Source organism: Brevundimonas sp. ZS04 (genome assembly GCF_001956865.1).
Classification (GTDB): Bacteria; Pseudomonadota; Alphaproteobacteria; order Caulobacterales; family Caulobacteraceae; genus Brevundimonas; species Brevundimonas diminuta.
Genome location: NZ_MTHE01000009.1, coordinates 56,563 through 151,084, shown reverse-complemented (window position 1 = coordinate 151,084; position 94,522 = coordinate 56,563). Strand labels below are relative to the sequence as shown.

Below are 94,522 nucleotides of genomic sequence, written 5' to 3'. Positions count from 1 at the left end.
GGCTCGGGACGCGGGGGGCGCAGCTCCAGGCCGAAGCGGTGGCCTTGAGTGTAGAGCAGGTGGGCCGCCGTCGCGCCTGTCGCCAGTCCGCCCGCCGCTGCGGCCAGATAGCGCAGCAGCCCGCCGGCCGCGCCGGGCGCGCGACGCGCCGGACGACGCTTCCGGGCGCGCGACGCGCGATGATTCGACTGTGGTTTCATCCCCATTCGCCCTTCAACGGCCACGCTAGCCGGCCGTTCCGTCTTGAAATCATCCGTCGCAGACCCCAATCACCCGGAATGTCCGATCAGAACACCCAACCGACCCTGCTGACCGCCTGGAAAGGCGCCCAGGCGCGCCTGAAGGCCGCCGGCATCGACAGCCCCTCCATCGACGCCCGCCTGATGCTCGAGGCGGCGACGGGCGCAGGCCGCGTCGACATCCTGAACGACCCCTACCGTGCGCTCTCGCCTGAGCAAACCCTGGCGCTGGACGCCATGGTGGATCGTCGCCTGCGCCGTGAGCCGGTGTCGCGCATTCTGGGCCGCAAAGGCTTCTGGAAGATCATGCTGAACGTCACTCCTGACGTCCTCAGCCCGCGCCCGGACACCGAGACGGTGGTGGATGTCATCGTGCGCGCCTTCCCGCCCAACACCGCCTTCGACATGGCCGACCTGGGCACGGGCTCGGGCGCCATCCTGCTGGCCGCCCTGGCCGAGCGGCGCGGCGCGCGCGGCGTCGGCACCGACATCTCGACCGAGGCCATCGCCGTGGCGCGCGAGAACGCGGCCAATCTGGACCTGAACCACCGCTGCACCTTCATGCGCACCGACTGGGCGGCGGGCTTCGCCGACGACAGCTTCGACCTGGTGGTGTCCAATCCGCCCTATATCCCGACCGCGGACATCGCCGGTCTGGACCCCGAGGTGCGCGAGCACGATCCGCATCTGGCGCTGGACGGCGGCCCTGACGGACTGCAGCCCTATCGCGACCTGGCGCCCGAGATCGCCCGCATCCTGCGCCCGCAAGGCGTCTTCGCCGTCGAGATCGGCTGGGACCAGGGCCAGGCGGTCAAGGCCCTGTTCGAAGCGGCGGGCTTCACCGACGTCAAGGTCGTGAAGGATCTGTCGGATCGCGACCGCGTCGTCACCAACGGCCCGGACCCGCGCGTGGGCCCGATCCCCGAAGCCGAAGCGCCGTTGCAATAAAAACCCTTGGAAAGCGTCTCGGCGCGCGCTAAGTCCGTGGTGTTCCCCACTCAGACGCACCCTTTTCGAGCCGGTTCGCTCGATTAAGCGTGTCGGAGTTCAGTGACGGCCGCGCCCCTCAGACGGACGTGGCGGACCACGGGGGACGCACGGTTTTCCGAACAGCTCGCACCGGGGATCGGCCCCGAACGAACGGAACGACGAACAGGGTCTCGCCCGTCTTCTGCGACGGCGGCCCGCACCAACACGGTAAGCTCCGATGAGAGATTTCAAGGGCATGAAGCGTCAACGCGGACGCAACCGTAAGCCCGGCGGCGGCAATAACGCCAACGCGACCAATCCGAACCGTTCGTGGGACTCGCAAGGCCCCGAGAACATCAAGGTCCGGGGCAACGCCCAGACCGTCTACGAACGCTATATGCAGCTGGCCCGCGACGCCGCGGCCGCCGGCGACCGCGTTCTGGCCGAAAACTACACCCAGCACGCCGAACACTATTTCCGCGTCCTGCGCGCGCTCCAGCCGCAGCGCTCGGTCAGCGAGATCGCCCAGCGCGAACAGGCGGGCCAGGGCTTCGACATCGACTTCGAGGACGAGTCGGGCGCCCAGGCGGCGGCCATCATCGCCGCCCAGCAGGCCGAGGAGCGCCGCGTCGAGGAAGAGGCTCGCCGTCAGGCTGAACGCGCCGAGCGCGAGGCCAACCGCGACCGCGAGCCCCGTGAGCCGCGTGAGCCCCGCGAACCGCGTGAAAACGGCGACGGCGACAACCGCGAAGGCGGCCGCCGCGAATCCCGCCGCGAGCGTTGGGAGCGCCGCCGCGAGGAGCGCAACCGTCGTTTCGAGAACGGCGAATCCGAGATCGCCGACGCCGATGAGTCCGGTCAGGACGGCGGCCCGGCCTCCGAGGTTCCGACCGAAGAGCGTGCGCATGAGGCGCCCGCCGTCGAGGCCGGGGCGGACGCCGACGCGCCGGTCGCCAAGGCGCCGCGCGCCCCGCGCCGTCCTCGCGCCGCTGCGGCCAAGGATGAGGCGGCCGGCGACGACGCCGCGGCTCTGCCGGGCTTCCTGACCCGCCCCGCGGCGATCGAGGAAGCGGCCCAGGACGACGAGACGCCCGCCCCGCGCACCCGCCGTCCGCGCCGCAAGGCTGAGACGGTCGCCGACGACGAATAGGGCGAGCAAACAACCCTTGCGGGTGTGTTCACTCTAATACAACCATTTGCACGTCACTCTCGATCTATCGGGAGGACGTGTGATGGAATTCGTTCTACTGGCGATCGCCCTCGGACTGGCGACGGGCGTCGCGGGCGTCAGGCTGTCGATCGGCGCCCACGGGCGCATTCGCGCGGTGCAACGGCTGCATGACCGCCAGCTCGCCGCCGCCCGACGACGCATCGCTGATCTGGAAGGCGCCGCCTGCGACGTCGAGGCGCGCCTGTTTCGCGCCCAGGCGGTCGAGGCGGCCGGACGCCGCACCCATACGGCCCTGCTCGCCGCCTTCAGCCGTGAGATGCGCGGGCCGCTCGACGCCATATTGGGCTTCGCCGACCTGCTGCGGATCAATGCGGTCAATGAGCCGCTCAGCCGTCGTCAGAGTCAGGCCGTCGAGCAGATTCACGATGGCGCGGCTCGCCTGCGGACTCTGGTCGAGGGGCTGACCGCCTTTGCGGACGCCTCGGGCGTCGCGGCCGCGCGCGAACGTCTGGACCCTTTGCTGATCGCCCGGCGCATCTGCCAGTCCCTGGCCGGTCAGGCCGAGGCGGCGGGGGTCGATCTGCGTCCGCCTCCGTTTCAGGCCGGGCTGACGGTCCAGGCCGAGCCTCGCGCCCTGGATCAGGTGTTGACCAGTCTGATCCGCAACGCCGTGCAGCATAATCGTCGCGGCGGGACGGTGGTGATCGAAGGCCGCCGCCTCGCCCAGGAGGTCTGGATCACCGTACGCGACACCGGGCCGGGCCTGTCGCCGCGCCGGATCGAAACCCTGTTCGACCCTTTCGCCCGGCGCGGCCGCGCCGCCTCCTCGGCTGACGGCGCGGGCGTCGGCCTGGCCGCCGCCCGCCGTCTGGCGGCCGCCATGGACGGCGATCTGACGGTCGAGAGCCGGGAAGGCGAGGGCGCGGCCTTCATACTGCGCCTGCCGGCTTCACCTCGGCGTCACGTAGAACTTCGGGCCGAACAGCGGGCTGAGCTTCAGGCCGAGTTCCGAGCCGCCTCGCCCTTGCCGCGTCTGCCGGACGCGGTCCTGCTCTATATCGCCGAGGACGCGGCTGCGGTCGCCCTGATGCGCCATCTGCTGCACGGGGCGGGTCAGATCCAGCTCCACGTCGCAGCGACCGCGCAGGAGGGGGCGGACCTGGCGCGCGACCTTCAGCCCGACGCCGTCATCCTGGATCTTGATCTGCACGGGGGGCAGGGCCTGGCGGTCAAGGCCGCCCTGGCGCAGCAGCCGCTGACCCGCGACCTGCCCGTCATGGCGCTGTCGGCGGCGATCGCCCCGGACGAGGTGCGACGCGCGCAGGCGGCGGGCTTCGCCGAATACCTGATCAAACCGATCGGACTCGCCGATCTGACCGCAGGACTGTCGCGTCTTCTGGCGCCGTCTGACGCCTCTTCGCGGACCATGCCCAAGGCGGCGCAGGCCTGACGACTTCACGCGGTCGCGACGACGGGCGGGGTTGACGCCGCGCCTCATGGCGGCTTCCTAAAGAGAAACGGGGCTTTCGATCCCCGTCGCTTGAGAAGACCGATATGCCGCGTACGCCGACCCGACCTTTCCGGCTCGCTTTCCAGCCCCTGTTCAAGACCCTGATCGGCCCGGCTCTGGGCTCGGCGGCCCTGGCCGCCTGCGCCACGACGCCCCCGCCGCCTCCGCCGCCGCCGCTCCCGCCGGTTCCGGCCGCGCCCGAAGCGCCCGTCGGCGCCGTGCTGGACGACTGGCGCGGCGTCATCACCCCGGCGGACCGCGACCGCTATCAGCGCCGCGCCGCCGCCTGGAGTCTGGCGCTGGAACAGGCTCGCCGCCAGCCCGGTTCGGGCGACCTGTCGGCCTTGGGCGAACTGATCGATCCCGACGCCGCCCGTCCCAGTGTCGCCCCGCCGCCCGGCGCCTATCGCTGCCGCACCGTCAAACTGGGCTCTCAGGGGGATGAAGGCGGGCTCGGCTATGTGGTCTACGGCTGGTTCGCCTGCCGCATCGAACAGACCCCCGGCGGACTGAAGCTGATCAAGCGCACCGGCTCGCAACGCCCCGCAGGTCTGCTCTTCCCCGAGAACGACCGTGAAATGGTCTTCCTCGGCTCCATGGCCCTGGCGTCCGAGCCGACGGCCCGCAGCTACGGCCAGCGGCCCGAACGCGACCTGGTCGGCGTGCTGGAGCGGATCGGCGAGCGGCGCTGGCGCCTGGTCACGCCCTGGCCGGCGGCGGAATCCAACCTCGATCTGCTGGAATTGGTCCCGGCGCCGCCGTCGCGCTGAACCGTCGCCGTTCCTGTCCGTTAGGACTGGATGACAGTAGAGAGCCCGATGCGCTTCAGCCCCGTCGCCGCCGCCCTGTTCGCGAGCGTCCTCGCCCTGGCCGGCTGCGACCGCGACGCCGCGCCGACCCCGTCGCCCCCTTCTTCTCCGGATGCGCCTGTCGCGGCGCCGTCTGAAGCCGTATCGCCTCCGCCGGGGACCGCGGCGCCGTCCCCGTCTCCCGGCGAGCAGGGCGGCGGCGACGATTGGCGTGCGGTCGCCGCGCCCGCCGACGCCAGCCTGCTGGGCCGCCTCGACCAGGCCTGGAGCCTGGCCCGCGCCGAGGCCGAGGCGCGCGGCTTCGCCGACGAGGTCGAATCTCTCGGCGTCCTGGTCGATCCCAACGCCGGGCAGGCCGGTCGTCTTCAACCGCCGCCGGGCGACTACCGCTGCCGCACCGTCAAACTGGGCGCGCGCGAGGCGCAGGGCCTGGCCTACGTCGCCTATCCGGCCTTCCGTTGCCGCGTCGAACTGACGCCCGGCGGCGACCTGATCCTGGCGAAGACCACGGGCAGCCAGCGCACGCGCGGCCTGCTCTATCCCGACACTGATCGACGCCTGGTCTATGTCGGCGCCCAGGCCTGGGGCGACGAGACCGGCTTCCCCGCCTACGGCGCCCAGGCCGAGCGCGACCAGCTGGGCGTGTTCGAGCGCATCGGCCCGCAACGCTGGCGCCTGGTCATTCCCTTTCCCAAGCAGGAATCCAAGCTCGACATTCTGGAGCTGACGCGCTGATCGCAGCTTGACCGTTCAGGGGCGCGCCCTTCACCCTGAGCGCCTCATCGCCTTTACCTTCGGAGCACCCTCATGCGCGGCGTCGGCCTCACGCTCGGATCCATCATCGCCATCGCCGTCGTCCTGGCGGTCGTGCTGATCGGCTTCCCCACCTACAACGTCTATTCCAAGCAGATGGCGGGCAAGGCGGCCTATGAAGAGGCCGTGCAGAACCGCCGCATCCGCGTGCTGGAGGCCCAGGCCGCCCTGGACTCGGCCAAGCTGACCGCCGCGGCCGAGATCGAGCGCGCCAAGGGCGCCAACGAGGCCAACCGCATCATGGCCGAGGCCCTGGGCGGCCCCGAGGCCTATCTGCGCTGGTCCTACATCAACATGCTGCAGGAGACGGCCGGCAAGGAAGGCCGCCAGACCATCTACATCCCCACCGAGGCGGGGATGCCGATCCTGGAAGCGGGCCAACGTCCGGCGCGCTGACCTGAGCCCTTCTCCCACAAGGGGAGAAGGGTTAGGGCGTTCAGACCCGCGTCAGCCGCAGATCCTGATAGTCGTAGCTGAAGTCGATGTCCGGCGAGACGCCCTTGACCGTGGCGGTGGCGGGCTTGGCCGTGGCGATGCTGAAGGTGATGAAGGCGTCCTCTTCGCGCTTGTCGGGGAAGCGGGTGCGGAAGGTCTCGCCGTCATAGGGCTCCAGCCAGCCTTGCAGCGCCGGGGTGTGGGTGAAGCGCAGCCACAGGCCGGACTTGCGGTTGCGGCCGCGCCCTTCCGTCTTCGGCTCGATGACGATGTCGCCGTACCAGGGATCGCGCCAGGTTCCGGCGTAGGCCTCCAGCGGCAGGGAGGGGGCCGCGCCCGCCGCCTGTTTGGCGTCGATCTCGACGGCGGCCTTCAGCGACTTCTCGGTCCCTTCGGCCTCAATCCGCTTGGAATCGGCGATCCAGTCGACGTCGACCTTGTTCATGGCGATGTCCGACAGGCCCGAGCGCAGGGCGCGCAGCAGGAAGCTCTCTTCGGCGTTGGTGAAGACCGAGAAGCCGATCTTGCGGCCGGGGATCAGCACCGTGGCCGAGATGCCGCCGGGCGAGCCGCCGCCGTGGGTCGCCAGTCGCTCGCCGCGATAATCCTGCACCTGCAAGCCCATGGCGTAGGTCGAGGCTACGGCCCGGTTCGGCAGGGCCGCCGTCGGCCCGTTGGACGAGGAGACGACGATGTTGGGCTTGTACATTTCCTTCGCGGCGGCTTCGGAGAACAGGCGCGAGCCGTCGGCCAGCTTGCCGTCGTTCAGGCGCACGGCGATCCACTTGGCCCAGTCGTGGGCGCTGGCGCAGATGCCGCCCGCCGCCGCCGCCGAATCCCAGTTCCACACCTCGACGATCGACTCGGCGATCTGGGTCATCGCCCCCTGATAGCGCAGGGGCGGGCCGACGCGGCCGTGAGGCAGGGCGCTCTTCTTCGGGTCGGCCAGACGCGCCAGGGGCACGCTCTCGCTCATGCCCACGCGGTCGAAGATGCGGGTCTGGACGAAGACCTCCCACGACAGGCCCGAGACCTTCTCGATCACCGCGCCCGCCACCACGAACATCAGGTTGCAGTAGTGGTAATCCTCGCGGAAGCCGTCCTCGATGGGCACGAAGGCGGCCTGCGCCAGAACCTCGGCCCGCGTCCGGTCGCTGTTGGGCCAGAACAGCAGATCGCCCGCGCCCAGGCCGAAACCGGCGCGGTGGCTCAGCGTGTCGCGCACCGTGATGCGCTCGCCCACCATCGGGTCCGACAGGGTGAAGCCGGGCAGATAGGTGCGGATCGGCTCGTCCCACTTCACCTTGCCTTCATCGACCAGGATGGCCAGGCAGGCGGCGGTGACGTTCTTGGAGTTCGACGCGATGGCGAACAGGGTATGTTCGTCGGCGGGTTCATTTTTGCCCTGACGGCGCACGCCATAACCCTTGGCCAGCACCGTCTTGCCGTCGCGGACCAGGGCCAGCGACACGGCGGGCTGGTCCGGCCAGGCGGCCATGCAACGCCGCACCCAGGCGTCGGCGGCGGCGGCGATCTCGTCGTCGGAACGCGTATCGGCGCTGGTCTGGGCCCAGCCGGTCGCGGGCAGGGCCGCGCCGGCGGCGCCGACGGCGGAAGAGATCAGCGCGGCGCGGCGCGACAGGCGGATGGACATCAAGGACGCTCCCGAAGACTGAACGGCGACGCTAACGCCGCCCGTCCGCCGGGCCAAGGGGCGTAAAGCGTCCTACGCCGCCAGCCGCCACCTTTGCAGATGCTCCAGCACGTCCGCCACGATCTGGGCGCGGGTGAAGCCGGTCACGTCGCGCGGGCGCGTGCCGTCGCCGGTCACGGCGCTCAGCCGCCATTCCAGGGCGCGGCGGCTTTCGGGCGCCTCCAGCGCGGTCAGGGCGGGCAGGGGCCGCGAGCGCGCGCCCAGCCGATACAGGAAGTCCCGTCCGTTGGCGTGCTCGACTCTCAGCCAGACGCCGTTGTCGTCGCTCTGGACCTCGCTGTTCTCCAGCCCTTCGGCGGCGACGGCGGCGCGCACCTCTTCCAGCGCCGGGAAGCCGTGGCGCGCGATCTGGCGGTCGATGTCGCGACGGCTGGCCGGGGCCAGGATGCGCTTGAGCTGTTCGCGCAGGGGCGGCGCCTCGGTCTCGACGGCCTCGCCCTTCAGGTCGGCGTTCATCTGCCGCGCCAGGCCGAAACAGGCCAGGATCATGATGACCGCGAAGGGCAGGGCCGCCACCAGGGTCGCCGCCTGCAGGGCGCCGAGGCCCCCGGCCAACAACAGCAGGGCCGCCGTCAGCCCCTCCATTCCGCACCAGTAGACCCTTTGCCAGCGCGGCGTCTCCTCGGCCCCGCCCGAGGCCAGGGTGTCGATCACCAGCGAGCCTGAGTCCGCCGAGGTGACGAAGAAGACCGCCACCAGGGCGATGGCCAGGACCGAGGTGATCGCCGTGCCCGGCAGGAACTCGAAGAAACGGAACAGGGCCGTCGACAGGTCCGTCTGCACCGCGTCCGAGATCGCCCCCGCCGCCACGCCCAGGTCCAGGCTCATGGCGGTGTTGCCGAAGACCGTCATCCACAGGAAGGTGAAGCCCGACGGCACCAGCAGCACGCCGATGAGGAACTCCCGCACCGTCCGTCCGCGTGAGATGCGGGCGATGAACATGCCCACGAACGGCGACCAGGAGATCCACCAGGCCCAGTAGAGCAGGGTCCAGTCCGCCATCCAGGCGCGCGGCTCATAGGCGTAGAGGGTGAAGGTGCGCTCGAAGAAGTGGTCCAGATAGAGGCCGAAATTCTGCACATAGGCCCGCAGCAGGAAGAGCGTCGGCCCCACGATCAACACGAACAGCATCAGGCAGACGGCGATGAACAGGTTCAGCTCGGACAGCCGCCGCACGCCCTTGTCCACGCCGGTCAGCACCGAGATCGTCGCCGCGCCCATCACCACGACGATCAGTCCCACCTGCATGATCACGTCGTTGGGCAGGCCGAAGACGTAGTTCAGGCCCGAGGTCATCTGCGCCACGCCGTAGCCCAGGGAGGTGGCGATGCCGAACAGGGTGCCGCAGATGGCGAAGATGTCGACCAGGTCGCCCAGCCAGCCGTTCACCCGCTTGCCCAGCAGGGGATAGAGGCTGGACCGCATGGTCAGGGGCAGTCCCTTCCTGTGCGCGAAATAGGCCAGGCTCAGACCCACCACGGCGTAGATGGCCCAGGCGTGGACGCCCCAGTGGGTATAGGTGATGACCATGGCCTCGCGGGCGGCTTCCAGCGTGCCGGGCTGCGCCTCGGGCGGGGCGATGTAGTGCTGGACCGGCTCGGCGACGGCGAAATACATCAGGCCGATGCCCATGCCCGCGGCGAACAGCATGGCCAGCCAGGAGACATAGGGGAAGTCCGGCTCGGCGTCGTCCGGCCCCAGCTTCAGCCGCCCTGTCGGTCCCAGGGCCAACGCTGCGACGAACAGCATGAAGCCCGCGACCGAAGCGACGTAGAACCAGCCGAACGTCTCCACCACCCAGGCCTGGGCGCGTCCGAACAACAGGTCGGACGTCGCGGGCGCCATGAGGGCGAGCAGCAGCAGCCCGCCTGCGATGGCGCTGGCCCCCCAGAAGACCCGAGGGTTCATTTTTGAGCTCAGCATGGGCTCCAAGCGCACGGCAACGCTTAAGGTTCCATCAGGGTCACAGACCCGCCTTCGGAATGAAAAAGATGTAACTCGGTTATGCGTCGTGGCGCTGGTATCGGCGGTCTGGAGGACGTTGAGGGACGTCCGTGCGAGGACGCCCAGATATGAAGAAATACAAGTTCGCGCCCTTGTTGGGCGCCGTTCTGGCCTTGCCTGCGGCAGGCTCGCTCGCTCAGACGGCGCAACCCGCGTCGCCGTCAGCCGCCCGCGCACAGCAGGTCCAGAGTCCGCCTCAAAAGGCTGACAAGGATGACCAGCCTGCGGCCGTGGGCGATGTCGTCGTCAGCGCCCGCTCCAATGATGTCCGCACGTCGATCGACTCGATCAGCTACAGCCTGGCCGACGATCTTCAAGCGGCGACCGGCACCCTGGCCGAGGCCTTGCGCAACGTGCCCTCGGTCGATGTCGATCCTCAGGGCAACGTCTCCCTGCGCGGCGACGGCAATGTCACCATCCTGGTCGACGGCCGTCCCTCCGCCATTCTGTCGGGCCCGAACCGCGCCGACGCGGTGCTGCAGCTGCCGACCGATCGCTACGCCCGCATCGAGGTGATGACCAATCCGTCCGCCGCCTACAGTCCCGAGGGCTCCGGCGGGGTCATCAACCTGATCACCAAGCCGGTTCCGGCGGCGGTGGCCGCCGCGGCGGCTGCGGGGGCGTCGGGCGCGACAGTCACGACCGGCTCGTTGCGCGCCAATGTCGGCGACAATGGGCGATGGAACGTCGGCGCCAGCGGTTCGCGGCAGCGCGGCAAGCTGACCCTGACAGGCGATCTCAGCTATCGCCATGATGATCAGGGTCTGGCCTTCAACCGTCTGCGCGAACAGCTCAACGCCTCCGGCGCGACCGTCGGCACGACGACGACGGCTCAAAACATCGACTCGACCCAGAGTGGTTTCTTCGGTCGGGTGGCGGCCGAATACCGGTTGACCGACAAGACCATGCTGACCGGCGAGGTGCGCGCTAACCGTTTCGAGGTCGACAGCGACGTTCGCGGCTTGTTCGAAACCCGCGACGGCTCCGGGGCCCTGACCCTCGCCTACGCCCGCAACGGTTCGGGCGGCTTCGCAATGGACGGTTGGGGCGTCACCGGCCGGGTGCTGCACCAGTTCGACGCCTCGGGGCATGAATGGTCGAATGAGTTGCGCTACGATCGCAACGACCATGAAAATGACTCGCTAGCCGCCAATATCTTCAGCCTCCCGACAGAGCCGGCCTTTTATGAGGCTCAGCGGGGTTTGAACGCTCAGCAGACAATCGGTTTCACCAGCGCCTACACCCGGCCGATGGGCGAGGGCGCCAAGCTGCGCGCAGGATATGAGCTGAACCTGACCCGGCCGGATCAGGAGAATGAGGTGCGGCGCGGGCCGTCCGAGAACGCTCTGGTCCTCGTGCCGTCGCAAAGCAATCGGTTCGAGGCGGAGCAGATCGTCCACGCCCTATACGCCACCTATGAACGGCCGTTCGGCGAGAAGCTGTCCGGCCAGTTCGGACTGCGCCTGGAGCAGGCGGACATCGAGGTCGAGGACGTCACCAACGCCGTGCGCGCGTCCCAGGACTATTTCCGCGCCTATCCGACCTTCCACCTGCAGTATCAGCTGACCGAGACCCAGACGCTGCGCGGCAGCTATTCGCGGCGAATCCAGCGGCCTCAGCCGTCGCAGTTGAATCCTTTCGTCGTCTATGGCGATCCGTTGAACCTGCGTTCAGGCAATCCGGACCTGGAGCCGCAGGAGACCGACAGCTTTGAGGCCATGTGGCAGATGCGGCGCGGTCAGAGCTTCTATCAGGCCACAGCCTACTTCCGCGACACGACCAAGGCCTTCACCGACGTGGCGGCCGATGTGGGCGGCGGCGTCCTGCTGACGCGACCCGAGAACCTGGGCGCTCGACGCGACTTGGGGATCGAACTGACCGCCAGCGGCCGCTTGCACCCGACCCTGCGCTACAACGCCAGCATCAACGCTTTCCGTCAGGAGATCGACGCTGCGGGCATCGTGGGCGGTCGCGACCGTGAGGGCGAGATGCTGACAGGGCGTCTCAGCTTGAACTGGCAGGCCACGCCTAAGGATTTCGTGCAGTTGATGGGCTTCTGGCAGGGCGATCAACTTCTGGCCCAGGGCACGCGCGAGAGCGGCGGCATGCTGAACTTCGGCTATCGCCGCAAGCTGAACGACACCCTGTCCCTGCAGTTCACCGCGCGCGACATCCTGAACTCGTTCGGCGGCGCCACCACCTATGACACGCCTCAGTTCCGCGAGCGTTTCGACCAGGATCTGAATTTGCGCGCCTTCTATCTGGGCCTGACCTGGTCCTTCGGCGGAGGACCGCGGCGCCAGCCCGAGCAGTTCGACTTCTCGACCGGCCCGACGGGCGGCTGACGCGGATATGACCCGCTCAGGCTCGCGTCTCCCAGGCGGTCCAGGCGGCGATGGCGACCAGGCCCAGGGCCATGGCGGCGCGCAGCATCGGACCCTGGGCGCGGGTCAGCAGGGCGCCGCCCGCGCGCGCCGCCGTCAGCACGATGGTCGTATGGACGACGACGCTGACCAGAACGTGCAGCGCGCCTAGCGTCAGGGCCTGCGCCAGAGTCGAGCCGTGGTCGGGGCGCATGAAGCCGGGCAGCAGCACCACATAGAGCAAGGCGGCCTTGGGGTTCAGCAGATTGCCGATCAGGCCGCGTCGGAACAGGGCGCGTCGCCGCATCGCGACCGGGGCGACGCCCGCGCCGTCGCCCGCACTGCGCCAGGCGTCCCAGGCCAGCCACAGCAGGAAGCCTACGCCCGCCCAGCGGATGGCCTGATACAAGGCGGGCCAGCGCAGCACCACTTCCGTCAGCCCGAAGGCGGCGGCGACCATCCACAGCGTCAGGCCCAGGGTGATGCCGACCACGGCGGCCAGCCCGGCCGCGCGCCCCTGCGACAGGGACACCAGCGCCAGCCATCCCATGTTCGGGCCGGGGGTCAGCTCCATCAGCGCGACCGCGACCAGGAAGGGCGCGACCACGGTGGGATCGATGGGCGGCTGCATCGGCGATTTCCATCCTTTTCCTGCGGCCACGCTAGGCCGGGACGGGCGGCGTCATCAATCGCGGGTCGGCCCTCTTGCGTGTCCCATAGGCCACACCCACCTCCTTTGCGACAGCTCAAGGCGTCGCTTTCGATAAGGGCGCATTGAGTCGAAATCCGCCTCCCGAGGGGAAACCGAACGACATGAATCTCGACCTCTATTCCGACCGCGCCAAACAGGCCGTCCAGTCCGCCCAGTCGCTGGCCCTGGCCCGCCGCCACCAGCAGTTCGCGCCCGAGCATCTGCTCAAGGTGCTGCTCGAGGAGCGCGACGGCCTGGCCCGCAAGCTGATCGATCAGGCGGGCGGCGACCCGTCCGCCGTCGAACTCGTCACCGAGGGGTTGCTGAAGAAGCGGCCCCAGGTTTCGGGCGGCTCGGGCCAGATCTATCTGGACGGCGACACCGCCCGCGTCTTCAACGCCGCCGAAGAGGCCGCGAAAAAGGCGGGGGACGCCTTCGTCACCACCGAACGCCTGCTGGCCGCCATCGCCAAGGAGGGCGGCGCCGCCGCCGAGGCGCTGAAGTCCGCCGGGGTCACGGCCAAGAAGCTGGACGACGCCGTCGCCGAAATCCGCAAGGGCAAGACCGCCGACAGCGCCGGCGCCGAGGACAGCTTCGACGCCCTGAAACGCTACGCCCGCGACCTGACCGAGGCCGCCCGCGACGGCAAGGTCGACCCCGTCATCGGCCGCGATGAGGAGATCCGCCGCACCATTCAGGTGCTGGCCCGCCGCACCAAGAACAACCCCGTCCTGATCGGCGAGCCGGGCGTCGGCAAGACCGCCATCGTCGAGGGCCTGGCCCTGCGCATCGTCAACGGCGACGTGCCGGAAAGCCTGAAGGACAAGAAGGTTCTGTCGCTGGACATGGGCGCCCTGATCGCGGGCGCCAAATACCGCGGCGAGTTCGAGGAGCGCCTCAAGGCCGTGCTGAACGAGGTCGCCGCCGCCGAGGGGCAGATCGTCCTCTTCATCGACGAGATGCACACCCTGGTCGGCGCGGGCAAGGGCGACGGGGCGATGGACGCCTCCAACCTGCTGAAGCCTGCTCTGGCGCGCGGCGAACTGCACTGCGTCGGCGCCACCACGCTGGATGAATACCGCAAGCACGTCGAGAAGGACGCGGCCCTGGCCCGTCGCTTCCAGCCGGTCTTCGTCTCCGAACCCACCGTCGAGGACACGGTGTCGATCCTGCGCGGCCTGAAGGAAAAATACGAAGTCCACCACGGGGTGCGCATCAGCGACAGCGCCATCGTCGCCGCCGCCACCCTGTCGAACCGCTACATCACCGACCGCTTCCTGCCGGACAAGGCCATCGACCTGATCGACGAGGCCGCCTCGCGCGTCCGCATGGCCGTGGATTCCAAGCCTGAGGCGCTGGACGAGATCGACCGCCGTCTGGTCCAGCTCAAGATCGAGCGCGAGGCCCTGAAGAAGGAGAGCGACAGCGCCTCGCAGCAACGTCTCGAAAAGCTGGAGGACGAGATCGCCGACCTCGAAGACCAGTCGGACGACATGACCGCCCGCTGGAAGTCGGAAAAGGACAAGGTGGGGCAGGGCGCGCAACTGCGTGAGACCCTGGACCGCCTGCGCGCCGAACTGGCCGCCGCCCAGCGCGCCGGCGACCTCGGCCGCGCCTCAGAGATCGCCTATGGCCAGATCCCGCAGTTGGAGAAGCAACTAGCCGACTCCGAATCCCCGGCGGCGGTCGCCGCTCCCCTGACGCCCGAGGTCGTCGACGCCGAACAGATCGCCGCGGTCGTCAGCCGCTGGACCGGCGTCCCCGTCGACAAGATGCTGGAGGGCGAGCGCGAGAAGCTGCTCAAGATGGAGGACGAACTGGGCCGCCGCGTGGTCGGTCAGGACGAGGCCCTGGCCGCCGTCTCCGACGCCGTGCGCCGCGCCCGCGCCGGCCTGAACGACCCCAACAAGCCGCTGGGCAGCTTCCTCTTTCTCGGCCCCACGGGCGTCGGCAAGACCGAGCTGACCAAGGCGCTGGCGGGCTATCTGTTCGATGACGACAACGCCATCACCCGCATCGACATGTCCGAATACATGGAGAAGCACTCGGTCAGCCGCCTGATCGGCGCCCCTCCGGGCTATGTCGGCTATGACGAGGGCGGGGCCCTGACCGAGGCCGTGCGTCGCCGCCCCTATCAGGTCGTCCTGTTCGACGAGGTCGAGAAGGCTCACCCCGACGTCTTCAACGTGCTGCTTCAGGTGCTGGACGACGGCCGCCTGACCGACGGTCAGGGCCGCACCATCGACTTCAAAAACACCCTGATCATCATGACCTCCAACCTGGGCAGCCAGTTTCTGGCCGACCAGCCGGAAGGCGAAGACGTCGAGGCCGTGCGCCCGCTGGTCATGGAGCAGGTCCGCGCCCACTTCCGGCCTGAGTTCCTGAACCGCATCGACGAGATCATCCTGTTCCACCGCCTCGGCCGCGAACAGATGGGCGGCATCGTCCGCATCCAGCTGGCGCGTCTGGAGAAGCTGATGGCCGACCGCCGCCTGACGCTCGCTTTGGACGACAGCGCCCTGACCTGGCTCGCCGACAAGGGCTACGACCCGGTGTACGGCGCACGACCGCTGAAACGCGTCATCCAGAAGGAGCTGGTCGACCCGATGGCCAAGAAGCTGCTGGCCGGCGAGATCGAGGACGGCAGCGTGGTGGCGGTTTCAGCGGGCGCCGACGGGCTGGAGATCGGGAAGGCGCGGGTGCATTAGGCGCCGAAGCGCTAACGTTTGAAAAGTGGGATGAATCATGCGTCGATTGCCGTATGGCGATCTATGCTCCTCAACCTGCGATAACACGCCTCGAAAGCGATCTTTTGATCCTGTTGGCTAAGATTGTTCTCGACGAGAATAGCGTATCGTACGACGGGAACGTCGGTTCAGATCGCTTGGTTCTGAGCGACGAAAGGGCACGGGAACTTTGCGACCTGCTAACTGAATATATAGGTAGCCGCGCGTTCGTTCGGGGAACGACATTTGTAGAAATGATGTTCGATGGACGCTTAGATCATGATCATGATGCTCGAGAGATCTATCTCTCTTCTAGAAAGGATATGGGGCGAACGCGGGTTCTTGCGTCTCGACAATGGGCGGATTTTAAGGCTCGGATAGGTTTGGAAGCCTCTCCATATGAAGCCCGTGTCAGGCCTATGGATTCATCTCAGTTCATCGAGATGGAAAAAAGACTTCTAAGGAAGCTGGCTGTTCATCCTGCGCTTGAAAAGCTTATTGAAAGTCTCGTAATCGACCGCATCGAAATTTTCGATAAGATTGAAAAGCGAGAGAAAATATTTGTTCCGGGCCAAATCCGGGGTGCCGCGGTAAAATTTGTTAGTCAGTTGCAGGGCGCTTGCGGTGGGGTCGATATTTCGAAGACGCAGGTTGTTGGAATAGCGACCGTCGTTTCAGATGCGACCGTCATGTTCTCGACGCGGGATTGGGGGGTGGCCGGTACGCTATCCACCATCGCGGGTGGTCTTGCCATGAGCGCGCCCCAACCAAAGGCATAGTTGCTGCGCCATCACCGAAGTTGCTGGAAGCCAACCTCTTCCGTCATCCTCCGGCAAGCCGCGTCAGCGGCGCAGACCGGGGGACCCAGCGGCGCGCGGGAGCGCGAAAGATCCACGCTCGACGGCCGCCCTAAGATCGCCTTCGGCGCCGCTGGGTCCCCCGGTTCCGCGCTGCGCGCGGCCCGGAGGATGACGAAAGAGGGGGAGCGGCATAGGCTGTGTGCATGGCGACCCATCGCACCTTCATCGCGACCTACATCATGGCGAGCGGGCGCAACGGGACGCTCTACGCCGGCTCGACCTCCAATCTGGAAAGCCGCGTGTGGAAGCACAGGACGCGCGCCTTTCCTGGCTTCACCGACGCCTATGACTGCACCCGTCTGGTCTGGTTCGAACAGCACGCCCTGATGCTTGATGCGATCCGGCGCGAGCGGCGCATCAAGAAATGGCTGCGCGACTGGAAACTGGCCCTGATCGAGAAGGCCAACCCGGACTGGCGCGATCTCGCGGCCGACTGGTTCCCCGATCCGACCTGGGCCCCGCCGCCGGGCGCTGACTGAGCCTCACCCCAGCACCGGCATCACCTCCACCCCGTCGCAGGGGAAGGGGTTCATGTGCGGGTGGTTCTCGAACAGGCGGGCGGCGGCCTCGTGGCTGTCGGCGCGCACGACCATGAAGACGGTCAGCAGGTTGACCACGTCGGTCACGGCGCCGTCGTCGTCGATGCGTTTGGTCGGGCCCAGCGGGCCGCCCTGAAAGACGATGGAGTCGCGGTGCGCCTCCTCCCAGGCGGCGACGGCGGCGACGCCGAGGCGGGCCGCCTCGGCCTGCGCGGCCTCGCTCATGGCGCGCCAGGCCCGCCATTTGGGGCCGGTCTTGTCGCTGGTGAAGACGGCCAGGTAATGGGTCTGCGCGCTCATCGAAGCCTCCCGTTTGCGCAAAGGGTCGGTCTTTCGTCGGCCGCGGGCAAGCGGGCCTGTCTATTCCTTCTCCCCTTGTGGGAGAAGGTGGGCCCGAAGGGCTCGGATGAGGGGTCTCTCCGAAATGTGATGGCGGGGCTATGGGGTTCACGTCCCGCAACCCCTCATCCGTCAGGCTCCGCCTGCCACCTTCTCCCACAAGGGGAGAAGGATAAGGCGCGCGCCTTCATATCAAGGCTTCGCAGCGCCTGATATTTCCCGCCTCCGCGCCCCGCTCGTCCTCATCTCCCCGCCCCACCTCCCGCCTCCCGCATCCTGGCCCTCGTCCCGTCGCAGGGGAGGGCTCGCTCGGCCGGCGAACCGAAGCGGCGGCGGGAGCGGAGAGAACGGGGTCCGTGTCGGATCGCCGGCCTCCCATCGCGCGCGCCGGGCAAGGGGAACCCCAGCGGAAGGCGGCGACGGTTCGGGCGGGCGGTTCAGGATGTCCTGCGGGCGGCGGAACGAGGCGAACGCCTCCAACGCCGTTCCGCGGCCTCAAGCCGTGCGCAAGCGCGACCGGCCGCAGACATCAGGACGCGGAGCCGACGGGGCCTAGCGACGGGGCGTTCGACCCGTCCGCCAGAGAGGCTCCGGCCAGGGTCGAGGGGGTTACTCGGACCGTTCCAGGACCGCGTCGTCGCGCGGCCTGCCCGTCATGGGCGCCGGGGGTAGCCGCGAACAACGGCGCCTGCCCCGAGCTCATGTCCGACTCTTCGCGCGGGGCGTCGGCCTTCGTCGAAACGGTAAATCACATCTTCTCCGGGCGAAGCCCCGGCGCCCCGCCCAGCCCTTCCGCCGCCCGGTCACGCCGAGGCGGACAGACGCGTTCCTTCTCCCCTTGCGGGAGAAGGGGGCCCGTCAGGGCCGGATGAGGGGTCTCTCCGAGGTCGGATGAAGGGCACGCTTAGACCGCCGCGCGACCCCTCATCCGTCAGCCTTCGGCTGCCACCTTCTCCCGCAGGGGGAGAAGGAAGACGCGCTCAAGTCGCGAGGGTCCGCGACCCGAGCATAGCGCGCTTAAATATGAATGGCGTGGCCCAGCGCCCGCAGGGACGCTTCGTGGAAGGCTTCGCCCAGCGTCGGGTGGACGTGGATGGTCCCGGCCACGTCCTCCAGCACCGCGCCCATCTCCAGCATCTGGGCGAAGCTGTTGGACAGCTCCGACACGTGCTGGCCGACGGCCTGAACGCCCAGCAGGCGGTGATCCGACTTCGAGGCGATGACGCGGACGAAGCCGCCGTCCTCGCCCGCCTCGATGGCCAGGGCGCGGCCGATGGCGGCGAAGGGGAAGACGGCCTGGATCACGTCGTCGCGGCCCTTGACGTCGTCGGGGCCGAGGCCCGCCGAGACGATCTCCGGCTCGGTGAAGCAGACGGCGGCGATCGCAGTCGGGTCGAAGACGCGATCATGTCCGGCGATGATTTCGGCCACGACCTCGCCCTGGGCAGAGCCCTTGTGCGCCAGCATGGGCTCGCCGGTCAGGTCGCCGATGGCCCAGACGTTCTTCATGCTGGTGGCGCAGCGATTGTCGATCTTCACGAACGGGCCGTTCATGGCCACGCCCATGTTCTCCAGGCCCCAGCCCTTCGTCCGCGCGCGGCGACCGACGGTGACCAGCACCTTGTCGGCGTCCAGCTGCATCGGATTGCCGTCCCTGTCGGTGACGTTCAGCTTGCCGTCCCCGAAACCGCCCGCGCGGGCGCCGAGCAGCAGCTGGACCCCGTGCTTCTCCAGCCATTTGGCGACCGGGTCGGTCAGGGCCTTGTCGTAGAGCGGCAGGATGCGCTCGGCCATCTCGACGATGGCCACCTCGGCGCCCAGCTTGCGGAAGGCGATGCCCAGCTCCAGGCCGATGTAGCCGCCGCCGACGACGACGAGCTTCTTGGGCACTTCCGGCAGGCTCAGGGCCTCGGTGGACGAGATCACGTCGCCGCCGAAGGGCAGGAAGGGCAGCTCGACCGGCTCCGACCCCGTGGCGAGGATGACGTGTTCGGCGGTGATGCGGATGTCGCCGTCATCGGTTTTGACGGTGCAGGTCTTGGCGTCCGAGAAGTCGGCCCAGCCCTTGATGACCTTGACCTTGGCCTTCTTCAACAGGGCGGCGACGCCGGCGTTCAGCTTCCTGACCACGCCGTCCTTCCACTCGACCGTCTTGGACAGGTCGATGGCCGGGGTCGAGGCGGTGATGCCCAGCGTGCCGTCGCCGGCGGCCTTGGCCACCGTCTCGAACTTGCCCGCAGCGTGGATGATGGCCTTGGACGGGATGCAGCCGACGTTCAGGCAGGTGCCGCCGAGACCGGGGGACGCATCCACCAGCACGGTCTCCAGCCCCAGCTGGCCGCAACGGATCCCCGCCACATAGCCGCCGGTCCCGGCGCCGATGATCAGGACTTTGGTTTTCAGGGTCTGGGTCACCTGTTCAGGCTCCTTAGTCGATCAGCTGCTACCCGAAGAGCTTCGGCGATACGCGGATCGTAGATGAAACGAGGTCCATCACTGTCGATGATTGACCAGCCAGAGTTCGGAAGAAGACGTGTCGGCAAGCCGTTGCGTCTCAGATAGAGCACCACGACCGTGCCGCGCTCGGGAGGAAAGAAGCCGCATTCCCTGTCTACGCCGTTGATATGCCGCATACGGTGGATCTTCTCGGGGCCGACAGTCCCTTTGATGATCGCCACGGTGCGCCAGGTTAGCCGTGCATGGTCGCGCGTGAGCCAAGCACGTCCATCGAGCCGAGCCAAAACGACACTGTCGGCTTGATCCCAATGCAAGCGCTGCCTTGCAAGATCTGCAGAAGGGTCAGCATCGAACATCACCGTGCAGGCGATGGTGGCGCTCGGTCCCAAGAGGCACAGTGTGAATGCGCCAAAGGCTGCTGCGAGCGACGTTCGCATCCCGCTCTACATCCACAATGTCGCCGGGTTCTCCAGCAGGTTTTTGATCTTCTGCACGAAGACCGCCGCGTCATGGCCGTCGACGATGCGGTGATCGAAGCTGGAGGACAGGTTCATCATCTTGCGCACGACCATCTGGCCGCCTCGCACGACGACGCGCTCCTCGATCTTGTTCGGACCGACGATGGCGACTTCGGGGTGGTTGATGATGGGCGTGTGCACCACGCCGCCGAGCGTGCCCAGCGAGGTGATGGTGATGGTCGAGCCGCTGAGCTCCTCGCGCTTGGCGCTGCCGTCCTTGGCGGCGCTTGAGACGCGGGCGATCTCCTCGGCTGTATCGTAGGCGTCGCGCGCCTCGGCGTGGCGGACGACCGGGACCATCAGGCCGTTCGGCGTCTGGGCGGCGATGCCCAGATGGACGGCGTTGTGCTGGGTCAGCACGCCCGCCTCGTCGTCGTAGGTGGCGTTGATGTTCGGCTGGTCCTTCAGGGCCACGACAATGGCGCGGGCGATGAAGGGCAGGACGTTCAGCTTGGCCTTACCCGTGCCCTTGTTCTGGGCGTTCAGGTGGGCGCGCAGCTCTTCCACCGCCGTCATGTCGATGTCCTCGACATAGGTGATGTGCGGGATGCGACGGACGCTCTCGGCCATCTTCTCCGCGATCTTGCGGCGCAGGCCGATGATGCGGACTTCGTTGGCACCCTCGGCTTTGGCGTAGAGCGAACCGCCCGAGGCCGTGGCCGGGGCGAACGTGCCGCCGCGTGCGACGAAGGCGTCCAGATCGGCGTGCTCGATGCGGCCCGCGGGGCCGCTGCCCGGCACGAAGACCAGATCGATCCCCAGATCACGCGCGCGGTTGCGTACGGCGGGGGAAGCCAGCGGGCGCTCGCCCGGTTGACGGCCGGTCAGGGCCGGAACGGGCTTGGCGTCGGCCTTGGGCGCAGCCGCAGGCTTGGCGGCCGGCGCGGCGACAGGCGCCGGCGCAGCCTTCTCGGCCTTGGCGGCGGGCGCCGGAGCGGCGGCGGGGGCTTCGGCGACATTGCCCTTGCCTTCGACCTTGAAGCTGACCAGCGGGCCGCCGACGGCGATCTGCTGACCGGCTTCGCCGTGCAGGGCGACGACGACGCCGGAGACCGGGCTGGTCAGTTCGACCGTCGCCTTGTCGGTCATGACCTCGGCCAGGATCTGGTCTTCCTCGACCGCATCGCCGACCTTGACGTGCCAGCCGACCAGTTCGGCCTCGGCCGTGCCTTCGCCCACGTCGGGCAGTTTGAAGACGTGGTTCGCGCCGGCGGCGACGACGGGCGCCGCAGCGGCTTCAGCCTTGGGCGCTTCGACGGCGACCGGAGCGGGCTCAGGGGCAGCGGCGACGGGCGCGGCGGCGGGTTCCTCGGCGGCGGCGTTGCCTTCGCCCTCGACCTCGAACTCGGCCAGCGGGCCGCGCACGGCCATCATCTGGCCGGGCTCGCCGTGCAGGGCGGTGACGACGCCCGCGACCGGGCTGGTCAGTTCAACCGTGGCCTTGTCGGTCATGACGTCGGCGACGATCTGATCCTCGGCGACCGTATCGCCGACCTTGACGTGCCAGCCGACGAGCTCGGCTTCGGCGGTGCCTTCGCCCACGTCGGGCAGCTTGAATACGTAACGACCCATCTTAGCGACCTCCCGTCATGACGGCTTTCAGCGCGTCGGCGACCCGCTGCGGTCCGGGGAAATATTCCCATTCAAAGGCGTGCGGATAGGGCGTGTCCCAGCCGGTCACGCGCGCCACCGGCGCCTCCAGGTGATAGAAGCAGCGCTCCTGAACCAGGGCGCTTAGTTCGCCGCCGAAGCCCGATGTTTTCGGCGCCTCGTGCACGATGACGCAGCGGCCGGTCTTCTTGACCGAGGCCTCGATGGCCTCGATGTCCAGCGGGACCAGGGTGCGCAGGTCGATGACCTCCGCGTCCACGCCCGCATGTTCGGCGCCCGCCAGCGCCACCCAGACCATGGTGCCGTAGGCCAGGATGGTGACGTCGGCGCCTTCCTTCATCACCCGGGCCTTGCCGATCGGCTCGACGTATTTGCCGGTCGGGACCTGGGCAAGTTCCTGCGCCTTCCACGGGCTGACCGGCTTTTCGTGCCAGCCGTCGAAGGGGCCGTTGTAGAGGCGCTTGGGCTCGAAGAAGATGACCGGATCGTCGTCCTCGATCGCCGCCAGCAACAGGCCCTTGGCGTCATAGGGGTTGGACGGGATCACCACCTTCAGACCGGCGATGTGGGTGAACAGGCTTTCGGGCGACTGGCTGTGCGTCTGGCCCCCGAAGATGCCGCCGCCGTAGGGGCTGCGCACCACCATCGGCGTGGTGAACTGGCCGCCCGAGCGATAGCGCATCTTGGCCGCTTCGGAGACGATCTGGTCGTAGGCCGGATAGATGTAGTCGGCGAACTGGATCTCGACGACCGGGCGCAGGCCATAGGCGGCCATGCCGATGGCCGTGCCGACGATGCCGGATTCCGAGATCGGGGCGTCGAAGCTGCGGTTCAGGCCGTGCTTCTTCTGCAGGTGGTCGGTGACGCGGAAGACGCCGCCGAAATAGCCCGCGTCCTCGCCGTAGGAGACGACGGTGGGGTCTTCGGCCATCTTGACGTCCAGGGCCGAGTTCAGGGCCTGGATCATGTTCATCGCGGCGATAGCGGGCGCGTCCGGGGCGACCGACGCCGGGGCGTCCTTCTGGTCGACCATGTCGGCTTCAATCTTGTCGTTGATCTCGGCCATCACTCAGACTCCTACTTCGCGGCGCTGTTCGACCAGACGCCAGTCCTCGGTCGCATAGACCTCCTCGAACATGGTCTTCACGCTGGGGCGCGATTGGCCCAGGGTGCCGATGGCCTCGGATTCCTTGGCGGCGGCGCGGACTTTCTCGACCGCTTCCTTCTCGGCTTCTTCCTGCTGTTCGTCCGACCATTCGCCCAGACCGATCAGGTGCTGCTTCAGGCGGGCGATCGGATCGCCCAGCGGCCACTTCTCGTGTTCGTCGCCGGGGCGATAGCGGCTGGGGTCGTCCGAGGTCGAGTGCGGGGCGCCGCGATAGGTGAACAGCTCGATGATCGTCGCGCCTTGGTTGGTGCGGGCGCGTTCCTCGGCCCACTGGGTCGCGGCCCAGACGGCCAGGAAGTCATTGCCGTCGACGCGCAGGGCGGGCAGGCCGTAGCCGATGCCTTTGGACGCGAAGGTGGTCTCAAGCCCGCCGGCGATGCCCTGGAAGGACGAGATGGCCCACTGGTTGTTGACGATGTTCAGGATGACCGGCGCGCGATAGACGGCGGCGAAGGTCAGGGCCGAGTGGAAGTCGCTTTCGGCCGTCGAGCCGTCGCCGATCCAGGTGATGGCGATCTTGTCGTCGCCGCGGATGGCCGAGGCCATGCCCCAGCCCACGGCCTGAACATACTGCGTGCCCAGATTGCCCGAGATGGTGAAGAAGCCGTAGTCCTTGGCCGAATACATGATCGGCAGCTGGCGGCCCTTGATGGGGTCTTCGGCGTTCGAATAAATCTGGTTCATCATGGTCGCGAGCGGATAGTCGCGCGCGATCAACAGGCCCTGCTGGCGATAGGTGGGGAAGCCCATGTCCTCGCGGCTCAGGATCATGCCCTGGGCGACCGCGATGGCCTCTTCGCCGGTGCACTTCATATAGAAGCTGGTCTTGCCTTGGCGGTGGGCGCGGTGCATTCGGTCGTCGAAGGCGCGCGTCAGGATCATGGCCTTCAGGCCGCGACGCATCGTCTCAGGGTCCAGCTTGGGATCCCACGGGCCCACGGCCTTGCCTTCATCGTCCAGCACGCGGATCAGGCGGAAGGCGAGATCGCGCATCTCGGCGGGCGCCGTGCTGACCTCCGGGCGGTCGACGGCGCCCGGCGCATCGAGCTTCAGGTGGCTGAAATCAGGCGTGTCGCCCGGCCGACCCGAAGGCTCCGGCACGCGCAGCGACAGCGTCGGGGTGTTCTTCATCAATGCCTCCCGTCCGGTTGAACCGGCCGCGTTTCCTTATGGATGAGGGCATAGCATGGCGTATGATTGTTGGCTCTCCTAAAAATACCCTTGCCAAATGGCGTTTTGGGGTATTTTATTGCGCAGAAAGCTAATTCGGAGAAAGCCTTTGGCCGACGACCTCGACCCTATCGACGCGCGCATCCTCGACATCCTTCAACAGGACGCAGGCCTGTCTGTCGCCGAGGTCGCCGATCGCGTCGGCCTGTCAGCCTCGCCGTGCTGGCGCCGGATCAAGAGACTGGAGGACTCTGGCCTGATACGCAAGCGTGTCACGCTATTGGACGCCGGTCTTCTGGGCCTGGACTTCGAGGTCTACGCCATCGTCAAGCTGAGCCTGCCGACCCGCGACAACCTGCAGATCTTCGAACAGGCCGTCGAAAGCTGGCCCGAAGTGGTGCAGTGCGCCACCATCACGGGGCGCGAGGATTACGTCCTGCGCATCATCACCACCGACATGCACGCCTTCGACCAGTTCCTGCGCGACAAGCTGCTGACGCTGGGCATCGTCTCCAACTGCGAGAGCCATATCGTCACGCGCGGGGTGAAGAACGTCACCACCCTGCCGCTGGGCATCATCACGCCGCATGTCGGCTGAGGTTGATTGCGCCGTCGCCTTTGGTCAGCTCAGGCGGTCGAAGGCGACGGCGTGAACCTTGTCCCGTCCCAGCAGGGCGGTCAGCGGCGGGACGGGAAACAGGCCTGCGATCGCTGGATCGCGCACGTCCAGCCCGCCGGTGAAGGCGCCGAAGGCGGGCAGGATCAGCCGCCGCCCGTCGGTGACGAAGCAGGGCCGGCGCACGCCCCGGCCATAGGCGGCGACGCGGGCTGCGGGATGCAGGTGGCCCGCGACCTCGCCCGGCGTAGGCTCGGCCTGCGGCTCATGGATCAGGAACAGGCCGCCCAGCGCCAGGGTCTCGACCACCCGACCGGGCAGGCGCTTGAAGGGATTGGCCAGCGCGCCGGCCAGGGCGTCCAGGTCGTGATTGCCCTCCAGCCAGATCCAGTCGCGCCCGGCGGCCAGGGTTTCCAGCCGCGTCAGCTGGGCGCCGTCCATACGCGACACCGCCTTTGAATCGTGGAAGCTGTCGCCCAGCAGGACGACCGTGCGCGGATCCAGCGCCTCGATCTCGGCCTCGAGCCTGGCCAGGGTCGCGGGGCTGTCATAGGGCGGCAGCATCTGCCCGCGCGCCGCGAAGGCCGAGCCCTTCTCCAGGTGCAGGTCCGAGGCGATCAGGGTCTGATGCGTCGGCAGCCACAGGGCGCCGGAGCAGCGCAGCACGCAAGGCTCGCCGTTGACCATCAGCTTGAGCCCGCCACACGGATGGCGGAACGGGGACAGGGCCGCGCGCAAGGCTGCGTTCATCGCCCTTCTCCCCTCGGGGGAGAAGGTGGGCGGCGGAGCCGCTCGGATGAGGGGGCTGTATCCGCAGGCAAAGCGCTAAACGACGAACACGCGGCTGGCGTCCCCCTCATCCGTCTTGCTCCGCAAGCCACCTTCTCCCCCAAGGGGAGAAGGACGCAGGATGTCATCACGCGGCCCCCTTTAGCGCCTCGGGCGCGTCTTCCATGACCTCGGCGATCAGGGCCTCGGCGCTTTCGTCCAGGATCATCTCGGCGGCGTCGCCTCCGACGCGCTCGCGCCCGATCTGCACCAGCACCGGCACGCTGAAGGGCGAGGGCCGGTCCAGCCTCTTGTGCACGATGCGGCCGTGAATGCGGCTCAGAAGCTGGCCCAGCCGCGCCACGTCCAACAGACCTGTCGCCGCATCCGCCCGCGCTGTCCTTAGCAACAGATGGTCCGGCTGATGCCGCCGCAGCACGTCGTAGATCAGGTCGGTCGAGAACGTCACCTGCCGCCCGGTCTTTTCCGCCCCCGGCTGGCGCTGCTCGATCAGGCCGGAGATCAGGGCGCAGTTGCGGAAGGACCGCTTCATCATGAAGCTCTCCTCCAGCCAGGCCTCCAGATCGTCGCCCAGCATGTCCGGCTCGAACAGGGCGTCCAGATCGAGGCCGTCCATCGGCCGGATCGACCAGATGGCCAGGGAATAGTCCGTCACCACAAAGCCCAGCGGCCCCACGCCCATCCGGTCCAGCCGCCGGGTCAGCAGCATGGCCAGGGTCGTATGCGCCAGCCGCCCCTCGAACGGATAGGCGACCAGGAAATGCCGCGTCCCGCGCGGAAAGGTCTCGACCAGCAGGGTCTCGGCTTCCGGGATGGCGCTGCGCAACGCTTGCAGTTCCAGCCACTCCTGCACGTCGGGCGGCAGGACGCGCCAGTGATCGCGGTCCTGCACCATGCGCCGCACCCGCTCGGCCAGCGACGTGCCCAGCGGGAATTTGGAGCCGCCGTAGGAGGGGATCTTCGGGTCTTTATCGACGGCGGGCGAGACCAGGGCGTCCGTCTTCACGATGCCCTGAAAGGCCCAGACCTGACCGCCGAAGACGAAGGTGTCGCCGGGCGTCATCTGCTCGAAATACCATTCCTCGGCCTCGCCGATCTTGCGCCCCGCGACCAGATGCTTGCCGCCTGCGCGCCGCCCGGCGACGCGCACGTTCAGATTGGCGGCCGAGACGATGGCGCCGACGTTCATCCGGTGCCGCTGGGCCATCTGGGCGTTGCGGACCGTCCATTTGCCGTCGCGGGTCCGCACGATGCGGGCGAAACGGTCGTAGGTTCGCAGCGCATAGCCGCCAGTGGCGACCAGATCGACCACCTCCTCGAACGCTTCATAGGTCAGGCCGCGATAGGGCCCCGCCGTCGTCACCTCGTCGAACAGATCGCTCAGGTCGAACGGCTCCGAACAGGCGCAGCCCATCACGTGCTGGGCCAGCGTATCCAGCGTGCCGGTATGCTCCGGCTCCCAGTCGAAGGCGTTTTCGGCCACGGCCTCGCGCGCCGCCTGGCACTCCAGCATTTCGAAACGGCTGGCGGGGACCATCAGGGCGCGCGAGGGCTCGTCCAGCCGGTGATTGGCGCGGCCGATGCGCTGGACCAGACGGCTGGCCCCCTTGGGCGCGGCCAGTTGGATGACCAGATCGACATCGCCCCAGTCGATGCCGAGGTCCAGCGTCGAGGTGCAGACCACGGCCTTCAGGTCGCCGCGCGCCATGGCCGCCTCGACCTTGCGCCTCTGCTCGGCGGCCAGGGAGCCGTGGTGCAGGGCGATCGGCAGGTCGTCCTCATTGATCGCCCACAGCGACTGGAAGACGAACTCGGCCTGCCAGCGGGTGTTGACGAAGATCAGGCTCAGCCCTGCGCGGCGGATGGCGTCATAGACTTCCGGGATGGCGTGGACGCCGGTGTGGCCCGCCCACGGCACGCGGCCTTCTGTGACCAGCACATCCACCACCGGCGGCGCGCCCGGATCGCCCAGCACAATGCGAACTCCTTCTCCCCTTGTGGGAGAAGGTGGGCCCGAAGGGCTCGGATGAGGGGTGTCTCCGGGGCGGGATGAAGAGGGTTCGGAAATGTCGCGAGACCCCTCATCCGTCAGGCTCCGCCTGCCACCTTCTCCCACAAGGGGAGAAGGCGAGAGCCACGCGGCGATCTTGCCCGGATCGTCCACCGTGGCGCTCAACGCCACCCGCCGCATCCCCGGCGCGAACGTCTGCAACCGCGCTAGCCCCAGCGCCAGCAGGTCGCCGCGCTTGCCGCTCCAGATGGCGTGGACCTCGTCCAGCACCACGCACTTCAGGTCGGCGAAATAGTCCCTCGCCCCTTCCCAGGCGCAGAACAGGGCCAGCTGCTCCGGCGTGGTCAGCAGGATGTCGGGCGGGAAGTCGCGCTGGCGCTGCTTCTTGGACTGTTTGGTATCGCCGGTGCGGCTCTCGACGTGGATGTTCAGCCCGATCTCGCGGATCGGCGTCATCAGGTTGCGCTCGACGTCGGTGGTCAAGGCCTTCAGCGGCGACAGATAGAGGGTGTGGACGCCCGACCCTGGTCCGGTCTGCGACCTCGGCCCCCGTTCGGCCAGATCGATCAGGCTGGGCAGGAAGCCCGCCAGCGTCTTGCCGCCGCCCGTCGGCGCCACCAGCAGGGCGTGCTGCCCGGTCTGCGCCGCCGCGACCATGTCGAGCTGATGCCGACGCGGCGACCAGCCCCGACCGGCGAACCAGTCGGCGAACAGGGGCGGAAGCGTTGCAGTGATCGGCGGCGTCACGACAGGCCTATAGCATGTTCCCGTTCCGTTTCGTCACCTCTGGCGCTATCTAGCGAGGGTGACTGTCGAATCCGCCGAGATCAGCACCGCGTCGTCGCTGACGTTCGACCTGCCGCCCGCGTTGGCTACGCCGCCGGGGGCCGGCGCCGTGTGCGACGATCAGGGCGCGCGAAAGATCGGGCGCGGCGCCGCCGAGGGCCTGTTCACGGGCGGAGCCGTCATCGTCGCCCACGCCGGACTGACTGCGCGGCGTCTGGGTCTGGCGCCGCCGCCGCGCTCGGTCGAGATGCTGGATGCGCTGGAGCTGTTCGCCTTCGTGCGTCCCGCCCGGTTCTGCGCGCCGTCGGCCACGGGCCTGGCGCTGGCGCTCGGGCGCGAGGAGCCGAGGGGGGCCGAGGCGCAGGCCGCCGCCCTGAGGGCCGCCGCCGCCGACCTGCTGGCCGAGCTGGCCGCGCCCGCCTATCCGGGGCGGGAGGAGGCCTACACGCTGGCCCTGACGCTGGAGCGGGCGGGCTGGGGCTGGGCGTCGCGGGTGCTTCAGGCCCTGCGCGCCGGGCCGTTGCGGAGCCGCCAGCAGCGCGGCTCGGGTCTCGACGTCTGGGCGCGTTTGCAGGAGTGGGAGGACGAGGCCCCGCGCGGCGAGGCCGGGTCGTCCCCCGTCGATTCCGAGAGCGCCCGCATCCGCCTGGACAAGCTGCTTCAGGCCTCGGGACTGGACGAGACGCGGCCCGCCCAGTCCGACTATGCGGCCGAGGCCGCCTACGCCTTTTCCCCCCGCAATGAGGAGGGCCGCCCGCGCGTCCTGCTGGCCGAGGCGGGGACCGGGACCGGCAAGACCCTGGGCTATCTGGCGCCCGCCAGCCTGTGGGCCGAGCGTAACGCAGGCGCAGCGTGGATCTCGACCTACACCCGCGCCCTGCAACGCCAGATCGACCGCGAAAGCCGCGCCCTGTGGCCCGATGAGGCCGAACGTCGCCGCAAGACGGTGGTCCGCAAGGGGCGCGAAAACTACCTGTGCCTGCTGAATCTTCAGGACATGGTGCAGGCGGCGCAGCTGGGGAACGGCGACCTGATCGGCATGGCCCTGGCCGCGCGCTGGGCCGCCCATACCCGCGACGGCGACATGACCGGGGGCGACTATCCCGGCTGGCTGTCCGGCCTCTATGCGACCGCGCCCATGCATCAGGCGGGCCCGGCCAATCTGGTCGACCGGCGCGGCGAGTGCGTCCACGCCGCCTGTCCCCACTATCGCCTGTGCTTCGTCGAAAAGACCATTCGCGCCAGCCGTCGAGCCGATCTGGTGGTGGCCAATCATGCGCTGGTGATGACGCAAGCCGCCTTCGACGGCGCCCGCACGGCGCGCGGACTCAAGCAGGACGGCGAGACGGCGGCGCTGAAGCGCATCGTCTTTGACGAGGGCCACCACCTGTTCGACGCCGCCGACAGCGCTTTCTCAGCGTGTCTGTCGGGGCAGGAGGCGGCCGAGCTGCGCCGCTGGATCCGCGGGCCGGAAGGGCGCGGCCGTCGCGGGCGGGGGCTTGAACAGCGGCTGGGCGACCTGACCGCCGACAATGAAGCCGCCGCTAAGGCTCTGAAGGACGCGCTGCAGGCCGCCGCCCAACTGCCCGGCGAAGGGGTGTCGGGCCGTATCGCCCCGGCGTCGGGCGAAGTGAACCCCATCGGGCCGATCGAGCGGTTTCTGGTCGCGGCGCTGGAGCAGCTGCGCGCCCGCGCGGCCGAGACCGGCGCCGCCGAGTTCGGCCTCGAATGCGCCCTGCGTCCCGTCGCCGAGCCGGTGCTTGAGGCCGCGCGCGAGGCCGCCCGCGCCATCGCCGCCGTCGAGGCGCCGCTGCTCGCCCTGTCGCGCCATCTGGAAGACATCCTCGACGAGGAGGCGGCCGAGCTGGACGGCGCCGCCCGCGCCCGCATCGAGGGCTCGCTGCGCGGGCTGGACCGGCGCGCGCGCATGACCCTGCCCGGCTGGTGTTCCATGCTGGCGGCGCTGGAGGAAGGGGGCGACGAACCCGATCCTGACTTCGTCGACTGGCTAAGCGCAGAAGCGGCTTTCGGCCGTATCCACGACGTGGCCCTGCGTCGCCACTGGATCGATCCGACCGTACCGCTGGAGGCGGCGGTGGTCATGCCGTCGCACGGGGTGCTGGTGACATCGGCCACCCTGACCGATCCGGCGGCGGAAGACCCCTTCGACCTCGCCCGGCTGCGGACCGGGGCCGCGCGCCTGATCGAACCGGCGCGCACGCTGAAGGTCGACAGCCCCTTCGATTATGCGACCAACAGCCGGGTCATCGTCGTCAATGACCTGGTCAAGGACGACCCGCGCCAGATCGCGGCGGCCATGCGCGAACTGTTCCTGGCGGCGGGCGGCGGAGGACTGGGTCTGTTCACCGCCATCCGGCGGCTGAAGGCGGTCTATGAGCGGCTGGGGCCCGAACTGGCGCGGGCGGGCCTGCCGCTCTACGCCCAGCACGTCGATCCGCTGGAGGTCGGAGCGCTGGTCGACGTCTTCAGGGCCGAGCGGGACAGCTGTCTGCTGGGCACCGACGCCGTGCGCGACGGGGTGGACGTGCCGGGCCGGTCCTTGCGCGTTCTGGCCTTCGACCGCGTGCCGTGGCCGCGCCCGGACCTGCTGCACAAGGCGCGGCGCGAGCGGTTCGGCACAGGCTCGGGGGGACGTTCGTGGGACGACGCCCTGGCGCGCGGGCGGATCGCTCAGGCGTTCGGCCGTCTGATCCGCCGGGCAGACGACCGGGGCGTCTTCGTCATGCTGGACGCCGCCTGCCCGACGCGCCTGTTCGCCGCCCTGCCGCCGGGGACGGAGGTCCTGCGCCTGGGCCTGGCCGAGACGGTGGAGTTGACCAAGGGCTTCCTGGCGGAGCAGACCGACTGACCATGTCGCGCACCACCCCCGCCACCGTCGCCCTGAGCAAGGCCGGCGTCGCCTTCGAACTGCACCCTTACGACTACGATCCCGATGCGCCGCGCGTGGGGTTGCAGGCGGCCGAGGCCCTCGGCTGGGCGCCCGAGCAGGTGTTCAAGACGCTGATGACCCTGGTGGACGCCAAGCCCGTCTGCGTCGTCGTGCCGTCCGACTGCGAGGTCAGCATGAAGAAGCTGGCCGCCGCCGCCGGGGGCAAGTCGGCGCAGATGATGAAGCCCGCCGACGCCGAGCGTCTGACCGGCTTCAAGGTCGGCGGCGTCAGTCCCTTCGGCCAGCGCAAGGCCGTCCCGACCTTCATCGACGAGACGGCGATCCTGTTCGACCGGGTGCTGATCAACGGCGGCCAGCGCGGCCTGCTGCTGGAGCTGGCGCCCGACGAGGCCGCGCGGGCCAGCGCGGCGACCTGGGCGGACCTGACCGCCTGATCGGCCTAGCTCTCGAACGTCACGACCACGCTGGCGGCGGAACGCTCGGCCTCGCCGTGAAACACCGCCTCGATGTTGTTGCCGTCCGGGTCCAGCAGGAAGGCGGCGTAGTAGCCGGGGTGATAGGGCCGCTCGCCCGGCGCGCCGTTGTCGGTTCCGCCCGCCGCCAGGCCCGCCTTGTGGAAGGCCTCGACCATGGCGCGATCCCTGGCCTGGAAGGCCAGGTGGCAACGGCCGGTCGGCCGACCCTGCGCCGCGATGCTGTCCACCGCCGAGACGAACAGCTCGTCGGCCCAGAAGAAGCGTTCGGCTTCGCCGGCGATCGGCACGCCAAGGGCCTCCAGCACCGCGCCGTAGAAGCGACGACTGGCCTCAAGGTCCGGCGTCACCAGTTGCAGATGATCGATCAGCCGACCGCGATGAAGCTGCTGCGTCTCCATGGTCTTCGTCTCCTGTCAGATTGCGATTCGAACGGACGGCAACCTGGCCTGTTCCTGCTGACAGGACGTGTCAGCAGCCTCGCGTCCTGCTAAAGCGCGCACATGACCGACACGAGCGCCGCCGCCCCGCATCACAGCCGCAAGGGGCTGATCATCCCCTTCGTCATCGTCGCCGTGGGCTTGGTCCTGTGGACCGGCTGGTGGTTCTTCCTGACCCAGCAGATCGAGCGCCGCATGGAGGCCAAGATCGCCGGGCTGAAGGAGAGCGGCTGGACCATCGAGCACGCCGGAATCGCCACCACCGGCTGGCCCATGCACGCGCGGGTGACGATCAAGCACCTGGACGTCGTCGCTCCGTCCGGCCATGCGATCGCGGCGCCCGAGATGATCGCCCAGGCCAACGCCTACAACCCCACGCGCTGGGTGCTGGCGGCGCCGAACGGCCTGACCGTCACGCGCGGCGAAAAGGGCAAGACCGCCATCCGCGCCGAGGGCATCCGCATGAGCGTGCACGGCCTGACCCAGCGGTGGCCCAATGTGGCTCTGGAGCTGGAGAAGCCGGTCTTCACCGCCCTGCCGGACGCCGAGCCCTTCCCGCTGAAGCAGGCGCGTCTGGTGCAGTTCTACATGCGGCCGCATCTGGTCGGCTCGGACACGCCGACCGATGACGTGGACGTGCTGTTCCGTCTGGTCGACGGCGAAGGGCGCGCGAACGGACCCATTGAAGGCTTCACCCAGTCGGGGATGCTGAACGCCCAGATCGAGGCGGTGATCGAAAAGGCCTCGGCCCTGCGCAAGGGGGCGGACGCCAAGGGGCTGCTGACCGCCTGGACGGCGGCGGGCGGACGCTTCATCGACGTGAAGGGCCAGCTTCAGGCGGGCGAGAGCAAGGCCTTCGTCTCCAGCGACGCCCTGTCGGCGGACGCCAAGGGGCGGCTGGAGGGTCAGGTCTTCGTGCGCGCCGAGAAGCCGCTGGCGGCCATCGTCGGCCTGGCGGGTGCCCAGCAGGGCGGTTCGTTGGACCGCGCGGCCGCCGCCAAGGCCGCCGCTGCCACACCTCAAGGCGGGACCGGCGACGACGGCCAGGGCGTGGAGCTGGCCATCCTGTTCCGCGGCGGCCGCACCTATCTGGGGCCGTTCGCCCTGGCGCCTGCGCCGCAGCTGTTCTGATGCTGACGGAGCCGCCCGCCGACGAAGCGCGCCTGTCGCTGGAGCGGGCCGTGGCTGAGGCCGTCCGCGCCCGGCTGGCGGCGGGGCCGCGCGGCTCGGTCGACGGCGACGCCATCGCCCTGCGCGCCGTTCTGCAAGGTGCGAGCCTGGCGGAAAAGGCGGCGGTGCGCGCCGTGCTGGGACGACTGGAAGCGGCGGACGGGCGGCCCTTGATCGCCTGCGGAGCGCTGTCGTCGGTGCTGGCGGCCGATCGCTGGGGGCTGGCGGCGCGGCCGATGGCCGAGGCGGACCAGGCCCTGATCGCCGTGCGCGACGGCGCGGCGCAGAAGATGCGCGCCCTGATCGATCTGTCGGCGCGGCCGTGGTGGGGGCGGCTGCTGGCCCTGCCCATGCTGAAGGTCATCGCGGCCCTGCCGGATGACGCGGCCGGGACGCCGCGCGCCCTGCTGGTCGGGACCGAGGCGCCGGGACCGACGGGCGACGACCGCACCTTCTGGGTCACGGACAGCGGCTGGCCGGATGCGCGTATCGTCGAGGCCCTGGGCCAGGCCGGTCTGGCGGCCGAATTTCTGTCGGGCGGAGGCGGGTTGAAGCTGTTCGTCCTGACGGGCTATGTGCAGGCGGAAGACGTCAGGCTGGACGGCGCGCCCGGCGGCCTGACCGGCGTCATCGGCGCCGCTCCCGTCTTCTGACAAATTGCGATCGGCAGGGGATGACGCGCGCATGACTGAAGCGAACCAGGCGCCGTCCGACGGCGCGCCTCAACCCAAGCGTGGCGTGCTGGACATCGCCCCCTATGTCGGCGGCAAGAGCGCCATCGCCGGGGTGGCCAAGCCGATCAAGTTGTCCTCCAACGAGAACGCTCTGGGCGCAGGCGAAAAGGCGCGCGAGGCCTTCGCCGCCGCCGTGTCCTCGATCCACCTCTATCCCGACGGCCGGGCCGACCGTCTGCGCGCGGCCGTGGCCGAGGCGCATGGGCTGGAGCCGGAACGACTGATTTTCGGCAACGGCTCGGACGAGGTCTTCGCCCTGCTGAACCAGACCTATCTGGAAGCCGGGGACAACATCGTTACCAGCCAGTACGCCTTCGTCGCCTATCAGATTTCAGCCCGCGCCTGTCAGGCCGAGGTCAGACTGGCGGCCGAACCGGATTTCCGTGCCGACGTCGACGCCATGCTGGCCCTGGTCGATGAGCGGACCAAGCTGGTCTATCTGTCCAACCCCGCCAATCCGACCGGCAGTTACGCCACGGGCGAGGAGATCCGCCGCCTGCACGCGGGCCTGCCCGCCCACGTCATCCTGGTGGTCGACGAAGCCTACGCCGAGTTCGTCACCGAACCGGACTGGGAGAGCGCCTTCGACCTGGCGCGCACGGCGTCCAACGTCGTCGTCACCCGCACCTTCTCCAAGCTGCACGGCCTGGGCGGCCTGCGAGTCGGCTTCGGCTATGCGCCGCTGGCGGTCGAGCAGGCCATCGACCGCATCCGCCTGCCGTTCAACGTCTCCGTGCCGGGGATCGAGGCGGCCATCGCCGCCCTGGGCGACGAGGCGCACCAGAAGGCCTCGCGCGATCTGGTGGCCGAGTGGCGGCCGCGCCTGATCCAGGCCGTGCGCGGCTTCGGGTTCGAGGTTCTGCCCGCCTCGGGCAACTTCATCCTGATCCGCTTCCCTGACGCGAAACGCCCAGCCTCGGCGGCGCAGGACTATCTGCAGTCCCGGGGGATCATCGTGCGCGGCGTGGCGAGCTACGGCCTGCCGGACTGCCTGCGGGTGACGGTCGGGACGGCGGACCAGAACCGCGCCGTCCTCGACGCCCTCAGCGAGTTCGCGGCGCGCTGACGCGTTAGGACTTAAGCGGACCATTGATCTGGATCGGGATGGATTATTCCCGATCGATAATGGTCTAGTCCCCGCTGTTGAAGCGCACCACGCCAATCACCCCGGCGCGCCAGATGTAGTCGTCCTCGATCAGGGGGCTGTCCTTGATGTCGCCCAGGCGCTGTTCGTAGTTGACGAAGGCGCCCATGCCGTAGCGATCGCCGATCGGGATGGCCAGCAGGGCCGCCGCCCCTGCCGCCGACAGTCCGCCCGAAGGTTCGAAGGCGGTCAAGCCGCTGCTCGCGGCCTCGGCGGCGCTGACGCCATAATAGCGCTGAACCCGCTCGTCGCTGGCGCCGCGCATATAGGCCATGGTCTGCAACAGGCCGACGCGAGTCACGCGCTGGTGGCTGATGGAGCCGTAGTATTCCATTCCGGCGTCGTCGCCGGTGGCGTCATGCTGGATACGGCCGCCCACGACGATATTCCCCGGCAGCCGTTTGAAGGCGTAGAGCGCCGCGTCGGCGCCCAGGTCCGGGCGATCCATGCCGTCGATGTCGCCTGCGGCGAAACGCGGACGCAACTGCACCCCCGCGTGGAAGCCGTCGCGCTTGACTGCATTCCAGCCCAGGCCGTCCAGACCGTTGGCGTAGACGATGTCGCGATAGGAGGCCGAGCCCCAGGCGGTGACGTTGGCCTCGTCGCTGTTGCTGCCGGTGGCGCTGAAGCCGCGCACGACGCCGCCGCCGACATCGACCTTCCACGTCTGAGGGGTCTCAGCCGGGATGAACGGTTGCGACTGCGCCAGGGCCGACACCGGCAGGACTGAGAGGGCCGCCGCCAGCAGCGCGAGGCGGAGAGGGCTGTGTGCGGTCATGAACGAGTCCTAGGTCAACAGCTGATGATATAGGGTCTCGCTCTCCAAAGCTTAGGTTTTGGGCGGCAACAAGGCGGTTGAGGCCGTTTCGATCCGGCTTTCCAATTCCGCCATGAAGGCGGCGCGCTTCAGCCCGGCCGGGATCGGCGGCAGGAACTCGAAAACGACCGTGCCCGGATAGCGTTTGAAGCCGTGAGCCGGCCAATGCACGCCCGAGTTGGTGGCGACCGGCCAGCAGGGCGCGTCCACGTCGCGATAGATGGCGGCGACGCCGGGCTTGTAGTCCGCCGGTTCGCCCGGCGTTGTGCGGGTGCCTTCGGGGAAGATCAGGATCTGACGACCCTCGGCCAGACGCGCGCGGGTCTGGCGCACCATGTCCTTCAGCGCCTTGGCGTGGGCGGCGCGGTCGACGGCGATCATCTTCGTCTTCCAGGCGAACCAGCCGAAGAAGGGCAGGGGCATCAGCTCCTTCTTCATCACGAAACAGGCGTCGTCCAGGAAGGCGAACGGGGCGATGACGTCCAGCATGCCCTGGTGCTTGGCGGCGATCAGGGCCGGGCCGGTCGGGCGATGCTCCAGCCCGCGCACCTCGACCTTGACCCCGGCGATCCAGCGCAGGCCGAACAGGACGAAGCGCGCCCACAGCTTGATCACCGCAATGGCGACGCCGTGCGGCATCAGCAGCGCCGGCGACAGGCCGATGGCGAACAGCGGCATCGACAGGTAGAGCCACAGGGTGAAGATCAGGGATCGGACGGTCGTCATGCGGCGGCCTTGTTCGGTTCGGAGGCGTCAGCGTCGACCTCGGCGGTCGGGCCGGGGCGTTCGGGGTGACGGCCGGTCAGGCGGTGCATCCCCTCGCGGCCGAGCACGGCTAGGTACTTCATGTATTCCAGCGTCATGCGCCGCGCCGTCTCGGTCGCGCGCCACCACCCGGCGTTGTCCAGCGACGGGGTGGAGACGGCGTAGGGCGTCAGCCGCACGCCCGGCGCGGCGCCGCGGATCTCCAGCAGGCTGCGCGGCATATGATAGTCGGAGGTGACGACGATCAGGTCGTCATAGCCCTTGGACCGCGCCCAGGCGGCGATCTCCTGGGCGTTGCCGACGGTGTTCTCGGCCTCGAAGCCCAGGTCGACGCAGCAGTTGAACAGCTTGCTGGAGCCCGGCGTCAGGGCGCGCAGCTCCTGGCGGCGGACTTCACGGTTGACGCCCGAGATCAGCAGCCGGTCGCCCTTGCCCTGTTCCAGCAGGCGGATGGCGGCGTTGACGCGCTCGGCCGACGGCCCGGTCAGAGAGACAATGGCGTCGGCGCGCGCGGGGTCGGGCGCAGGCGTGAAGCCGCGCACCCGTTCGGCGAAGACGAACAGGCCCGTCAGCCACATCAGCGCCACCACGGCGATCAGCGTCAGGAACTTCATAGGAGACTAACTAGCTACGCTGGCCCAGCTTCGCCAGCGCCGTGAGGCGGGCGGCCAGGACGGCGACGGCGCCCGCCAGCAAGGGGCAGGCGATCAGCACCAGCAGATCGACCCAGGCCAGCGGTAGGGCCGGAGTCAGCCCGCCTTCGCCGCCAATCAGGCGTAGCCCGGCCAGCATCAACGCCGCCAGCCCCGCGCCCGCCGCGCCCGCGGTCGCGGCCAGCAGGCCGAAGCGTTTCTGGAACAGGGTGGCGACGGCGCCGTCCGAGGCGCCGTTGAGGCTCAGCGTTTCGATCACCGCGGCCTGGGCCGCCATGCCCGCGCGGGTGGCGTAGGCGATGGCCGCCGCCGTCGCCGCCGCGATCAGCAGGAAGGCGGCTCCGGCCAGGGCGGTGATCAGGCCCGCCGACCGCTCGACCTCGCCGCGCCACAGGCTGTGGTCGTCGACGGTGGCGTCCAGCCCGGCCTCGGCCAGGGCGCGGCTCAGGCTGGGGGCGCTGGCGGGCGCTTTCGGGTCCAGGTGGACGATGACCAGATAGGGCAGGGGCAGGTCGGGCAGGGCCGCCTCGCCGACCCAGGGGCGCAGCAAGGCTTCGGCGGCCTTGCGGTCCATCGCCTGGGCCTCGGCCACGCCGTCGACCCCGGCCAGGGTCTCGGCGGCGCGGGCGGCGGCGGCGGGGCCGGTCTCGTCGACGCGCGGGCGCACCTGCACGGTCGCCTCGGCCCGCAGTTGCCGCGCCCAGCCGTGCGCGGCCCGGTCGGCGGCAAGGGCGCCGACGGCGGCGATCGAGGCCAGGAAGCACAGCACGGCGATGACCACGACCAGCCAGCGTTCGCCGCCCGCCTCGCGCGGCAGCAGTTCGGGCTGGGCGCTGCGGAAGCGGCCGATCATGCGAGGCCCTCCGGCGCGGCGGGCGCCGGGCCGGGCGCGATCTGCGCCAGGCGTCCGCCTTCCAGCCGCAGCACGGCGGCGCCGCTGCGCTCGGCCAGGGCCTCGTCGTGACTGGCGATCAGCACGGTGGCGCCCAGTTTGTTCAGCGACTGGAACAGCCGCATCAGTTTCTCGCCCATCGGCCGGTCGACGCTGCCGGTCGGCTCGTCGGCCAGGATCAGGCGCGGGCGGGCCACCACGGCGCGGGCGATGGCGAGGCGCTGCTTTTCGCCGCCGGACAGGGTCGGCGGCAGGGCGTCCAGCCGCGCGCCTAGGCCGACCCAGCGCAGCATCTCCTGCACGTCGGCGGCGTATTCGGCCGGGCGCTCGCCTGCCAGGCGCAGCGGCAGGGCCGCGTTGTCGAAGGCTGACAGATGGTCCAGCAGGCGGAAGTCCTGGAAGATGACGCCCATGCGGCGGCGAAGCGCGGGAACCTCGCGGCGGGGCAGTTGGGTCACATCCTGGCCGAACAGACTGATTCGCCCCGCCTGCGGTCGCGCGGCCAGGGTCAGCAGCCGCAGCAGCGAGGACTTGCCCGCGCCCGAGGGTCCGGTAAGGAAGTGGAAAGAGCCGTTTGGCAGAGTAAGGTTAACGTCCCGCAGCACGGCGGGCCTGTCCGCATAACCGAAGCCCACGCCCCTGAGGCGGACGGCGTCAGGCGCGGAGTCAGGGTCGGCGGCGCGGCGGATCGGATCGGGCATCGAGTTTCGTATTGGACCGGGGCGTTGCGCCGCGACAGGAGGGGGCGATAAGCCTCGCAGTCAGCTGACATGATACTGACCTGCCCCGCCTGCGCCACTAGCTATTTCGTTTCCGACGAGGCGATCGGCCCGAACGGCCGTCGCGTGCGCTGCAAGGCGTGCGGCCACGACTGGCGCGCGACCCTGGAAGACGCCCCTCTGGAGCTGGAGCTGGAGCCGGCCGCCGCTCCGGCCGCTGAGGCCGAGGCCGCGCCGCACTATGACACCTTCGCCGAGACCCCGGCGCCGGAACTGCCCCGCGCCTTCCGCGCCAAGGCCGAGCGCAAGCGTCGCGTGCGTCAGGCGGCGGCGGCGGGGGCGGCCTGGGCGGCGGCGGCGGCCGTGGTGCTGGGCCTGCTGACGGGCGGCGTCCTGTTCCGCGAGGAGATCGCCCGCGCCTTCCCCCCGGCGGCGGGGGTCTACAAGTCGCTGGGTCTGGACGTGAACACCGTCGGGCTGGAGGTCGAGGCGCTGCGGGGCCGCACGACGCCGCACGATCCCGGCCGCACCCTGGTGTCAGGCGCGCTGCGCAATATTCGCGACATCGAAGTCGTCCCGCCGCCGCTGGTCGTGGTCCTCAAGGACGCCAAAGGCGCCACGGTGACGCGCCGCGTCCTGCGGCTGGACGGGCCGCCCATCCTGCCGGGGCAGGTTCAGGGCTTCGCCGTGGTCATTCCTGATCCGCAGGGGCGGGTGGCGGGATTGAGCGTCGACTATCTGCTTGAGGACGCGCCCAGGCCTGCCGCCAAGGCGTCCTCCAAGTCGACCTCCGCGCCGCGCGCAAAGACCTCGGACGACAGCGCCGTGCGGGAAGACGGCGGTCTGCGCCGCTGAGCGGTCTCGACCTTGATCCAGCCGGTTCGCCTCTCGACACCGCCCCCGTCCAGGCGGTATCGGCGGGGGCATGGCTGACATCCAAGCGACCCCCGCCCCCACGGTTCTTCTGTCCCAGGCCGAGATCGAGGCCGTCGTGGCCGATCTGGCGCGCCGCATCGCCCCGCATGTCGACGATGAGACGGTGGCCGCCGTCCTGCTGACCGGTGGGCTGTGGTTCGCCGCTGACCTGACCCGCGCCTTGGCGCGCGAGGGCCGCAACGTCCGTTTCGACGCCCTGTGGCTGGCCTCCTACGGCGACGAACAGACCAGCCGGGGCCGGATTGAGGTCCGCGCCCCCTATCAGCGCTCGCTCGATGGGCGGAAGGTGCTGATCCTGGACGACGTGTTCGACACCGGCCTGTCCCTGGCCGAGGCGGTGCGGATCACCAAGGAGGCGGGCGCGGCCGAGGTGCTGACCTGCGTCTTCGCCCGCAAGCCCTGGCCCAAGCCCCGTGCGCCCGAGCCCGACTTCGTCGGCTGGGAGGCGCCGAACCGGTTCCTGGTCGGCTACGGCCTGGACCACGCGGGCGGCATGCGCGGCCTGCCGGACATCTGCGCCCTGGACTGAGGCTTAAAGCCAGTCGGCCATCGGCTCGCGGGCGAACATTTGCTCATAGGTCGGGCGCGGACGGATGACGGCGTAGCGTTCGCCGTCGACCAGAACCTCGGCGGCCAGGGGGCGGGTGTTGTATTCGCCGCTCATCACCGCACCATAGGCGCCGGCGCTCATAAAGACGACCAGGTCGCCCGCCCTCAGCGGCGGCAGGTCGCGATCGCGCGCGAAGGTGTCGCCGGTCTCGCAGACGGGGCCGACGACATCGTAGGGCAGGGCGGCGCCCTCGACCGGGCGGACCGGCTTCAGGTCGTGGAAGGCGTCGTAGAGGGCCGGACGCATCAGATCGTTCATCGCCGCGTCCAGCACCAGGAAGCGGCGGCCGTCGGTCCGCTCGTTGACCTGGATGACGCGGCTCAGCAGCACGCCCGCGTTGGCGGCCATCAGGCGGCCCGGTTCGAAGGCGGCCTCGACGCCCAGTCCGTCCAGTACGCGCGCGGCCATGGCCACATAGTCAGCCGGAGAGGGCGTCGCCGTCTCGCCGTAATAAGGCACGCCCAGGCCGCCGCCGAGGTCGAGGCGGGTGACGTTGTGCCCGTCAGCGCGCAGGCTCTCCGTCATCTGGCGCAGCACCCGGAAGGCGGCTTCCAGCGGGGCCAGGTCGGTGATCTGGCTGCCGATGTGGCAGGCTAGGCCCACGGGCGTGACGTGAGGCGAGTTTGATGCGCGGGCGTAGAGCGCCATCGCCTCTTCGACCGGCACGCCGAACTTGTCGCCCGCGCCGCCGGTGGTGATCTTGGCGTGGCCGCCCGCGCCGATCTTGGGGTTCACGCGGATGGCGATGGCGGGCGCCGCGCCCTTGTCGGCCGCGACAGCGATCAGCCGGTCCAGTTCGGCCGAGGATTCGACGTTGATCTGGCGCACGCCGATGTCGATGGCGAAGGCCAGTTCGGCGTCGGTCTTGCCCACGCCCGAGAAGATGATGCGCTCGCCCGGAACGCCTGCGGCTAGGGCCCGGCGGATCTCGCCCTCGGACACGGTGTCGGCGCCGCAGCCGAGTTTCGCGAGCGTGGCCAGCACCGACAGGTTGGAGTTGGCCTTGACCGCGAAGGCGATCAGGGCGTCGCCCAGCGCGCCCTTATGCGCGTCGCACGCCTCGCGCAGCAGGCCGTAGTGACGGCGCAGCGTCGCCGAGGAATAGACGTAGGTCGGGGTGCCGACCGTCTCCGCCAGCGCCTCCAGCGAGACGCCCTCGGCGTACAGGACGCCGTCCTTGAGATCGAAATGGTGCACCGGCGGGGAGTCCAGTCAGAAGGTCGGAGCGAAGGCTCAGTTCATCGGCGGCGGCTTGCCGAACGGGTCGGACGTGCCGTTGTCGATGGGCATCTGGCGCGGCGGCAGGTTCTGCATCGCCGGCTCCGGCAGGTGCTCGGCCGAGCGGTCGCGGATGGCGCGCTCGGTCTGCTTCTTCGGCGTCGCGCCCTGCGGCGGTTCGAGGTCGGCCATGCGGCCGCAAGCCGAGAGCAGAAGGGCGGCGGCGCCCGCGAGGATCAGTGTCTTCTTCACAGACGTCTTCGTCACAGGCGGCTTCTCCAGTCGGCGATGCGCGCGCGGACCTGCTCCGGCGCCGTGCCGCCGAAGCTCTGGCGGCTGGCGCAGGAGGCTTCGGGCGTCAGCACTTCATACACCCCTTCGGTGATCCGGCCATCCAGGGCCTGCAATTCCGTCAGCGGCAATTCGCCCAGCCCCAGGCCCAGGGCCTCGGCCCGCTTCACGGCGGCGCCGGTGACGTGGTGCGCCTGGCGGAAGGGCAGGTTCAGTTCGCGCACCAGCCAGTCGGCCAGGTCGGTGGCGGTCGAGAAGCCCGCGCCCGCAGCGGCGGCCATCCTTTCGGTGTTGGGGCGGATCACGGCGACCATGGCGGTCATGGCCGTCAGCGCCAAGTCGAGCGCGTCAAAGGCCTCGAACACCGGCGGCTTGTCCTCCTGCATGTCCTTGGAATAGGCCAGCGGCAGGCCTTTCATCACCGTGGTCAGGGCGATCAGGGCGCCGTTGATGCGGCCCGTCTTGGCGCGCACCAGCTCGGCCGCGTCGGGGTTGCGCTTCTGCGGCATGATGGACGAGCCGGTGGTCAGGTCGTCGGGCAGGGTGGCGAAACCGAACATCGGCGTCATCCACACCACGATCTCTTCGGCCAGACGCGACAGGTGGCCCGCCGCGATCGAGGCGGCGGCCAGGCTTTCCAGCGCGAAGTCGCGATCCGATACGGCGTCGAGGCTGTTGGCCATCGGGCGGTCGAAGCCCAGGGCCTTGGCCGTCATGTGGCGGTCGATGGGGAAGGGCGACCCGGCCAGCGCCGCGGCGCCCAGCGGGTTCTCGTTCATGCGGGCGCGGGCGTCGGCGAAGCGCCCAGCGTCACGGCCGAACATCTCGACATAGGCCATCAGATGGTGGCCGAAGGTCACAGGCTGGGCCGTCTGCAGATGGGTGAAGCCCGGCATCAGGTCGCCCGCATGCTGTTCCGCCCGGTCCAGCAGGGCGCCTTGCAGATCTTTCAACTGCGCCACGGTGCGGTCGCAGGCGTCGCGCACCCACAGGCGGAAGTCCGTCGCTACCTGATCGTTGCGGCTGCGCGCCGTGTGCAGGCGCCCTGACGGCTCGCCGATCAGTTCCGACAGGCGCGCCTCGACGTTCATGTGAATGTCTTCATAGGCGTCGCGGAAGGGGAAGGAGCCGTCCCGGATCTCGCCCTCGATGACGTCCAGACCGCCCAGGATGGCCTCGGCGTCGGCCGGCTGGATGATGCCCTGCTGGGCCAGCATGCGACAATGGGCCCGCGATCCGGCCAGATCCTGCGCCCACAGGCGTTTGTCGACGCCGATGGAGACGTTGATGGCCTGCATGATGTCGGCGGGCTTGGCGCTGAAGCGTCCGCCCCATAGAGACTGCCCCTGAGCGGGGACATCTTGCTGTGGTTTGGAAGGCGTATCGGACATGAGCGGCTCTGGGCGGACTTGGGCGGGCGTGGCGACGTTCGCGGCGATCGGCGTGATCGGCGTGGGCGCGGCGCTGCTATACGTCAATCAGAAGGGCGGAAGCAAAGAGTCCGCACCTGCCGCAGCCGAGACTGTCGACCCGCAGTTGGCGGCCTTCGCCAAGGGATCGCTGGCGGCGCTGCAGACGCCCGCCTCTCAAGACGCCTTTCAGGCGGTGTCCGGCTATGTGTTCAAGAACGCCGACGGCGGCGACGTCCGCCTGGCCGACTTCGCGGGCAAGGTGACGGTGGTGAACCTGTGGGCCACCTGGTGCGCGCCGTGCAAGATCGAGATGCCGACCTTGGCGGCCCTGGCCGACCACTACAAGGCGCGCGAGGATTTCGCCGTCGTCACCGTCAGCATGGATGTGGAGAAGACGGCGGGTGAGGCGGGGGCCTTCATCGCCGAAAACGCGCCGCTGGAATTCTATATCGACCCAAAATTCCAGCTGGCCTTCGAGTTTCCGGGCAAGGGCGCCATGCCCCAGACCATTCTGCTGGATCGTCAGGGCCGGGTGCGCGCCGTCCTGACCGGCGAGGCCGATTGGGCCAGCGCCGAGGCCAAGGCCCTGGTCGATCACCTGCTGGCGGAGGCTTAAGCCGACGAAGGCCCTCCCTCCTGCAGGGGAAGGGAGGGCTCCGGTTGATGTCCTAGTTCTTGGCCGGGACGCGAGTGTCCGTGGCCGGATCGACGGCGCCGGGGCGGCCCTCGGCGGCGGCCTGAGCCTGTTTGTCTTCCAGCTTGTCGGCGACCTTGCCCGCGCCTTCCTCGACCGCCTGAGCGGCCTTCATGGCGCCGGACTCGACGACTTCGCCCGTCTGGGCGGCGACGTCTGCGGCCTTGTCGCCGGCGGCTTCGGCGTTGGCCTCGGCCTTCTGCTGTTCGGCCTGGGTGCAGGCGGCGGCGCCGAGCGCCAGGACCGAGGCTGCGGCGATGGTCAGCATACGGATACGCATGGGTGAAAGCCCCTCTGAGATTTGAACCTTGGCGTTAACGCCCCTGGCCCGCTGCGGGTTGCGAACCGCCTCAGTCCAGATCGACTGGCAGCGTCTGGCTGGCCAGCAGCCGTTCCGTCGTCTTCCAGTGGTCCGGCCCCTGCCGCTCGACCCAGGCCTGCACCATGTCCCGGCCCAGGCCGTAGTTGATGACATAGGAGCGGTAGGTCTCGATGAAGCTCAGCCGCTGCGCCGCCCGGTCGCGCGCGACGAGGTTGTATTTCTGCAGCTGGTCCAGCGCCGTCTCGCGGTCGATCCGCCCGGCCAGATAGTCGTCGGCCACCGTATACTCCGCCCGCGCCAGCTCGCGTGTCAGGGCCAGAAGCTGCGTCTGGGCCTCGGCCGTCGCCGGGTCCAGCCCCGCCAGCGGATACAGCACGCGCGCCTCGAACTCGGTACGCTCATGGCCGGGGAAGGCCAGGTCGATGCCGTAGTTGGCGCTGCCCTCGGCGATGAAGGACATGGGGCTGAACAGGGGATAGACGCTCATCTCGACCCAGCCCTTGTCCTTGACGAAGGTCTGCTCCAGCAGGGCGTTGTAGACGTGGTGGCCGGGATAGCCTTCGTGGCAGCCCAGATCGACGGCCCGGTCGATGTAGATGGGCAGGTCGGTGTTCACCTGGATCAGGCTGAAGGCGCCGCCCTTGAACCAGTTGTAGCCCGACCACGGCTTGTCGTTGACGAACTCCAGCGTGAAGGTCTCGCCGGCGGGCAGGGCCATATGGCGTTCCGTGCGCGCCTTGCACTCGGCGATGGCCGCGCGCATCACCGTATCCAGTCGGTCCTTGGGAATGACGTAGCGGGCGCGGAAGGCGGCGACCCGCTCGGCCAGCGGCCCTTCGCCGGGGACCAGGGCGTCGATGCGCGCCAGAACCGGATCATAGGAGGACAGCGGCCGCAGCTCCGGCCGCACCCCGAACAGGGCCTCGGCCTCGTCGGCGAACCCCAGCTTCTCGCCCTGCAGCATCCGCAGCCGCGCCGAGGCCGCCGAGACATGAGCCAGCAGATAGGCGCGGCGCTGGCGGCGCTGGTCGTCCAGTCCCCGTTCGGGCAGGGCCTCAAGGCGTCGGGTCAGGGCGGCCGCGCCTTCGGCCAACTGGGGCAGGGCGCGCGGATTGGCCTTGGCCGCCTCGGCCCATTCGGGCGGGCCGTAATAGGCGTCGACATAGCCCGGCTCGCGCTCGCCGATCTCCAGCGTCAAGGCGACATAGTCGCGGGCTACGGCGTCCAGACTGTCGCTCGCCGACTTCGGCGATGCGGCGCAGGCGGCCAGCAGGGCGGCGGCGCCCGCCAGGGCGGCGATGGTGATGACGCGCATGGATGCTCCCTCTCTTCAACCGGCACGCTAGGCCGTCGCGCGCCATGCGCCAAGAAGGGACGTCGCGCCGAGATTCAGGGATTGAGACGATCCGGCCCATGCTGTAAGCACCGCCGTCCGGCCCTCGCGCCGCGTACGCACCCGTAGCTCAGCTGGATAGAGTGCTGCCCTCCGAAGGCAGAGGTCACAGGTTCGAATCCTGTCGGGTGCGCCACTTCTTCAAGCATGATGCTGAATCCCTCAGGCGCGTGTATAATCACTGCGGTTGGACCCGATCTGAGAGCATTCGCATCGCCAATGCGGCGGGCTGATGCGTCCGTTCCACTAGCCGGACCTCGACAGTGTGTGCGACGGTCATGCCGGCTTGTGTCGCTCAGGACGGCGGGCGACATTCATCGTCGAACGATCGTCGCAGGTGGAAGGCGTGACTGAATCCGTAGCCTTGCTGACCGAGAGAGAGCGCCAATGCCTCCGGCTTGTCCATGCGCACTTCAACTCGAAGCAGATTGCGCGGGAGCTGGGCATTCGCCCGGGCACGGTGGACCGCCATTGCGAGAACGCGACCAGAAAGCTGCAGGTCGAGAACCGCATCGCCGCCGCGCTGGCCCTGGCGGCCCGTGAAGGCGTTGGGGGCGGTTCCCAATCGGGCTCGTTCCCAATACCCGCCGAGGGGCTGATCGCATCGACTGGGGGCGCCGAAAGGACGCCCTATGTTTTCGAGCAACGATCCCATCCCCACCCTGCGTTGGGGCGAGGCCGAAGCCCTCTTCATGAAGATGGCGACGACCTCCGCCAAGCGCCGGATGCTGCCTCTCCTCATGGAGGGGGCGCGCAAGCAGGCGCCGTTCCTGACGCCGAGCGGCGTGATGAGGGAGCTGGCCTATATCGCAGCGGCCATGTTGGACGTGAACTTCGCGCCGACCCAGTCGGACTCGGGCGTCTGGGAAGCATCCTCATCGTCTTCGGCGTCGCCGCGGCAGCCGCCTGGATCCTGACAGCCGCAGCCGGCGCCGAACAGTTCGCCTTCGTACTGCAGAAGCTGCGGTACGGCTCCTGAAGGTTCGCCGGCTTCAATACCGGAAGACATTGAACTGATGAAGAGAACCGAGCAGGCGACCTTGATCGCCTCGCGCATACAGCGCGCGCTCAAACGGGCCGAGGACGGGCAGGATCAATCGATCGAACGTCTCGGGGGCCTCGCCCAAGCCCTGACCCGCGGTCGAAAGGACGCGGGCCTGTCCGCCACCGTCGGCCAGCCGGCGTTTGACGCCCTGGCCAGGGCGATGGCGGCCCAGGTCGCCGCCCAGGCCGCAATGGTCGAGCTGCACGAGGCCCTCGCCAATGTGAAGGAGACGACGCGCTTCCGCGGCGTGCAACTGGTCGGCCTGGACAAGGAGGACCAGCAGATTCCGCGCAACGTCCGTCTCTCGCTCATCGAACGGGTGGGCTGAATCGTCTGTGGGTGGCATGGTGCGCCATGTCGCCCATTTTCCTGTTCACGATCATCCTGCTGGCCGTTGCGACGGGGCTCGCCCTCGTCCGCGGCGGCCCCTGGGAGCGCGCTGTGGCGATCGCCATCATCGTGGCGGGGGTGATCTCGGCCGTCGCCCCGTTCGATCATCGGTCGCCGCCCTGGTTCGCGATCGGAGCGGACGCGGGGGTGTTCCTGCTCCTTCTGTACGGCGTCGTCAGCAGCGGCCGTCGGTGGTTAATCGCAGCGGCGGGCTTCCAATTCCTGGTGCTGGCCACCCATTACGCCTTCGCCTCCAATCTGCAGCTGGAGCAGTGGGGCTATATCTCGGCCTACTATGTCTGGAACATCGGCGTGATCGGCTCTCTCATGATCGGGAGCCTCACGAGAAGGCGCAGCCGGTCGCGAGTTTAAGCCCGCGCGCCGCTGGGCGCTTGTTGTACGCCAGCGAGGGTTAGGGCGTATTCATCACGCGCCTACATTCTCCTTTAAGTTGTAAATATGATGATCGTCGCGTCATGAGGTGCGATGATGCGAAGCTATGCACGTATCCGGGGCGCAGAGCGCGAGGGCGCAGCGGCGGTTGAGTTCGCCCTTGTAGGGCCGGTGTTCTTCCTGCTGCTGGTGGGGATGATCGTCTACGGCGCCTGGTTCTGGATGGCGCATTCGGTCCAGTCGGCCGTATCCGAGGGCGCGCGGGCGGCGATCGCGGGGCTGGATGCCGCCGAGCGGGAACAACTTGCACGAGAGGTGGTCGAGACGCAGCTGAAGGATCTCGGCCTCAAGGCCGCCGACGCGGTCGTGGGGGTGCGGGCCGAGCCGGGGCGGGTCAGGGTGGAGGTCGCCTATGATGCGGGCGGTCATCCGCTGATGGCCCTGTCGCCGCTGACGGTGCCGCCGCCCCGCACCATTCGTCGCGCCGCCGTCATCCGCGTCGAGGAGAGCTGAGATGCGCCCGCGCCGCCGTATAAGCTGCTGGGGCGACGACCGGGGCGGGGTGGCCGTCATGGCGGCCGTGTTCGGCGCTCTGATCTGTATCGCAGCGGCCTTGGCGGTGGATGTGGGCTCCATGGTGCTAAAGGGGCGCGAGGTGCAGGGCGCGGCGGACCTGTCGGCCCTGGCCGCCGCCCAGACCCTGTCGCAGCCTTTGGCGCGGACCGAGGCCGCCGCCGCCGACACCGCCCGCGCAAATCTGGCGGATCTGGCGAGCGTGCGGCTTCAGCTCGGCGGCTATACGCCGGATCGTCGGTTGAAGCCCGCTGCACGCTTCACCCCTGGCGCGGCCCGCCCCAACGCCGCCCGCGTGGTTCTGAGCGCGCCGGCGCCGCTCTATTTCGGCCGCTGGATCATGGGCCGTGACAGCGTGACGGTGTCCAAGTCGGCGACGGCGGCCCTGCCGGGCGGCCAACCCAGCGCCATGTTTTCCATCGGCTCGCGGCTGGCGAGCCTGGACGGGGGCCTGGCCAACGCCCTGTTGTCCGGCCTGTTGGGAAGCCATGTGTCGCTGACGGTGATGGATTATCGCGCCCTGGCCGACGGGCGGGTCAATCTGCTGCAATTCTCGGACGCCCTGGCGGCGGAGCTGGGCGTCACCGCGGGCGACTATGACGCCTTGCTGGCGCATGAGGCCCAGACCGGCCAGGTGCTGAAGGCGTTGGAGGCCGTGGCCGGCTCGGGCGCCCAGAGCGCGCTGGGCAAGCTGACTCGCCTTCCGGCGAGCGCGACGGTGAAGCTGGATGAACTGATCGGCGTCGAGGCGGATGCGCGCGAAGGCTTGCGGCGCGGACTGAACGCCGAGGTTTCGGCCATGGACCTGTTGATGGCGACGCTGCAGACCGCCAATCAGGAGCGTCAGCTGGCCCTGGACGTGGGCGCCCGCACCGGGCTGGCGGATCTCGACGTCATGCTGGCCATCGGCGAGCGACCCAATCGCGCGCCCTGGCTGACCGTGACCAGCACTGGCGAGCCCATCATCCGCACGGTGCAGACGCGCCTCTATCTGAAGGCGACGGCGTTGGACAAAGTCCCGTTGGTCGGCCTGTTGGCGCAGGTCAAGGTTCCCATCCTGGTCGAGGCGGCCAGCGCCGAGGCGCGGCTGAAGGCGGTGCAGTGCCAGGGCGAGCCGCGTGTCTTGATCGAGGCGCGGCCCGGCGTGGCCCGCGTGCGTCTGGGCGAGGTCGACGAGAAGCGCCTGCGCGACTTCAAGTCCGAGCTTAAGGTCAGCCCGGCCAGGCTGGTGTCTGTGTTGCTGATCGCCGTCGAGGGCAGCGCCGATATTCAGGTCGCGGATATGGAATGGAGCGAGCTGCGCTTTACAGGGGCTGAGATCGGTTCGGCGCAGCCCAAGAGCGTCAAGGCCAAGGGGTTTGCGAATGGGCTGCTGACGACCCTGTTGCGGGACACCAAGCTGACGGCCCTGGGCATACCGCTGCACCTGGTGACCCAACTTCTGACGGCTGTATTGACGCCGCTGGGGCCGGTGCTGGACGGCGTGGTTCAGCCGCTGCTGGAGCTGCTCGGCGTTCGGCTAGGCGAGGCCGACGTCTGGGCGCATGGCGTGCGCTGTCCGAACCAGGGCGGCGTTCCGCAACTGGTCGGCTGAGATCAGCGCTTGGAAGGGGATCAGCCCTCGGCGGGACGCAGGCCGTTGGCGGCTTGCTGCACGGCGGCCGGGCGGCGTTGGCCGCCGGCGGCGATGACGCGGTCGATGCGGGCCTTCTCGGCGCGGAAGGCGGCCAGATCGGCGCCCGCCAGGACGGTGCCTTCCTGGGTCTTAATGCCGGCCGGATTGATCCGCTGGCCGTTGCGCCAGATTTCATAGTGCAGGTGCGGGCCGGTGGAGGCGCCGGTCGAACCGACGTAGGCCACGACCTGGCCCTGGGTCACGCGTTGACCGGCGCGCATGCCCGAGGCGAAGCGCGACAGGTGGCCGTAGCCGCTTTCCAGGCCGTTCGAGTGGCGGATGCGCAGCCAGTTGCCGTAACCGCCCCAGCGACGAGCCTCGACCACCACGCCGTCGGCGGGGGCCACGACCGGCGTGCCGGTGGAGGCGGCGAAGTCCATCCCCTGGTGCATCTTGCGATAGCCCGAGATGGGGTGGGTGCGGACGCCGAAGTTGGAGCTGACGCGACGGAAGTTCTGCAGCGGGGTGCGCATCATGGCGGTGCGCGTGTTCTTGCCCGTGGCGTCGAAATACTGGGCCGTCTTTGAGCCGGCGGGCTGGAAGCGGTAGAAGGCGTGGCCCTTCAGCTCGGCGTAGAGCAGTTCGCCGGTTTCCACCGTGCGGCCCGATTCCGTGACCGTGCGGTCGAAGACCAGGGTGAACTCGTCCGACGCGCGCACGTCGCGCTGCATGTCGAACTTGTGGGCGAACAGCTGGCTGGCGCGACGCACCACGGCCGAGGTGGCGCCCAGTTCGCGGGCGCTGGCCGACAGGGAGCGCTGCACCTTGTCGTTGGCGACGACGGTTTCCTCGGTGATCTTCTCGTCCAGCGAGCGCAGGCGAAGGGCGCCGTCGAAGCTGCGCGACACGGTCAGCTGGCTGGCCGGGCCGGTGCGCATGGTCAGGCCGATCAGGCGGGCGTCGCCCAGGCCGCCGCGCGGCTTGGACACGGCGGTTTCGAAGCGCAGGCCCGCCCGCATGTCTTTCAGGTCGAAGGCGCTGGCGACGGTGGCGGCCACGGCGCGGGCCTCGTCGGCGCCGATGCCGGTGCGGCGCACGGCCTGCTCGAAGGTCTCGCCGCGGCGAATCTGGACGGGGATGGCTTCCGGGGCGGTCATGCCGGCCGGCGCGGCGGCGGCGGCGTAGGCCTGGGCTTCCAGCGATTCGATCTGCGCCGCGGTCAGGGCCGGAACTTCCTCGGCCTTCACCTGTTCATATCCACGACCGGCCAGCAGGGCGATGCCCACAGCGGCGCAGGTCGTCAGCAGGTGCGGCGCGAGCCGGACAGGCTGGCGGCGAGGATCGAACTGAGCCATGGGTCCCCGGCAAGTCGGCGACGCGTTCCGCGCCAAAACAGTCGAATCTCGACGCGTTTGCCGGTCGCCCGACGAACGCGAAGCGAGCCGTATAGCCCGCACGTCCCATCTTGGGAAGATGGAATGTTACGATTGGTTAACGTGGCGGCGATGATGTGCAGTAATTTAGCGTTCTGCGTGAGTCTCACGCCAAACTTCGCCTTCTTGTAGTCGAGGTCGATTGGTAGTGGCGGAGGTGTCACGCCGCAGTGCTCATTCTGCAACGACTGTTGTTGTCGCGCATTCTGTGGCGTTGTTGCCCTTCCTGTTAAGTTGAACGCCGCGCCCCCTTGACCGACGACATCGCCACCTCAGGGTCCGACGCCGGACCCGATCATTCCTCTGGCGCGCCGTCCGGCAAGGGAAGGCCGCCGCGGCTGCGGCTGGCGGCCCGGACGCTGCTGATCTTGCTGGCCTTGCTGCTGGTGCTGGCGGCGACCCTCTATCTGAACCGGCGCGCGGCGGCGCGGGAGCTGTTGGTCGGCTGGCTGGACCGCAAGGGCGTCGACGCCGACGTCGAGGTCGAACGGCTGGAGCTCAACGGCTTCGTCGGCACGGTCTCCATCGGCGACCCCAAGAACCCCGACTTCAAGGTCGAGCGGGTCGAGGTCGACTACGCCGTGGGTCTGCCGTGGTCGAAGGCCGGGCTGGGGGTGACGCCCAGCCGAGTCCGTCTGGTCCGCCCGATCGTGCGCGCGGCGTGGAAGGACGGCAAGCTGTCGCTGGGCAGTCTCGATCCCCTGGTCGAGGAGTTCACCGGCAAGCCGCCCAAGCCGGATTCCCGCGCGCCCCTGGTCATCGTCGAAGGCGGCCAGGCGCGGCTCGACACCGAATACGGCCCGGTTCGCCTGCTGGCGGACGCGCGGATCGACGACGGCAAGCTGATGCGGCTGTCGGGGCGGATGCCCGCCGCCTCGCTCAAGAGCGGCGAGACCGAGGCGCGCGGCCTGGGCGGGGTCATTGAGGTGACGACCGTGGGCGACCGCACGGCGGTGAAGCTGGACGCCCAGGCCGAGCGCTTCGCTGTGGCGGGCGTCGGCGGGCAGGGGGCTGCGCTCAGCCTCAGCGGCGACCTGCCCTACCCGGACATGAAGACCCGGCGCGGCGACGGGCGGATCGGTCTGACCGCGCGGCTGACGGCGGATGAACTGGCCGGCGCCGGGACGACGGCGCGTCAGGCGGCGGCGACGATGAATTTCGCCGGGGCGGTCGAAGGCTGGCTCAACGCCTATAGCCTCAAGGGCGAGGCGAAGGCGTCGGCGACGGCGGACCGGCTTCAGGGCGAGGGTATGGAGGTTCGCCAGGCGGCGCTGGACCTCAGCCGCCTGACTCTGTCGACGTCGGGCGGGACGGAAGGCCAGGAGATGAAGTGGCGCGCGGCCTCGCCCCTGCGGCTGACGGCGGCGTCGGGCCGGTTCGGCGAGAACCGGCTGACCCAGGCGGTCGTCGCCTCGAACGCGATTCAGGCCGGGGGCAAGGGCGCGGCCTTCGAGGTTCAAGGGCCGGCGACCTTGACGGCGCGGCGGTTGGCGACCGGCGACGTGACGCTGGACGGGGCGCGGGGCCGCCTCGACTTCGACCTGGTGCGGGATTCCATCACGCGGATCAGCGCGACCGGCGCGCTGGGGGCGGATCGGGTTTCGGCGCCGGTGCTGGGCGCGCCGCTGGCCGACGATCTTCCGGAGCTGGCGGAGTTGAAGCGGGCGCTGGGCGCCTTCGCCCTGGACGCGCCTGAGGTGCGGCTGATCAGCGACAACGCCGGGGTCGAGCTGACCCTGCTGCGGCCGATCACCGCCCGCCCGGCCAACGGCGGCGAGCTGAGGCTGTCGGCGGCGACGGGGCCGGTCCTGTCCCTGACGGCGGGCGGCGCGACGCGCGGGGCCTTCAGCGTGGCGTCCACGCGCGGCGGCGGCCTGCCCGAGGCGCGCTTCGACGGCGTTGAATGGCGGCTGACGCCGGGCGGTTTCGCGGCGAAGCTGAAGGGGCAGGCGGCTCTGGACTTCGGTCCGGCGCGCGGGATCGCCTTCAGCACCCAGGGCGAACTGGCCTCGGCGGGCGGGCGCCTGACCTATACGGCGAGCGACTGCAGTCCGGTGACGCTGGACAAGCTCGACCTGGGCGAGAACTCGGTCGAGGCCGTGTCCGGCCGTGTTTGCCCAACGTCGGCGCCCTTGTTCACCGCCCGCAACGGCGCCTGGCGCGCTCAGGCGCGGCTGGCCGAGGTGGCGGCGACGGCGCCCGTCTTCGAGGTCGGCTTCACGGGCGCCGAGGGCGATCTGGTCGTCGACGGCGCGGCCAATGGGCTGTCGATGCGGGTGGGCGTCAGCAAGGCCCAGGTCGCGGATACGGCCGATCCGGTCCGCTTCCTGCCGCTTCAGGCCAAGGGCGAGGCGCGGCTGGCGGGCGACATCTGGACCGCCGGATTTGATCTCAGCCGACTGGACCACGCCGTCGGCCGCGTCGAGGTGCGCCACGACGTTCAGGCCGAAGCGGGCGGGGCGGTGATCTCGGCGCCCAGCCTGTCCTTCACCGAGCATGGGCTTCAGCCGGACGACCTCAGCCCGCTCGTCGCTGACTATGTGAAGTCGCCGGTCGAAGGTTCGGCCGGGTTCGAGGGGCGGTTCGACTGGGCGGCCGAGGGCGCGACCAGTTCGGGCGTCCTGACCGTGCCGGAGCTGGATTTCACCAGCCCGGCGGGCAAGGTCCAGGGGCTGAAGGGGCGAGTGGAGTTCACCAGCCTGACGCCGCTGATCACCGCCCCGAACCAGACGCTGACCGCCGACCGGGTGCAGACGGTGACGCCGCTGACCGATCTTCAGCTCTCCTTCGGCCTGGACGAAAAGACCCTGACCATCGGCGGCGGCCAGATCCAGGCGGCGGGCGGGCGCATCAGCGTCGAGCCTCTTTCGCTGCCGCTGACGCCGGGCGAGGGCTGGGGCGGGATAGTCGTGGTCGAAGGCGTGCAGCTGAACGAATTGCTGAAGAGCGCCAATCTTCAGGACAAGGCCGAGTTCGACGCCGTGGTGTCGGGGCGGCTGCCCTTCACCTATGACCCCAAGGACGGCTGGCGCATCGTCGGCGGCGTGCTGAACGGGGTGCGGCCCGGCCGTCTGTCGATCCAGCCCCAGGTGTTCGACGACCTGGCCGCCGGCGGCGGAGGCGAGACGGGCGTGCCGCCCAACACCATGCAGGATCTGGCCTATCAGGCCATGCAGGATCTGGCGATCAGCGACCTGACCGCCGAGGTCAACAGCCTGGACCAGGGACGGCTCGGCGTTCGCTTCCGCATCAACGGCCGCCACGATCCGCCGGAGCGCGAGCAGCTTCGCCTGACCTTCATGGAGTTGATCCGTCGCGACTTCCTCAACAAGAAGCTGAATCTGCCGTCGGATACGCCGATCGATCTGACGCTGGACACGACGTGGAACGCCAACCAGATCATCTCGGATCTGCTGGAATACGCCCGGCGCGGCGAAACGCCCGTGCTGACGACGGATGAAACGCCTTGAGTCGCGGCCGCGCTTTGTTCAGAACCCATTCACACGCCGCAGCGTTTAGTGGCGATGACTTCCAACGCCGCCTTCGGAGACCGGCCCCATGATCAGCAAGCGTCAGATCGTCGCCATGCTCGGCCTCGGCGCCGTCAGCCTGGCCGCATGCGCGCCTACTGTGAACATCAAGTTCAGCGAGCCGCTGCAGATCTACGCCAAGCTGGACGCCGACATCCGCATCAAGCTGGACCAGGAACTGCAGAACCTGCTCCGCGAAAACCCCAACCTGTTCTGATACGAAAGGGGGCTTTGACATGACTTACCGCAAACTCTTCGTGGCTGTGGCCGCTGTCGCTGCTCTGGGCGTCGCCGCCGGCGCCGCCGTGGCTCAGACCGCCTCGCAGAAGGCTCTGGTCGATCAGGCCAAGGCCGCCGGCGCGGCGGGCGAGCAGGCCGACGGCTACGTCGGCGTGCGCACCTCGGTCGACGGTCCTACCCAGGCCGCCATCAGCGCGACCAACGCCGGCCGCCGCCAGGCCTACGCCCGCAGCGCCGCCGACGCCGGCACCTCGGCCGAAGTGGCCGGCGCCCGGATGTTCGAGACCCAGCTGCTGCCGCGCATCAGCTCGGGCCAGTGGTACAAGAACGCCCAGGGCCAGTGGGTCCAGCGCTGAGCTGAGCCATGACATCGACCTCCAGAGGCGGGCGGCTGGTCCGGCTTCTGCGGTCGTTGCTCCTCGCCGTCGCCATATCGGCCGTCAGCACGCTTGGGCTGGCGGCCTATTGGCGTCTGATCGGCGGGGGCGAGATGAGCCTGCACGGCTGGATCGCCATGGGGTTGGGCGTGCTGGGCACGGTCGGCCTGGCCTGGGGGCTGATGGCCCTGGCCTTCCGCTCTGATCGCGACGGCTGGGACGATCAGGTCGACAATAGCTTCGACCCCGGCATCGAGAGCGCCGAGGACCGCAAGGACGACGACCTCTACTACTAAGGCTTCAGGCGGCGGCTTCCGCCTGGCCGGAGAGGGCGGGCAGGAACAGGCCGCGCGCCAGGGCGTCCACCACCGGCACGGCCACGGCGTCGCCCATCAGCTTCAGCGCCGCGCTTTCGCTGGCGGGCAGGCGATAGGCGTCGTCCACCCCCATCAGGCGGGCGGCCTCGCGCCCGGTCAGCCGACGCATGGCGACGCGGCCGCCGTCGACGATCACGACGTACTGGCGCGATGAACCGCCCGACGGCGTGCGCAGGCATCCGGCCAGACCGTCGAAGCGCATCTCCAGCCGTTGCAGCTTTTTCCCGTCCTTGGTTCGCACCCGGCGGAAGGCTGCGCCGACGCGCCGCTCGCCTGAGGCTTTGAGCGTCTCCAGCCGCGCCCGGTGCAGCGGCGACAGCATGGTCAGCAGGGTCTGCGTCTCCGCTTCGCTGAAACAGGGCGCCTCAGCTTCCAGAACGGCCGCCAGGTCGAGGTTGCGGCGCGGCGGAGCGGCCAGCCGCCACCAGGCCCAGTTCGCCTTCGCCGCTTCGGGCAGGCGCTCCCAGGCGGAGATCAGGCGCGAGGAATGGAAGGGTTGGGCGGGGGCGGGCAGGCGCGGCCCCTCGACGCCCCGCATGGCGATGATGAACAGGCGCGGGCGCGACTGCGGCAGCCACAGCCCGGCGTCGATTTCCAGCGCGCCGACCGTATAGCCCGCCTCGGCCATGGCACCGCACACAGCGGCGAAGTCCTGCCCCTCGCCCGAGGTCAGCAGGCCGACGACGTTCTCCAGCACGATGATGGGCGGGGCGCGGCCTTCGGCGTCCAAACCCTGCATCAGCTTCCAGAAGCCCCAGAAGGCGCCCGAGCGCTGGGCCTTCAGCCCGCCGCGCGCGCCCGCCAGACTGACGTCCTGACAGGGCGACGACGCCCAGCACAGGTCAGGCGCGCCTGGAACCTGATCCGGCGTCACCGCCCAGACGTCGGCGTGGATAAGCGAGGTCTCGGGATGGTTGGTGCGAAAGGCTCGGGCCTTGGCCGCGTCGATGTCATTGGCCAGGATGGTGCGGAAGCCTGTCAGTCCCAATCCCGCTAGTCCGCCGCCCGCGAAGAACTCGCAGGCCGTGAAGGGGGCGCCTGCGTTTGCTGCGGGGTCATGACGAATCGGCATGAGGGGACATTAACCCAGGCGAGCCGCTTTGGCGCCTGTCTTGACGGGGGGAAGGCAAACCGGGACTTTGGCCGCGAATTTTCAGAAAGGACCGCCATGCGCGTCGCCCTCCTCTCCGCCGCCGCCTTGTCCCTGATTCTGTCTTTGGCCCTGGCCGCCTGCTCGCAGCCCGCTGAAAAGGCGCCCGCGCCCGCCAAGGTCGAGCCGCGCGCCCTGGCGGGCGTCGATCTGGACCAGCCGGTGCGCGTGCTGGGAACCGAGCCCTTCTGGGCGGTGGAGATCAAGCCGGACGGCCTGACCTATTCCGGCGTCGACCGGGCCGAGCAGAAGGCCGCCAATCCCGGTCCGAGCTTGCAGGGCACGGTCGCCAGCTGGACCGCCAAGACCGAGGCCGGGACGGATCTGACCGTCACCCTGACGGCGACGGACTGCTCGGACGGCATGAGCGACCGCACCTATCCCCTGACCGCCAAGGTCGAGATCGGGGATGAGACCCTGACCGGCTGCGCCGCCGCCACGGCCGCCATCGAGAGGGCCGGGGAGAGCGGCCGCGTAGAGTAAGGCGAAGCTGGCGCCCGGCTTGCATTGAGCGCTGTTATGCGGCCGGGCTGTCCCCGGTCGGTTCACCGGCCAGGATGGTCCCATGACGCCCGTAGCGACGCCGATCGACATCCGTCCCCTGACTTCGCTCAGGTTCCTCGCGGCCCTGTGGGTCGTGGTCTATCTGATGTGGCCCAATCTGGCGGTCGGCGGCATGCCCGCCCTGGCGGCCAAGGGCTATCTGGGCGTCGAGCTCTTCTTCGTCCTGTCGGGCTTCATCCTCAGCCACGTCTATCTGCAGGCGTTCGGCGAGAAACGCTTCGGCTACAGGGGCTTCCTGTGGGCGCGCATCGCGCGGGTCTATCCGCTGCACCTGTTCACCCTCTTCGGCGTCATGGCTCTGGGGCTGGCGGCGACGGCGGCCGGCATGGCGATCGACGCCAGCATCCTCAGCTGGAAGACGCTGCTGCCCAACCTGCTGATGGTCCACGCCTGGGGGTTTGCGGGCGAGGCGGGCTGGAACCACCCGTCCTGGTCTATCTCGGCCGAGTGGTTCGCCTATCTGACCTTCCCCGTCTTCGCCGCCGCAGCGTGGAAGTTGCGGAACCGGCCGTGGCTGGCGACAGGGGCGGCGGCGCTGTTCCTTGCCGCCCTCTATGTCGGGTTTGAGCGCGTCGCCGGCTATCGCCTGACCGAGGCGACCTTCAAATGGGGCGCGCTGCGGATCGTGCCGTGCTTCGCCTACGGCTGCGCCCTCTACCTGGTCTATCGCCGGGCGCCCTTGCCGCGCGCGGGCCTGCTGGCCCTGGCGGCGGCGGTCGTGATGGCGCTCAGCGCCTCGCTGATGAGCTGGGACGGGATCACTGTCCTGTCCGGCGGTCTTCTGATCCTGGCCCTGGCCAGCATTCCCGCGGACAAGGCGGGCGTTCTCGGCTCCGCTCCCGCAGTCTATCTCGGCGAGATCAGCTATGCGGTCTATATGCTGTGCGCCCCGTGGCAGATCCTGGCGGTCAATGTCGCGGCGCGCCTGACCGGGGCGGAAGACAAACAGCTTCCTCTCGTATTGTGGCTGGCGGTCATCGCGGGCTTGATTGTCGCGGCGGCGATTGTTCACCAGCTGATCGAGCGCCCGGCCCGTCGTTTCCTGCGTGGATGGGCGGCGAAGCGGCGATCATCTGTGGATCAGCCGGGGAAACAGTCGGAAACAGTTCTTCAACATTCTGACCCTATCGTCTAAGGCTTGTCCGCGTTCAGTCGGGAGCACGCCAGATGATGAAACGGCTCACAGCCGCCGCCCTTGCGGCGACCCTTGGCTTCTTCGCCTTCAGCACGACCCCGGCTCAGGCCGGCGACCCCTATTGGCAGTGCGTGACCTTCGCGCGCATGTTCTCGGGGATTCAGATCTTCGGCGACGCCTGGACCTGGTGGCGTCAGGCCGTCAGCAAGTTCCGCACCGGCGACGCGCCTGAGACCGGCTCGGTGCTGGTGTTCCAGCCCCACGGCCGCATGAGCGCCGGCCACGTCGCCGTCGTCTCCGACGTCCTGACCGACCGCGTGATCCGCGTCACTCACGCCAATTGGGGCGGCAGCCGCGGCAAGGTCGAGGAAAACGTCACCGTCGTGGACGTCTCCTCCTCGGGCGACTGGAGCCGGGTGAAGGTCTGGTACAACCCGATCAACGATCTGGGCACGACCGTCTATCCGACCTACGGCTTCATCTACAACAACGCCCGCGACGCCTTCGCCAACGGCCGTCAGATGGCCGCCAACGCCGTCGCCGACGACCGCGCCGCCAACTAGTTTCTCAAGTCAAAAAGGGTCTGGCCCCGCCCGGCTGATCGGGCGATAGCTGGCGCATGACCGAAGCAAACGACATCCGCGGACACGAGATCGAGACGGCCAAGCATGAGCCGCAGGGCGTGACCTACGCCGGCTATCTGGCGCTCGACGACATCCTGTCCGCCCAGAAGCCGCGCTCCGACCAGCATGACGAAATGCTGTTCGTCATCATCCACCAGACCAAGGAACTGTGGCTCAAGCAGATCCTGCACGAGGTGGCGCTGGCGCAGACGCTGGTGCGCGCGGGCGATCTGGTGCCCGCCTACAAGAGCCTGGCCCGCGTCAGCCGCATCCAGTCGGTGATGACCCAGAGCTGGGACATCCTGGCCACCATGACGCCCGCCGACTACCTGAAGTTCCGCGGCGACCTGGGCGCCAGTTCGGGTTTCCAGAGCGACCAGTTCCGTCGTCTGGAGACCATGCTGGGCCTGAAAGACCCGCGCTTCCTGCGCTTCCACGCCGAACGCCCGGCCGCTCATGCGGCGCTGCAGGCGGCGCTGGAGGCGCCCAGCCTCTACGACGACGCCCTGCGTCAGCTGGCCAAGGCGGGCCTGCCGGTGCCGGAGGCCGTGCTCAACCGCGACGTCAGCCAGTCCTATGAGGCGAACGAGGGCGTCGAGGCCGCCTGGCTGGAAGTCTATCGCGATACTGAGCGCTGGTGGCCGCTGTACCAACTGGCCGAAAAGCTGGTCGATCTGGACGACGCCCTGCTGACGTGGCGGCACAAGCATGTGGTCACGGTCGAGCGCATCATCGGCCGTCGCCAGGGCACGGGCGGCACCGACGGCGTCGGCTATCTGGTCGAGACGCTGAAGCGCCGCTGCTTCCCCGAGCTGTGGTCGCTGCGCACCAAGCTGTGACGCTGGAAACCTTCGCCGCTGGCAGGGGTTTCTCTCTTGAGCAGCAACGGAGGTTTCCGATGAGCGGCAATAGCCACGACATCAAGACCCTCAACGGTTTGGTCGAGGGGCTGGTCGACAGCGCCGACGGCTATCATCAGGCGGCCGTGGAGGCGGCGGACGACGCTTATCGCACCTGGTTCGAGGCGCGGGCGGCCGAGCGGCGTCGCCTAGCCGAGGGGTTCAAGGCGGCGGTGCGCGAACGCGGCGGATCGCCTGAGGAAGACGGCTCCATTCTGGCCAAGGCCCAGCGGGCCTTCATGGATGTGAAGCACGCCCTGCTGCGCAACGACGCCTCAGTGCTCGGTATGGTCGAAAGCGGCGAGGATCAGCTGAAGATGCGCTTTGAGCGCGCGCTGTCGGATGACGCCCTGTCGGCGACGACCAAGGAGACCATCCGCCGCGCCTATGACGAGGTCCGGGCGGGGCGCGGCCAACTGAGCGCCCTGAAACAGGGACTGGCGGGCTAGAGGCGCTCAAGCAGCGAGCCGCCGCGCGGCGAGTGTTTGCGCACTAGAGGTCAGATACTAAAAAGCCCCGGCGTCTCCGCCGGGGCTCTTGATCTTCAGCGCGAAGCCGAAGCCTGAAATCAGGCCTCGTCGCCGGCCTTCTCGGCCGTGCCGGTGGCCGGGACGGCGACCTTGCGGGCCGTCTGGCGCTCGGCGATACGGGCCGACTTACCGCGACGGTCGCGCAGGTAGTACAGCTTGGCGCGACGGACGACGCCGCGACGCTTCACTTCGATGGAGTCGACGTTCGGCGACAGGATCGGGAAGCGACGCTCCACGCCTTCACCGAAGGAAATCTTGCGGACCGTGAAGGTCTCGTTGATGCCGCCGCCGTCACGGGCGATGCAGACGCCTTCGAACGCCTGGATGCGTTCGCGCTCGCCTTCCTTGATGCGCACGTTGACGCGCAGGGTGTCGCCCGGCTGGAATTCGGGGATGGTCTTGCCTTCGAGCAGGCGGGCTTTTTCTTCGGCAGCGAGCTGCTGGACGATGTTCATAGTGTCTCTCCGGAGCTTATTTGCTCTTTAGCTGTAAGTTGGCGAGATGCCGCTCCCAGAGATCCGGGCGCCGCTCCCGCGTGGTCTTTTCCCTTTGCTCCTGGCGCCATTTGGCGATCTTCTTGTGATCGCCTGACAACAGGATCTCGGGGATGTCGTGGCCCTCGAATGTCCGCGGTCGCGTGTACTGCGGATGCTCAAGCAGGTCGTCCTCGAAGCTCTCGGTGGACAGGCTTTCCGCCGCACCCAGAACCCCCGGAACCAACCGGACGCACGCCTCGATCGCCACCATGGCCGCCGCCTCGCCGCCGGCGAGCACCGCGTCCCCGACGGAGACCTCCTCGAACCCCCGGGCGTCGAGCACCCGTTGGTCCACCCCCTCGAAACGGCCGCACAGCACGACGATGCCGTCGGCCTTGGCCCATTCCGTCACTCGCGCCTGCGTCAGGGGTCGACCGCGTGCGCTCATGTACAAAAGCGGCCTAGGCGGGCCTTCCAGGCTGTCGAGAGCCCTGGCCACCACGTCCGCTTTCAGCACCTGCCCGGGACCGCCCCCCGCAGGGGTGTCGTCCAGGAAGCCGCGCTTATCTTCGGAAAACGCGCGAATGTCCAGCGTCTGCAACTCCCACAGCCCCTTCTCGCGCCAGGCGGCGCCGATCAGCGACACCCCCAGCGGTCCGGGAAAGGCCTCGGGGAACATGGTCAGGACGGTGGCGGTAAAGGGCATGGGCAGCCTCCTAGCCCTTCTCCCCTCGGGGGAGAAGGTGTCATGCGTCAGCATGACGGATGAGGGGGCGGGCGGATGAAGGCGAGACGTCAGCCGCGCGTGCGCTGAAACCTCCCCCTCATCCGAGCGCCTTCGGCGCCCGCCTTCTCCCCCGGAGGGGAGAAGGAAGACTTAGTTGGGCGCGCCGCCGCCCTTGGCGATCCAGGCGTCGACCAGGTCGCCCAGAACGTCCAGCGGCACGGCGCCCGATCCCAGGACCACGGTGTGGAAGTCCTTGATGTCGAACTTGTCGCCCAGCGCCGCCTCGGCCTTGGCGCGCAGTTCCTCGATCTTCAGCTCGCCGATCTTGTAGCTGGTCGCCTGGCCGGGGTTGGTGATGTAGCGCTCGACCTCCTTCTGGATGTCGCGCTCGGACAGCAGGGAGTTGTGGCGGAAGTAGTCCATCGCCTGCTCACGGCTCCAGCGCTTGGCGTGCAGGCCGGTGTCGGTCACCAGACGCACCGCGCGCCACAGCTCGGTCGAGAGGCGGCCGAAGTCGGAATAGGGATCCTGATAGAAGCCCATCTCCTTGCCCAGGCGCTCGGAATACAGGCCCCAGCCTTCGGAATAGGCGCCGTAACCGCCGAAGCGGCGGAAACTGGGCAGGTGCTCCATCTCCTGCGCATAGGCGATCTGGAAGTGGTGGCCCGGCGCGCCCTCGTGATAGCTGATGCCCTCGATCTGGGGCTTCAGCACCTGGGTCATGTCCGACAGGTTGACGTAGTAGATGCCGGGGCGCGAGCCGTCGGGCGCGGGCGAGTTGTAGAAGGCGATGGAGGCCGTCGCCTCACGGAACGGCTCGACCGCGCGGACCTCCAGCGGGGCCTTGGGCAGGTTGGAGAACCACTGCGGCGCCACGGCCATGACCTGGGCTACGAAGGCGCGGGCGTCGGTCAGATAGGCTTCCTTGCCTTCCGGCGTGTTCGGATACTGGAACTGCGGATCGGTTTTCAGGAAGGCGAAGAAGTCCTGCAGCGAGCCGGTGAAGCCGACCTGGGTCTTGATCGTCTCCATGTCGCGCTGGATGCGGGCGACCTCGTCCAGGCCGATTTGGTGAATCTGGTCGGCGGTCAGGTCGGTGGTGGTCGAGAGCTGCAGGCGCGCGTTGTAATAGGCCTCGCCCTGCGGCAGGCGCCAGACGCCCGCGTCGCTGTCGGCCTGGGTCTGCACCTGGCCGAGCGCCGCCAGAACCGTGTCGAAGCCGCGCTTGTAAGGGCCGGTCAGGGCCGTGCGGGCTGAGGCCAGCAGGCGGTCCTTGGTCGCTTGATCGGCGTCCAAGGCGGCGATCTTCTTCTGGAAGTCGGCCCAGACCGGGTTGTCGGCGGCGCCGTCGAACGGGGCGCCGGCGATCACCGCGCGGGTGTTGTCGATCGACGGCTCGAAGACGAAGCGCGGCGAGACCACGCCCTTGCCGGCGCGCGCCGTCAGGGTGTCGGCCACCTGGCCCATATAGCGCTCGGCGGCGTTCAGGCGGGCGACATAGGCCTCGGCGTCCGAGACGCTTGAGATGCGGTGGTTGTTGATGAGGAAGACCGGCAGGCTGGTCGTCGGGTTGCCGTTGGCGGCGAACTGGAAGCCCCAGTCGCGCCACTGGTTCGACAGGCGCGCCTGCTGCACCCCGTGTTCGAACAGGCGCCAGGATAGGCGGCTCTGCTCGCTCAGCTTGGCCGGGTCGAACTGGGCCTTCATTTGCGCCAGCTGGGCTTCTTGCAGGGCCAGCGAGCGTTCGGCGGCGGCGTCGGAGACGTCGTCCAGCTTGTCATAGTCGGTCTTGCGGCCCAGCGAGGTCATGCGCTGGGGGCTCAGCGCCACGCGCGCTTCGAAGGCCTGTTCGAAGAAGGCGTTGAGCCGGGCGTCTTCGTTTTGGGCCTGGGCGGTTGTCGAGGCCGGCGCGGCCCCCTCTGCCATTGCGGCGGGCGCGCCGGCGCAAAGCGCCAGGACGGCGGCGGATGAAATCAGAAGACGACGCATGAGAAAGACCCCCCTCGGTACAACAAGGGCGGCACTGTTCCCCGAAGCGCCGCCGCAGGCAAGCCGCGGCGGCCGGGGTTCTGTTGCGATCAGGCGCCGCGCAGGTCGGTGATCGTGCGGCCCGGCGCGATCTGCTCGGCGTCGGTGATCAGGTGGACCAGGGCGGGACGGCCGCTCGCCGACGCCTCGCGCGCCGCCGCCAAGGCCGCCGGGAAGTCGCCGGTCGTCTCGCAGCGTATGGCGAAGGCGCCGAAGGCCTCGGCGAACTTCACGAAGTCGGGGTTCTTCAGCTCCGTGGCGATGACGCGGGTCGGGTATTCCCGCTCCTGGTGCATGCGGATGGTGCCGAAGGTTCCGTTGTCCACGACCACGACAATGACGCCCAGCCCGTATTGGGCGGCGGTCGCCATCTCATTGGCGCTCATCATGAAGTCGCCGTCCCCGGCGATACAGACCACTTCGCGCGACGGATGGACCGCCTTGGCCCCCAGCGCCGCCGGATAGCCATAGCCCATGGCGCCCGAGGTCGGGGCCAGCTGGGTGCGGCGGGCCTGGTGGCGGTGGAAGCGGTGCAGCCAGGCGGCGAAGTTCCCCGCGCCGTTGGTCAGGATGGCGTCCTCGGGCAGGGCCTGCGCCAGATGGGCGATGACCTCGCTCATATTGACCGCGCTCTTGACCTCGATGGGCGAGGAGAAGGCGAGGAAGTCTGCATGGGCCGCCGCGCCCTGTTCGGTCCAGACGCGGCTCGGCTCGACGGTCGACAGGGCCAGGGCCGCCAGCGAATTGTCCGCCGCCGCCGACAGGGCGGGCGCCCAGACGCGGCCCAACTCTTCCGGCCCCGGATGGATGTGGATCAGGGTTTCGGCCGTCTTCGTCTGGTCCAGCAGGGTGTAGCCCTGGGTCGGGTTCTCGCCCATGCGCGCGCCGATCACCAGCAGCAGGTCGGCGTCCTTGACCCGCGCCACCAGCTTGGGGTTGGGCCCCAGGCCGAGGTCGCCCGCATAGCCGGGGTGGTCGTTGCGGATCAGATCCTTGCGGCGGAAGGACAGGGCGACCGGCAGGCCCAGGCGTTCGGCCCAGCCGGAGATCGCGTCCGTCGCCTCATCGCTCCAGCCGGAACCGCCCAGAATCAGCATGGGGCGTTCGGCGCGCGACAGGCGCTCGCGCACCTGTTCGACGAAGGCCGGGTCCAGGGCCGCCCTGGCCGGGACGACGGGGCGGATGGGCGAGGGGCCGCCGTCCTCGTGCAGGATGTTCTCGGGCAAGGCGACGACCACCGGCCCCATGCGGCCCTGCTGGGCGGTGGCGAAGGCGCGCTCGACCACCTCTACCGTGCGCTCCGGACTCTCGATCTCGGTCGCCCACTTGGCCAGACCGCCGAAGACTTCGCGGTAGTCGACTTCCTGGAAGGCGCCCCGGCCGCGGTCGGTCAGGGCGATCTGACCGACGAACAGGATCATCGGCGTCGAATCCTGGTGCGCCGTATGCACGCCGATCGAGGCGTGGGTGGCGCCCGGCCCGCGCGTGACCATGCAGACGCCGGGGCGGCCGGTCAGCTTGCCGTAGGCCTCGGCCATGTTGGCGGCGCCGGCCTCGTGGCGGCAGACGATGACCTCGATCTGATCTCGCACGTCAGCCAGGGCGTCGAGCACGGCGAGATAGCTCTCGCCCGGCACGCAGAAGACCTTGTCGACCCCGTTCATCACCAGGGTTTCGACCAAACGGCGGGCGGCGGTTCCGGAAGCTTGCGTCATGCTTTCGCCGTTAGCAGATTGAAGGATGAATTGGCCATGCAACCTTATGGTCAAGCTTCACGTTGAAGCGCCAAATCGATCCACGGGGATGTCATCATGCGCAAGCTCATCGTTCTCGGCGTCATCGCCGCCGCCCTGACCACCGCCGCCTGCAACACAGTGTCGGGCATCGGCCGCGACCTGTCCGCCGCCGGTCAGGCCGTCACCTCGGGCTCGGAGCGCGCCAAGAGCTGACGTCAGGCGAAGGCGCGAGGCGTTGCCTTGTTTTGCCTTTTCGCCACAAATCCGCAGACGAAGTCCGTCATTCTGACGGCGCAATCGGAGGAATTGAGATGGGACTTCTGGACAATATCCTGGGCGGCCTCGGCGATGACGCCGCCGGCGGCCTGGCCGACCTGCTGAAGGGGCAGGGCGGCGTGGCGGGCCTGGCCGAAAAGTTCGGTCAGAACGGCCTGGGCGACGTGGCGGCCTCGTGGATCGGCAAGGGCGGCAACGCCGCGATCTCGCCGGAACAGATCGCCGCCGTCATCGGCTCGGGCCCGATCGCAGACTTCGCCCAGAAGCTGGGCATTTCGCCGGAACAGGCCAGCGAGACCCTGGCGGGCCTGCTGCCGGAAGCGGTCGATCGCCTGACGCCGGGCGGCTCCGTCGACGGCGCCGACGACATGCTGGGCGGCCTGCTCGACAACCTGCCGGGCGGCCTCGGCGGCGCGCTGGGCGGCCTGTTCAAGCGCTAAGGCTTGGCGCTAGGCTTCGGCCTCATAGGTGACGCCCGTCAGATAAAGCCCGTCTGACGGCGCCACCGGGCCGCACCGCGCGCGGTCCCTGGCTTCGAGCGCATCGGCCAGGTCGGCAGGGCGCCAGCGACCCAGGCCGACCTCGGCGATGCTGCCCGCCATCGAGCGCACCTGCCGATGCAGGAAGCTGCGCGCCTCGAACACCAGATGCACCTCTTCGCCGACGCGGGAGACGCGGGCCACGTCCAGCGTCTTGATCGGACTGGCCGACTGACAGGCGGCGTCGCGGAAGGTGGTGAAGTCGTGCAGTCCGATCAGGGCCTGCGCCGCCGCATGCATGGCTTCGGCGTCCAGCGGCTTCCTGACGTGCCAGACCCGGCCTCGATCCAGCGCCGGACGGCCGGGCCGGTTCAGGATGCGATACAGGTATTTGCGTCCATTGGCGGTGAAGCGGGCGTGCCAGTCGTCGCTGACCGGCGTGCAGTCCAGCACCGCCACGGCCTCCTTCACCATATGGGCGTTCAGGGCGTCCATCACCGTCTGCGCCGGCCAGTCGCGCTCCAGATCGACGTGGCAGGTCTGGCCCGTGGCGTGGACGCCTGTGTCGGTGCGCCCGGCGGCGGCGATCCGCACGGCCTGGCCGCTGAAGGCGGTGATCGCCGTCTCGATGGCGCCCTGCACGGTCGGCTGGCCGAGCTGGGCCTGAAAACCGTTGTAGGCCGAGCCGTCGTATTCAACCGTGAAACGATACCGGGGCATTAGCCTTGGGGGCCGCGATCAGAAGGCTCCGCCTTCTCGACCTGACGCGGCCCGTCCAGCATGGCGCCGGCTGGAACCGGAAAGCCCCGCAGCATCTCGTCGGCCGGTTGCGCCGCCTTGCCGGGGCGCTGCACGCGGGTCAGGCGCACGGCGCCGGTTCCGCAGGCGATCGTCAGGGCGTCGTCCAGCACCTGACCGGGCGTCCCCTGTCCTTCGGCCAGAACCGACATCAGGGCCTTGATGCGGACGGGCTCGCCGTCAGCCTCGACCTCGAACCAGGCGCCGGGGAAGGGCGACAGGCCGCGGATGTGGGCGTCCACCTCTGCGGCCGGGCGGGTCCAGTCGATACGCGCCTCGGCCGAAGTGATCTTCTTGGCGTAGGTCGGCTCGCCCGCCTGCTGCGTCTCGGTGAAGCCGCCGCGCTCGATGGCGGCCAGCGCGCGGGGCCACAGGGCGGCGCCGACATGGGCCATGCGGTCGCCCAGAGAGGCGGCCGTGTCGTCGGCGTGGATGTCCATCAGTTCGGACAGGATGATGGCGCCTTCGTCCAGCCCCTCGCTCATCCGCATGATCTGGGCGCCGGTCTGGCGGTCCCCGGCCATGATGGCGCGCTGGATCGGGGCGGCCCCGCGCCAGCGCGGCAGCAGCGAGCCGTGCAGGTTGAAGCAGCCCAGACGCGGCGCCTCCAGCACTTCAGGCTTCAGGATCTGGCCGTAGGCGACGACGCAGGCCGCGTCGAGGTCCAGGCTCTTGAAGACGTCGATGGCCTCCGGCGACTTCATGCTCTCAGGCGTGAAGACCGGCAGGCCCATGGCCTCGGCGAAGGCGTGAACCGGCGACGGCGTCAGCTTCTGACCCCGGCCCTTGGGGCGCGGCGGTTGCGAATAGACGGCGACGATCTCGTGCCCCGAGGCGATCAACTCGGCCAGGGACGGCACGGCGAAGTCGGGGGTTCCCATGAAGGCTAGGCGCATGGGCAGGCCTTTAGACCGTGGGGCCGATTACATCCAGCGGGTATAGACGCCGCCGCCCTCGTCCCACTCGCCGCCCGCGTCCAGGGCGTCGTCGAAATCGAGCAGACGATCGATGACCAGACCGGCCACCACGCCGACGGCGGCGACGGCCAGCAAGGTCGCGACGCTGGCGACGCCGACCTTTTCGTTGCGGGTCAGGCGGCGACGGCCGCGCTGGTCGATGATGCGGGTCTTGCGAGCCATCAGGCGGCCATCCTCGCGTGTTTCTTGACCTTGGAGACCGCCCGGTCGCGACGCAGGCGCGACAGGTGGTCAATGAACAGGACGCCGTTCAGGTGGTCCAGCTCGTGCTGGAAGCAGACGGCGTACAGGCCCTCGATCTCTTCCTCGATCGTCTCGCCCTGATAGTTCATGTAGCGCACGCGCACACGGGCGGGGCGCTCGACCGAGTCGTAATAGGTCGGCACCGACAGGCAGCCTTCCTCGTAGGAAAACATCTCTTCGGACGACCACAGGATTTCCGGGTTGACGAAGAAGCGCGGGTTGCGGCGCTCCAGCGCCTCTTCCTCGGTCTGCGGCTCGTCAGAGGCGCCCTCGACCGGCTTGTCGCCCAGGTCCATGACGACCACGCGGGTCAACTCGCCGATCTGGGGTGCGGCCAGGCCGATGCCCGGCGCGTCATACATCGTCTCCAGCATGTCATCCATGAGGGCGCGCACGGCGTCGGTGACGCCGCCTTCGACGGGCGCGGCGACGGTCTTCAGGATCGCCAGATCGGCGGCGTTATCGATAGTCAGGATACGACGAATGGCCATGCGGGGGAGGTAGGGCCGCCGCCCCCGAACGTCAAGAATTACCGACCGTGGCGCTCGGACTTCTCGGCCGGCTTCAGGCGGGCGGCACTTCGCGCGGCTTGCGCTCCTGGTCGATGGCCACATAGGTGAAGACGCCCTCGGTCACGCGGACCGACTGGGCCTCGGCCTGGCCGCGGGCGCGCTTCCACGCCTCGACATGGACGCGGATCGACGTGCGGCCCGTGCGGATGATCTTGGCGTAGATGGAGACTTCGTCGCCGACCGACACCGGCTGGTGGAAGACCATGCCGTCGAGGGCCACGGTGGCGCAGCGGCCGCCCGCGCGCTCGAACGCCGGGGTCGCCCCGGCCAGGTCCATCTGCGCCAGCAGCCAGCCGCCGAAGATGTCGCCCTCCGGGTTGGTGTCGGCGGGCATGGCGATGACGCGGCCGACGGGCTGGCCCTCGGGCAGGGTGGCGGCGGTTTTGTCGACGTCGGACACGGATGACCTCTTGGGCGGCTCTATCGAGGTCGGTTCATGCGCTGGTGCGCGGTCAGGTGCAAGTCATTCTCGATAGCCTAGTTTGGGACGGCCGCTTTCAGCCTTGTCACGGCGCGGACCAGTTCGGCTTCGTCCAGGCTGGCGAAACCGATGCGGAAGGCGTTGCGGCCTGGGCCGGGCTGGAGTTGAAGCTGGCCGCCGTGCGTCAGGATCAGGCCGGATCGCTCGGCCTCGGCGGCCCAGGCGGCGGCGTCGATGTCCGGGTTCACGCGCAGCCACAGCGCCAGCCCGCCCGCCGGCTTGTCGAAGGCGACCGCATCGCCCAGCCGGGCGGCGATCTCGGCGCACAATAGATCGCGGCGCCGTTCATAGATCTTGCGCGCCTTGCGGGCGTGGCGGCCCAACTCGCCGTCGTCGATCAGCCGCGCCAGCGCTCGTTCCAGCGGCAGGTCGCCCTGACGGTCGATGGCCTCGCGTCGCGCGGTCATGGCCTGGATCAGGTCCGGCGCGCCTGTCGCATAGCCGATGCGGACCACGGGCGAGAGCAGTTTGGACACCGAACCGATATGGATGATGCGGTTCCCGTCCTGGCCCTGGCTCCTGCCTAGGGCGCGGGCGGCCAGGGGCAGGACCGGGCGGCCCTCGAAGCGGTATTCATGGTCATAGTCGTCCTCGATCAGGATCAGGCCGTGGCGACGCGCCATCTCCAGCAGGCGCAGACGTCGTCCGGCGCCCAGGGTGACGGTGGTCGGGAACTGATGATGGGGCGTGACATAGACGGCGCGGATGGTCGGGTCGCGGGCGAGCAGCGCCTCCAGACGCTCGACGTCCAGGCCTTGAGCATCGACCGGGGCGCTGACCACCCTGGCCCCGGCCGCGCGAAACGCCTTCCACGCCAGCGGATAGCCGGGATCTTCGACGGCGACGGCGTCGCCGGGATTCAGGACGGCGGCGGCCAGAAACAGGGCCATCTGGCTGCCGCGCGTGACCAGGATGTCGTCTGCGCCGATCGTCAGGCCGCGCTCGGTCGACAGATAGCGGGCCAACGCCGTCCGCAACGAGGGCGCGCCGCGCGGGTCGCCGTATCCGGGCAGCGCCTTCAGTTCGGCGCCGGTCAGCGAGCGGCGGAAGGCCCTGGCCAACTCCAGCCCCGGCATCAGGCGCGCATCGGGGGCCCCGTCCGAGAACTGCATCGGCGGCGGCGCGGGCCGGGTCTGCGGCAGGGGCGAGGCGAGGCGCGCGGCGGCGGGCCGGACGCCCCAGTTCTGCGTACCCAGATCGGGCAGGTCGCGGGCGACGAAGGTGCCGCGCGACGCCTCGGCCGTCAGCCAGCCCTGCAGCACCAACTCCTGATAGGCGGCGTCGACGGTGTTGCGATGGATGCCCAGGGCGCCGGCCAGGGCGCGGGTGCCGGGCAGGCGGTCGCCGGGCTTCAGCCGACCGCGCTCGATCTCACGGATCACCGACCCCGCCAGATTGATGAACAGGGGCCGGGCGGGGTCTTCGATCAGTTCAATGACGACGGCGCTGCGTCCCATGATCCGGCCTACCAGGTTTCAGGAAAGCGGCTCTTATGACAGGGCCGATAGGCCGGGTATCCCACGCGCACTCCCAGGCAGCAACACCGCTGCGGGAACAGAAACAAGGGATAGGGTCATGGTCGAGAAAGCCGTTTTCTATCACGCAGGCTGCACCGTCTGCGTCGACGCCGAGCAGCGCTTCGCCGGCGCGCTGAATCCTGCGGCCTATGAGGTCGAGGTCGTTCATCTGGGCGAGACGCCTCAGCGTCTGGACGAGGCCGAGGCGGCGGGCGTGAAGTCCGTTCCGGCCATCGTCCTCGGCGACGCCGTCTATCACATCAACCATGGCGCGGACCTTTCCGCCCTGCGTTGATGCTGTTCTATCCGGCTTCTGTCCCCCGAAGCCGGATTGCTTGGCGGGTCGGCGATCCCTCCTCACCGGCCGACCCGCCGCTTTTTCTTGTCTGACGGAGACAGCATGACTTCCGACCTGGCGACGCGGGCTCTGGACCCGCAACTGGCCCAAGCCCTGATGCTGGAGCGCCAGCGCCAGCAGGACAGCATCGAGCTGATCGCATCCGAGAACATCGTCAGCGCCGCCGTGCGCCAGGCGCAGGGTTCCGTCCTGACCAATAAATACGCCGAGGGTTATCCCGGCCGCCGCTACTACGGCGGGTGCGAGGCGGTCGACATCGCCGAGAAGCTGGCCATCGAGCGCGCCTGCACCCTGTTCGACACGGCCTACGCCAACGTCCAGCCGCACTCGGGCGTCAACGCCAACCTGGCCGTGCTGTTCGCCCTCATCAAACCGGGCGACCGCATCATGGGGCTGGACCTGGCCTGCGGCGGCCACCTGACGCACGGCTCGCCCGTCAGCCTGTCGGGGCAGTGGTTCGAGGTCAGCGCCTATCGGGTGCGCGAAGACGACGACCTGATCGACTATGACGACATGGAGAAGCGCGTCCTGCAGGATCGGCCGCGCCTGATCTATGCGGGCGGCTCGGCCTATCCGCGCCGCATCGACTTCGCCCGGATGCGTCAGATCGCGGACAAGGTCGGCGCCTATCTGGTGGCCGACGTGGCCCACTACGCCGGGCTGATCGCGGCGGGCCTCTATCCCAATCCGACGCCGCACGCCCATGTCACCACCTCGACCACGCACAAGACTCTGCGCGGTCCGCGCGGCGGCCTGATCCTGTGCAACGATCCGGAACTGGCGCGGCGCATCGACAAGGCGGTCTTCCCCGGCACCCAGGGCGGGCCGCTGATGCACGTCATCGCCGGCAAGGCGGCGGCCTTCCACGAGGCGCTGCAACCGGACTTTGTCGAATACTCCAAGACGGTGATCGAGAACGCCCGCGCGTTGGGCCAGACGCTGGCGGACGGGGGGCTGCGCCTCGTGTCGGGCGGGACGGACTGCCACTTGGTGTTGGTCGACCTGCGTCCCTTCGGCCTGACCGGCAAGGCGGCGGTCGAGGCGCTGGAGGATCACGGCCTGATCGCCAACAAGAACTCGGTCCCCTATGACACGGCCTCGCCCATGGTGACGTCGGGGCTGCGGCTGGGCTCGCCGTCCTCGACCTCGCGCGGCTTCGACGCCGAGGCGTTCCGCACGGTCGGCGGCATGATCCTGACCATCCTCAAGGGGCTGCGCGACGGCGATCTCGACAGCGCGGCGGTGAAGGCGCAGGGAAGGGAGCTGACGCGGGCCTATCCGATCGCCGGACCGGCGCTGACGCCCGCTTAAGGAGGTTCCGAACGCGCGTGCGGATCATCTCGATTCAAAGCCAGGTCGTCTACGGCCACGTCGGCAACAGCGCGGCGGTCCAGCCGATGCAGGCCATGGGGCTGGAGGTGGCGGCGGTGCCGACCACCTTGCTGTCCAATCACCCGCACTATCCCACCATGCGCGGCCGGATTCTGGAGACGGAACTGGTCGCCGACCTGCTGCTGGGGGTCGAGGAGCGCGACCTGCCGATGACGGCCGGGGCGGTGGTCACGGGCTATATGGGCTCGGCCGCCAATGCGGCGGCGACGGCGGGCTTCTTGCGTCGCTGGAAGGCGAGGAACCCCGCCCTGCTGCACATCTGCGACCCGGTGATCGGCGACGATGATCTGGGCGTCTTCGTCGCCGAGGGCCTGATCGAACAGTTCCGCGATGAACTGACGCCGATGGCCGATATCATCACCCCCAACCAGTTCGAACTGGGCCGACTGGTCGGCGAACGGCCCGATACGGTCGAGGGCGTGATCGAGGCGGCGCGCATCTTGAACGCGCGCGGCACGGGCCGGACGGTGGTGACCGGCTGCGTCCTGACCGACACGGCGCCGGGCGAGGTCGAGACGGTGGCGGTCGAGGGCGGCGGCGCCCATCGCGTCTCTATCCCCCGCATCCCGATCCGGCCCAGCGGCACCGGCGATCTGTTCACCGCCTATCTGACCGGCTGGCTGATGCGCGGCGAGGGACTGGCTGAGGCGGCCGCCCGCGCCACCGCCGGAGTCCAGACCGTTCTGCTGCGGACCCAGGCGGCGGGCGTCTTCAAGATGCGCCTGACCGAGGGCTGAAAGCCCTCAGCCGAAGCCGGCGACGGCGGCGATCACCCGGTCCTGCACCGCCTCGTCCAGATAGGCGCTCATCGGCAGGCTGATGACCCGTTCCGCCTTGGCCTCGGTCACGGCCAGACCGCCGGGTCCGACCGGATGCTGGCGATAGGCGGGCTGGCGGTGCAGGGGGATCGGATAATAGACGGCGGTCGGCACGCCCTCAGCCTTCAGATGGGCGGCCAGGGCGTCGCGGTCGTCATGCTCGACGGTGAACTGGGCCCAGACCGAACGGCCGCCGGGAATGACCGCCGGCGTCGCCGCCACATGACCGGCCAGCCCCTGCACATAGCGGTCGGCAATGCGGTTGCGGCGCTCGATCTCGTCCGGGAAGATCTTCAGCTTCTCCAGCAGGACGGCGGCCTGCAGCGTGTCCAGCCGCCCGTTCATGCCCAGGCGCGGGTTTAGATATTTGGGGTCGTGATTGAAGCCCTGCGCCGCCGCATCCGCCGCCGTCGCCTGACCGTGGACGCGTAAGGACACGAGGTGATCCATCAGCGCGTCGTCCTTCATCAGCACCGCCCCGCCGTCGCCATAGGCGCCCAGAGGCTTGGCCGGGAAAAAGCTCAACGTCGTGGCGTCGGCCCAATGGATCGGGTGCCGACCGTTCAGGGTGCAGCCGAACCCCTGCGCCGAATCCGCGATCAGCTTCAGCCCGTGTTTCTGCGCGATGTCCGACAGGACGGGATAGTCGGCGGGCTGGCCGAACAGGTCCACGGCGATGACGGCGCGGGGCGTCAGCACGCCTTCGCGCTCGACCGCCTCGACGGCGGCGCGCAGGTGGTCGGGGTCGATTGTCCAGGTGTCGGGGCGGATGTCGACGAAGACGGGCGTGGCGCCCGCCAGCGCCACCACCTCGGCCGTGGCGGCGAAGGTGAAGGCGGGGCAGAAGACGGCGTCGCCCGGCCCCACGCCCCACGCCATCATCAACAGCACCAGCGCATCCGTCCCGTTGGAGCAGGACAGGGCGTGCGGCGCCTGGCCGAAGTCGCACAGGGCCTGTTCAAAGGCGCCGACCGCCGGACCCATGATGTACTGGCCGCTGGCCGCAATCTCCATCAGGGCGGCGTCGATGGTCGCGCCGATGCGGCGGCGCTGGCTGAGAAGATCGATGAAGGGAATGGACACGCGGTTACTCCGGGGAGGGGAGGAAAATTAGGCCAGACCGGGCCAGTAGTGGGCGTTCGGCGTCGGGCGCGGGCCGAAGATGGCCTGTCCGACCCGCACCACGGTCGCGCCTTCGCGCACGGCCAGTTCGTAGTCGCCGGTCATGCCCATCGACAGGCCGGTGATGCGCGCATCGATGCGCTCGGCCCTGTCGCGCAGGGACCGCAACAGGGTGAAGCAGGGCCGCACCCGGTCGGTATCGTCGCTGAACACCGCCAGCGTCATCAGCCCCTGCGGCTTCAGCCGGGGGAAGGCTTCCAGCCGTTCGATGAAGTCCAGCGCGTCGTCGGGATGCAGGCCGAACTTGCTCTCCTCGCCCGAGGTGTTGACCTGGACATAGACCTTCATGTCGCGCCCGTCGGTCTCCAGCCGCTTGTTCAGAACCTCGGCCAGCTTGAGGCTGTCCAGCGCATGAAACTCGTCGGCCAGACGGGTCAGGTATTTGACCTTGTTCGATTGCAGGTGGCCGACGACGTGCCAGCGCATCGACAGGTCGGCCATGGCCTGGGCCTTGTCGCGGGCCTCCTGCAGCTTGTTCTCGCCGAAGTCGGTGACGCCCGCCGCCCAGGCCAGACGCAGGATCTCGGCCGGCACCGTCTTGGTGATGGGCAACAGGCGCACGCTGTCGATCGGCCGCCCCACCTGTTCGCAGGCGGCGGCGATGCGGCGATGGACCAACGCCAGATTGGCGGCGAACCGCTCGCGCGGATCAGGCCCGAAGCGTGCGAGGTTTTCAGGTGAAAGGGTCACGAAACATACTCCCGACACAGGCGACGGCCCAGCCGCGCGATGACTTCATAGTCGATGGTCGCGCCTTCCAGCGCCAATTGCTCCGGCGGGCGGTTCGGGCCCAGAAGCTCGACGTGATCGCCCGGCTTCAACGCATCGGGCGGCAGGGCGCTGACGTCCACGACCAGACTGTCCATCGAGATGCGGCCGACGAAGGGCAGCAACCGCCCCTCGAACGCGGCGGCGCCGGTGGCCGACAACCGACGCGGCCAGCCGTCGGCATAACCCACGCCGATGGTCGCCAGACGCATTCCCTTGGCCGCCGTGACGGCCCAGCCGTAGCCGACGCCCGCGCCCGCAGGCACGGCGCGGGTCTGGATGACGCGGCCCGTCACCTCGACCACCGGCTGCATGGCCTTGGCCGAGGGCGAGGCGTCCAGTCCGAACAGGGCCGCCCCGAGGCGGCACAGGTCATAGTGATAGTCTTGGCCCAGCCAGCACCCGGCCGAGTTGGCCAGCGAGCGAGCAACGCCCTGCGGCGCGTGGGCCAATATGCGCTCGAAGGCCTGACGCTGGCGTCCATTGCCTGCGTGGCCAGGCGTGTCGGCGACGGCCAGGTGGCTGAGGATCAGGCGCGGTTCGATCCAGCGGATCGGGCCCTCCGGGTCGAAGGCCCATGCGGCGTCCTCTAGCGGCAGGCCCAGCCGCGACATGCCGGTGTCGAACTGGATCGCCGCCGCCAGCGGCCGCCCGACGGCCCGGCCCAGGCGGGCCCAGCCCTCCATCTGCTCGCGGCTGTTCAGCACCGGGATCGCTCCGGCGGCCAGGGCGGCGTATTCGGCGCCCGGCGCCAAACCGTTCAGCACGAACAGTTCGGCGTCGGCGGGCAGGACGCGGCGCAGGGCCACCGCCTCGAATAGATGGGCGACGAAGAAGGCCCGGCACCCGGCGTCATAGAGGGCGGGCGCGATGCGGGCCGCGCCCAGACCATAGGCGTCGGCCTTGACCACGGCGGCGCAGGCGGCGGGGGCGACCTGGTCGCACATGGCGCGATAGTTGGCGGCGACGGCGCCGAGAGACACGCGAATCCGGCCGCCGCCGTGGTCGGATCGGCGGCCCGGCTGGTCGGTCGGGAACAGGGCGAGGGCAGGCAAGGGACGGAAGCTTTCATGGCGTCGGCTGACCGCCGACATCCGCACCCTAGGCCGCCGCATCCCGGCCATTCCCCGCCACGTCGGCGCGGATCGTCAGACCGCTTTGTAAGCGTCGATCACGCGGGGAACAGCTTCGCCAGCCGGTCGACGGCGGCGTCGATCTCGGTCGGGGTCGAGGCGGCGAAGCCCATCAGCCAGCCGGGGCGGCCCGCGCCCGCGTCGTGCAGGGGCGTCAGGCCGGTCAGGTGGACGCCGACGCGCCGGGCCGCGCGCACCGTCTCGGCCTCGTCAAAGCCGTCCTTCAGGAAGCAGGGCATCTGCAGCCCTCCGACGGGCCGGTCGGGCGTGAGGACGTGGGGAAGGCGCGCCGTCACCGCCGCCTCCAGCGCGTCCAGCCGTTCCGCATAGACGCCGCGCATGGTGCGGACATAGGCGCCGAACCGGCCGTCCTCGATGAAGCGGGCCAGCGTCAGCTGCGCCACTGAGGCGGTGAAGCCGTCCATCAGGCTGCGCGCCGCGACCATCGGCTCGACCAGCGGGCGCGGCAGGATCAGATAGGCCAGCCTCAGGCCCGGAAACAGCGACTTGGTGAAGGTGCCCAGATACAGGGTCCGGTCATGCGGGTCCAAGCCCTGAACGCAGGCCGTCGGCCGCCCGGCGTAGTGGAACTCGCTGTCGTAATCGTCTTCCAGAATCCAGGCGTCATGCTCGGCCGCCCACTGGATCAGGGCCAGCCGTCGGTCCAGCGACAGGGTGCGCCCGGTCGGAAACTGGTGCGAGGGGGTGACGAAAACCGCCCGTCCGTCCTTGGGGCTCGCCAGCAGGTCGTCGGTCCGCAGCCCCTGTGCGTCGACCGCCACGGGCAACCGCTTCAGCCCCGCCGCATCCAGCGCCTTGGCGGCGCCCTGATAGGCCGGGTCTTCGATGAAGACGCCGTCGCCCGGATCGGCCAGCACCCGCGCGCACAGGGACAGGGCCTGCTGCGAACTGGTCAGGACCAGGATTTGGTCGGGATCGGCGCGCGCCCCGCGTTCCAGGTTCACATAGCCGGCGATGGCGCGGCGCAGGCGCGGATGGCCCTGCGGGTCGCCGTGGTGCAGGGCGGCGGCGCCTTCCTCGCGCAGGGTCAGGCGGTGCAGCCGGTCCCACTGGGTGAAGGGAAACAGCCGCGTCTCCGGCACGCCGGGCGAAAAGGCCAGCGGGGCGTAGGGATCGCGCAGACCTCCGCTGTCGGCCATCGCCTGCCCGCGCTTGCTGAGCGTCGGCGCCGTCGCCGGTAGCAGGGCCGGGCGGCGGCCCGCCGGGCGCAGCACCCCGCGCTTCAGACCCAGTTCGGTCAGCTCGCAGACGAAGCTGCCGCTGCCGACGCGGCGCTCGATGAAGCCCTCGGCGTGAAGCTGGGCATAGGCCGTCTCGACCGTATCGCGCGACACGCCCAGCGACCGGGCCAGCGTCCGCGATGACGGCAGGGGCCGCCCCGCCGTCAGCGACCGTTCGACGATCAACTGGCGCACGGCGCGCTGGATGCGGGCGTGCAGGGGCAGGCCGGACTGGGCCGGGTGGTCCATGAAGGCCTGAACGGATTCCAGCTGGGCGCGCTTCAACAATGGTCTGCAGGTTCTTTCCAAAGTGGCTGGAATGATCCGGCCAATACAGCGTTAGGTGTCACGCCCCCGGCGGGATGGCAATATCGCCGCCCGTCCTGTGATGGGATGTGATGTCATGGGCGCTTTCGACTTCGCCGACTTCTTCAGCCGCGATCTGGATGATCTGAAGCAGGAGGGCCGGTATCGCGTCTTCGCCGATCTGGAGCGGCTGTCGAAGGGCGCGCCCTACGCCTGGGATCATCGGCGCGAGCGGACCATCACCATCTGGTGCTCGAACGACTATCTGTCGATGGGCGTCCACCCCGAGGTGGTCGAGGCGGCGCAAGCCGCGATCCGTACTTATGGCGCAGGCGCGGGCGGCACGCGCAACATCTCGGGCACCAGCCACGAACACGTCCTGCTGGAGCGCGATCTGGCCGATCTGCACGGCAAGGAGGCGGCGCTGCTGTTCACCTCCGGCTATGCGGCCAATGACGCGGCCCTGTCGACGCTGGCCTCGCGCCTGCCGGGGGCGGTGATCTTTTCCGACGCCCTGAACCACGCCTCCATGATCGAGGGCATGCGGCGCTCGGGCGTGGAGAAGCACATTTTCGCCCACAACGACTGGCGCGATCTGGACCGGCTGATGAGCGGGGTCTGCCGCTATCGGCCCAAGCTGGTCTGTTTCGAGAGCTGCTATTCGATGGACGGCGATTTCGCCCCCATCGCCGCGATCTGCGACGTGGCCGAAAAGCACGGCGCTTTCACTTATCTGGACGAGGTTCACGCCGTGGGCCTGTACGGCGCGCGCGGCGCGGGCGTGGCCGAGCGCGACGGCCAGTCGCACCGCATCAGCATGATTCAGGGCACCCTCAGCAAGGGGTTTGGCGCCATGGGCGGCTATGTGGCGGGCGATGCGGCGGCGGTGGACTTCGTGCGCAGCCACGCGCCGGGCTTCATCTTCAGCACGGCCCTGCCGCCCTCGGTCGTGGCCGGGGTGCGGGCGGCGCTGCGACATCTGAAAGCCGACGGCGCGCCGCGTCGGACGCTGGCCGCGCGCGCCGCCTCGATCAAGGCGGGGATGCAGCGGCTGGGTCTGCCGGTCCTGCCCAGCCCCAGCCATATCCTGCCGGTGATGATCGGCGACGCGGCCACGGCGCGGGCGGTGACGGACGCCCTGATGGATGAGCACGGCGTCTATATCCAGCCGGTCAACTTCCCCACCGTGCCGCGCGGGACCGAGCGGCTGCGCGTCACGCCGACGCCGCTGCACAACGACGACGACGAGGAGCATCTGCTGGAGGCTCTGGCCGTCGTCTGGGCTGACAACGCTGACTGGCGCCGGTTCGCGGCTCTGGGGCGGCGCCAGTTGGAAGCGGCCTGAGCGTCAGTCGGCGGTTGAGGCCGCCTTCCACCGCTCCAGATACTCCAGCCGTCTCAGCACCTTTGAGCCGGGGTCCAGCAGGATGTGCGCGCTCGGCGGCGCCTCGAATGTCGCGCGCCCGTCAGACATGGGCAGGGTGCGTAAGGCGCCGTCCACCTCGACCTCGACCGGCAGAGGGAAGGGGCGGCCGTTTGCGGTCTCCCACTCCAGCGTCACCCGCTCGCCCTGCCGCGTCATGACCAGATCGGGCAAGGCCGCCTGATAGAGGTAGGCGTCGAAGAACCAGCCCATGTCGCGCCCCGTCACCTCACTGACGATGGCCACATAGTCCGGCGTCGTCGCGTAGCGCGGCCGGAAGTTCCCCGGCTGCGGGTCGGGGCGGCCATAGACCAGACGGCGAAGGCTTTCATAAAAGGCGTCGTCGCCGATGTGCAGGCGCAGGGTGTGGGCGATCAGCGCCCCCTTGTAATAGAGATCCAGCGCCGGGCCGGTCTTGTCGTCATAGACGGTCCCCGCGTCCTGCGGCTTGCCGGACACGACCGGGAAGCGGTTGGCCAGGGCCAGCCGCATGGTCTGAAGCTCGGCCTGCATGGCCCGCTCGCCGTTCAGCCAGCGGGCGTAGAGGGGCTGCATGTATGTGCCGAAGCCCTCGTGCAGCCACATGTCGTCCCAGTCGGCGTTGGTCAGCTGATTGCCGAACCATTCGTGCGCCAGCTCGTGCTGCAGCAGCCAGTCGTAGCCCTTGCCGTCCAGCTTGTAGCCGTTGCCGTAGGCGTTGATGGTCTGGTGCTCCATGCCCAGGTGGGGGGTCTCGACCACGCCCATCTTCTCATCGCCGAAGGGGAAGGGGCCGATGCTTGCCTCATAGAAGTCGAGCATCTGCGGGAACTCGTCGAACAGCGCCTGCGCCTTGGCCGGATCGGCCGAGGCCAGCCGCCAGAAGCGCAACGGAATCATGTTCCCGAACCGGCTCTGATAGTCGGCGGCCATCTCCACATAGGGGCCGACGTTTAGGCTGATGGCGTAGGTGTCGGGCTGGCGCGCGGTCCAGTTCCAGGTCGTCGTGCCGTCGCCGTTGTCGCTCTTGCCCAGAAAGCGGCCGTTGGCGGGGGCGCTGAGGGTCGAGGGGATGGTGATGTGCAGATCCACCTGCTCCGGCTCGCCTTGGGGGTGGTCGATGCAGGGCCAGAACAGGTCGCAGCCCTCGCCCTGAACCGCGCTGGCGATCCACGGCTGGCCGTCGGGCGTCGTGGTCCAAACGAAGCCGCCGTCCCACGGCGCGCGCTTGGCCTGATGCGGGCGTCCCGCATAGGCGATGCGGACGGAGACGCTGTCGCCCGCCGTCAAAGGACGGGGCAGGGGGATGGTCAGCCGCCCCTCGGGGTTGGACCAGTCAGAGATCGCCCGGTCGTCCACGGTGATGGCGGCGATGGCGAAGACCGCGTCCAGCTCGACCACGACCGCCGACGTCGGCGCCGTGGCGGTGAAGTCGAGGACGGCGACGCCTTCCAGCGACTGGCTTTCCGGCAGCAGCTTGAACGACAGGTCGGCCTTGTCGAAGCGCAGGGCCAACTGCTCCGCCGTGCGCGGCGCGCCGCTGGACAGGGTGAAAGCCGTTGTTTCGCGCGCCGCCTCCTGCGCCAGAACGGGCGACGACAGCAGGGCCGTGGTCAGGCAGAGGGCGACGAGAGGACGCAAGGCTGAAGCTCCGGCAGGACGAACCCTGAGGTTAGCCGCGCGGCGCCCAAAAGAAAAAGGCCGGTGTTTCCACCGGCCTCTTCAAAATCCGTCAATCGACGCCGATCAGGCGGCGGCTTGCTCGGCCAGCTTGGCGCGGACCTGGCGCTTGATGCGCAGGGCGGCGATCGACAGCTGCTCGTCGCGAGCCTTGACGATGAAGGCGTCCAGGCCGCCCTTGAAGTCCAGGGTGCGCAGGGCGGCGTTCGAGATACGCAGCGAGAAGGTCTGGCCCAGAGCTTCCGACTGAACCTTGACCGTCTTCAGCGCAGGCAGGAAGCGGCGCTTGGTCTTGATGTTGGAGTGGCTCACGTGATGGCCGACCATGGGGCCGATACCGGTGAGTTCGCAGCGACGCGACATCTGAAGATCCTCAAGGTCACATCCGCGATACGGTGCGGACGCATGAAACAGGGACGCGGCGAGCAAGGAGGCCCGCGCGAGAGGGGGCCGTATAGAGGAAGGACTCGCCGGGCGTCAAGGCTGGAGTCGTCGTCCGGCGCGACAGAGTCATTCTGAAGGCGAGGGATCGCCTTCGTTCAGCAGTCGTTCAAGCCGTGACTATATAGAGCAGACCCATGATGAGTCCCATGAACGGCAAATCGATGAAGACCTTGATCCCCTTCGCCCGCCTGATGGCGGTCGCCGCCCCGGTGGTCGCCGGGGCCGTCATGCTGGCCGCGCCCGCGTCGGCGCCCCAGGCGCAGTCGGCCGCCCAGTCCGAAGTCCTGCCTGGATACTGGGAATACACCACCAGCGTCATGGGCGCGCGCGACACCGAGCAGAAGTGCGTGCGGCCCAGCGAGATCAACCGCTTCTTCGGCGGCCTGTCGACGCGCAAGTGGCAGTGCACCTATCCGACGCGTCAGGTCGGCGACGGTCGCGCCCGCTTTGAAGGCAGCTGTCAGGACCGCAAGGGCCGCCGCATCAATGTGCGGCTGAACGGCACCTATGAAGAGCAGGCCTTCCGCTTCAACGGCGGCGCCCAGCTGGCGCGCGGCACGCCCTATATCCCGGCCAGCATCACCGCGCGCCGCCTGGCCGCCCAGTGCCCGGCCGGGGCCGAGTATTTCTGATCTGACTTTTGGAAGAGGCCGGGACGCGAGACCCGGCCTCTGCTCCTTTGCGCCCTATTCCGCCGGACGCTCGGGCGCGGGCCTGGCCGGCAGCAGCGTCTTGGCGAAGGACGCCAGGCCGCCGTTCAGGGCCGCATAGGCGATCAGCCCTATCACCAGGCCCCAGAAGGCCCCGCCGATTCCGAACAGCTGGATGTTGGCCGCCGCCGCCAGAAAGGTGATCAGCGCCGCCTCGCGGGACTTCGGCTCGACCAGGGCGCCCGCCAGGCTGCCGCCGATGGCGCCCAGCAAGGCCAGCCCCGCCAGGGTGGTGATGAAGACGGAGGGCAGGGCCATGAAGACCGCCGCCAGGGTCACGCCGAACACGCCGATCAGGATGTAGAACACCCCCGCTGCCACGCCCGCGATCCAGCGCTTGGACGGGTCTTCATGCGCCTCCTCGCCCGTGCAGATGGCGGCGGTGATGGCGGCCACATTGAAGGCGTGCGACCCGAACGGCGCCGTCAGCAGCGACCCGAGCCCCGTCACCGTGACCAGGGGATTGGCGTTGACCGCATAGCCGTCGTTTCGCAGCACCAGCATGCCCGGCATATACTGGCCCGTCAGGGTGATCAGGAACATGGGGATGGCCAGGCTGAGCAGCGCCTTGAACGAGAAGGCGGGCATGGTGAAGACCGGCGCCGCCAGCTTCAGCTCCAGCCCCGACAGGTCGACCCGCCCCTGCATCAGCAGGAAACCCAGCCCCAGCACGAGGATGCCCACGACCGCATAACGCGCCGTGAACCGCTTCAGCATGACATAGGTCAGGATCAGCAGGCCCGCCAGCAGGGGATCGACGCCCACGCCGCCGAAGGCCTGAACCCCGAAGGGCAGCAGTATGCCCGCCAGCAGGGCGGCGGCGATGGCGGGCGGGATCAGGCGGATCACCTTGTCGAACCCGCCGGACAGCCCCAGGACGACAAAGGCCGCCGCCGAGATCAGATAGGCGCCGATCGCCTCGGCGTAGGAGGTCGCCGCCAGGGCCGTGACCAGGAAGGCCGCCGCGGGCGTCGACCAGGCGGTGATGATCGGCGCCTTGTAGCGCCAGCTCAGCCATAGGCCCGTCGTCCCCACGCCGATCGAGATCGACCAGACCCAGGAGGCGGTCAACTCAGGACTGAGGCCCGCGACCTTGGCCGCCTGGAACACCAGGATGAAGGTGCCGCCATAGTTGACGATGACCGAGATCAGTCCGGCGACGACGGGGTGCAGCAGGTCGCTCCACCGCAAGGGTGGAGACGGGGCGGGCATGGACATCGGGAGGGCCTCTGCGAACGACGACGATGCGCGCGCTCCTAGAGGATCAATGGCCGGCCATACCTGTCCATTCATGGCCATTTCGCCAGACCATTCGGTTTCACCGAGCGCTTGTCGACGGCGCTCATGAAAAAGGCCCGGCGTCGCCGCCGGGCCTTTCGCGTCGTTTGCGGATCGCCTGACCTCAGGCGGCCTCGGCTTCAGCCTCGGCGGCCGGAGCGACCGGCTTTTTGGCGCTGAGCGACTTGCCCAGCAGGGCCATGGCGGCGTCCTTGTCGATCTTGTTGGCGGCGGCGACTTCGCGGGCCATGCGGTCCAGAGCCGATTCATAGAGCTGGCGCTCGGAATAGGACTGTTCCGGCTGGGTCTCGGCGCGGTGCAGGTCGCGGACCACTTCGGCGATGGAGATCAGGTCGCCCGAGTTGATCTTGGCTTCATACTCCTGGGCGCGGCGCGACCACATGGTGCGCTTGACGCGGGCGCGGCCCTTCAGGGTCGTCAGGGCCTTGGAGACGGTGTCGTCGGCGGCCAGGGTGCGCAGACCGGCGGTCTTGGCTTTCTTGGTCGGGACGCGCAGGGTCATCTTCTCGTGTTCGAAGGTCACGACATAGACTTCCAGCGCCATGCCGGCGACTTCCTGAGTCTCGATCGCGGCGACCTTGCCGACGCCATGCGCGGGATAGACCACCGCATCGCCAACCTTGAATTCCAGACCGGTCTTGCTCGTCATGTCATTCCTTTCCCGAACCGTCGGGATGAGATCGTCGCCACGCAGATAGTGAAAAACCGCCCCTCCGCCGAGCGCTGGGCCCGGCGGTTGAGGCGGAGGATCGCACTGTCAGACGCGAAAACGGATCACCAAACCTCTGGCCGACCTCGTCTCTAGCGGCGAGGTTCTGTCGTAAATGCGGGCGGCGCGCAGAGTTGCGGAACCGCCCGTTTCGAATAGGGAGGAACCTATCATAAAATTAGAAAATCTCAAAACATCCACAGGGCGCGCGGCGAGGATCGGCGCATTGTGACCGCATTGTGACGAATTCTTAGGAGCCCTTGCCCGGCTTGGGGCTGAAGTATTTCTCGAACTTGCCGGTTTCGCGCTCATACTGTTCGCGATCCGCCGGGGGCACGCCCTTGACCGTGATGTTCGGCCAGACCTTGGCGTATTCGGCGTTGACCTGCAGCCACTTGCCGTCGGGTTCGTCCTCGGTGTCGGGGACGATGGCGTCGACGGGGCATTCCGGCTCGCACACGCCGCAGTCGATGCATTCGTCGGGCGCGATGACCAGGAAGTTCTCGCCCTCGTAGAAGCAGTCCACCGGACACACCTCGACGCAGTCCATGAACTTACATTTCACGCAGGCGTCGGTGACGATGTAGGTCATGGCGTTCGGGCGGGCCTGTGGCAGCGAGGAGGTCGAGGGCGCGCACATGGCCCCGACGGAACCAACTGTCAACCGAAGGCGCTGTTGCAAAGCTGTTCAGGCCCGACGGCGCCGGGCCGCGCTTCACCGTCATGACGCCGGATCATCGTCCGCCCGGAGGCCTGTCCCCATGCGTTTCAATCAAGGTTTCATCTCTCGTTCCGCCCTCCGCCGCATCGGCGCGGCCGGCCTGGCGTTGAGCCTTCTTGCCGGCGGCGCGGTCGTGGCCCAGTCCGCCTTGACCAAGGTTCCGTCCGAGGTCCAGCCCGGCGACTACAAGCTGGATCCGGAGCACGGCAAGATCACCTGGTCCGTCGATCACCTGGGCTTCTCCACCTATGTCGGCCAGTTCGTGAACGTCCAGGCCGAGCTGAAGCTGGACCCCGCTAACCCGTCCGCCAGCATCTTGACCGCGACCATTCCCCTAGCGGACGTGGCGTCGAACTCGGACGGGCTGAACCGCCATCTGCAGACGGCGGACTTCTTCGATACCGCCAATCATCCGGTCGCCACCTTTCGCTCTACCCGGATCACGGTCGACGCCGATGATCGCGACGAGGCCACGGTCCACGGCGAACTGACCCTGCGCGGCGTCACTCGTCCGGTGGTCATGGAGGTCGAGTTCAATCAGGCCGGCCCGACGCGCGGCGGCTACAAGGCCGGCTTCGATGGAGAGGCGACCATCAAGCGGTCCGACTTCGGCATCAATTTCGGCCTGCCCGCCCTGGGCGACGAGGTGAAGCTGCACATCGAAGGCGAGTTCGTGAAGGCGGCGGGCTAGGTCGGCGCGTCCAGCGGCTCATAGAGGGCGCGGGCTTCCTCGGGCGGGCCGCGCCTTTCGCCCATCCGCACCACGCGCACGGCGATGAGGCGACCGCCCTGAACGAAGAGCACTTCGTCGCCGGGATGGACGCTGCGGCTGGGCTTGTCGAGCCGGGACTGGGCGCCGTTGTGCGTCAGGCGGATCGCGCCCTGCTCGACCATGGCCGCGGCCAGGTTGCGCGTCTTGGCGAAGCGCGCGCGCCATAGCCAGACGTCGATGCGGCAGCTCTCGAGGCTCATTCAGCGTTCTGGCCCGCCCCCTGAGACGCAGCGCGTCGCGGGCGACGGCGGGATCGGCGCGCCGCCTTGGGTTTGGCGGGGGGGGCCGGGCGGGGCGGTTGGGTCAGCTGCGCCAGGGCGGCGAAGGGCGAATCCTTGGGCGGGGGCGTCGATTTGCCGGAGGACGTGGCTCGCTCGGCGCGCGGGGTGCGTAGGGCGGCCTGGATGGCCCTGGCCTGATCCGCCGTCCAGCCGAGGCTGTTCAGGGCTTCATTGGACAGCGGCGCCTTGCCTGCCGCCTTCTGGGCGTCGGCGAAGGCTTCCAGCGTTTCGACCGGCGCGGTCCAGCGCCCGACCGAGCGGCGGCCGAAGGCGGACAGGGCGCGCGCCGACGGCGGCGGTTCCGGCAGAGCTGACAGACCTTCGCCCGCTAGGCCGTTGATCGCTTCGCGCGGCAGGAAGGCCTGCGCCAACGCCGCGCCGCGCGGCTTCATCACGCCGGGCAGCCAGACCGAATGGGCGCCGACCCGGATGGCGAAGGTCTTCAGCGTGCGCCGTTCATGCTGGCTCAAAGCCGCCAGATCGCGCTCGACCTCGCGCCGGGGGATCAGCCCGCCCGCCTCGATCAGTCGGAACGCCAGCCCGCGCGGCAGGCCGGTCAGGGCGCCGCTCTCGATCGCATGGCGCAGCCGCTTCAGCGGCTTCAGCGCCCGCCCGGCCTCGGCCGCCAGCCAGGCCTCCATGCGCCGCTCGGCCCGCTCGCGCGCCGGGGCGGGGCCCAGTTCGCCCAGCAGCCGCACGCGCGGCGAGAAGGGGTCTTCATTGATGATGCGCCCGGTCAGGGCGCCGTTCCACAGCACCCCGCCGTCGGGCGTGACGGAAAAGGCCGCGTCCTCGTCCGCCGCCAACCGCCCCAGCCGCCGGGCCACCTCCGGCCCCACGGCCCGCGTCGCCGCCTGCCGCAGCGCCCGGTCGGCCAGCGCCGATCCGCCCGCATCGACGGTGAAGCACACCCCGTCCAGATGGCCGACCACCTCGCCCTCGACCGTGACCTCGCCGTCGTCGGCGACGCCCGCCAACACGTCGGAGCGCACGTTCAGCGCCCGCATCAGGGCCGCCGTGCGCCGGTCGACGAACCGCGCCGTCAGCCGCTCGTGCAGCACGTCGCTGAGCCGTTCCTCCAGCGCCTTGGTCCGGTCGCGCCACTCCTGCGCGCCCGCCATCCAGTCCGGCCGGTTGGCGATGTAGCTGAGGGTCCGCACCCCAGACAGCCGCGCCGACAGCTGGTCGATCTGCCCGTCGTCGCGATCCAGATCATTGAAGCGCGGCGCCACCCAGTCCTCGGTCAGCCGTCCGCGACGGCTGGTCAGGGCGGTGAAGATCTCCTTCGACAGGCGGGCGTGTTCGTCCTGGGTCGTCTTCTGGAAGTCGGGCAGCTGGCACGCCTCCCACAGCCGCATCAGGGCGCCGCGCGAGCGGGCGATCTTCCTCACGTCCTCATCGACCGCAAAGCGCCGCAGCAGCGTCTCGTCCAGCGCCTGCGCCGTCAGCCGCAAACCATGCCGATCCGGCGTGACCGTCAGCGACCGCAACAGGTCAGGCAGCGTATCGAAATCCAGCCGCCCGCTGCGCCACTCGGCCGCCTCGACCGGGTCGAAGCGATGCTCGACCACCTGATCGACCAGATCCTCGTCCAGCTCTTCCGCCTCGCCGGTCACGCCGAACGTCCCGTCGCGCAGGTGCCGCCCCGCCCGCCCGGCGATCTGGCCGATCTCGGCGGCGTGCAGCCAGCGCGTGCGTCGCCCGTCGAACTTCCTCAAACCGGCGAAGGCCACATGGTCCACGTCCATGTTCAGCCCCATGCCGATGGCGTCGGTGGCGACCAGGAAGTCCACCTCGCCCGACTGGAACAGCTCGACCTGGGCGTTGCGGGTGCGCGGACTGAGCGAGCCCATGACCACCGCCGCCCCGCCCCGTTGACGACGCAGCAGTTCGGCGATGGCGTAGACCTGCTCGGTCGAGAAGGCGACGACGGCGCTGCGCCGGGGCAGGCGGGTCAGCTTTTTCGACCCGGCGTAGCTCAGCGTCGACAGCCGGTCGCGGGTGACGATCTCCGCATCCGGAACCAGCGCCCGCATCAGCGGCGCCATCGTCCCGGCGCCCAGGAACATGGTCTCGAACCGGCCGCGCGCGTGCAGCAGCCTCTGGGTGAAGACGTGGCCGCGCTCGGGATCGGCGACCAGCTGAATCTCGTCCACCGCCAGGAAGTCGGCCGACCGCTCCAGCGGCATAGCCTCGACCGTGCAAACGAAATAGGCGGGGCGCGGCGGGACGATCTTCTCCTCGCCGGTGATCAGGGCGACCGAGGCCGCCCCGCGCCGCTTGACGATCCGCTCATAAATCTCGCGCGCCAGCAGCCGCAGCGGCAGGCCGATCATGCCCGAGGCGTGACCCAGCATCCGTTCGACCGCCAGATGGGTCTTGCCGGTGTTGGTGGGGCCCAGGATCGCCGTGACGCGCGATGGAGCCATGCCTGCGGAACGGTCGCTCATGACCGGCCCAAGGTGGCGAACCCTGAAGGCTTTCACAAGCGGCGCGGAGGGAGGGGCGAGCGTGAATGTCTAGGGCAGGGGCGAATGGTAAGCGGAACCTTACCGTACGCTGGAACACGGGCGAAACGAATCATGACCGAATCGGCGACGTCCGTCGATTCAGGCTTTGTTCCATACTAGAGATTGTAGCTTAACGGCCTTTAACCACAAGGCGGAACCGCCGTGCGCATGCTGTGACGTGATGGGCGACCACAAGGGCTTCCCTGACGCTGCAACCTCCTTTAGGCAGTGACGCCGTGGCCCCGTAGCTCAGCTGCATAGAGCAAGGCTTTCCTAAAGCCGAGGTCGGAGGTTGGAGTCCTCCCGGGGTCGCCACCCCTCATTGTCGGGACCACTTAAGACTGTCCCGTTTCCAAGCTAAGGCTGTCCTGGACAAGCTAAGACCGTCCTGACGGGCCAAAAATGTCTCGCAAATCCAGAGCGATGCAGCGGTAAGAGAGAGCCAACGAGCCCGGCAGTCTTAAGTGGTGCGATTTAGCGACCCGGCTGGCCAGCGCCACCACAAGGCATGCGTAATGGCGTTCTTAGCTTGGCCCAGAGCTACGATTCTCGGGTGAAGCCGGCCATTTAGGTTGGAATGTCGGACAGTCTTAACTTGTCAGCACACTCATGTCGGGACAACTTAAGACTGTCCTGTTTCCAAGCTAAGACTGTCATAGACCAGCTAAGACTGTCCTAGCGTTTTGGAAAATGCCTTTAAAAACAATAGAATAAACCCGCATCTGGGGCTCACGGGACGCGACAGTCTTAACTTGGCGAGCTGCAACGCATTTGGCTGGAATGCGCCAGGAGCTGACATTGGGCTCGTGGCGGGAAGCGGACCTACGAACGCCTTCACCCCGCCCAAGCGACATTCTTAGGGAGGCGGCTGCGCGAACCCAGATCGGAACTAACCTGCCTACGAAGGCCGAGCGTGGGGCGTACTTTTCAAGGTTTAGTCGAGCTGGTCTCTGACCCAGCGCGGAATCTCCCCCTCGCCTCCGCAGGTGCGGCAGTACTCCCGGTCCCGTGGGGAGCAGCTGGGGCAAGCGACCATCTTGTAGTCGCGCCGATCGATCTGATCGGCATGCCGGCGTTCTATTCGCCCTTCTTCTCCACACGCCCGACATGGCCACCCTCGCCATTCGCCGGATCCTTCGCATATGGGGCACAGGATCGTATCGTAGGCTCGGATGTCGATCTGCTCCGCGTGGCGGCGATCCATCTGACGGTGGCCGCCGCACTCCGGGCAATCATCACCGTTGAATGACCCCTTACCCTTGCACAGCGGGCAATCGACCTTCGCGTAGTCGCGCAGATCAACCTGATCGCGTTCGTGACGTTGGACCCTTCGCTCCCCGCCACAGAAGGGGCAGTCGTCACCCTCCCGGGTTCCACCCCCCTCGCAGACCGGACAGTCGACGTCGTCCCATTCGCGAACGTCAACCTGATCGGCGTACCGCCGCTCAAGCTCGCCATCGCCGTTGCAGACTGGGCAGTCCTCACCCTGGAAGGTGCGCTTGCCCTCGCACAGAGGGCATTGGACGTCGGCATACCTGTCGAAGTCGATCGATCGGATCTCCGACTTTGTGAGCTCTCCGTCGCCGCCACAGGCCGGGCAATCCTCATGCTTGTAGTGCCCCCTGCTCTTGCATAGCGGGCAGTCCTCATAGCCGGACCGTTGCGCGAACTCGTCCTTCACGGTGCTGGCGAGTTCGAGGGTGGCCTTGATGTTCTTGGGCCTTTTCGAACTCTTCGCCAGCGCTTCGAATTGCGGCTTCATCGCGCTGAAGACCACGAAATCCGGGTCGGCCTTGGACGTCGGCGCCATCTTGGCCACCTGGCCAACGGCCTTCTTAGCCAAGCCCTCGACTGCGGCGACCTGATCAGGGGTCTGCGCCGCCGCGAGTTGCGCTTTGAGCGTGTCGCAGGCCTTGAGCATGGTGAAGAGTCGGCCGCTTACCTCCGCCTGCAGCTCCCAAAGGCCGCGGCGGTAGAAGATCAGGGATTGCTTGAAGCCAACGACGAAGTCCTTGGCGTCTGCCGACGGACCGTAGCCACCCTTGTCGAACTTCGTGTGGTGGTTGGCGCAGAGCCAGATCAGATTTTCGGGGTGGTTGTTCTTCGATCTGGCCACGGGATCGATGTGCGCCGCTTCGCAGGAGTTCGCGTTCTTGTGGCAGATGGCGCATTCGCCGCCGGCCTCGGCCTTGATCTCGCGCTTGATCCCCGTGGGAATGGGGGGGCGGCCGCCGTCCTTCGACGGCCAAGGTAGCTTGAGCCAATCGTTGAACTCGACGAGTTCGTCGTGCTCGACGAAGAACTGCAGCCCGTCCTTGCGAACCTTGAGCTTGCGATCGACGTCCTGCTTCGGGGCGTAGCTACCCAGCCAGTCGAGCAGCTCAGGCGACAGCCCCACCAGCGCCGCCGCTTGGTACTGGTTGAGCTCCGCGTCAGATTGTGGAGCAGGCTTGGGTTTCGGCTTCTTCACGGCGGCAGAGGCAGTTGTGGCAGTTGGGTGGAGGCTGGATCGCGATCCAGCTGCACACTAGCCGAACCTGAACTCCGTTTGCCCGCCGCACTAATACGCGACGGGGCGATCGATCACCACCCACTCGGAGGCTCGGCTTGCTCTCCGGCCGCGGACCGGAGGGGATGACTAGCCCCTGTTCACAACGAAAAAGCTGTCCATCCGCTTTTCATTCGCGGCCCGAAAGGGATTCCGCTCCACCAGAATCGCGTCCATTTCTGGATCCTGGGCCCAGTCCTGCTCGATAAGGCACCAGTCGATAGTCACGTGCTCGCCCTCGTATCCAACCTGGACTCCGATGCCCTTCGGCGATTTGTGGTCGTACATAGCCAGATGGGTGAGGTTCCTGAGCCCGGCGACCCGCGCCTGCTCGCGTTCCGGCCCGTCCTTGGGAACGTCTGGATGCAGAGGGTTGATCATGAAGGTGCACTGGCTGTCGGGGAATGTCAGGCGGTACGGTAGCGTGAAACTGCCGGCCTTGGCCGTCTCCATCGACAGCAGGAACCGCTCTTTGATCGCGCGCCACACCGAGCGCGGGACTCGCGCGAACTGCAGCATGATCTGGTAGTAGGCAAGCGGCTGGTCGTCCTTCTCGATATGATCGTGCAAGTTGCCGATCAGGGTCGAGAGATCGAACGCGTCATAGTCTTGCACCAGGCGCCCGAGGATCTCGCGCATCCCCGCCGCGGGAACCTCCGCCTCGCCAATGAAGCCCCCCATGATATCGGGCTCCACTACCGCTGGATCCAATATCTTTGCGGCGACCTGCTCGCGGTAGGTGAAGTAACGGCGGATGTCTTCTGGCACCCGCAAAGTGTCCAGCACGCCGCGGTAGTCTCTGCTGTCGAGGAGGTGGATGAAGCCCGCCGTGCGGCTTATGTAGAAGCGCTTGCGCGCCAAGCCCTCCGGCAGCGCCTTGCCAGGCTTGAAGACGACAAGCTTCACGATATGGGCGAGGTCCGCGCGCCGGATATCGAACGTCTGGCCGCGCGCGTTGGTGACGCTGATCCGAGGCTGCTCGTCCAGGAACCGCAGGGTGTCACGCACCTGGCTGGCGGCCTTCTTTAGAATCTTGTTCGCGAACCAGGCCGCCTCGGTCGCCGGGTCCTCGGTCGGTGCCTCGCGCTCCTTTAGCTGCAGGACCATGGCGAAGTCACCAAGCCAGACGAGGTTGTCGGCCAACTCCAGCTCCTGTCCAGGCTTCGGCGCGAACTTGTTCTCGGCGAAGGTGAACTCCTTCCAGAACGCGGCCCCATTCACCTGGGCGACATGATCCTCAAGCGTCATGGCAATCCTTCAATCACATAGTCCGGCAGAAATGGGTCGCGCTCTCGCATTCTCCCGCCAGGAAAGCCAAGGTCTGGGCCCACGAGCCGGATGCCCCTTCGGCGCCGCCAGCAGCGCGCGAACGCTCCTATTGTCACTTGCCCGACCGCAGGATGCCCGTGCGGCCCGGATACTGCGCCTTCGGGTTTTGCCTCCACCAAAACTCCACGGCGACCGGGATACTCCAGCGCTTCGCGAGCCGATCGGTCTCCTTCCACGCATCGGCGGCGGACTGACCTTGCACGGAGATGCCAAGCTCTGGGTAATATCTAAACCCCTCCTCCTCGTGCTTCCCCGCTTTAGCCGGGATATTTAGTTCGCGAACGAGCGCGTCACCTTGAAGGCCCTTAGCCTTCACCTGCGCAATCATGGTCATGAGGATGCCCGCCCAACGCGGGCTCGCAATGGCCTTTCCGTTGATCTTTGCCGACAGCGGCTTGGTGAATGACAGGCCCGGCGCGCTCTCAAACTCGAGTGCACCTGCTTTGGTCGCCACCACAGCCTCATCAGCTTCATTGTCTCGCTCCAATCCCAACTGGTCCATCGCTTCGCGCACAATCCGATCAATCGTCTCGGCGGGCGTCTTCGTGCCGAACCAAGTCGAAAGCGTCTTCAGGTCGCCGAACGCGGCGTCGTTGATCCGAACTACAGGCATCATTGTGCGCTCCTTCCGCCGATAAGGAATATGTTACATATACCCTGACGGCGAACAAGCGAATATGTAACATATGCTGGATCGCGTGGGGATTGACGGGCACGCGACTTCCAACCGAGAGTGTGCGCGATGGGGGGACTTCGCGGACCGGCATGCAGCCGAAGCTGGCTGCGCCACTACGCCAGTTACAAAAATATCAATGAGTCTTGCACTTAACTATATTGAAGATGAGGAGCGGCGCGCGGTTGGATACCAATCGATAGAAGACGCCACCAGGACGCCTCCTGACCTGAAGGCCGAAATCCAAATCACTACGCACAAGAAGGGGTCGCCTCTCGGCCTAGCTCGAATTGCTGCCGCGAGCGCGCCGAAGGAGCTGACGTCAACGCAACGGGCCGAACTGGCCCTGTCGCTTCTAAGTAGTCCAGCGTCGCCCAAGTCCGTCGTCGAGTTGGCCGAGGCGATCACCGGTTTGTCGATCGATGAGCGGCACTACTGGATCGGTACATTCTACACCTTGATGCTCTCGGAGAAGGTCCGCCGGCAGCAGGCCACCTACTTCACGCCACCTTACCTGGCCGAGGCGGTCCTGGACCTCGCCGTGAACGCCGGCTTCGACGTAAGTCAGCATCGCGTCCTTGATCCAGCGGCGGGCGGCGCAGCCTTTCTGTCGAATGTCGCGGCGCGGGCACGCGCCGCAGGTGTCGATGCCAAAGCCGCGCTGAAACGCCTGCGCGGCATCGAAATAGATGCCGGCCTGGCCCAAGTCTCGGAAGCTCTGGTCGCTGACCGCCTGGGCGTCGCGAGCGCGGCGAAATTCATCACCGTCGGCAATGCGCTGTCGCTTCCGGCGCACGCAGCGTTCGATCTCGTGGTCGCGAACCCGCCCTATGGCCGTGTCACTGCGGCAGACCTTCCGGACGAGAGCTGGAAGGACATCGCCTACAGTGGACATATCAACAAGTACGCGGTCTTCACTGAGCTGTGCCTGCGCTACGCCAAACCCGGCGGGCTCGTCGCTCTTGTCCTACCCTCGAGCTTCAGGGCAGGACCGTTCTACGATCGTATGCGGACCTACATCCGGTCGCAGGCGCAGGTCCTCGCGATAGGGTTCGTTCCGGAGCGTAAGCGCGTCTTCGCGGACGTGCAGCAGGACGTGAGCGTCCTCCTACTCAGAAAAGGGACCGCGCATCCACGCGAGGCGCTCGTCGACTTTCCCG

The 94,522-nt window shown here is 68.5% G+C and carries 90 protein-coding genes, 2 tRNA genes and 2 pseudogenes (1 of these 94 cut by a window edge); 45 read left to right on the top strand and 49 right to left on the bottom strand.

Annotation, left to right across the window (positions count from 1 at the left end; translation table 11 throughout):
- A pseudogene (locus BJP32_RS12615) lies at window positions 1–200 on the bottom strand (hypothetical protein); the annotation flags it as partial.
- 78 nt (window positions 201–278) lie between these two features.
- On the opposite strand from BJP32_RS12615, the gene prmC reads away from it, so the two are divergent.
- From prmC to BJP32_RS12585, 6 genes are all read left to right on the top strand, one after another.
- Window positions 279–1,187 (top strand): peptide chain release factor N(5)-glutamine methyltransferase, encoded by a 909-nt coding sequence (gene prmC / locus BJP32_RS12610; RefSeq protein WP_076224374.1) that lies wholly within the window; start codon window positions 279–281, stop codon window positions 1,185–1,187.
- A 277-nt stretch (window positions 1,188–1,464) separates the two neighbouring features.
- Complete coding sequence (locus BJP32_RS12605) at window positions 1,465–2,358, top strand: DUF4167 domain-containing protein (RefSeq protein ID WP_233126834.1); 894 nt, start codon at window positions 1,465–1,467, stop codon at window positions 2,356–2,358.
- Between the two features lie 82 nt (window positions 2,359–2,440).
- Window positions 2,441–3,829: a hybrid sensor histidine kinase/response regulator gene (locus tag BJP32_RS12600; protein WP_076224371.1), complete on the top strand. Its 1,389-nt coding sequence runs from the start codon at window positions 2,441–2,443 to the stop codon at window positions 3,827–3,829.
- A 104-nt stretch (window positions 3,830–3,933) separates the two neighbouring features.
- Entirely contained in the window at window positions 3,934–4,659 is a 726-nt protein-coding gene (locus BJP32_RS12595; RefSeq protein WP_076224370.1) for a DUF4893 domain-containing protein, read from the top strand.
- 48 nt (window positions 4,660–4,707) lie between these two features.
- Entirely contained in the window at window positions 4,708–5,433 is a 726-nt protein-coding gene (locus tag BJP32_RS12590; protein ID WP_076224368.1) for a DUF4893 domain-containing protein, read from the top strand.
- Between the two features lie 72 nt (window positions 5,434–5,505).
- The gene (locus tag BJP32_RS12585) at window positions 5,506–5,907 is read left to right on the top strand and encodes a hypothetical protein (protein WP_003166255.1); all 402 of its coding nucleotides are present in this window, start codon (window positions 5,506–5,508) and stop codon (window positions 5,905–5,907) included.
- Between the two features lie 40 nt (window positions 5,908–5,947).
- Here BJP32_RS12585 and BJP32_RS12580 read toward each other — a convergent pair whose 3' ends face one another.
- Together BJP32_RS12580 and BJP32_RS12575 are read right to left on the bottom strand one after the other, a co-directional pair.
- Entirely contained in the window at window positions 5,948–7,600 is a 1,653-nt protein-coding gene (locus BJP32_RS12580; protein WP_076224366.1) for a serine hydrolase, read from the bottom strand.
- 72 nt (window positions 7,601–7,672) lie between these two features.
- Window positions 7,673–9,568, bottom strand: a complete 1,896-nt coding sequence (locus tag BJP32_RS12575) for a BCCT family transporter (protein WP_233126833.1) — start codon at window positions 9,566–9,568, stop codon at window positions 7,673–7,675.
- 164 nt (window positions 9,569–9,732) lie between these two features.
- Here BJP32_RS12575 and BJP32_RS12570 point away from each other — a divergent pair, with 164 nt between their 5' ends.
- Window positions 9,733–12,009, top strand: coding sequence for a TonB-dependent receptor domain-containing protein (locus BJP32_RS12570; protein WP_076224363.1), 2,277 nt, complete (start codon window positions 9,733–9,735; stop codon window positions 12,007–12,009).
- 16 nt (window positions 12,010–12,025) lie between these two features.
- On the opposite strand, the gene BJP32_RS12565 is transcribed toward BJP32_RS12570, so the two are convergent.
- On the bottom strand, window positions 12,026–12,658 hold the full coding sequence (locus BJP32_RS12565) for a LysE family translocator (protein ID WP_046652396.1): 633 nt from the start codon (window positions 12,656–12,658) through the stop codon (window positions 12,026–12,028).
- A 182-nt stretch (window positions 12,659–12,840) separates the two neighbouring features.
- Between BJP32_RS12565 and clpB the strand changes: the two genes are divergently transcribed.
- The 3 genes from clpB (at window position 12,841) to BJP32_RS12550 (ending at window position 16,783) form a co-directional block, all read left to right on the top strand.
- On the top strand, window positions 12,841–15,426 hold the full coding sequence (gene clpB / locus BJP32_RS12560; protein WP_046652395.1) for an ATP-dependent chaperone ClpB: 2,586 nt from the start codon (window positions 12,841–12,843) through the stop codon (window positions 15,424–15,426).
- A 53-nt stretch (window positions 15,427–15,479) separates the two neighbouring features.
- Window positions 15,480–16,223: a hypothetical protein gene (locus tag BJP32_RS17180; RefSeq protein ID WP_143255471.1), complete on the top strand. Its 744-nt coding sequence runs from the start codon at window positions 15,480–15,482 to the stop codon at window positions 16,221–16,223.
- Between the two features lie 224 nt (window positions 16,224–16,447).
- Window positions 16,448–16,783 (top strand): GIY-YIG nuclease family protein, encoded by a 336-nt coding sequence (locus BJP32_RS12550; protein WP_076224361.1) that lies wholly within the window; start codon window positions 16,448–16,450, stop codon window positions 16,781–16,783.
- A 3-nt stretch (window positions 16,784–16,786) separates the two neighbouring features.
- Here the strand turns inward: BJP32_RS12550 and BJP32_RS12545 are convergent, their stop codons facing one another.
- From BJP32_RS12545 to BJP32_RS12525, 6 genes are all read right to left on the bottom strand, one after another.
- A complete protein-coding gene (locus BJP32_RS12545) occupies window positions 16,787–17,143 on the bottom strand; it encodes a YciI family protein (RefSeq protein WP_076224360.1) in 357 nt (118 codons plus the stop codon).
- 1,056 nt (window positions 17,144–18,199) lie between these two features.
- Window positions 18,200–19,597, bottom strand: a complete 1,398-nt coding sequence (gene lpdA / locus BJP32_RS12540) for a dihydrolipoyl dehydrogenase (RefSeq protein ID WP_076224358.1) — start codon at window positions 19,595–19,597, stop codon at window positions 18,200–18,202.
- The gene (locus BJP32_RS17175) at window positions 19,594–20,076 is read right to left on the bottom strand and encodes a hypothetical protein (RefSeq protein ID WP_143255470.1); all 483 of its coding nucleotides are present in this window, start codon (window positions 20,074–20,076) and stop codon (window positions 19,594–19,596) included. Before BJP32_RS17175 ends, lpdA begins: the two co-directional genes overlap by 4 nt.
- Window positions 20,077–20,082: 6 nt before the next feature.
- Window positions 20,083–21,729 (bottom strand): 2-oxo acid dehydrogenase subunit E2, encoded by a 1,647-nt coding sequence (locus tag BJP32_RS12535; protein ID WP_076224357.1) that lies wholly within the window; start codon window positions 21,727–21,729, stop codon window positions 20,083–20,085.
- A 1-nt stretch (window position 21,730) separates the two neighbouring features.
- Entirely contained in the window at window positions 21,731–22,801 is a 1,071-nt protein-coding gene (locus BJP32_RS12530) for an alpha-ketoacid dehydrogenase subunit beta (protein ID WP_369822413.1), read from the bottom strand.
- A 36-nt stretch (window positions 22,802–22,837) separates the two neighbouring features.
- Complete coding sequence (locus BJP32_RS12525) at window positions 22,838–24,067, bottom strand: 3-methyl-2-oxobutanoate dehydrogenase (2-methylpropanoyl-transferring) subunit alpha (protein ID WP_046652390.1); 1,230 nt, start codon at window positions 24,065–24,067, stop codon at window positions 22,838–22,840.
- Between the two features lie 148 nt (window positions 24,068–24,215).
- On the opposite strand from BJP32_RS12525, the gene BJP32_RS12520 reads away from it, so the two are divergent.
- Window positions 24,216–24,704 carry an Lrp/AsnC family transcriptional regulator gene (locus tag BJP32_RS12520; RefSeq protein WP_003166242.1) on the top strand — a complete coding sequence of 163 codons (489 nt, stop codon included), beginning with the start codon at window positions 24,216–24,218 and terminating at the stop codon, window positions 24,702–24,704.
- A 24-nt stretch (window positions 24,705–24,728) separates the two neighbouring features.
- Here the strand turns inward: BJP32_RS12520 and pdeM are convergent, their stop codons facing one another.
- Both pdeM and BJP32_RS12510 read right to left on the bottom strand, forming a co-directional pair.
- Window positions 24,729–25,472 carry a ligase-associated DNA damage response endonuclease PdeM gene (gene pdeM / locus BJP32_RS12515; RefSeq protein WP_076224355.1) on the bottom strand — a complete coding sequence of 248 codons (744 nt, stop codon included), beginning with the start codon at window positions 25,470–25,472 and terminating at the stop codon, window positions 24,729–24,731.
- A gap of 166 nt (window positions 25,473–25,638) precedes the next feature.
- Window positions 25,639–28,269, bottom strand: coding sequence for a ligase-associated DNA damage response DEXH box helicase (locus BJP32_RS12510; RefSeq protein ID WP_076224354.1), 2,631 nt, complete (start codon window positions 28,267–28,269; stop codon window positions 25,639–25,641).
- Between the two features lie 58 nt (window positions 28,270–28,327).
- On the opposite strand from BJP32_RS12510, the gene BJP32_RS12505 reads away from it, so the two are divergent.
- Both BJP32_RS12505 and ybaK read left to right on the top strand, forming a co-directional pair.
- Entirely contained in the window at window positions 28,328–31,177 is a 2,850-nt protein-coding gene (locus tag BJP32_RS12505; RefSeq protein WP_046652385.1) for an ATP-dependent DNA helicase, read from the top strand.
- A 2-nt stretch (window positions 31,178–31,179) separates the two neighbouring features.
- Window positions 31,180–31,653 (top strand): Cys-tRNA(Pro) deacylase, encoded by a 474-nt coding sequence (gene ybaK, locus BJP32_RS12500; protein ID WP_046652383.1) that lies wholly within the window; start codon window positions 31,180–31,182, stop codon window positions 31,651–31,653.
- A 5-nt stretch (window positions 31,654–31,658) separates the two neighbouring features.
- On the opposite strand, the gene BJP32_RS12495 is transcribed toward ybaK, so the two are convergent.
- On the bottom strand, window positions 31,659–32,093 hold the full coding sequence (locus tag BJP32_RS12495; RefSeq protein WP_046652382.1) for a VOC family protein: 435 nt from the start codon (window positions 32,091–32,093) through the stop codon (window positions 31,659–31,661).
- A gap of 102 nt (window positions 32,094–32,195) precedes the next feature.
- Here BJP32_RS12495 and BJP32_RS12490 point away from each other — a divergent pair, with 102 nt between their 5' ends.
- The 3 genes from BJP32_RS12490 to hisC are packed head-to-tail and all read left to right on the top strand — an operon-like array spanning window position 32,196 to window position 35,102.
- On the top strand, window positions 32,196–33,263 hold the full coding sequence (locus BJP32_RS12490) for a DUF2125 domain-containing protein (RefSeq protein ID WP_046652380.1): 1,068 nt from the start codon (window positions 32,196–32,198) through the stop codon (window positions 33,261–33,263).
- On the top strand, window positions 33,263–33,955 hold the full coding sequence (locus BJP32_RS12485; RefSeq protein WP_046652379.1) for a hypothetical protein: 693 nt from the start codon (window positions 33,263–33,265) through the stop codon (window positions 33,953–33,955). Before BJP32_RS12490 ends, BJP32_RS12485 begins: the two co-directional genes overlap by 1 nt.
- Before the next feature lie 31 nt (window positions 33,956–33,986).
- The gene (hisC, locus tag BJP32_RS12480; RefSeq protein ID WP_046652378.1) at window positions 33,987–35,102 is read left to right on the top strand and encodes a histidinol-phosphate transaminase; all 1,116 of its coding nucleotides are present in this window, start codon (window positions 33,987–33,989) and stop codon (window positions 35,100–35,102) included.
- Window positions 35,103–35,166: 64 nt separating this feature from the next.
- Here the strand turns inward: hisC and BJP32_RS12475 are convergent, their stop codons facing one another.
- Genes BJP32_RS12475 through BJP32_RS12455 form a run of 5 tightly spaced genes read right to left on the bottom strand, consistent with a single transcriptional unit; the run spans window position 35,167 to window position 39,008 of the window.
- Window positions 35,167–35,958 carry a MipA/OmpV family protein gene (locus tag BJP32_RS12475; RefSeq protein WP_046652376.1) on the bottom strand — a complete coding sequence of 264 codons (792 nt, stop codon included), beginning with the start codon at window positions 35,956–35,958 and terminating at the stop codon, window positions 35,167–35,169.
- A 51-nt stretch (window positions 35,959–36,009) separates the two neighbouring features.
- Window positions 36,010–36,723 (bottom strand): 1-acyl-sn-glycerol-3-phosphate acyltransferase, encoded by a 714-nt coding sequence (locus BJP32_RS12470; RefSeq protein ID WP_003166234.1) that lies wholly within the window; start codon window positions 36,721–36,723, stop codon window positions 36,010–36,012.
- On the bottom strand, window positions 36,720–37,376 hold the full coding sequence (locus BJP32_RS12465) for a YdcF family protein (RefSeq protein WP_046652375.1): 657 nt from the start codon (window positions 37,374–37,376) through the stop codon (window positions 36,720–36,722). The genes BJP32_RS12470 and BJP32_RS12465 overlap by 4 nt, the downstream gene beginning before the upstream one ends.
- A gap of 10 nt (window positions 37,377–37,386) precedes the next feature.
- Window positions 37,387–38,268, bottom strand: coding sequence for an ABC transporter permease (locus BJP32_RS12460; RefSeq protein WP_046652374.1), 882 nt, complete (start codon window positions 38,266–38,268; stop codon window positions 37,387–37,389).
- On the bottom strand, window positions 38,265–39,008 hold the full coding sequence (locus BJP32_RS12455) for a cell division ATP-binding protein FtsE (protein WP_095046032.1): 744 nt from the start codon (window positions 39,006–39,008) through the stop codon (window positions 38,265–38,267). The genes BJP32_RS12460 and BJP32_RS12455 overlap by 4 nt, the downstream gene beginning before the upstream one ends.
- A 69-nt stretch (window positions 39,009–39,077) precedes the next feature.
- On the opposite strand from BJP32_RS12455, the gene BJP32_RS12450 reads away from it, so the two are divergent.
- A complete protein-coding gene (locus BJP32_RS12450) occupies window positions 39,078–39,881 on the top strand; it encodes a DUF3426 domain-containing protein (RefSeq protein WP_052747979.1) in 804 nt (267 codons plus the stop codon).
- Between the two features lie 70 nt (window positions 39,882–39,951).
- Complete coding sequence (locus tag BJP32_RS12445; RefSeq protein ID WP_046652372.1) at window positions 39,952–40,491, top strand: phosphoribosyltransferase; 540 nt, start codon at window positions 39,952–39,954, stop codon at window positions 40,489–40,491.
- 3 nt (window positions 40,492–40,494) lie between these two features.
- Here BJP32_RS12445 and lysA read toward each other — a convergent pair whose 3' ends face one another.
- Genes lysA through argH form a run of 3 tightly spaced genes read right to left on the bottom strand, consistent with a single transcriptional unit; the run spans window position 40,495 to window position 43,472 of the window.
- The gene (gene lysA / locus BJP32_RS12440) at window positions 40,495–41,769 is read right to left on the bottom strand and encodes a diaminopimelate decarboxylase (protein WP_076224352.1); all 1,275 of its coding nucleotides are present in this window, start codon (window positions 41,767–41,769) and stop codon (window positions 40,495–40,497) included.
- 36 nt (window positions 41,770–41,805) lie between these two features.
- On the bottom strand, window positions 41,806–42,042 hold the full coding sequence (locus BJP32_RS12435) for a hypothetical protein (RefSeq protein WP_046652811.1): 237 nt from the start codon (window positions 42,040–42,042) through the stop codon (window positions 41,806–41,808).
- A gap of 11 nt (window positions 42,043–42,053) precedes the next feature.
- Entirely contained in the window at window positions 42,054–43,472 is a 1,419-nt protein-coding gene (gene argH / locus BJP32_RS12430; protein WP_046652370.1) for an argininosuccinate lyase, read from the bottom strand.
- Between argH and BJP32_RS12425 the strand changes: the two genes are divergently transcribed.
- The gene (locus BJP32_RS12425; protein ID WP_046652369.1) at window positions 43,471–44,109 is read left to right on the top strand and encodes a TlpA disulfide reductase family protein; all 639 of its coding nucleotides are present in this window, start codon (window positions 43,471–43,473) and stop codon (window positions 44,107–44,109) included. The genes argH and BJP32_RS12425 overlap by 2 nt on opposite strands.
- Before the next feature lie 52 nt (window positions 44,110–44,161).
- Here the strand turns inward: BJP32_RS12425 and BJP32_RS12420 are convergent, their stop codons facing one another.
- Window positions 44,162–44,467 (bottom strand): hypothetical protein, encoded by a 306-nt coding sequence (locus tag BJP32_RS12420; RefSeq protein ID WP_040346247.1) that lies wholly within the window; start codon window positions 44,465–44,467, stop codon window positions 44,162–44,164.
- Between the two features lie 70 nt (window positions 44,468–44,537).
- Entirely contained in the window at window positions 44,538–45,824 is a 1,287-nt protein-coding gene (locus BJP32_RS12415) for a hypothetical protein (RefSeq protein WP_083673989.1), read from the bottom strand.
- A 137-nt stretch (window positions 45,825–45,961) separates the two neighbouring features.
- Here BJP32_RS12415 and BJP32_RS12410 point away from each other — a divergent pair.
- From BJP32_RS12410 to BJP32_RS12385, 7 genes and pseudogenes are all read left to right on the top strand, one after another.
- A tRNA-Arg gene (locus BJP32_RS12410) sits at window positions 45,962–46,038 on the top strand.
- Between the two features lie 129 nt (window positions 46,039–46,167).
- Window positions 46,168–46,365, top strand: a pseudogene (locus BJP32_RS17910) (LuxR C-terminal-related transcriptional regulator); the annotation flags it as partial.
- A gap of 169 nt (window positions 46,366–46,534) precedes the next feature.
- Complete coding sequence (locus tag BJP32_RS17705) at window positions 46,535–46,819, top strand: hypothetical protein (RefSeq protein ID WP_003166225.1); 285 nt, start codon at window positions 46,535–46,537, stop codon at window positions 46,817–46,819.
- A gap of 99 nt (window positions 46,820–46,918) precedes the next feature.
- A complete protein-coding gene (locus BJP32_RS12400) occupies window positions 46,919–47,275 on the top strand; it encodes a hypothetical protein (RefSeq protein WP_003166224.1) in 357 nt (118 codons plus the stop codon).
- A 26-nt stretch (window positions 47,276–47,301) separates the two neighbouring features.
- On the top strand, window positions 47,302–47,709 hold the full coding sequence (locus BJP32_RS12395) for a hypothetical protein (protein WP_003166223.1): 408 nt from the start codon (window positions 47,302–47,304) through the stop codon (window positions 47,707–47,709).
- 114 nt (window positions 47,710–47,823) lie between these two features.
- Window positions 47,824–48,243 (top strand): TadE/TadG family type IV pilus assembly protein, encoded by a 420-nt coding sequence (locus BJP32_RS12390; protein WP_112999565.1) that lies wholly within the window; start codon window positions 47,824–47,826, stop codon window positions 48,241–48,243.
- A gap of 1 nt (window position 48,244) precedes the next feature.
- Entirely contained in the window at window positions 48,245–49,897 is a 1,653-nt protein-coding gene (locus tag BJP32_RS12385) for a TadG family pilus assembly protein (RefSeq protein WP_076224349.1), read from the top strand.
- Window positions 49,898–49,917: 20 nt separating this feature from the next.
- Here BJP32_RS12385 and BJP32_RS12380 read toward each other — a convergent pair whose 3' ends face one another.
- Window positions 49,918–51,273: a M23 family metallopeptidase gene (locus BJP32_RS12380; RefSeq protein ID WP_046652356.1), complete on the bottom strand. Its 1,356-nt coding sequence runs from the start codon at window positions 51,271–51,273 to the stop codon at window positions 49,918–49,920.
- A gap of 329 nt (window positions 51,274–51,602) precedes the next feature.
- On the opposite strand from BJP32_RS12380, the gene BJP32_RS12375 reads away from it, so the two are divergent.
- The 4 genes from BJP32_RS12375 (at window position 51,603) to BJP32_RS12360 (ending at window position 55,794) form a co-directional block, all read left to right on the top strand.
- Window positions 51,603–54,821 (top strand): YdbH domain-containing protein, encoded by a 3,219-nt coding sequence (locus BJP32_RS12375; RefSeq protein ID WP_233126832.1) that lies wholly within the window; start codon window positions 51,603–51,605, stop codon window positions 54,819–54,821.
- 88 nt (window positions 54,822–54,909) lie between these two features.
- Window positions 54,910–55,098 carry a YnbE family lipoprotein gene (locus tag BJP32_RS12370; protein ID WP_040346241.1) on the top strand — a complete coding sequence of 63 codons (189 nt, stop codon included), beginning with the start codon at window positions 54,910–54,912 and terminating at the stop codon, window positions 55,096–55,098.
- A gap of 19 nt (window positions 55,099–55,117) precedes the next feature.
- Window positions 55,118–55,477: a YdbL family protein gene (locus BJP32_RS12365; RefSeq protein ID WP_046652354.1), complete on the top strand. Its 360-nt coding sequence runs from the start codon at window positions 55,118–55,120 to the stop codon at window positions 55,475–55,477.
- An 8-nt stretch (window positions 55,478–55,485) separates the two neighbouring features.
- A complete protein-coding gene (locus tag BJP32_RS12360; protein WP_040346239.1) occupies window positions 55,486–55,794 on the top strand; it encodes a hypothetical protein in 309 nt (102 codons plus the stop codon).
- Between the two features lie 4 nt (window positions 55,795–55,798).
- Here BJP32_RS12360 and BJP32_RS12355 read toward each other — a convergent pair whose 3' ends face one another.
- Window positions 55,799–56,947, bottom strand: coding sequence for a DNA cytosine methyltransferase (locus BJP32_RS12355; protein ID WP_046652353.1), 1,149 nt, complete (start codon window positions 56,945–56,947; stop codon window positions 55,799–55,801).
- 96 nt (window positions 56,948–57,043) lie between these two features.
- Between BJP32_RS12355 and BJP32_RS12350 the strand changes: the two genes are divergently transcribed.
- The 5 genes from BJP32_RS12350 (at window position 57,044) to BJP32_RS12330 (ending at window position 60,695) form a co-directional block, all read left to right on the top strand.
- Window positions 57,044–57,508 (top strand): COG3650 family protein, encoded by a 465-nt coding sequence (locus BJP32_RS12350; RefSeq protein ID WP_046652352.1) that lies wholly within the window; start codon window positions 57,044–57,046, stop codon window positions 57,506–57,508.
- Window positions 57,509–57,590: 82 nt separating this feature from the next.
- Window positions 57,591–58,724 (top strand): acyltransferase, encoded by a 1,134-nt coding sequence (locus BJP32_RS12345; protein ID WP_046652350.1) that lies wholly within the window; start codon window positions 57,591–57,593, stop codon window positions 58,722–58,724.
- Window positions 58,725–58,756: 32 nt separating this feature from the next.
- Complete coding sequence (locus tag BJP32_RS12340) at window positions 58,757–59,287, top strand: CHAP domain-containing protein (protein WP_046652349.1); 531 nt, start codon at window positions 58,757–58,759, stop codon at window positions 59,285–59,287.
- Between the two features lie 56 nt (window positions 59,288–59,343).
- The gene (locus BJP32_RS12335) at window positions 59,344–60,186 is read left to right on the top strand and encodes a tryptophan 2,3-dioxygenase (RefSeq protein WP_076224348.1); all 843 of its coding nucleotides are present in this window, start codon (window positions 59,344–59,346) and stop codon (window positions 60,184–60,186) included.
- Between the two features lie 59 nt (window positions 60,187–60,245).
- Window positions 60,246–60,695 carry a PA2169 family four-helix-bundle protein gene (locus BJP32_RS12330; RefSeq protein WP_046652346.1) on the top strand — a complete coding sequence of 150 codons (450 nt, stop codon included), beginning with the start codon at window positions 60,246–60,248 and terminating at the stop codon, window positions 60,693–60,695.
- A gap of 119 nt (window positions 60,696–60,814) precedes the next feature.
- Here the strand turns inward: BJP32_RS12330 and rplS are convergent, their stop codons facing one another.
- The 4 genes from rplS to BJP32_RS12310 all read right to left on the bottom strand — a co-directional run bounded on the left by rplS (window position 60,815) and on the right by BJP32_RS12310 (window position 65,722).
- Window positions 60,815–61,231 (bottom strand): 50S ribosomal protein L19, encoded by a 417-nt coding sequence (gene rplS, locus BJP32_RS12325; RefSeq protein ID WP_003166211.1) that lies wholly within the window; start codon window positions 61,229–61,231, stop codon window positions 60,815–60,817.
- Window positions 61,232–61,247: 16 nt separating this feature from the next.
- Entirely contained in the window at window positions 61,248–61,958 is a 711-nt protein-coding gene (trmD, locus tag BJP32_RS12320; protein WP_046652345.1) for a tRNA (guanosine(37)-N1)-methyltransferase TrmD, read from the bottom strand.
- Window positions 61,959–62,129: 171 nt separating this feature from the next.
- Window positions 62,130–63,968 carry a DUF885 family protein gene (locus tag BJP32_RS12315; RefSeq protein WP_046652343.1) on the bottom strand — a complete coding sequence of 613 codons (1,839 nt, stop codon included), beginning with the start codon at window positions 63,966–63,968 and terminating at the stop codon, window positions 62,130–62,132.
- Window positions 63,969–64,057: 89 nt separating this feature from the next.
- The gene (locus BJP32_RS12310) at window positions 64,058–65,722 is read right to left on the bottom strand and encodes a thiamine pyrophosphate-binding protein (protein ID WP_076224346.1); all 1,665 of its coding nucleotides are present in this window, start codon (window positions 65,720–65,722) and stop codon (window positions 64,058–64,060) included.
- A 96-nt stretch (window positions 65,723–65,818) separates the two neighbouring features.
- On the opposite strand from BJP32_RS12310, the gene BJP32_RS12305 reads away from it, so the two are divergent.
- A complete protein-coding gene (locus BJP32_RS12305; RefSeq protein WP_003166208.1) occupies window positions 65,819–65,956 on the top strand; it encodes an entericidin A/B family lipoprotein in 138 nt (45 codons plus the stop codon).
- 32 nt (window positions 65,957–65,988) lie between these two features.
- The gene (locus BJP32_RS12300) at window positions 65,989–66,459 is read left to right on the top strand and encodes a YidB family protein (protein ID WP_223850615.1); all 471 of its coding nucleotides are present in this window, start codon (window positions 65,989–65,991) and stop codon (window positions 66,457–66,459) included.
- 9 nt (window positions 66,460–66,468) lie between these two features.
- Here the strand turns inward: BJP32_RS12300 and truA are convergent, their stop codons facing one another.
- The 6 genes from truA to BJP32_RS12270 form a co-directional block, all read right to left on the bottom strand.
- Window positions 66,469–67,218, bottom strand: coding sequence for a tRNA pseudouridine(38-40) synthase TruA (gene truA, locus BJP32_RS12295; protein ID WP_076224344.1), 750 nt, complete (start codon window positions 67,216–67,218; stop codon window positions 66,469–66,471).
- Complete coding sequence (gene fmt, locus BJP32_RS12290) at window positions 67,218–68,192, bottom strand: methionyl-tRNA formyltransferase (RefSeq protein WP_003166204.1); 975 nt, start codon at window positions 68,190–68,192, stop codon at window positions 67,218–67,220. Before fmt ends, truA begins: the two co-directional genes overlap by 1 nt.
- A gap of 27 nt (window positions 68,193–68,219) precedes the next feature.
- Complete coding sequence (locus BJP32_RS12285; protein WP_003166203.1) at window positions 68,220–68,435, bottom strand: hypothetical protein; 216 nt, start codon at window positions 68,433–68,435, stop codon at window positions 68,220–68,222.
- On the bottom strand, window positions 68,435–69,007 hold the full coding sequence (gene def, locus BJP32_RS12280; protein ID WP_003166200.1) for a peptide deformylase: 573 nt from the start codon (window positions 69,005–69,007) through the stop codon (window positions 68,435–68,437). Before def ends, BJP32_RS12285 begins: the two co-directional genes overlap by 1 nt.
- Before the next feature lie 73 nt (window positions 69,008–69,080).
- Window positions 69,081–69,488 (bottom strand): acyl-CoA thioesterase, encoded by a 408-nt coding sequence (locus BJP32_RS12275; protein ID WP_003166199.1) that lies wholly within the window; start codon window positions 69,486–69,488, stop codon window positions 69,081–69,083.
- A gap of 77 nt (window positions 69,489–69,565) precedes the next feature.
- Window positions 69,566–71,026 carry a PLP-dependent aminotransferase family protein gene (locus BJP32_RS12270; RefSeq protein WP_076224343.1) on the bottom strand — a complete coding sequence of 487 codons (1,461 nt, stop codon included), beginning with the start codon at window positions 71,024–71,026 and terminating at the stop codon, window positions 69,566–69,568.
- A gap of 118 nt (window positions 71,027–71,144) precedes the next feature.
- On the opposite strand from BJP32_RS12270, the gene BJP32_RS12265 reads away from it, so the two are divergent.
- The 3 genes from BJP32_RS12265 (at window position 71,145) to pdxY (ending at window position 73,573) form a co-directional block, all read left to right on the top strand.
- Complete coding sequence (locus BJP32_RS12265; RefSeq protein ID WP_076224341.1) at window positions 71,145–71,381, top strand: thioredoxin; 237 nt, start codon at window positions 71,145–71,147, stop codon at window positions 71,379–71,381.
- A 105-nt stretch (window positions 71,382–71,486) separates the two neighbouring features.
- Entirely contained in the window at window positions 71,487–72,755 is a 1,269-nt protein-coding gene (gene glyA / locus BJP32_RS12260) for a serine hydroxymethyltransferase (protein WP_076224340.1), read from the top strand.
- A 17-nt stretch (window positions 72,756–72,772) separates the two neighbouring features.
- The gene (pdxY, locus tag BJP32_RS12255; protein ID WP_076224338.1) at window positions 72,773–73,573 is read left to right on the top strand and encodes a pyridoxal kinase; all 801 of its coding nucleotides are present in this window, start codon (window positions 72,773–72,775) and stop codon (window positions 73,571–73,573) included.
- A gap of 6 nt (window positions 73,574–73,579) precedes the next feature.
- Here the strand turns inward: pdxY and BJP32_RS12250 are convergent, their stop codons facing one another.
- The 4 genes from BJP32_RS12250 to BJP32_RS12235 all read right to left on the bottom strand — a co-directional run bounded on the left by BJP32_RS12250 (window position 73,580) and on the right by BJP32_RS12235 (window position 78,263).
- The gene (locus BJP32_RS12250; RefSeq protein ID WP_076224337.1) at window positions 73,580–74,737 is read right to left on the bottom strand and encodes a DegT/DnrJ/EryC1/StrS aminotransferase family protein; all 1,158 of its coding nucleotides are present in this window, start codon (window positions 74,735–74,737) and stop codon (window positions 73,580–73,582) included.
- A 27-nt stretch (window positions 74,738–74,764) separates the two neighbouring features.
- Window positions 74,765–75,526, bottom strand: a complete 762-nt coding sequence (locus BJP32_RS12245; RefSeq protein ID WP_083673987.1) for a YggS family pyridoxal phosphate-dependent enzyme — start codon at window positions 75,524–75,526, stop codon at window positions 74,765–74,767.
- Window positions 75,523–76,659, bottom strand: a complete 1,137-nt coding sequence (gene alr, locus BJP32_RS12240; protein WP_233126831.1) for an alanine racemase — start codon at window positions 76,657–76,659, stop codon at window positions 75,523–75,525. Before alr ends, BJP32_RS12245 begins: the two co-directional genes overlap by 4 nt.
- Before the next feature lie 116 nt (window positions 76,660–76,775).
- On the bottom strand, window positions 76,776–78,263 hold the full coding sequence (locus BJP32_RS12235; protein WP_233126830.1) for a PLP-dependent aminotransferase family protein: 1,488 nt from the start codon (window positions 78,261–78,263) through the stop codon (window positions 76,776–76,778).
- Window positions 78,264–78,381: 118 nt separating this feature from the next.
- Here BJP32_RS12235 and hemA point away from each other — a divergent pair, with 118 nt between their 5' ends.
- Window positions 78,382–79,629 (top strand): 5-aminolevulinate synthase, encoded by a 1,248-nt coding sequence (gene hemA, locus BJP32_RS12230; RefSeq protein ID WP_046652326.1) that lies wholly within the window; start codon window positions 78,382–78,384, stop codon window positions 79,627–79,629.
- A gap of 3 nt (window positions 79,630–79,632) precedes the next feature.
- Here hemA and BJP32_RS12225 read toward each other — a convergent pair whose 3' ends face one another.
- A complete protein-coding gene (locus BJP32_RS12225; protein ID WP_076224331.1) occupies window positions 79,633–81,327 on the bottom strand; it encodes a M1 family metallopeptidase in 1,695 nt (564 codons plus the stop codon).
- Window positions 81,328–81,432: 105 nt separating this feature from the next.
- Entirely contained in the window at window positions 81,433–81,729 is a 297-nt protein-coding gene (rpmB, locus tag BJP32_RS12220; protein ID WP_040346215.1) for a 50S ribosomal protein L28, read from the bottom strand.
- A 227-nt stretch (window positions 81,730–81,956) separates the two neighbouring features.
- On the opposite strand from rpmB, the gene BJP32_RS12215 reads away from it, so the two are divergent.
- Entirely contained in the window at window positions 81,957–82,442 is a 486-nt protein-coding gene (locus BJP32_RS12215; protein WP_233126829.1) for a DUF3617 family protein, read from the top strand.
- A 54-nt stretch (window positions 82,443–82,496) separates the two neighbouring features.
- Here the strand turns inward: BJP32_RS12215 and BJP32_RS12210 are convergent, their stop codons facing one another.
- The 3 genes from BJP32_RS12210 to fdxA form a co-directional block, all read right to left on the bottom strand.
- The gene (locus BJP32_RS12210) at window positions 82,497–83,738 is read right to left on the bottom strand and encodes a benzoate/H(+) symporter BenE family transporter (RefSeq protein WP_076224329.1); all 1,242 of its coding nucleotides are present in this window, start codon (window positions 83,736–83,738) and stop codon (window positions 82,497–82,499) included.
- Window positions 83,739–83,922: 184 nt separating this feature from the next.
- Window positions 83,923–84,468: a CarD family transcriptional regulator gene (locus tag BJP32_RS12205; protein ID WP_046652322.1), complete on the bottom strand. Its 546-nt coding sequence runs from the start codon at window positions 84,466–84,468 to the stop codon at window positions 83,923–83,925.
- 310 nt (window positions 84,469–84,778) lie between these two features.
- Window positions 84,779–85,120 (bottom strand): ferredoxin FdxA, encoded by a 342-nt coding sequence (fdxA, locus tag BJP32_RS12200; protein WP_003166185.1) that lies wholly within the window; start codon window positions 85,118–85,120, stop codon window positions 84,779–84,781.
- A 169-nt stretch (window positions 85,121–85,289) separates the two neighbouring features.
- On the opposite strand from fdxA, the gene BJP32_RS12195 reads away from it, so the two are divergent.
- Complete coding sequence (locus BJP32_RS12195; RefSeq protein WP_076224328.1) at window positions 85,290–85,940, top strand: YceI family protein; 651 nt, start codon at window positions 85,290–85,292, stop codon at window positions 85,938–85,940.
- On the opposite strand, the gene BJP32_RS12190 is transcribed toward BJP32_RS12195, so the two are convergent.
- Together BJP32_RS12190 and BJP32_RS12185 are read right to left on the bottom strand one after the other, a co-directional pair.
- Complete coding sequence (locus tag BJP32_RS12190; RefSeq protein ID WP_076224326.1) at window positions 85,937–86,221, bottom strand: RNA-binding S4 domain-containing protein; 285 nt, start codon at window positions 86,219–86,221, stop codon at window positions 85,937–85,939. The genes BJP32_RS12195 and BJP32_RS12190 overlap by 4 nt on opposite strands.
- The gene (locus BJP32_RS12185; protein ID WP_076224324.1) at window positions 86,218–88,752 is read right to left on the bottom strand and encodes a helicase-related protein; all 2,535 of its coding nucleotides are present in this window, start codon (window positions 88,750–88,752) and stop codon (window positions 86,218–86,220) included. The genes BJP32_RS12190 and BJP32_RS12185 overlap by 4 nt, the downstream gene beginning before the upstream one ends.
- A 298-nt stretch (window positions 88,753–89,050) precedes the next feature.
- Between BJP32_RS12185 and BJP32_RS12180 the strand changes: the two genes are divergently transcribed.
- A tRNA-Arg gene (locus tag BJP32_RS12180) sits at window positions 89,051–89,127 on the top strand.
- A 619-nt stretch (window positions 89,128–89,746) separates the two neighbouring features.
- Here the strand turns inward: BJP32_RS12180 and BJP32_RS12175 are convergent.
- The 3 genes from BJP32_RS12175 to BJP32_RS12165 form a co-directional block, all read right to left on the bottom strand.
- Window positions 89,747–91,282 carry an HNH endonuclease signature motif containing protein gene (locus tag BJP32_RS12175; protein ID WP_083673985.1) on the bottom strand — a complete coding sequence of 512 codons (1,536 nt, stop codon included), beginning with the start codon at window positions 91,280–91,282 and terminating at the stop codon, window positions 89,747–89,749.
- A gap of 168 nt (window positions 91,283–91,450) precedes the next feature.
- Window positions 91,451–92,608: a hypothetical protein gene (locus BJP32_RS12170; RefSeq protein ID WP_076224321.1), complete on the bottom strand. Its 1,158-nt coding sequence runs from the start codon at window positions 92,606–92,608 to the stop codon at window positions 91,451–91,453.
- A gap of 133 nt (window positions 92,609–92,741) precedes the next feature.
- The gene (locus tag BJP32_RS12165; RefSeq protein WP_076224319.1) at window positions 92,742–93,305 is read right to left on the bottom strand and encodes a T4SS efffector SepA family protein; all 564 of its coding nucleotides are present in this window, start codon (window positions 93,303–93,305) and stop codon (window positions 92,742–92,744) included.
- A 196-nt stretch (window positions 93,306–93,501) separates the two neighbouring features.
- On the opposite strand from BJP32_RS12165, the gene BJP32_RS12160 reads away from it, so the two are divergent.
- Window positions 93,502–94,522 carry the 5' portion of an N-6 DNA methylase gene (locus BJP32_RS12160; RefSeq protein ID WP_083673984.1) on the top strand. It continues 683 nt past the right edge of the window, so only the first 1,021 of its 1,704 coding nucleotides appear in the window; the start codon lies at window positions 93,502–93,504; its stop codon lies beyond the right edge, outside the window.

Coding starts and splice junctions, on each gene's coding strand:
- BJP32_RS12530 (WP_369822413.1), bottom strand. CDS start 22,801: ATGGTCGACCAGAAGGACGCCCCGGCGTCGGTCGCCCCGGACGCGCCC.
- hemA (WP_046652326.1), top strand. CDS start 78,382: ATGGGCGCTTTCGACTTCGCCGACTTCTTCAGCCGCGATCTGGATGAT.
- BJP32_RS12330 (WP_046652346.1), top strand. CDS start 60,246: ATGAGCGGCAATAGCCACGACATCAAGACCCTCAACGGTTTGGTCGAG.
- BJP32_RS12575 (WP_233126833.1), bottom strand. CDS start 9,568: ATGAACCCTCGGGTCTTCTGGGGGGCCAGCGCCATCGCAGGCGGGCTG.
- BJP32_RS12340 (WP_046652349.1), top strand. CDS start 58,757: ATGATGAAACGGCTCACAGCCGCCGCCCTTGCGGCGACCCTTGGCTTC.
- BJP32_RS12490 (WP_046652380.1), top strand. CDS start 32,196: ATGACCGACACGAGCGCCGCCGCCCCGCATCACAGCCGCAAGGGGCTG.
- BJP32_RS12365 (WP_046652354.1), top strand. CDS start 55,118: ATGACTTACCGCAAACTCTTCGTGGCTGTGGCCGCTGTCGCTGCTCTG.
- BJP32_RS12425 (WP_046652369.1), top strand. CDS start 43,471: ATGAGCGGCTCTGGGCGGACTTGGGCGGGCGTGGCGACGTTCGCGGCG.
- BJP32_RS12185 (WP_076224324.1), bottom strand. CDS start 88,752: ATGAGCGACCGTTCCGCAGGCATGGCTCCATCGCGCGTCACGGCGATC.
- prmC (WP_076224374.1), top strand. CDS start 279: ATGTCCGATCAGAACACCCAACCGACCCTGCTGACCGCCTGGAAAGGC.
- argH (WP_046652370.1), bottom strand. CDS start 43,472: ATGTCCGATACGCCTTCCAAACCACAGCAAGATGTCCCCGCTCAGGGG.
- clpB (WP_046652395.1), top strand. CDS start 12,841: ATGAATCTCGACCTCTATTCCGACCGCGCCAAACAGGCCGTCCAGTCC.
- BJP32_RS12450 (WP_052747979.1), top strand. CDS start 39,078: ATGATACTGACCTGCCCCGCCTGCGCCACTAGCTATTTCGTTTCCGAC.
- BJP32_RS12545 (WP_076224360.1), bottom strand. CDS start 17,143: ATGAGCGCGCAGACCCATTACCTGGCCGTCTTCACCAGCGACAAGACC.
- BJP32_RS12215 (WP_233126829.1), top strand. CDS start 81,957: ATGAACGGCAAATCGATGAAGACCTTGATCCCCTTCGCCCGCCTGATG.
- BJP32_RS12170 (WP_076224321.1), bottom strand. CDS start 92,608: ATGACGCTTGAGGATCATGTCGCCCAGGTGAATGGGGCCGCGTTCTGG.
- BJP32_RS12210 (WP_076224329.1), bottom strand. CDS start 83,738: ATGTCCATGCCCGCCCCGTCTCCACCCTTGCGGTGGAGCGACCTGCTG.
- BJP32_RS12165 (WP_076224319.1), bottom strand. CDS start 93,305: ATGATGCCTGTAGTTCGGATCAACGACGCCGCGTTCGGCGACCTGAAG.
- BJP32_RS12390 (WP_112999565.1), top strand. CDS start 47,824: ATGATGCGAAGCTATGCACGTATCCGGGGCGCAGAGCGCGAGGGCGCA.
- BJP32_RS12485 (WP_046652379.1), top strand. CDS start 33,263: ATGCTGACGGAGCCGCCCGCCGACGAAGCGCGCCTGTCGCTGGAGCGG.
- BJP32_RS12465 (WP_046652375.1), bottom strand. CDS start 37,376: ATGAAGTTCCTGACGCTGATCGCCGTGGTGGCGCTGATGTGGCTGACG.
- BJP32_RS12585 (WP_003166255.1), top strand. CDS start 5,506: ATGCGCGGCGTCGGCCTCACGCTCGGATCCATCATCGCCATCGCCGTC.
- BJP32_RS12270 (WP_076224343.1), bottom strand. CDS start 71,026: ATGGGACGCAGCGCCGTCGTCATTGAACTGATCGAAGACCCCGCCCGG.
- fdxA (WP_003166185.1), bottom strand. CDS start 85,120: ATGACCTACATCGTCACCGACGCCTGCGTGAAATGTAAGTTCATGGAC.
- glyA (WP_076224340.1), top strand. CDS start 71,487: ATGACTTCCGACCTGGCGACGCGGGCTCTGGACCCGCAACTGGCCCAA.
- BJP32_RS12420 (WP_040346247.1), bottom strand. CDS start 44,467: ATGCGTATCCGTATGCTGACCATCGCCGCAGCCTCGGTCCTGGCGCTC.
- BJP32_RS12600 (WP_076224371.1), top strand. CDS start 2,441: ATGGAATTCGTTCTACTGGCGATCGCCCTCGGACTGGCGACGGGCGTC.
- hisC (WP_046652378.1), top strand. CDS start 33,987: ATGACTGAAGCGAACCAGGCGCCGTCCGACGGCGCGCCTCAACCCAAG.
- BJP32_RS12565 (WP_046652396.1), bottom strand. CDS start 12,658: ATGCAGCCGCCCATCGATCCCACCGTGGTCGCGCCCTTCCTGGTCGCG.
- trmD (WP_046652345.1), bottom strand. CDS start 61,958: ATGCCCTTTACCGCCACCGTCCTGACCATGTTCCCCGAGGCCTTTCCC.
- pdeM (WP_076224355.1), bottom strand. CDS start 25,472: ATGAACGCAGCCTTGCGCGCGGCCCTGTCCCCGTTCCGCCATCCGTGT.
- BJP32_RS12385 (WP_076224349.1), top strand. CDS start 48,245: ATGCGCCCGCGCCGCCGTATAAGCTGCTGGGGCGACGACCGGGGCGGG.
- BJP32_RS12535 (WP_076224357.1), bottom strand. CDS start 21,729: ATGGGTCGTTACGTATTCAAGCTGCCCGACGTGGGCGAAGGCACCGCC.
- truA (WP_076224344.1), bottom strand. CDS start 67,218: ATGCCCCGGTATCGTTTCACGGTTGAATACGACGGCTCGGCCTACAAC.
- BJP32_RS12580 (WP_076224366.1), bottom strand. CDS start 7,600: ATGTCCATCCGCCTGTCGCGCCGCGCCGCGCTGATCTCTTCCGCCGTC.
- BJP32_RS17705 (WP_003166225.1), top strand. CDS start 46,535: ATGTTTTCGAGCAACGATCCCATCCCCACCCTGCGTTGGGGCGAGGCC.
- BJP32_RS12345 (WP_046652350.1), top strand. CDS start 57,591: ATGACGCCCGTAGCGACGCCGATCGACATCCGTCCCCTGACTTCGCTC.
- BJP32_RS17180 (WP_143255471.1), top strand. CDS start 15,480: ATGGCGATCTATGCTCCTCAACCTGCGATAACACGCCTCGAAAGCGAT.
- BJP32_RS12335 (WP_076224348.1), top strand. CDS start 59,344: ATGACCGAAGCAAACGACATCCGCGGACACGAGATCGAGACGGCCAAG.
- BJP32_RS12475 (WP_046652376.1), bottom strand. CDS start 35,958: ATGACCGCACACAGCCCTCTCCGCCTCGCGCTGCTGGCGGCGGCCCTC.
- BJP32_RS12550 (WP_076224361.1), top strand. CDS start 16,448: ATGGCGACCCATCGCACCTTCATCGCGACCTACATCATGGCGAGCGGG.
- BJP32_RS12395 (WP_003166223.1), top strand. CDS start 47,302: ATGTCGCCCATTTTCCTGTTCACGATCATCCTGCTGGCCGTTGCGACG.
- BJP32_RS12205 (WP_046652322.1), bottom strand. CDS start 84,468: ATGACGAGCAAGACCGGTCTGGAATTCAAGGTTGGCGATGCGGTGGTC.
- BJP32_RS12315 (WP_046652343.1), bottom strand. CDS start 63,968: ATGCGTCGTCTTCTGATTTCATCCGCCGCCGTCCTGGCGCTTTGCGCC.
- def (WP_003166200.1), bottom strand. CDS start 69,007: ATGGCCATTCGTCGTATCCTGACTATCGATAACGCCGCCGATCTGGCG.
- BJP32_RS12460 (WP_046652374.1), bottom strand. CDS start 38,268: ATGATCGGCCGCTTCCGCAGCGCCCAGCCCGAACTGCTGCCGCGCGAG.
- BJP32_RS12190 (WP_076224326.1), bottom strand. CDS start 86,221: ATGAGCCTCGAGAGCTGCCGCATCGACGTCTGGCTATGGCGCGCGCGC.
- BJP32_RS12590 (WP_076224368.1), top strand. CDS start 4,708: ATGCGCTTCAGCCCCGTCGCCGCCGCCCTGTTCGCGAGCGTCCTCGCC.
- BJP32_RS12350 (WP_046652352.1), top strand. CDS start 57,044: ATGCGCGTCGCCCTCCTCTCCGCCGCCGCCTTGTCCCTGATTCTGTCT.
- BJP32_RS12355 (WP_046652353.1), bottom strand. CDS start 56,947: ATGCCGATTCGTCATGACCCCGCAGCAAACGCAGGCGCCCCCTTCACG.
- BJP32_RS12305 (WP_003166208.1), top strand. CDS start 65,819: ATGCGCAAGCTCATCGTTCTCGGCGTCATCGCCGCCGCCCTGACCACC.
- BJP32_RS12285 (WP_003166203.1), bottom strand. CDS start 68,435: ATGGCTCGCAAGACCCGCATCATCGACCAGCGCGGCCGTCGCCGCCTG.
- BJP32_RS12470 (WP_003166234.1), bottom strand. CDS start 36,723: ATGACGACCGTCCGATCCCTGATCTTCACCCTGTGGCTCTACCTGTCG.
- BJP32_RS12195 (WP_076224328.1), top strand. CDS start 85,290: ATGCGTTTCAATCAAGGTTTCATCTCTCGTTCCGCCCTCCGCCGCATC.
- BJP32_RS12370 (WP_040346241.1), top strand. CDS start 54,910: ATGATCAGCAAGCGTCAGATCGTCGCCATGCTCGGCCTCGGCGCCGTC.
- BJP32_RS12265 (WP_076224341.1), top strand. CDS start 71,145: ATGGTCGAGAAAGCCGTTTTCTATCACGCAGGCTGCACCGTCTGCGTC.
- BJP32_RS12455 (WP_095046032.1), bottom strand. CDS start 39,008: ATGCCCGATCCGATCCGCCGCGCCGCCGACCCTGACTCCGCGCCTGAC.
- BJP32_RS17175 (WP_143255470.1), bottom strand. CDS start 20,076: ATGCGAACGTCGCTCGCAGCAGCCTTTGGCGCATTCACACTGTGCCTC.
- BJP32_RS12525 (WP_046652390.1), bottom strand. CDS start 24,067: ATGAAGAACACCCCGACGCTGTCGCTGCGCGTGCCGGAGCCTTCGGGT.
- BJP32_RS12400 (WP_003166224.1), top strand. CDS start 46,919: ATGAAGAGAACCGAGCAGGCGACCTTGATCGCCTCGCGCATACAGCGC.
- BJP32_RS12570 (WP_076224363.1), top strand. CDS start 9,733: ATGAAGAAATACAAGTTCGCGCCCTTGTTGGGCGCCGTTCTGGCCTTG.
- BJP32_RS12310 (WP_076224346.1), bottom strand. CDS start 65,722: ATGACGCAAGCTTCCGGAACCGCCGCCCGCCGTTTGGTCGAAACCCTG.
- BJP32_RS12445 (WP_046652372.1), top strand. CDS start 39,952: ATGGCTGACATCCAAGCGACCCCCGCCCCCACGGTTCTTCTGTCCCAG.
- rplS (WP_003166211.1), bottom strand. CDS start 61,231: ATGAACATCGTCCAGCAGCTCGCTGCCGAAGAAAAAGCCCGCCTGCTC.
- rpmB (WP_040346215.1), bottom strand. CDS start 81,729: ATGTCGCGTCGCTGCGAACTCACCGGTATCGGCCCCATGGTCGGCCAT.
- BJP32_RS12605 (WP_233126834.1), top strand. CDS start 1,465: ATGAAGCGTCAACGCGGACGCAACCGTAAGCCCGGCGGCGGCAATAAC.
- fmt (WP_003166204.1), bottom strand. CDS start 68,192: ATGCGCCTAGCCTTCATGGGAACCCCCGACTTCGCCGTGCCGTCCCTG.
- BJP32_RS12495 (WP_046652382.1), bottom strand. CDS start 32,093: ATGGAGACGCAGCAGCTTCATCGCGGTCGGCTGATCGATCATCTGCAA.
- BJP32_RS12380 (WP_046652356.1), bottom strand. CDS start 51,273: ATGGCTCAGTTCGATCCTCGCCGCCAGCCTGTCCGGCTCGCGCCGCAC.
- BJP32_RS12415 (WP_083673989.1), bottom strand. CDS start 45,824: ATGCGCGTCATCACCATCGCCGCCCTGGCGGGCGCCGCCGCCCTGCTG.
- BJP32_RS12360 (WP_040346239.1), top strand. CDS start 55,486: ATGACATCGACCTCCAGAGGCGGGCGGCTGGTCCGGCTTCTGCGGTCG.
- ybaK (WP_046652383.1), top strand. CDS start 31,180: ATGTCGCGCACCACCCCCGCCACCGTCGCCCTGAGCAAGGCCGGCGTC.
- BJP32_RS12595 (WP_076224370.1), top strand. CDS start 3,934: ATGCCGCGTACGCCGACCCGACCTTTCCGGCTCGCTTTCCAGCCCCTG.